Genomic DNA, 113,131 nt, shown 5'->3' on the forward strand with positions numbered 1-113,131 from the left:
AGAGCGGAACAACCGGTCGGAATAAGACCCGTTGTTCACAGCGTCCTCGCTGTGTATTTCAAAAGGAACCGCGTCCCGACCGAACGGCCGGAGACGGGGTATCAACATATCTGGCGTTGACTTTTGGCACGCTGTTGAGTTCTCAAGGAACGGACGCTTCCTTCGGTCCCGTATCACCGGGGCCCTCCGGGCGCTTCCCTTCGTCTTTACTTCTTTGTCTTGCTGTCCTGCGTTTCCGACTCTATCAGACTCTTTCGTGTCCGATTCCCGGTCGAAGCGGGCCGTACAGTTTCGCTTTCCAGGTTCTTCGCTTTCGCGTTTTCCCTTTCCGGCGAGTCCGACTCTATCAGATCCTTTCGGGCCTGATTCCCAGTCAGCGGGGCTTGTCTTCCCGGCTGTTGGGCCGTTCCGACGAGTGAGACTTTAGCGGAGTCCTGGGCCCCGACGCTAATCGGGGGCGTCCCTTCGAACGCGGATTCCTCATTTCGCGCAGGCACACGAAAAGGCATGCGACGTGAAGTCGCGTGTCTTCTCGTGGTTACTGCGGAAAGGCTGTCCGGGGACCGACCGGGGTCGGCGCTCACGTCGGACAACTCGGAGCACACTACGGACCTGCCGGGGGCGTGTCAACCCCCGGCCGGAGCCGTGGGTCAGCCGTTGCCGGAGGCCAGTTCGCGGCTGCGGTCGCGGGCTGCCTCCAGCGCGGCGATGAGGGCCGCCCGCACCCCGTGGTTCTCCAGCTCGCGGATCGCGCTGATCGTGGTGCCGGCCGGACTGGTGACGGCCTCGCGGAGCTTGACCGGGTGTTCGCCGCTGTCCCGGAGCATGACGGCGGCGCCGATGGCGGCCTGGACGATGAGGTCGTGGGCCTGGGCGCGGGGCAGGCCGAGCAGGATGCCCGCGTCGGTCATGGCCTCGACCAGGAAGTAGAAGTAGGCGGGGCCGGAGCCGGAGAGGGCGGTGGCCGCGTCCTGCTGGGACTCCGGGACGCGCAGGGTCTTGCCGACGCCGCCGAAGATCTCCTCGGCGGTGGCGAGGTGCGCGCCGGTGGCGTGACTGCCCGCCGAGATGACGGACATCCCCTCGTCGACGAGGACCGGGGTGTTGGGCATGACCCGGACGACCGGGGTGTCCGGGGTGAGCCGCTCCTCGATGAACGTGGTGGTGATGCCCGCGGCCGCGCTGATGACCAGACGGTCGGCGGTGACGTGCGGGGCGAGTTCGTCGAGGAGCTTGCCCATGTCCTGCGGCTTGACCGCGAGGATGAGGATGTCGGCGTTCTTGGCCGCCTCCGCGTTGGTGACGGACTCGACCCCGTACCGCGTGTGCAGTTCCTGGGCCCGGTCGCTGCGGCGGGTGGTCACCAGGATGTCGGCCGGTCGCCAGCCCGCCCGGATCATGCCGCTGAGCAGAGCCTCGCCGATCTTGCCGGTGCCGAGGACTGCGACTGTCTGGGTCATGTGTTCACCTTCCGGGCGGTGCTGGGCCGTGCGGTGCTGTGGGCCGGTCTGTTGCTGCTGCCCGTCATCCTCGCATCGGGGCTCTCACGGCGTACGGCGGCGGAGGGTGATCGCGCCGACGCAGAGGACCAGCAGGGCACTGCCCGCGACCACGGAGATGTCGCGGACGAAGTCGCCGGTGATGTCGGGGTGCTGGAGGACCTGGTTCATGCCGTCGACGGCGTACGACATGGGCAGGACGTTCGAGATCGCCTCCAGGACCGGGTGCATCGCCTCGCGCGGGGTGAACAGGCCGCACAGCAGGAGCTGGGGGAAGATCACCGCCGGCATGAACTGGACCGCCTGGAACTCGGAGGCGGCGAACGCGGAGACGAACAGGCCGAGCGCGGTTCCGAGCAGGGCGTCGAGCAGGGCCACCAGGAGCAGCAGCCAGGGGGACCCGACGACGTCCAGGCCCAGCAGCCAGACGGAGACGGCCGTGGCGAGGGCCGACTGGACGACCGCGACCGCGCCGAACGCGAGGGCGTACCCGGCGATCAGGCCGCCTTTGCCGAGCGGGAGGGCGAGGAGGCGTTCCAGGGTGCCCGTGGTGCGTTCGCGCAGGGTGGCGATCGAGGTCACCAGGAACATCGTGATCAGCGGGAAGATCCCGAGGAGCGAGGCTCCGGTCGCGTCGAAGGTGCCGGGTGCGCCGTCGAAGACGTAACGGAGCAGGGTGATCAGCAGGACCGGGACGATCACCAGGAGCGCGATCGTGCGGGGGTCGTGGGTCAGCTGGCGCAGGACGCGGCCCGCGGTGGCGGTCATCGGGGGGCCTCCTCGGTGGTGAGGGGTGCGGCGGTCTTGCCGGTCGGATGCTCTTCGGTCGGGTCTTCGTCGGTCGCGCGATCTCCGGGTCGGTCCGTGTCGGCCCGGTCCGTGTCCACGAGGTGGAGGAACGCCTCCTCGACCGTGGCCGTGCCGGTGCGGTGGCGCAGCGCGTCGGGGGTGTCCTCGGCGAGGATCCGGCCGTCGCGCATCAGGAGCAGGCGGTGGCAGCGTTCGGCCTCGTCCATGACGTGGGACGAGATGAGGATCGTGGTGCCGCGGCCGGCCAGGCGGTGGAAGAGGTTCCAGAGGTCCCGGCGGAGTACGGGGTCGAGCCCGACGGTCGGTTCGTCCAGGACCAGCAGGTCCGGGGTGCCGAGCAGGGCGACGGCCAGCGAGACGCGGCTGCGCTGGCCACCGGAGAGCGCGCCGGCGAGGGCGTCGGCGCGGGTGGTCAGGTCGACGTCGTCGATGGCGCGGGTGACGGCCTCGCGGCGGGCGTCCCGGTGGGCGCGGCCGGGGTGCAGGACGGCGGCGAAGTAGTCGAGGTTCTGCCGGACGGTGAGGTCGGTGTAGACGGAGGGCGCCTGGGTGACGTAGCCGATGCGGGGACGCAGGGCCGGGTCTCCGGCGGGGTGGCCGAGGACGTCGAGGACGCCGGTGACCTTGGCCTGGGTACCGACCACCGCCCGCATGAGGGTGGTTTTGCCGCAGCCCGAGGGGCCGAGGAGGCCGGTGATGGAGCCGGAGGGGACGGTGAAGTCGAGGGCGCGCAGGACGGTGCGGGTGCCTCGGACGACGGTGAGGTCGCGGGCCGCGATCGCCGAGGTCGGTGGTGGGGGTGCGTCCGGGGACGGGTGTGCCGTGGGGGCGGTCGGTGCCGCCCCGGGTTCGTAATTCATCATGTGATGAATTATTCGCGCGACAGGGCTGCCCGTCAAGAAGGAGGGGGACGGAAGCGGCCCGGCCCGCCGACGTGTGTCGGCAGGCCGGGTCGTGTGCGCGGTGCGCGGGGCTTCGGGCGCCTCAGCCGCGCTTCGGGCGCTTGCGGCCGGCGGCCTTGCGGGCCGCCGGGTTGCCGGTACGGGTCGAGCGGCGCTTCTCGAACTGGGCGCGGGCCTTCTCGTACTCGGTGCGGCGCAGCTTCTCGCCCGGGGCCTCGGTGAGCGAGCGGACGAAGTAGGCGAGGAGCGAGCCGATGAAGCCGATGGACTTGAGGCCGCGCAGGGCGTCCTCGCGGGACGGGTCCCCGGGGCGGGCGCCGAAGCCCTCCCAGGTCTTGCGGAACGCGATGGCGCTGCAGATCGAGAACATCGCGATGACCAGCACCCCGACGAACCCTCCGACCTCCGCGATCTCCAGTCCCTCGTAGGCGAAGCGCAGGACGAAGCAGGCGGCGACCGCGGCGGCCAGGGAGCCGACGGCGACGCCGGCGCGGCGGAGCCCGTAACCGCCGTCGTGGTCGACCCACGTCGTGCCGAAGAAGCGGATCGGCTCGGGCTGCGGCCCCGGGGCCGTGGCCGTGGGGGGCGGGGTGCCGGGGGCTGCGCTGTTCTCGCTCACGGGGTCGATTATCCCCCGCCGCCCCCGGCACCCCGGGTGGTGCCGTCAGTCGCAGCGCGGTGCGATGTAGCCGTCACGCCCCGTGTAGACGTACACGTCCGCGACGAACTGGCCGTTGGCGATGTTGTCCCAGAGGTTCGACGTGCCGTACGGGCCGGTGACCCGCTCCCCCGGCTTCTGGCAGTAGATCGGGATCTTCTGCCCGTACGGCAGGGTCCGGACGATGCGATAGCTGGTGCCCGGTCCGGTGCGGACGTTGACCCGGTAGCCCGGGGCGATCGGGTAGCGGGTGCCGGACGCGGTGGTCTCCACCGTGAGTTCCTCGGCCGCCGCCGGTTCCTGCGTGTGCTCTTCAACGCCCATGTGGGCCTCCCCCGTTGAGATGTCCCGTACGCGCCGGTGCGTACGACGCGCAGGCTAGCAAGCGCCGTGCCTCTCGCACGCACCATCGACTAGGCTCCGTGCGTCGCATGCGCACGAACACACGGGGGTGGGCGATGCCGCCGCTGCGAGAGCCCGGAGCGCATCCGGAAGCGGAGTTTCCGCAGTACGCCGGCGCCTACCGTCTCGAAGCCTGTCTCGGCTCGGGCGGCATGGGGGTCGTGCATCTGGCGCGCTCGGCCTCGGGGATGCAGCTCGCGGTGAAGGTCGTGCACGCGCCGTATGCGGCGGACCCCGAGTTCAGGGCGCGCTTCCGGCAGGAGGTGGCGGCCGCTCGGCGGGTGAGCGGGGCGTTCACCGCGCCCGTCGTCGACGCCGATCCGGCGGCCGACCGGCCCTGGATGGCGACCCTCTACGTGCCCGGGCCCACGCTCGCCGAGCAGGTGAAGCGGAACGGCCCGATGGCCCCCGCCGCGCTGCGCAGGCTGACCGCGGGGCTGGCCGAGGCGTTGCGGGACATCCACCGGGCGGGCGTGATCCACCGCGACCTCAAGCCGAGCAACGTGCTGCTGACCGACGGGGGCCCCAAGGTCATCGACTTCGGGATCTCGCGGCCGTACGACAGTGATCTGCGCACCGAGACCGGCAAGCTGATCGGGTCGCCGCCCTATATGGCTCCCGAGCAGTTCCAGCGGCCGCGCGAGGTGGGGCCGCCGGTCGACGTGTTCGCGCTGGGGGCCGTGATCGTCCACGCGGCGACGGGCCGGGGACCGTTCGACTCGGACAGCCCGTACATCGTGGCGTACCAGGTGGTGCACGATCAGCCGGATCTGGGCGGGGTGCCCGAGGAGCTGGCCCCGCTGGTCGCCCGGTGCCTGGCGAAGGACCCGGCCGAGCGGCCGACGCCGGACGAGGTGATGGCGGCGCTGGGGCCTCCGTCGTACGAGGCCGAGGCGTTCGTACCGGCGCAGCGGCGGCGGGCGGTGGTCGCGGCGGCGGTGCCGGCCGTGCCGGACGGGGAGCGGGACGGTTCGGAGGAGGACACGCATGTGCGGGCCGCGCCGCCGGTCCGCCGCCGGTGGCTGCCGCGCGCCCGGCTGGTCGTGGCGGCGGCGGTGCTTCTGCTGGTGGCGGGCGCGGGGGCGTATGCGGTGTGGGGCGGCGGCGGAGGCCGTACGGGGACGAGCCCTCCCGGACCGGAAGCGGAAGCGGAAGCGGGCAAGCCGAAGGCCGGGGGTGCCGTCGCTCCTTGGCGTACCGAGCTGCGGACCTCCGGGAGCGGCACGCCCGTCTGTGCCGGAGCCGGGGGCGGGGGCGCGTTGTACTGCTCGGTGGCCGGGACCGGCACGGTGAGGATCGACCCGGCGGACGGGCGCGTGGTGTGGACGGCCCGGTCCTCCTCGGACGGGAGCGCCCATGCTCCGATCGTCTCGGGGGCGGTCGTGCTGGCCGGCGGCCCGGACGGGAAGCTGCGCGCGCTCGACCCGGTGAAGGGGACCGCCGTCCGGGACACCTCGCTGTCCGCGGGCCCCGGGGCGGCGTTCCCGGCGGGCGACACCCTGCTGGCCGTCGCGGACGACGGGACGGTGACGGCGCTGGACGGGGCGAGCGGGGCGTCCCGCTGGAAGAAGCCGCTGGCGGGGCATGTGCGGCCGGACTTCGCGCTGTACGACGGTGGGTCCGGGCTCGCCTACGCCTTCGAGCACGCGCCCTCGGGTGCGTCGACCCTCGTCACGGCGGTGGACGCGGGGAGCGGGCGGGCGTCCTGGCAGCGGCGGCTGGACGGGGTGCTGACGCCGGTCTCCACGGCCGGGGCCGGGGAGCTGGTGCTGACGGCGATGGACGAGAACTCGGACACCGCCGCGCTGGTCCGGTACGCCCCCGCGTCCGGGGTAGCCGCCCGGATCGCGCTGCCCTTCACCCTGGACGGGCCGCAGGTGGTCATGGCCGGGGATGTCGCGTACCTGCTGGGGCGGGGCGGTTCGCTGCTGGCCGTCGACACGGGGGCGGACGGCGGTGCGGGGGCGGAGCTGTGGCGGCTGGAAACGGGGGTCGGCCGGGCGTCCGCTCCGGTGCTCGGGGAGGGCGGGCACCTGTACTTCTCCGCGGCGGACGGGCGGTTGCTGGCGGTCGACACGGGGCGGGGGGCGCTGGTGGGGCAGACCCGGGCCCGGCTGAGCGGGGGGAAGCTGACGTATGCGTCGGATCTGCCCGCGCCGGTGGTGGCGGGGCGGATGGTAGTGGGGGCGGCGCCGGACGGGTCGGTGTTCGCGGTGGACGGGGCGGAGCCGGGGGGCTGGTGAGGCCGCGCGGGTGTTCCCGGGGCTCTGCCCCGGGCCCCGCTCCTCAATCGCCGGGGGGCTTGAATGGGTTGCCCGGAGCCGCGGCATGGGGCGGCCCCTCCGCTGACAGCACCAGCGGAGGGGCCGGAATGTTCACCGGAGCGGCTGGTGAAGCCGGTCCGCCGTCGGGTCCCCGGGGCTCTGCCCCGGACCCCGCTCCTCAATCGCCGGAGGGGCTTGAATGTGCCCGGGCGGCAAGGGCGTCAGCCGAGCTTCGAGATGTCGCGGACCGCGCCCCGGTCCGCGCTCGTCGCCATCGCCGCGTAGGCGCGCAGCGCCGCCGAGACCTTGCGGTCGCGGTTCTTCGGGGCGTACACGCCGTTCAGCGCCTCACGGCGGGTGGCCAGTTCGGCGTCGTCGACGAGCAGCTCGATCGAGCGGTTCGGGATGTCGATGCGGATCCGGTCGCCGTCCTCGACGAGCGCGATCGTGCCGCCGGAGGCCGCCTCGGGCGAGGCGTGGCCGATGGAGAGGCCCGACGTACCGCCGGAGAAGCGGCCGTCGGTGACCAGGGCGCAGACCTTGCCCAGGCCCCGGCCCTTGAGGAAGGAGGTGGGGTAGAGCATCTCCTGCATCCCGGGGCCGCCGCGCGGGCCCTCGTAACGGATGACGACGACGTCGCCCGGCTGGATCTCCTTGCGGAGGATCTTGTCGACGGCCTCGTCCTGCGATTCGCAGACGACGGCGGGGCCCTCGAAGGTCCAGATCGACTCGTCGACTCCGGCCGTCTTCACGACGCAGCCGTCCTCGGCGAGGTTGCCCTTGAGGACGGCGAGGCCGCCGTCCTCGGAGTAGGCGTGCTCGACGTCGCGGATGCAGCCGCCCGCCGCGTCCAGGTCGAGGGTGTCCCACCGCTCGGACTGGGAGAACGCGGTCGCGGAACGGACGCAGCCGGGGGCGGCGTGCCACAGCTCGACGGCCTCGGGGGACGGGGAGCCGCCGCGGACGTCCCAGTCCTTCAGCCACTCGGCGAGGGTGTCGGAGTGCACCGAATGGACGTCCTCGTTGAGGAGGCCGCCGCGGTGGAGTTCGCCGAGGAGGGCGGGGATGCCGCCGGCGCGGTGGACGTCCTCCATGTAGTACGTGCCGCCGGGGGCGACGTTGGGGGCGACCTTGGCGAGGCACGGGACGCGGCGCGAGACCTCGTTGATGTCTTCGAGGTCGTAGGCCAGCTCGGCCTCCTGGGCGGCGGCCAGCAGGTGCAGGATCGTGTTGGTCGAGCCGCCCATGGCGATGTCCAGCGCCATCGCGTTGTCGAACGCGGCGCGGGTGCCGATGGAGCGCGGCAGGACCGTGGCGTCGTCCTGCTCGTAGTAGCGCTTGGTGATCTCGACGACCGTGCGGCCGGCCTCCTCGTACAGCGCCTTGCGGGCGGTGTGGGTGGCGAGGACGGAGCCGTTGCCGGGGAGGGAGAGGCCGAGGGCCTCGGTCAGGCAGTTCATCGAGTTGGCGGTGAACATCCCGGAACAGCTGCCGCAGGTGGGGCAGGCGTTCTCCTCGATGCGGAGGATGTCCTCGTCGGAGATGGACTCGTCGACCGCGTCGCTGATCGCGTTGACGAGGTCGAGTTTTCGCACGGTCCCGTCGACGAGGGTGGCTTTGCCGGCCTCCATCGGGCCGCCGGAGACGAAGACGGTCGGGATGTTGAGGCGCATCGCGGCGTTCAGCATGCCCGGGGTGATCTTGTCGCAGTTGGAGATGCAGATCAGGGCGTCCGCGCAGTGCGCCTCGACCATGTACTCCACGGAGTCGGCGATCAGGTCGCGGGAGGGCAGGCTGTAGAGCATGCCGCCGTGGCCCATCGCGATGCCGTCGTCCACGGCGATGGTGTTGAACTCGCGCGGGACCGCGCCCGCCGCCTGGATCGCCTCGGAGACGATCCGGCCGACCGGGGCGAGGTGGGTGTGGCCGGGGACGAACTCGGTGAACGAGTTGGCGACGGCGATGATCGGCTTGCCGATGTCCGCGCTCGCTACGCCCGACGCGCGCATAAGGGCGCGCGCGCCCGCCATGTTGCGTCCGTGGGTGACCGTGCGGGACCTCAGCTGGGGCATCGTCGCTCGCTCCTTCGGCAGGGGACCTGCCTCCGACAGTTGAAGAAAAGGCTGTCTTCGAGCGTACGCCCCGGATCCAAGATCTGGACAGCCTGTCCGGATTGCGGGACGCGGTGGTCGCTGGGTGGTCACCCCGCTCCGCCGCTTCAGCCCTCGCCCAAGTATCTCTGGAGCGTGGGCGCCACCATCGCGACGATGTCCTCCGGGTCCGCGGAGGCGAGCGGCTCGGCGCGGACCACGTAGCGCAGCATCGCGATGCCGAGCATGTGCGAGGCGGCCAGCTCGGCGCGGAGGGTCGGGTCCGGTACGTCCAGCTCGGCCGCGATCCGCTCCAGCAGCCGGCGCAGCACGAAGTCGCGCAGGACGTTCGCGGCCGCCTCGTGGGTGACCGCCGAGCGCAGGATCGCCAGCAGGGGCGTACGGGTGCCGGGGTCCTCCCACACGGAGAGGAAGAAGCGCGCCAGCCGCTCCCCCAGGCCGTCCGGATCGCCGCCGAGCACGGCCGGGAGGACCAGGGCGGGTTCGAAGGTGACCTCGACGGCCGCCGCGAAGACCTCGTCCTTCGTACCGAAGTAGTGGTGGACGAGGGCCGCGTCGACCCCGGCGGCCTTGGCGATGCCCCGGATCGACGTCTTGTCGTAGCCGCGCTCGGCGAACTCCGTACGCGCTGCCTCCAGGATGCGCGTACGGGCGTCGGGGCCCTCGGACGCGGCCTTGCGGGAGGGGCGGCCCCGGCGGCGCGGGGCGGGAGCGCCGTCGGTCGCGGGGGTCGGTTCGGGGTGCTCGGTCACAGGCGGAGGTCCGGCTCCTCGGTCACGGGCGGTGGATCTTCGGCGACGGGTCGTGGGCGGCGGCGGAGGTGGCCAGGTGGAGGCGGGTGAAGGCCAGCGCCTCCGCGAGATCGGCCTCGCGTTCGGCGGAGGACATCGCGCGCCGGGTATTGACCTCGATGACGACATGGCCCTCGAAGCCCGTCCGGGCCAGGCGCTCCAGCAGCTCCGCGCACGGCTGGTCGCCCCGGCCGGGCACCAGGTGCTCGTCCTTGGCCGAGCCCTTGCCGTCGGCGAGGTGGACGTGCGCGAGCCGGTCGCCCATCCGGTTCACCATGGCGAGGGCCTCGGTGCGGGCGGTCGCGGTGTGCGAGAGGTCGACCGTGAAGTGCCGGTAGTCGTCGTTGGTGACGTCCCAGTCGGGGGCGTACGCGAGCATCTCGCGGTCCCGGTAGCGCCAGGGGTACATGTTCTCGACGGCGAACCGGACGTCCGTCTCGCCGGCCATCCGCCAGATCCCGGTCACGAAGTCGCGGGCGTAGTTGCGCTGCCACCGGAACGGCGGGTGCACCACGACGGTGGAGGCGCCGAGCTTCTCGGCGGCGGCCTTCGCCCGCTGGAGCTTGACCCAGGGGTCGGTGGACCAGACGCGCTGGGTGATCAGGAGGCAGGGGGCGTGGACCGCGAGGATCGGCACCCGGTGGTAGTCGGAGAGCCGGCGCAGGGCATCGATGTCCTGGCTGACGGGGTCGGTCCAGACCATGACCTCGACGCCGTCGTACCCCAGGCGCGCGGCGATCTCGAAGGCCGTCGCGGTGGACTCGGGGTAGACCGAGGCCGTTGACAGGGCGACCTTCGCATCGGGGATGCGCACCACTGGTTCTGCCACCTGGACAGCGTACGGGCAGTGATGCGCCACTCCGAGTGGTCCTGGCCGAAAGTGATCAGGGCCATGGGCCCGTGACCGTACGTCACCGAAGCGGCGCTTCCCGTACGGTCCCGCGCCTCACCCGGGCAGGGCGGCCCGTTCCGTCGGGAGGTGGTCGAGGCGGCGCAGGATGACGCCCTCGCGCAGGGCCCAGGGACAGATCTCCAGCTCCTCGACGCCGAACAGGTCCATCGCCCCCTCGGCCACCAGCGCCCCGGCGAGCAGCTGGGCGGCCCGGCCCTCGGAGACCCCGGGGAGCCGGCCGCGCTCCTCGACGGTCATCGCCGCCAGCTTGGGCACCCAGTCCTCCAGCGCCTTGCGGCTCAGCGAGCGCTGGACGTACAGGCCCTCGGTGGAGCGGGCGGCTCCGGCGATCCGGGCGAGCTGCTTGAAGGTCTTGGAGGTGGCGACGACGTGGTCCGGGCGGCCGGCCCGGGCGAACTCGCCGACCGTCCGCGCGATGCTGGCCCGGACGTGCCGGCGCAGCGCCCTGACCTGCTCGGGGTCGGCCGGGTCGTCCGGCAGCCAGGCGCCGGTGAGGCGGCCCGCGCCGAGCGGCAGGGAGACGGCGGTGTCGGGCTCCTCGTCGATGCCGAAGGCGATCTCCAGGGAGCCGCCGCCGATGTCCAGGACCAGCAGCTTCCCCGCGGACCAGCCGAACCAGCGGCGGGCGGCCAGGAAGGTGAGCCGGGCCTCCTCCTCGCCGCTGAGGACGGCCAGGTCGACGCCGGTCTCGATCCGGACCCGTTCCAGCACCTGGTCCGCGTTGGTGGCCTCGCGCACCGCGGAGGTGGCGAACGGCAGCACGTCCTCGCACCCCTTGTCCTCGGCCGCCTGGACGGCGCCGGCGATCGTCGCGACGAGCCGGTCGATGCCGAGGGGGCCGATCGCGCCGGTCTCGTCGAGCAGTTCGGCGAGCCGGAGCTCGGCCTTGTGCGAGTGCGCGGGCAGCGGGCGGGCACCGGGGTGGGCGTCTACCACCAGCAGGTGAACCGTGTTCGATCCCACGTCGAGGACTCCGAGTCTCATAGGGGAACGCTACTGCGCCATGGGACTTACGCTGTCCGCGTGCCAAAGACGAAAAAGGCTAAGCAGGACAAAGCCACGAAGAAGCCGAAGTCGAACAAGCAGGCGTCACAGCCGGAGGCGAACGGACCGGAACCGTCCGACGAGAAGGGCATCGACTTCGCCCGTGCCTGGGTGGAGTTCCCCGACCCGGCCGACGACGAACAGGTCTTCCGCTGCGATCTGACCTGGCTGACGTCACGTTGGACCTGCATCTTCGGCAGCGGCTGCCAGGGCATCCAGGCGGGCCGCGCCGACGACGGCTGCTGCACGCTGGGCGCGCACTTCTCCGACGAGGACGACGAGAAGCGGGTCGCCGAGAACGTGGCACGGCTCACCCCCGAGCTGTGGCAGTTCCACGACGTCGGTACGGAGACAGGCTGGGTCGGCGTCGATGAGGACGGCGAGCGCCAGACGCGCCGCTGGGAGGGCTCCTGCATCTTCCAGAACCGGCCGGGGTTCCCCGCCGGGGCGGGCTGCTCGCTGCACATCCTGGCGCTGCGGGAGGGCAAGGAGCCCTTGGAGACCAAGCCGGACGTGTGCTGGCAGCTGCCGGTGCGGCGGACGTACGACTGGATCGACCGGCCCGACGACACCCGGGTGCTCCAGGTGACGATCGGGGAGTACGACCGCCGGGGCTGGGGCCCGGGCGGCCACGACCTGCACTGGTGGTGCACCTCGGCCACCTCGGCGCACGGGGCCGGTGACCCGGTGTACGTGTCCTACCGCCCGGAGCTGATCGAGCTGATGGGCAAGGAGGGCTACGACCGGCTGGTCGAGCTCTGCGAGGAGCGGCTGTCGTCGCTGCTGCCGATGGCTCCGCACCCGGCGGATCCGCCGCTGCCCGCCGCGAAGAAGAAGCGCTGACCGTCCGGGGTCCGAGGGCTGACGCCCCCGGACCCCGTCGTCTGCCCTCAGCCCGTCCTCCGTCCTCAGCCTGTCGGGGCCGGGTCGGTCGTGGGCGGGTCCGTGGGGCTCGGGTCGGTCGGGTCCGGTGTCGGCTCGGGCGGGTCCGTGGGGTCGGGCGGATCGGTCGGGTCCGGCGGGTCCGTGGGGTCGGTCGGGCCCGGCCCGGGGTCGGTGGGACCGGGGTCGGTCGGGCCCGGGTCCGTGGGGCCGGGGTCGGTGGGGCCGGGGTCGGTGGGGCCGGGATCTGTCGGCCCGGGGTCGGTGGGGCCCGGGTCCGTGGGGCGGGGCGATCCCGTGCCGGGGCGGGTGGGGCGCGGGCCGCCCGTGGTCGGGGCGGTGACCCCGTGGCCGTCGATGAGTACGGCGGAGCCCGAGGGGGTCAGCGAGATCCGGGCCCGCCACGGCCCGGCCGGCTGCGCGTCCCGGATCACCGAGACCGCGATCGTGGTGGACTGCCCGGCAGCGAGCGTGCCCGACGTACGGCTGAGGCGCAACCACGGGGCGTCGGTGGCCGCCGACCAGCCGACCGGTTCCCGGCCGGGGTTGGTCAGCGTGATCGTCGTGACGGCCCCGGAGGTCCGGGCCGTCACGGTCAGCCGGGCGTCGCCGTGCTGCGTGCCGCCGGTGCTGACCACCTCGGCGGTGACGTCCGGGACGCGGGCGCCGAAGCGGTTGCCGGGGCGGCCGTGGCCGGTGTTCTCGGGGTCGTACGGGTCGCCGCTCATCCCGCCGGCGCCGTCCACCTCCGTGGCGGTGACCGAGGTGCCGTCGTGGCCCTCGCCGGTCTGCGGCGCTCCCCGGTACGCGGCCCAGAGGGCGATCACCGGGGCGGCGACCACCGTCGCGACGACCGTCGTCGTCACGACCCGGGCGCGCAGCCGGTCCCGGCGGGCGGCCTGGTCCTTGGGGTCGAGCGGATAGCCGCTCCGGTCGAAGCGCGGGCCCGCGGCGCGGGAGCGGTGGGCCTGGGCCATGGCGACGTACACGGAGGGGCGCGGGGCCTCCACGAGGGGCAGGGCGGCGACCGGGGCCAGGGCCGCTCCGGGCCAGGGGCCCACGGCGTCGGCGCGTTCGGCGGCGCGGCGGCAGCGGGGGCAGTCGTCGACGTGCCGGACGAGCTCGCGGCGCAGGGCGGCGGAGAGCAGCACCTGGTGGTCGCCGGTGAGCCGGGCGACGGTGGGGCAGTCGCCGCCCTCGACGACGGCGAGAGCGGCGCGGGTGCGCTCCACCTCGCAGGCCGCGGCGGCCAGCAGCTCGCGGGCGGTGGCCGCCTCCAGGCCGAGCACGGCGGCTACGGCGCGCGGGGGGAGGCGGTGGCGTACGGCCAGTTCGAGGGCTTCGCGCTGCTCCGGGGTGGTGCCCGCGGCCTCGGGCCAGGCGAGCGTGGCGAGCTCCCGGCGGCGGGCCTCGGCGGCCGGTGACTCGGCGGGGGCGGGGGTGGTGGCGTCCTCGGGGGTGGCGGGGGCGGTGGGCGCGGTACGCGTGGAAGTGGCGGGCGCGGTGTGCTCCGGCGTGCGCCGGTCGGTGCGCGCCCCTTTGCCGGTGTCGGTCGCGGTCCCTTTGCCGGTATCGGTCGCGGTCCCTTTGCCGGTCCCTGTGGTTCCGGTCCCGTCGCGGGTCTCGGATGCCTTGGCCGTACGGGGTGGCTTGACCGGCCCCGGGGGGCGGCGGTGGGCCTGGCGGCCGCGTCTGCGCTCGGTGAGCGCCCGCAGGCAGGTCCACCGGGCCAGGGCGTACAGCCAGGATTTACGTTCCTCCTCGGACGCGGGACCCCGGGCGTCCTGCCGGTCCGCGATCGCCAGGACGGCGCCGAGCGCTTCGGTGGCCGCGTCGTGGTCGCAGAGCACGGAGAGGCAGTACGTGAAGAGGCCGTCGAGATACGGCTCGTAACGTGCGGGCGGTCGCTGTGCCGGGGCGTCGGTTCCTCGGCGGTGCGCCCGGTGTGCGCCGGTGGTGTGCGTCGGGGTCTCCAGCCTGCTGCTCGTCACCCGGCGACCGTAGGCAACGGAGCGCATGCCACAAGTGCCCCCTGAGTACATTTAATCCTTACGGGTGAATGTATCCCTCGAAAGAGTTGTGAAAGCGGACAGAGATCCCGGATTCCGCCCGTAGTGCTCCGGAGTGCTTCCGTGCGCCCTGCGCGCGGTGGGACGATGCGCGCCGACCGCCCGGGCGGCGTTGTCGTACCCCACCTATACGGTGACGCCATGGCTGCCCGTACGAAATCCGCGAAGGACCGGCCGTCCTACCGCTGCACCGAATGCGGCTGGACCACCGCCAAATGGCTCGGCCGTTGCCCCGAGTGCCAGGCGTGGGGGACGGTCGAGGAGTTCGGCGGCGCCCCCGCCGTGCGCACCACCGCGGCGGGCCGGGTCTCCACCGCCGCGCTGCCCATCGGCCAGGTCGACAGCCGTACGGCCACGGCCCGCTCCACCGGCGTCGGCGAGCTGGACCGGGTGCTGGGCGGCGGGCTCGTGCCGGGTGCGGTCGTGCTGCTGGCGGGTGAGCCAGGCGTCGGCAAGTCGACGCTGCTGCTGGACGTGGCGGCCAAGGCGGCGAGCGACGACCACCGCACGCTCTATGTGACCGCCGAGGAGTCCGCGAGCCAGGTCCGGCTGCGGGCCGACCGGATCAAGGCGATCAACGACCACCTCTACCTCGCGGCGGAGACGGACCTGTCGGCGGTGCTCGGGCATCTGGACGCGGTGAAGCCGTCGCTGCTGATCCTGGACTCGGTGCAGACGGTCGCCTCGCCCGAGATCGACGGCGCGCCCGGCGGGATGGCCCAGGTCCGGGAGGTCGCCGGGGCGCTGATCCGCGCGTCCAAGGAGCGCGGGATGGCCACGCTGCTGGTCGGCCATGTGACGAAGGACGGCGCGATCGCCGGGCCCCGGCTGCTGGAGCACCTGGTGGACGTGGTGCTCTCCTTCGAGGGCGACCGGCACGCCCGGCTGCGGCTGGTGCGCGGCGTCAAGAACCGTTACGGGGCGACCGACGAGGTCGGCTGCTTCGAGCTGCACGACGAGGGCATCACGGGTCTCGCCGACCCCTCGGGCCTCTTCCTGACCCGCCGTGACGTCGCCGTGCCGGGCACCTGCCTCACCGTGACGCTGGAGGGCAAGCGGCCCCTGGTCGCCGAGGTGCAGGCGCTCACGGTCGACTCGCAGATCCCCTCGCCCCGGCGCACGACCTCCGGTCTGGAGACCTCCCGGGTCTCGATGATGCTCGCCGTGCTGGAGCAGCGGGGCCGGATCAGCGCGCTCGGCAAGCGGGACATCTACAGCGCGACGGTGGGCGGCGTGAAGCTCACCGAGCCCGCCGCCGACCTGGCGGTCGCGCTCGCGCTGGCCAGCGCGGCCAGTGACACCCCGCTCCCGAAGAACCTGGTCGCGATCGGCGAGGTGGGGCTCGCGGGCGAGGTCAGAAGGGTCACCGGAGTGCAGCGGAGGCTGGCCGAGGCGCACCGTCTGGGCTTCACCCACGCCCTCGTGCCGACCGACCCGGGACGGGTTCCGGCCGGTATGAAGGTCACGGAAGTCGCCGACATGGGCGACGCTCTGCGGGTCCTCCCGCGCCGCTCTCGCCAGGAGGCACCACAGGAGGACAACGCGCGCCGGTAGACTTTGCCCTGGTCTCGCCCGCCCGTGGACACGGCATGGGGGACGCAAGGGCACCGCAAACCTGTGACCGGAGGAGTGCAGTGGCAGCCAACGACCGGGCGACGACGCCCGGAAAGTCCGGCCAAGGCACCGGTAACGAGGCGCTGATGCGCGCCTCGCTGAGCGCGGTCGCGCCCGGTATGGCCCTGCGGGACGGCCTGGAGCGCATTCTCCGCGGCAATACCGGTGGCCTGATCGTGCTGGGCATGGACCGGACCGTCGAGTCGATGTGCACCGGCGGATTCGTGCTGGACGTGGAGTTCACGGCGACGCGCCTGCGCGAGCTGTGCAAGCTCGACGGGGCGCTGATCCTCGACAAGGACATGACCAAGATCCTGCGGGCCGGGGTGCAACTGGTCCCGGACGCCTCGATCCCCACGGAGGAGACGGGCACCCGGCACCGTACGGCGGACCGGGTCTCCAAGGCGTGCGGCTTCCCCGTCGTCTCGGTCTCCCAGTCGATGCGGCTGATCGCGGTGTACGTGGACGGGGAGCGGCGGGTCCTGGAGGAGTCCTCCGCGATCCTGTCCCGGGCCAATCAGGCGCTCGCCACGCTGGAGCGGTACAAGCTCCGCCTCGACGAGGTCGCCGGCACGCTGTCCGCGCTGGAGATCGAGGACCTGGTCACCGTCCGGGACGTGACGGCGGTCGCGCAGCGCCTGGAGATGGTGCGGCGGATCGCGACGGAGATCGCGGAGTACGTGGTCGAGCTCGGCACCGACGGACGGCTGCTCTCCCTCCAGCTGGACGAGCTGATCGCCGGGGTGGAGCCGGAGCGGGAGCTGGTCGTCCGGGACTACGTCCCCGAGCCGACGGCGAAACGGTCGCGCACGGTGGCGGAGGCGCTGACCGAACTGGACTCCCTGAGCCACACGGAGCTGCTGGAGCTGCCGGTAGTGGCGCGGGCGCTGGGCTACAGCGGCTCGCCGGAGACGCTGGACTCGGCGGTGTCCCCGCGGGGCTTCCGGCTGCTGGCGAAGGTGCCGCGGCTGCCGGGGGCGATCATCGAGCGGCTGGTGGAGCACTTCGGGGGGCTGCAGAAGCTTCTTGCCGCGAGTGTGGACGATCTCCAGACGGTGGACGGGGTGGGCGAGGCGCGGGCGCGGAGCGTCCGCGAAGGGCTGTCGCGGCTGGCGGAGTCGTCGATCCTGGAACGCTACGTCTGAGGTCGGGCCGAGCTGTCTGAGCCCGTCCGGCGACTCTCCCAGCCCGTCCGGCGTTTGAGGACGGAACCCTGCGGCCCGGCGGGCGTTGCCTATACGGGTCGGCCGGGACCCATGAGTGCCTCGCTCGTCCGCGTGAGCGGTTCCGTCCTCAAACGCCGGACAGGCTGGTTTTGGGCTCGCCCAGGCCTGTGAGTGCATCGCTCGTCCACGTGGACGGTTCCGTCCTCAAACGCCGGACGGGCTGGAATCGTCGCCCGACCCCGTGGGGCAGCGCCGGACGAGCCTGGGTCGCCGCCGACCCGCGAAAGGGTCAGTCCTTCGCCAGGACGAACGACGCTCGCTGGACCGGCTCGCCCGGGGCCTTCGCCTCCAGGAGGTACGTTCCCGGGCCCGCCTTCCCCGCCGGCGGCGTCGCGCAGCCCGGCGCGGACAGGGTGCGGTTCCAGTCCACCGTGTGGACCACCGTCGCCCCCGCCGGCACCTTCAGGAACAGCGGGCCCGCCGCCGCGGGGCAGTCCTTCGAGGACCAGATCGGGTCGTCGTCCTCGCCCCCCGCCTCCGTCACCGTGAGCACCGCGCTCTTCGGGCCGAAGTCCGCCTTGCACGTGCTCGACGACGTGTTCTTCGCGATCAGCTCGAACTTCGGCTTGTCGTCGGGGCCGTAACTGACCTTCGTCCGCAGGCTCAACTGCACCGCCGCGGGCTTGCACTCGGGGAGCGGGGACCCGGCCGGAACCTGCTGGCCCGCACTGCCGCCGCCGCCCGAACCGCCCGCCGCACCTGACGAGTCGCCAGTGCCCGTATCCGTACCGCCTGTTGACGCTCCGTCGCCCGAACCGCCCGAGGACTCACCCGAGCCGCCCGAACCGCCGGTGCCGCCCTCGTCGTCCGACTCGTCGCGCCCGCCCGGCTGTTGGCTGATCGCGGGACCGGAGCTGCCCGGGCCGGGAGTGATCGACTCGACCGGGTCGGAGCCGCCGGGCTTGGCGTCGTCCCGGCCGCCACCACCGCCGCCGCCGGACGTCACCGCCCAGGCGACCAGCACGGCGAGCAGCGCAACCAGAAGTCCCGCTACCGCCCTTCGGCGCCAGTAGATGCTGGAGGGAAGCGGACCGACCGGATTGCGCATAGATCCCACGGGCCGAACTCTACGAGAGATCCGGACCGAGTCCGGCCCCACCCGCCGCTCCGCTCACAAGTTTTGCCGATCATCATCACGGGAAGCAGGCCGCGAGCCGGTCACAGGGGACAGAACGGGTGGCGTTGTCACCCCCTGGGCCCGCCGCGCGGGCCGACACCCCCCGCGTCCGTGACGCCCGCCCCGCCTTCCGTGCCAGGATCGTCAGTGCCATGACTGCCATGACTTCCACTTCACCCCAGACGCCCCCCGCCGCCGCCTCCCTCCACACCCCCGTCATCGGGTGGTTCGAGCAGCACGCCCGCGATCTGCCCTGGCGCCGCCCCGAAGCGGGCGCCTGGGGCGTGATGGTCAGCGAGTTCATGCTGCAGCAGACCCCGGTGAGCCGGGTCCTCCCGGTGTACGAGCAGTGGCTCGCCCGCTGGCCCCGCCCCGCCGACCTGGCCGCCGAGGCGCCCGGTGAGGCGGTCCGCGCCTGGGGCCGGCTCGGCTACCCGCGCCGCGCGCTGCGGCTGCACGGGGCCGCGCAGGCGATAACGGAACGGCACGGCGGCGATGTGCCGAGCGAGCACGCCCAGCTGCTGGCGCTGCCCGGGATCGGCGAGTACACGGCGGCGGCCGTGGCCTCGTTCGCGTACGGACAGCGGCACGCGGTGCTCGACACGAACGTCCGCCGGGTGTTCGCCCGCGCCGCGACCGGGGTCCAGTACCCGCCGAACGCGACGACGGCCGCCGAGCGCAAGCTCGCCCGGGCGCTGCTGCCGGACGAGGACGAGCGGGCGGCGAAGTGGGCGGCGGCCACGATGGAGCTGGGCGCCCTCGTGTGCACCGCGCGCAACGAGGACTGCGACCGGTGCCCGATCGCCTCGCGGTGTGCCTGGCGGCTGGCCGGGAAGCCCGCGCACGAGGGTCCGCCGCGCAAGGGCCAGACGTACGCCGGTACCGACCGCCAGGTGCGCGGCCGGCTGCTGGCGGTGTTGCGGGACGCGGTGAACCCCGTACCGCAGGCCGCGCTGGACGCGGTGTGGGAGGAGCCGGTGCAGCGGGCCCGGGCGCTGGACGGGCTGGTGGCGGACGGTCTCGTCGAGCCGCTGGCCGACGGCCGGTACCGGCTGCCGATGACCTGATCCCGCCGTCGTTCCGGGGCCCCGGCCCCGCTGTTACACAACCGATGGGCAGCCGTGCACCGGCCTACGGCTGCTCCGCACATCGCCGTGACAACGCCTCCGTAGCGTCTCCGACAGCAGTGAACACGGGGATTCATCGGGGACGGAGGCGGTTGTCATGGCGCAGGGCGAGGTGCTCGCGTTCGAGGACTACGTACGCACACGGCAGGACGCGCTGCTGCGCAGCGCGCGTCGTCTGGTCCCCGACCCCGTCGATGCCCAGGACCTCCTGCAGACCGCCCTGGTGCGCACGTACGGCCGCTGGGACGGCATCGCCGACAAGTCCCTGGCCGACGCCTATCTGCGCCGCGTCATGATCAACACCCGTACGGAGTGGTGGCGGGCGCGCAAGCTCGAAGAGGTCCCGACCGAGCAGCTGCCCGACGCGAGCATCGACGACGGCAGCGAGCAGCGCGCCGACCGCGCCCTGCTGATGGACATCCTGGGGATTCTGGCTCCGAAGCAGCGCAGCGTCGTCGTGCTGCGACACTGGGAGCAGATGAGCACGGAGGAGACGGCCGCGGCGCTCGGCATGTCGGCCGGTACGGTCAAGAGCACGCTGCACCGGGCCCTGGCGCGGCTGCGTCAGGAGCTGGAGAGCCGCGAGCTGGACAGCCGCGAGGCGGTCGCCCGGGAGCACCGGGGCCACCGGGGCGCGGCGCCGGCCGCATCCGTCCGTGTCCCCGCCCAGCGGTCGCCGCTGACGTCGGTGCCGGGGGCGAAGGCACACACACGGGCGCAGCGGAACGGGCGTCACGACGAGCGGGGGATGGAGCGGTGCGCGGCCTGAACGGCAGCAGCAGCGGTGGGGGCGGCGGCCTCGGGGACGGCGACGGGCCGGGGAGACCGGTCCCGAGGCCGCGCTTCCGGGGCGGCATGGCGGCGGGTGGCACGGCCTTGGCCGGACTCGTCGCCTTCGGGCTGTTCAGCGTCGGCTGCTCGACGGGCGGCACCGGCACCCGGGACGAGGGTCCCGCCGGCAGTCAGCCGGTCGCCCAGATCACCCAGCAGCCCAGCCCGTCCGGCACGACCCCGCCCGTGCGGCGGGTCGACGCCGTACGGCTCCTCAAGGGCGACCCCAAGGTGGGCGAGCGGGTCCGGGAGGGGCTCAAGCCGTGCGCGGGCAAGGCCTACCCGGTCGACACCTCCTACGGGTCGGTGACCGGCGGCCGGACCGCCGACGTGGTGGTCAACGTGATGAGCTGCGCCGACTCGGTGAGCGTCGGGACGTATGTGTACCGGGCGGACGACGACGGCTCGTACAAGAACGTCTTCGCGGCCGAGGTCCCCGCCGTCTACGGGACGATCGACCGGGGCGATCTGGTGGTGACGACCCAGGTCTACGGTTCGAAGGATCCGCTGGCGTCCCCGTCCGGCTCGGAAGTGGTCACCTACCGTTGGGCCGGCGACCGCTTCACCGAGCACGACCGGGTGCACAACGACTTCAGCCGGGCCGTCGAGGGCACGGACGGCGATCTGCCCGTGCAGTCGGAACCGGTGGCACCGGATCCGGCGGACGAACCGGCGCAGCCGGGCAGAGACTGAAACCGGGCAGGAACGGAAAGCGAGAAGCAGTCCCATGGCCGAGACCCACGTCCTCTTCGTCGAGGACGACGACGTGATCCGCGAGGCGACCCAGCTCGCCCTGGAGCGGGTCGGTTTCACGGTCACCGCGATGCCCGACGGGCTCTCCGGTCTGGAGGCGTTCCGCGCCGACCGGCCGGACATCGCCCTGCTCGACGTGATGGTGCCGGGTCTGGACGGGGTCAGCCTGTGCCGCCGTATCCGGGACGAGTCGACCGTACCGGTGATCATGCTCTCCGCGCGGGCCGACTCGATCGACGTGGTGCTCGGCCTGGAGGCCGGCGCCGACGACTACGTGACCAAGCCCTTCGACGGGGCGGTCCTGGTCGCCCGCATCCGGGCGGTGCTGCGCCGCTTCGGCCACGCGGCCGGACCGGACGGCGCGGGGCCGGGCGGTACGGATGCGGCGGACGAGGCGCTCCGCGGAGTGCTGGTCTTCGGCGATCTGGAGGTCGACACGGACGGTATGGAGGTGCGGCGCGCCGGGGAGCAGGTGGCGCTGACGCCCACCGAGATGCGGCTGCTGCTGGAGTTCTCGTCCGCGCCGGGCACGGTCCTGTCCCGGGACCGGCTCCTGGAGCGGGTCTGGGACTACGGCTGGGGCGGGGACACCCGGGTCGTGGACGTCCATGTGCAGCGGCTGCGCACCAAGATCGGCCAGGACCGGATCGACACGGTCCGCGGCTTCGGCTACAAGCTGCGCGGATGAGCGGGCCACAGGGGCGGCTGAGGCGGCCACGGATGGAGCGGCCGGGACGGACACGGGTGGAGCGGCCGAGGCAGGCACAGAGGGAGCGGCCGGTGGTGGGCCCATGAAGCGGCTGGCCCTGCGGACCGGTGTCCGCTGGAAGATCAGCATCGCCATCGCGGCGGTGGGCGCGCTCATCGCGGTGGCGCTGAGCCTGGTGGTGCACAACGCGGCCCGCGTCTCGATGATCGAGAACGCCCGCGAGGTGCAGCTGGAGCGGCTTCTGGGCGCCCAGCGCTTCTACGAGGCGACGAGCATGCAGAAGGGCGGCCCGAAGTTCGGGGCGAAGCTTAACGACCCGACGATCCCGCAGAGCCTGCGCGACGAGGTCCGCAAGAACCGCCGGGCCACCCATGTCGAGCAGGGGGCCGACGGGGTCCCCGAGGTCTGGGCGGCGGTACCGCTGGCGGGCGGGGACGTGCTGTCGCTGCACACCCGGTTCGCGGACCGCTCGGCCACGATCATGGACGATCTGGACCGGGCCCTGATCATCGGCTCGGTCTCGGTGGTCTTCGGCGGCTGCGCGCTCGGGGTGCTCATCGGCGGCCAGCTCTCGCGCCGGCTGCGCAAGGCGGCGGCCGCGGCGGGCCGGGTCGCCCAGGGGCAGACGGACGTACGGGTCAGGGAGGCGGTCGGCGGGGTCGTCCGCGACGAGACGGACGAGCTGGCGCGGGCGGTCGACGCGCTGACCGACGCGCTGAACGAGCGGATCGAGGCGGAGCGCCGGGTCACCGCGGACATCGCCCATGAGCTGCGTACCCCGGTGACCGGGCTGCTCACGGCGGCCGAGCTGCTGCCGCCGGGCCGCCCCACCGAGCTGGTACGGGACCGGGCCCAGGCGATGCGGACGCTCGTCGAGGACGTGCTGGAGGTGGCCCGCCTGGACAGTGCCTCGGAGCGGGCGGAGCTGCAGGAGCTGCCGCTCGGGGAGTTCGTCAGCCGCCGGATCGCTCTGCTGGACCCCGATGTGACCGTGCGGGTGATCCATGAGTCGTGGGTCTCCACCGATCCGCGCCGGCTGGAGCGCATCCTCGGCAATCTGCTCGGGAACGCCGCCAAGCACGGCTCCACCCCGGTGGAGGTCTCGGTCGAGGGCCGGGTGGTCCGGGTCCGCGACCACGGTCCGGGGTTCCCGGAGGAGCTGCTGCGGGACGGGCCGAGCCGGTTCCGTACCGGAAGCGTGGACCGGGCCGGGCACGGGCACGGGCTCGGGCTGACGATCGCGGCGGGCCAGGCGCGGGTGCTCGGGGCCCGGCTGACCTTCCGGAACGCGGCGCCCTCGGGTGCGGCGGAGGGCACGGGCGGGGCGATCGCGGTGCTGTGGCTGCCGGAGCACGCGCCGACGGTGACGGGGAGCTTCCCGGTGCTGCGGATGGCGGACCAGCGGCAGCCGTCGGACTGAGCGGCGGCGCGTGGTTCGACGGCGGAACGCCGACGGCGACCCCGAGGAGTGAGCCGTGAGGCTGTCCTCGACGTCGCCGTCGGTCGGGTGACCCGGGCGCACGCCCCGGGTACCGGGGTGTAACGGGTCCACTGAACGCTCTTCGGTTGTGCTGCGCGGCCGCCGGGGGCCGTGCGGCGCTGGGCGCCTGGTCTCCGGCCGGTGGGCCGCGCGGTTACGCCGGCCGGATCAGATGGAGACGTGCACCGAGCGGAGGAACGCGGCCGGGTTCAGAGCCGAGCCGTAGTTCGGGGTGGTGCGGATCTCGAAGTGCAGGTGCGGGCCGCTGGAGTTTCCGGTGTTGCCGGACAGCGCGATCTTCTCGCCCGTCTTGACCTTCTCGCCGATCTTCACGTTGACCTTCGACAGGTGCGCGTACTGCGAGTACTTGCCGTTGGAGTGCTTGATCACGACGGCGTTGCCGTACGCGGGGCCGTCACCGGCACCGTTCGGGCCGGCCTTCACGACGGTGCCGGTGTGGGCGGCCGTGACGGTGGTGCCGATCGGCACCGCGAAGTCCTGGCCGGAGTGCTTGGCGGCCCAGCGGGCGCCACCGGTGCCGTAGCTGGCGGTCAGCTTGTACTTCTTGACCGGGGCCTTCCAGGAGGCGGCGTTCTTCTTCGCGGCCTTCTTCTTGTCCTCGGCCTTCTTCTTGGCGTCGGAGGCCTTCTTCGCGGCCGTCTTCTTCGCCGCGTCCGCGGCCTTGGCCTGCGCGGCCGCCTGCTGGGCGACCGAGTCGGCGGTCGTGCTCGCGGCAAGGGGGGCAGCGGCGGCGGTGCCGCTGGAGGCGAACGCCGTTCCGGCACCCAGCACCACGGACGCTCCCAGGCCGGCGGCCAGGACGGCGCCACGGACGCGGAAGGCGGACGGGCGGATGGTGTGCTGGTTCGTTGCGCGCTTCATACGAGGAAGTCCTCCGAAGGTGAGTGGACCCGGCGTGCTGTCCGGGCTTGCTCAACCTTGGTAACCCGCACCCCGGCCGATGCTCAAACACCCCATCTACGAAGAAAAGCCGTAGAGAGGGTGGGGGGAATTGACCGAGGTTGTCCCTCGGTGAGGGGTTGGCGCGGGCGACGAAATCCTTCGCGCGAAAGACGTTTAACCCCTGTTCCATGGGGCTCTTTCCGGACATGGCACCGCGAGACGGCCGTATCGCCCAGAACCTCGGAAGGGCCCGGCGACGCCGGGCCGAAGGTCCCGCGGCCGATCACGGCCCCTTCTACGGGTCCGGGTAGTAGGCCTGTTTCGGGCTGTGCGCCTTGTCACCGCCGGTGGGACCTAAGTCCTTCCGATTCGGGACCTTCGGCCCGCTACTTCACTACGCTGACGGGAAAGCGGCACCGCACCCCGGGGGACCCCAATGACGGCCGAGAACACCCATGCGCTGGACGGCATCGAGCTCGCGGACGCCGTTGCGTCCATCCGCAACCAGCTGATCGACGCGGCGACCCGGGGCACGGACCACCCCGTCTCCTTCGCGGTCGGCGACATCCAGATGGAGTTCACCCTCGAACTGCGCCGGGAGGCGAAGGCGGGCGGCAAGGTGAAGGCCTGGGTGGTCGAGGCGGGTGCGGACGCCGCCCGCACCACAGGCCGCACGCACAAGGTCGCCTTCACCCTGACGCCGCGCAACGCCGCGACGGGCGAGGCGTGGGAGATCGGGACCGAGGACGACGGGTCGACGGCGGGGTTCGGTGACGGGGCCTCCCGTACATGAGCCCGACCGTCGTCCACCCCGCCGACCGTACGGTGGTCGTCACCGCGATCCAGCAGGGCAGCGGCGTCCTGCTCACCGACCGGCTGGTCCTCACCTGCGCCCACGTGGTCAAGTCCGGGTCCGTCCTGATCGCCCACCCGGCCGTCTCCGACCGGATACGGGCCACGGTCGCCTGGATCGACTACCGGCTGGACGTGGCCCTGCTGGAGGCCGTCGAACCGGTACGGCCGGTCCCGCCCGTACGGCTCGGCGTGGTCGACACCCGCCAGGCGATACCGGACTGCGAGATCACCGGCTTCCCCCGCGTCCAGCGCTACGGCCCCGACCGGCGGCTGGAGGCGGACCAGTACACGGCGACGGTCCTGCCCGTGGCGGGCCAGGTCCGCGACCTGCTGGTCTGTGATCTGGACGGCCCGCCCGCCGCCCGCCCGGACGACGAGCCGGCCGCGCTCGCCGGGCTCTCCGGCGGCCCGGTCTTCATGGGGGACGTGCTGCTGGGCGTGGCCCGCCAGGTCCCGCAGCAGCGCGACGGCCGCCGGGTCGAGTGCGTCCCGCTCGCCCCGGTCCTGGCGGCGAACCCGTTCCGCCTCGTCTACCGGCGGACCGGGGTCGACCTGCGCCAGGAACGCGTCCACGGCAGCTTCCCGCGCGACCTGCGGTACGAGACGGAGTACGCGCAGGCGCTCGGCGTCGCCTATCGCCGCACGAGGATCTTCGGCCTGGACGAGCTGAGCCGCCATGACCGGGAATGGGACCTGGACACGGCCTACCTGAGCCTGGAGGCCCAGGCCCAGGACCGGGCCGCCCCGGGCCCGCCGCTCCCCCGGCGCATCGACGACCTTCTCGCCGACCGCCCCCGGGTCCTGCTCCGCGGCGACGCGGGCGCGGGCAAGACGACGCTGCTGTGGTGGCTGGCCGCGCACGCCTCGGCCCGCACCCTGGACGACGACCTGGCCCCACTGAACGGACTGGTCCCGTTCGTGGTGCCCCTGCGCACCCTGCGCGCCCGGGGGATGACGTTCCCGGGCCCGGCCGAGCTGTCGGGTGCGGCGGGGCTGGTGGTGGACACGGCCCCGGAGGGCTGGGCGGGCCGGGTCCTGGCGGCCGGGCGGGCGTTGTTGCTGGTGGACGGGCTGGACGAGGTGCCGCCGGAGGAGCGCGAACAGGCCCATTTCTGGCTCTCGCAGCTCCTGGCCCGCTACCCGGACACCCGGTGCGTCGTGACCGTACGGCCGCTCGCCGTCGAACCGGACTGGCTGCGGTCGGAAGGCTTCGCGGAGTTACGCCTGCTGCCGATGCGGAACGAGGACATCCAGGCGTTCGTGAGCTCCTGGCACCGGGCGGCCCGGCTGTCCGATCAGGACGAGGCCGAACGGCTGGACGAGCTGGAACGCGACCTCTCCCACCAGTTCGACCAGAACCCCACGCTCCGCGACCTGGCGCGTACGCCCCTGCTCTGCGCGGTGATCTGCGCCCTGCACCGCCGCCGCGACGGCTTCCTCCCGGAGACCCGCTGGAAGCTGTACCGCTCGGCCCTGGAGATGCTGCTGGGCCACCGCGACCACCGCCGCCGGATCGGGCACCCCGAGGGCATCGACCTGGACGTCGAGGAATCCACCCAGCTCCTCCAGCGGATCGCCGTCTGGCTGGTCCGCGAGGGCCAGTCGGAGTTCACCCGGGACCAGGCACTGCGCCAGCTCCGGCGGGCCTTGGCCGGGATGGAGCGGGTCGGCGCCCAGGGCCCGCCGGAGAAGATCCTCACGCATCTGCTCAACCGCAGCGGCCTGCTCCAGGAGCACGGGGACGACACCTACCAGTTCATCCACCGGACCTTCCAGGACTACCTGGCCGCGAAGGAGCTCGTCGAGGACGACCACCTGGGCGAACTGCTGCGGCATGTGGACGAGGAGGCCTGGGAGGACGTGATCCTGCTGGCGGCCGGTCACTGCGGCCGGCGCGAGCTGGCCGTTCTGGTGGACGGGTTGCTGGACGCGGGGCTGAGGCATGAGGAGGGCACGCTCAACCGCGTGGGCGTCCACGTGCTGGCCGCCCTGTGCGCGCAGCACGCGGCGTGGCTGGAGCGGACCGTACAGGAACGGGTCCGGCAGAGCGTGGCCGCGCTGTTCCCACCGGTGGACGAGGCGCAGGCCACCCTCCTGGCCTGGCTGGGGGAAGCGGCGCTGACGTTCCTGCCGAAGGCCGGAAGCCTGCCGGCCGACGCGCCGTCCGTGCGCTGCACGGTCAAGCTGGTGGGGCTGATCGGGGGCCGCTCGGCCGTCCCGCACGCCCGCGCGTGGGCCCGGGAGCATCCGGAACTGGGCCTGGACTTTATTGCCGCCTGGGACAACTTCCCGCTGGACGCGTACGCGTCCGAGGTCCTGGAGTCCTGCCGGCTCACCGGGGACTTCGTGACGGTCGCCCCCCGCCACATGCGGTATCTGCCCCGCCTGACGGACATCGGCCAGCTCCTGGTGAGAGGTGACCTGTCGGAGGCGGAGTTCGTGACGGCCGTGGCGGCGCACCGGCTCACCGGGCTCGGATTCGGCGACAACCGGCTGATCACCGACCTCGGGATGCTGGCTTCCGTCGTGCCGGACCTGGAGTTCCTCCATTTCACGCGGTGCTCCGCCATCGAGGACTTCGGGCCTCTCGCGGACTACTCCAAGCTGGAGAGCTTCAGTCTCCGCCAGTGCGGGATCTCCCGGCTCGACGCACTGCCGCCCCTGCCGCGCGTTCTGTTCCTGGGTCTGGAAGAGAACCGTCCCGTGACTCTGCGCGGGCTCGCGTCCTGGGAACAGCTCACCTCGCTCGCCGTCTCCCGGCTCGCCTCGTTCGCCGATGCCGCCGCGGAGCTGCGGGAGCACGGGGGCGTCCTGGCACTCCGGCTCGCCGAGCCCCCGTCGGCGGCCGACTGCGCGACCCTGGCCCCGCTCCCCTCCGTCCAGCGCCTCATGCTCGACACCCATGCGGACAGCGAGGATCTGCCGCTCCTGCGGGGGCTTTTCCCTTCGCTCCGGACACTGGAGCTGAGTTCCGAAGGCGGGTGCCCGGCGGGCAGCCTCGACGCGCTGCGCCGCAGCTGGCCGGAGCTGGAGGTCACGGTGACCGCCGACGGACAAGGGGCTGCCCCGGACCGGCCGTGAAGCCGATTCCGGGGCAGCCCCTCACACGCGCTCGGGCTCAGGCCCTACGTGCGCGTCACGCGTCCTTCGTCAGGTTCGGGCCGGCGCCGCCTGCCGCCTGCTCGATCGGGGGGACGTCGGGCAGAGCCGACTTCTCCTCGCCGCGGAAGGTGAACGTCTTGTCGTCACCCTCGCCCTCGGTGCCCACGACCACGATGTGACCGGGACGCAGCTCACCGAAGAGGATCTTCTCGGAGAGGACGTCCTCGATCTGCCGCTGGATCGTCCGGCGCAGCGGCCGGGCGCCCATCACGGGGTCGTAGCCCTTCTTCGCGAGCAGCGTCTTGGCCTCGCCACTGAGCTCGATGCCCATGTCGCGGTCCTTGAGACGCTCGTCGACCTTGGCGAGCATGAGGTCGACGATCTGGATGATGTCTTCCTCGGTCAGCTGGTGGAAGACCACCGTGTCGTCGACACGGTTGAGGAATTCCGGCCGGAAGTGCTGCTTGAGCTCTTCGTTGACCTTGACCTTCATGCGCTCGTAGTTGGTCTTGACGTCGCCCTGGGCGGCGAAGCCCAGGTTGAAGCCCTTGGAGATGTCCCGGGTCCCGAGGTTGGTCGTCATGATGATGACCGTGTTCTTGAAGTCCACGACCCGACCCTGGGAGTCGGTCAAGCGACCGTCCTCCAGAATCTGGAGCAGGGAATTGAAGATATCGGGGTGGGCCTTCTCGACCTCGTCGAAGAGGACGACGGAGAACGGCTTGCGGCGCACCTTCTCGGTGAGCTGGCCGCCCTCCTCGTAGCCCACGTAACCGGGGGGCGAACCGAAGAGGCGGGAAACCGTGTGCTTCTCGCTGAACTCCGACATGTCGAGGGAGATCAGCGCGTCCTCGTCGCCGAAGAGGAATTCGGCGAGCGTCTTGGACAGCTCCGTCTTACCGACACCGGACGGGCCGGCGAAGATGAACGAGCCACCGGGGCGCTTCGGGTCCTTCAGGCCGGCTCGCGTACGGCGGATCGCCTGCGAGAGGGCCTTGATGGCGTCCTTCTGGCCGATGACGCGCTTGTGGAGCTCGTCCTCCATGCGCAGCAGACGGGAGGACTCCTCCTCCGTCAGCTTGAAGACCGGGATACCGGTGGCGGTGGCCAGGACTTCGGCGATCAGCTCGCCGTCGACCTCGGCGACGACGTCCATGTCGCCGGCCTTCCACTCCTTCTCCCGCTTGGCCTTCGCCGCCAGCAGCTGCTTCTCCTTGTCGCGGAGGGAAGCCGCCTTCTCGAAGTCCTGGGAGTCGATGGCCGACTCCTTGTCGCGGCGGACACCCGCGATCTTCTCGTCGAACTCGCGGAGGTCCGGCGGCGCGGTCATCCGGCGGATGCGCATCCGGGAACCGGCCTCGTCGATCAGGTCGATCGCCTTGTCCGGCAGGAAGCGGTCCGAGATGTACCGGTCGGCCAGGGTCGCGGCCTGGACGAGGGCCTCGTCCGTGATGGAGACCCGGTGGTGGGCCTCGTAACGGTCGCGCAGACCCTTGAGGATCTCGATGGTGTGCGGCAGCGACGGCTCCGCGACCTGGATGGGCTGGAAGCGGCGCTCGAGAGCGGCGTCCTTCTCCAAGTGCTTGCGGTACTCGTCGAGCGTGGTGGCACCGATGGTCTGGAGCTCACCGCGCGCCAGCATGGGCTTCAGGATCGAAGCCGCGTCGATGGCGCCCTCCGCGGCACCCGCACCGACCAGCGTGTGAAGCTCGTCGATGAACAGGATGATGTCGCCGCGGGTGCGGATCTCCTTGAGGACCTTCTTCAGGCGCTCCTCGAAGTCACCCCGGTACCGCGAACCGGCGACCAGGGCGCCGAGGTCCAGGGTGTAGAGGTGCTTGTCCTTGAGGGTCTCGGGCACCTCGCCCTTGACGATCGCCTGGGCCAGGCCCTCGACGACCGCCGTCTTGCCGACACCGGGCTCGCCGATGAGGACGGGGTTGTTCTTCGTCCGGCGGGACAGCACCTGCATGACCCGCTCGATCTCCTTCTCGCGCCCGATGACCGGGTCGAGCTTGGACTCACGAGCGGCCTGGGTGAGATTCCGGCCGAACTGGTCGAGCACCAGGGATGTGGAGGGCGTGCCCTCGGCGGGGCCGCCGGCGGCCGCCGTCTCCTTGCCGCCCGAGTATCCGGAAAGCAGCTGGATGACCTGCTGCCGGACCCGGTTCAGGTCGGCGCCCAGCTTCACGAGGACCTGGGCGGCGACGCCCTCGCCCTCGCGGATCAGGCCGAGCAGGATGTGCTCGGTGCCGATGTAGTTGTGGCCCAGCTGAAGAGCCTCGCGGAGCGACAGCTCCAGGACCTTCTTGGCTCGCGGGGTGAAGGGGATGTGCCCGGAAGGAGCCTGCTGCCCCTGCCCGATGATCTCCTCCACCTGCTGGCGGACCGCCTCGAGCGAAATCCCGAGGCTCTCCAGGGCCTTAGCGGCGACACCCTCACCCTCGTGGATCAGGCCCAGGAGGATGTGCTCGGTGCCGATGTAGTTGTGGTTGAGCATCCGGGCTTCTTCCTGAGCCAGGACGACAACCCGCCGCGCGCGGTCGGTGAACCTCTCGAACATCGTTAATCGCTCCTCAGAGCGGTCGGTCAGTGAGGGGTCGGTCCCCTCCCAGTCCTTCCGCATGCTAGTCCCGCAGGACGGGACAGCTCATTCCAACTGCCGACATCCGTCCGGATCACCCCGCGCCGGGCGGGGATTCTTACTGCCGAACAGCTGACAACTGCTCCAACCCGATGGTGCGAGACGATGTTCCCGCAGGCCAGGCAGATACCCCTTTCGCCAGTACGCCGATGGCGAACGTGAGACGCCTCGGCCAGCGTGTCGCCCCTTCCCACTAGGAAAGTCTTACCCGCAATCACTGACAGTCCATGCGGCGCGCCCCGGTTCCCTCCGCTACGGGCGAACATCCTTGCGCTGCTGAATGCTCCTGAGCGCCCCCTCGACGGGAACACCAGGTGATGGCGCGCGGACGGTGCGTAACTCCGGAGGCGGTTCGGCGGTTCATCGGACATGACCCGCACCGTCCCGCAGCCCCGATCGTCGCCCGATGCCGCTCCGGGTTCCGCCGACGCCGCTCTCGCCCGGCGGTACGCGCGAGAGCTGGGCTGGGCCACCGCGGGGCGCGATCCGCTGCGCCTGCTCACCGGGGAGTCCTTCGATGTGCTGGAGCTGCCCGCCGAGGCCGGTCACGCCGTGCTGCGGCGCGGTGTGCGCACGGGCCCGGTGCTGCTGTCCGGTACGCGCATGGGACTGCTGGTCGCCGCGGGCGGCGCCGATGAGCTGCCGGGGCTGCTCGACTGGCTGGAGTGGAGTCCTCTCGCGCCGGACCTGACCGCCGTGGGTGCGGGGGGCCGGGTCACGGCCCCGCCTCTCCCGGGCACCGCGGGGGGCTCGACGGGGGCCGCTGTCTGGCTGCGGCCCCCAGAGCCGGGGCGTGCGCCCGGGCCTGCGCTGCCGACCCTCGCAGGCTTCGGGAGCAGCGGTGGGGGTGCCCCCGATCTCGTACGCCTGGTGGACGCGGCGGCCACGGAATGCCATCGGGTCCGGTTGTCACACGCCCGTTCCGGCGCGCCGACAGGGGTGCTGACAAGGGGTTCGGCAGATCAGCCGTTGGCCTTCTCGTAAGCCTCGCGGATCTCGGCGGGAACGCGGCCGCGGTCATTCACATTGTGGCCGTTCTCCCGGGCCCACCGGCGGATTTCCGCGGTGTCCTTGTTACCGCCGGCGGCGGCGCGGCCCTTGCCACGGCCCGTGGCGGCACGGCCACCGGTGCGACGTCCACCCTTGGTGTAGGGCTCGAGAAGGCCGCGAAGCTTGTCCGCGTTGGCCGTGGTGAGGTCGATCTCGTACGTCTTGCCGTCGAGGGCGAACGTGACGGTCTCGTCAGCCTCGACACCGTCGAGGTCATCGACAAGAAGGACCTGAACCTTCTGTGCCACGGGATTTCCTTTCATCGAAAATGGAGTACGCGGAAAGGAAACCGCTTTTCCCGGGAAAACACAAACCCTCGGGAGAGGTTCAGCAGCCCGGGAAGACGGGAAACATGCGCGATTCGGACATAGGGAGGCAGGCCCTTCTGCAGATCACAGGTGCAGAAGCATCCGGCTGTTGCCCAAGGTGTTCGGCTTCACTCGTTCGAGACCGAGGAACTCCGCGACACCCTCGTCGTAGGAACGCAGCAGCTCACTGTAGACATCGGTGTCGACGGGCGTCTCTCCGATCTCGACGAAGCCGTGCTTGGCGAAGAAGTCCACTTCGAAGGTGAGACAGAAAACCCTGCGGACACCGAGCCATCGCGCGGTCTGCAAGAGCTTCTCCAGCACGTGATGCCCGACTCCAGCGCCCTTCATGCGGGGGTCGACCGCAAGGGTCCGCACTTCCGCCAGGTCTTCCCACATGACATGAAGTGCGCCGCAGCCGATGACGGTCGCGTCCTCGTCGCGTTCCGCTACCCAGAACTCCTGGATGTCCTCGTAAAGGGTGACGGTCGCTTTGTCGAGCAGGATGCCCCCGGACACGTACCCGTCGAGGAGTCGTCGAACCGCCCCGACATCACTCGTCCTGGCCCGTCGGACGGTGATGGCGGGCTTATTTACCGACGGGTCGGTATGGAGTTCGGTATCGGGATCGCTTTGCGGCTGCTCTGAGGACATGCCCCGACGCTATCGCCCGCTCTCCGGCGTCGCGTCATCGGTCGGGGCGTCATCTCCCGCGGCGCCTGCGGTCGGTTCCGCGGGGTTGCCGGTGGTGGTTTCGACGTTCGGGCCGGGGGTGGTTTCCGTGAGATTGGGGGAAACCATACGAACGGCGTCCTGCAGTGCTTCCCGCTGCTCGGCGGACATCATCCCGAAGAACGCGACAAGCGCTGCGGCGGGGTTGTCGCTCTGTGACCAGGCTTCGTTCATCAGTGCGGCCGAGTAGGCGGCCCTGGTGGAGACGGCCGTATATCGATAGGCGCGGCCGTCCACTTCCCTCCGGACCCAGCCCTTCTGATGGAGATTGTCCATTACCGTCATCACGGTCGTGTAGGCGATGGACCGTTCCTGCTGAAGGTCCTCAAGGACTTCCCGCACCGTGACCGGCCGGTTCCATTGCCAGACGCGCGTCATCACGGCGTCTTCGAGGTCTCCCAATTGACGGGGCACGCGATCACTTTAGTGCTAGATGTCCATAATAGTCTGCTCTTGCACAGCAAAAAGCGCACGGCTCTCGACGAGTCGTGCGCTCGGGGTCGCGCGTAAGGAGGACGTGGGGCGGGCGGGGCCGCTCCTGCGGTCAGACATTCTCCGGACGAGCGGTCTGCTTTGCGGATTCCGCGCGGGCGATCGCCGCGTCCACGGCGTCGTCCTCCTTGGTCTTGTTCGGACCACCCTGGCTCTTGACGATGATCACGATCAGGGAGACGAAGAAGACGGCCATCACCACGGGGGGCACGAGCGCGGATACGTAGTCCATGCCGTCCAGAGTAGCGAGCCCGGAACGGCCCGACGCGGCGACCTCCCGGTGGAGGCCGCCGCGTCGGGGACCGCCGGAGGGTCAGCCGGCCGCCCGCTCCTCGGACGGGGGCGGTGCGGGCCGTCGGCGCGGCGGGAAGACCTCGGAGGGCTTGGGCATGGGGCGGTCGCCGGGCTTCTGCGGTTTGCCCGGCGTGGCCGGGGTCCCGGGCCGTTCCGGTTCCCGGGTGGCGGCGCGGCCGCCGGGCAGGGCGAGCAGCCGGCTGCGGGGGCCGGGGGCCGCGGCGCCGGCGGAGCGGCCGGCGAGCCGGGCCCGTACGGAGCGCTCGGCGAGCACCTGGCAGCGCTCCAGGAGCGCGGCCGCGAGCGGTCCGCCGCGCAGGGCCCGCAGGGCGGCCAGATCGTCCGGGCGGGGGTCGTAGCCGGCCGCCAAGGCGTCCTGGAGCAGCTCCAGATAGCCGGTGGCGGAGCCGGGGAGGGCGTTGCGGTAGCGGGCGAGGTCGGCGAGGAGGAACGCTCGCAGACGACCCGCCTCGCCGACCGCCTCGTCCACGGAGCCCGCGAGCCGCAGGCAGTCCTGGACGTCCTCGTCGGACAGGGGCATGGGGTGGAGGGCGATGGCGAGGGCACGTCGGAGCACCCGCAGCTCGTCCGCGCTGAACGCCATGCCGCCTCGTGAACCGTAGGGCGTGGGCATGACGCGACAATACGTGCTAAATGGACAAAATCCGTTTAACTGGTCGTCGGTGGCGCGGCGTGGCAGAACGGGCCGACGACCGCGGCCCCGGCCGTTCCCGCAGGTACGCCGGGGTCCTGTGCGGCCGCCCCTACGAACGGGACACGTTCCGCTCGTAGACCAGGCGCAGCCCGATGAGCGTCAGCCACGGCTCGTGCTCGTCGATGACCGAGGACTCCCCCAACACCATCGGAGCAAGGCCGCCCGTCGCGATGACGGTGACGTCGTCCGGGTCGGCGGCCAGCTCCTTCTTCATCCGGGCCACCACCCCGTCGACCTGGCCCGCGAAGCCGTAGATGATGCCGGACTGCATGGCCTCGACGGTGTTCTTGCCGATCACGCTGCGCGGCCTGGCCAGCTCGATCTTGCGGAGCTGGGCGCCCCGGACGCCGAGCGCCTCGACGGAGATCTCGATGCCGGGGGCGATCACCCCGCCCGCGTACTCGCCGCGCGGGGAGACCGCGTCGAAGGTGGTGGCGGTGCCGAAGTCGACGACGATCGCCGGGCCCCCGTACAGCTCGACGGCGGCGACCGCGTTGATGATGCGGTCCGCGCCGACCTCCTTGGGGTTGTCCATCAGGATCGGCACGCCCGTCTTGACGCCGGGCTCGACCAGCACGGCGGGGACGTCGCCGTAGTAGCGGCGGGTGACCTCGCGCAGCTCGTGCAGGACCGAGGGGACGGTGGCGCAGATCGCGATGCCCTCGATGCCGTCGCCCAGCTCCATGCCGAGCAGCGGGTGCATGCCCATCAGGCCCTGGAGCAGGACGGCCAGCTCGTCCGCGGTGCGGCGGGCGTCGGTGGAGATCCGCCAGTGCTCGACGATCTCCTCGCCGTCGAAGAGGCCGAGGACCGTGTGCGTGTTGCCGACGTCGATGGTGAGCAGCATCAGGCGTCGTCCCCGGCGGAGGGGGACGCGTCCGCGTCGCGGAAGTCCAGGCCGATGTCGAGGATCGGCGAGGAGTGGGTGAGCGCCCCGACCGCGAGGTAGTCCACGCCCGCGTCGGCGTAGGCGCGGGCCGAGTCGAGGGTGAGGCGGCCCGAGGACTCCAGGATCGCCCGGCCGTCGACCAGGGCCACCGCCTCGGCGGTCTCGGCCGGGGTGAAGTTGTCCAGCAGGATCAGGTCGACGCCCGCGTCCAGCACCTCGCGGACCTGGTCCATCGTGTCGACCTCGACCTCGATGGGCAGCTCGGGGAACTCGGCGCGCACGCGCTTGAAGGCCTCCGCGACGCCGCCCGCGGCGATCACGTGGTTGTCCTTGACCAGGGCCGCGTCGGAGAGCGACATCCGGTGGTTGACGCCGCCGCCGCAGCGCACCGCGTACTTCTCCAGCGCGCGCAGGCCCGCCGTCGTCTTGCGGGTGTCGCGGACCTTGGCCCTGGAGCCCTCCAGCACGTCCGCCCAGGCGCGGGTGGCGGTCGCGATGCCGGAGAGGCGGCAGAGCAGGTTCAGCGCGCTGCGCTCGCCGGTCAGCAGATCGCGGGTGCGGGTGGTGACGGTCAGCAGCTTCTGGCCGGGGACGATCCGGTCGCCGTCCTCGACGTGCCGCTCGACCTCGAACTCCTCGGTGCAGACGATCGACAGGACCGCCTCGGCGACCCGGAGCCCGGCGACCACGCCCGCCTCGCGGGCCGTGAAGTCGCCGGTGATCACGGCGTCCTCGGGGACGGTCGCCACGGTCGTGACGTCCACTCCGCCGTCGAGGTCCTCCTCGATCGCCACGTGCGCGACGTCCTCGACCTGGACGGGGTCGAGCCCCGCCTCGGCCAGCAGCAGGGCGAGCGCGGGGTCGAGGCCGCACTCCAGGGCTTCGGGGTCGAATCCGTCGTCACCGCCACAGCCGCAGCCGTCGCCGCAGCCGCCTCCCGCCGGTGCGGACGATGCCGGCGCGCCGACGCTGATCAGCGGTACGTCCACGGGAGTGGGGCGCGGATTCTCTTCGGGCGTGCTCACGGTGTCGGCTCCTCGGGGCGTGGCGGGTGGTGCGGGTGCTTCGGGTGGTGCCGGTGGTGTGTGGTGCTGCGGGTGCTGCTCCGCGTTGTGTGCGGCGGAGCGGCTGCTTCCAGCAGTCTGCTCAATCCGACGGGCGTACGGGCGGGAATGCGGCGGTCTCCGTGCGGTGGACGACCGGGGTGCGGTCCGGTCCGATGCGGACGACCAGGTGGCGGCGGCCGTGGGCGTCGTCGCGGTCGGGCCGGTCCTCGCGCCAGTGGCAGCCGCGGGTCTCCTCGCGTTCCCGGGCGGCGGCGACCAGGACCCGGGAGACCAGGAGCAGGTTGGTGACCTCCCAGGCGTCGACCCCGGGCACGACCGCCTTGGCCCCGTCCGCCTCCGCGTCGGCGGCGGCCTCGCGGTGCAGGGCCTCCAGCTCCTCGGCCGCGGTGGCCAGGGAGTCGGCGGAGCGCAGGACCCCGGCACCCCGGGTCGTCGTGCGCTGGATCGCCGTACGGGCCTCGGGGGCCAGCAGCGGGACGGGGGCGTCGGCGTCACCGGGGGCGTCCGCCGGCTCCGTGCGGGGCGGGCGGACCTCGGCGATGTCGGCGGCGATGCGCTCGGCGAAGACCAGGCCCTCCAGCAGGGAGTTCGACGCGAGCCGGTTGGCGCCGTGCACTCCGGTGCAGGCGACCTCGCCGCAGGCGTACAGGCCGGGGACGGTGGTGCGGCCCCGCAGGTCGGTGCGGACGCCGCCGGAGGCGTAGTGCGCGGCCGGGGAGACCGGGATCGGCTCGGTCACCGGGTCGATCCCGTGGGACCGGCAGGCGGCCAGGATGGTGGGGAAGCGCTGCTCCCACATGGCCGCCCCGAAGTGCCGGGCGTCCAGATACATGTGCTCGGTGCCCTTTTCGTGCATCCGGCGCGTGATGCCCTTGGCGACGATGTCGCGCGGGGCGAGCTCCGCCAGCTCGTGCTGTCCGAGCATGAAGCGGACGCCGTCGGCGTCGACGAGATGCGCGCCCTCGCCCCGTACGGCTTCGGAGACCAGCGGCTGCTGGCCCTCGGAGTCCGCGCCGAGGAAGAGGACCGTGGGGTGGAACTGGACGAACTCCAGGTCGGAGACCTCCGCCCCGGCCCGCAGCGCGAGCGCGACCCCGTCGCCGGTGGAGACGGAGGGGTTGGTGGTGGCGGAGAAGACCTGGCCCATGCCGCCGGTGGCGAGGACCACCGAGGGGGCCCGGACCGCACCGACGCCGTCGTGCTGCCCCTCGCCCATGACGTGCAGCGAGACGCCCGCCGTACGGCCTTCGGCGTCCGTGAGCAGGTCCAGGACGAGCGCGTTCTCGATGGTGTGGAGGGCGGCCTCGCGGACCGCCTCGACCAGGGCGCGGGAGATCTCCGCGCCCGTCGCGTCGCCGCCGGCGTGGGCGATGCGGCGGCGGTGGTGGCCGCCCTCGCGGGTGAGCGCGATGTCGCCGCTGTCGGTGGTGTCGAAGTGGGCGCCGGTGGTGATCAGCCGGCGTACGGCGTCGGGGCCCTCGGTGACCAGGGTGCGCACGGCCTCCTCGTCGCAGAGGCCCGCTCCCGCGACGAGGGTGTCGTCGAGGTGCTGCTCGGGGGTGTCGCCCTCGCCGAGGGCCGCGGCGATGCCGCCCTGGGCCCAGCGGGTCGAGCCGTCGTCGAGGCGGGCCTTGGTGACGACGACGGTGTCCAGGCCGGCGGCGGCGCAGCGCAGGGCGGCGGTGAGCCCGGCGACGCCGGAGCCGACCACCACGACGTCCGCGTCGATGGCCCAGCCGGGGGCGGGGGCGGTCAGCCGTATTCCGGTCACGTCAGGGCTCCGAAGGTGAGGGGGATGTTGTCGATGAGGCGGGTGTTCCCGACCCGGGCCGCGACGGCGAGGATCGCCTCCCCGCTCTCGCGGTCGTCCGGGATCTCGGTGAAGTCCGCCGGGTCCACCAGGGCCAGGTAGTCCAGGACGAGCGGAACCCGGTTCCGGGCGGCGGCCTCGTCCAGGATCGTCCGGGCGGCGGCGCGGACGGCGGCGGGCGCCCCGTTGGGCCGGGCCAGCGCCACGGCCTGGGCGTCGGCGGCGGCCCGGGCCTCGCCGAGCCTGTTGAGCCCGGCGGCCCGGTCGCCGCCGGGCGCGGTGGCCTTGGCCCGCTCGTGCAGGGCCTGCTGGGCGGCGAGCCGGTCCTGGGCCGCGAACAGGGCGCGGGGCAGGGCGAGGGCGGTGTGCCGCTCGGGCGGGGAGAGGAAACGGTTACGGCTGGAGAGCGCGAGGCCGTCCTCGTCCCGGACGGTGGGGACACCGGTGATCCGGACGCCGAAATTCAGGTCCCGGACCATACGGCGGATCAGGGCGAGCTGCTGGGCGTCCTTCTGCCCGTAGAACGCCTCGTCGGGGCGGGTGAGGTGGAGGAGCTTGGCGACGACGGTGAGCATCCCGTCGAAGTGACCGGGGCGGGACGCTCCTTCGAGGCGCTCGCCCATGGGGCCCGCGGTGATCCGGACCTGGGGCTCGCCGCCCGGGTAGACCTCGTCGACGCCGGGGGCGAAGACCGCATCGGCGCCCGCGGCGGCGGCGGTCTCCAGGTCGGCGTCCAGGGTGCGCGGATAGCGGTCCAGGTCGGCGGCCTCGCCGAACTGGAGCGGGTTCACGAAGACCGTGACCACGACCTGCCCGCCGGGGCCTGCCGCTTCGCGGGCCGCGCGGATCAGGGTGGCGTGGCCGTCGTGCAGCGCGCCCATCGTCATGACGACGGCCCGCTCGGCCCCGGCGGGGCGGGGCAGCGCGTCCAGCTCGGCGGCGGTGCGCAGGAGGGTGGTGCGCAGCGTGCGCGTCATCGGGTCTCCCCCGGTCCGGGGCCGCCGGGACGGCGTTCTTGGTCGGCCAGGACGACGAGGAGGTCCTCGGCCAGCTCGGCCTTGAGCAGGCCGTGGGCGAGCGCCCGGTCGGCCGTGGTGCGGGCCATCGCGACATATCCGGCCACCGCCTGCGGGGCGTGGGTGCGCAGCTCGCCGATGTGGGCGGCGACCGTGCCCGCGTCCCCGCGGGCGACCGGGCCGGTCAGCGCGGCGTCGCCGGAGCGCAGGGCGTTGTCCAGGGCGGCGCCGAGCAGCGGGCCGAGCATCCGGTCGGGGGCGGCGACCCCGGCCTTGGTCAGCAGCTCCATCGACTGGGCGACCAGGGTGACCAGGTGGTTCGCGCCCAGGGCGAGGGCCGCGTGGTAGAGCGGCCGCGCCTCCTCGGCGATCCACTCGGGCTCGCCGCCCATCTCGATGACCAGCGCCTCCGCCGCGAGCCGCAGCTCATCGGGGGCGGTGACGCCGAAGGAGCAGCCCGCGAGCCGCTGGACGTCGACGGCGGTGCCGGTGAACGTCATCGCGGGGTGCAGCGCGAGCGGCAGCGCCCCGGCCCGCAGCGCGGGGTCCAGCACCCGGGTCCCGTACCGCCCGGAGGTGTGGACGAGGAGCTGGCCCGGCCGTACGGCGCCGGTCTCGACGAGGCCCTCGACCAGCGTGGGCAGCACGTCGTCGGGGACGGTCAGGAGCACCAGCTCGGCGCGGGCCAGCACCTCGGCGGGCTCCACCAGGGGCACATCGGGGAGCAGCGCCGCGGCGCGGCGGCGGGAGGCGTCGGAGACGCCGGACACGGCGACCGGGCGGTGCCCGGCGAGCTGGAGCGACGCGGCTAGGGCGGGTCCGACCCGGCCCGCGCCGACGACGCCGACCGTGAGACGGGCGGGGCGGTCCCTCGCGTCGAGGGGTTCCTTCGAAACTGATGCGTTCACGCGGCGATGGCCTTCCGTTCCAGTCCGCGGGGGGTACCGGACGACTTCTCTGCATGCTACGCCAGCGTTTCGGGGAAGCCCCGCCCCTGCCCACAGCCTGTGGATAACTTTGCGGGCGGACGGAATGCGGGAGGGAAGGCGGGACGGAATACCGCGGGCGCGCCGCCGGGGGTCCGGGTGATGATCGTCCCATGGCGACCATGGATGAGCGGGAGCAGCGGCGGCGCAGGCTGACCGCGTGGCGGGGTGCGCGACGGGTGCTGGCCCGGGTGGGCGCGGACGCCACGCTGGGCGAACGGCTGGCGGCGCTGGCCGCCGACGCCCCGTCCGTACACGATCCGGACGACTGGACCGATGTGTACGGGGGCGGGGTCGTCGCCGATCTGGAGCGGCGGACGGCCCATCTGCTGGGGATGGAGGCGGCGGCGTTCTTCCCGACCGGGACGATGGCCCAGCAGGTCGCGCTGCGGTGCTGGGCGGGGCGTACGGGCAACGCGACGGTGGCGCTGCATCCGCTGTCCCACCCGGAGGTGCACGAGGGCGGGGCGCTGGGAGTGGTGAGCGGGCTGCGCACCGTGCATCCGACGGCGGAGCCGAGGCTCCCGGACGCCGAGGAGATCCGGGAGTTCCCCGAGCCGTTCGGCACGCTGATGCTGGAGCTGCCGTTGCGGGACGCCGGGTTCGTCCTGCCGTCCTGGGAGGAGCTGACGGCGGTGGTGGACGCGGCCCGGGAGCGGGACGCGGTCGTCCACTTCGACGGGGCGCGGCTGTGGGAGTGCGGTCCGCACTTCGGGCGGGAGCTGTCGGAGATCGCGGGCCTCGCGGACAGCGTGTACGTGTCCTTCTACAAGTCGCTGGACGGGCTGTCGGGGGCGGTGCTGGCGGGGCCCTCGACGCTGGTGGAGGAGGCGCGGGTGTGGCGTCACCGGTACGGGGGTCAGCTCTTCCAGCAGTTCCCGGCGGCGCTGTCCGCGCTGATCGGTCTGGAGCGGGAGCTGCCGCGCCTGCCGTCGTACGTGGCCCACGCGAAGGTGGTGGCCGGGGCGCTGGCGGAGGGGTTCGCGGCGGCGGGGGTGCCGTGGTTCCGGGTGCATCCGGAACCGCCGCACACGCATCAGTTCCAGGTCTGGCTGCCGTACGGGACGGAGGTGCTGGACGAGGCGTCGGTGCGGCAGGCGGAGGAGACGGGCGTGGCCCTCTTCCGGCGCTGGTTCGCGGGGACGGGCGGGGCGGGGCTGCCGCCGGGTGTGTCGTTCACCGAGGTGACGGTGGGGGGTGCGGGGCTGGAGTGGTCGGCGGGGGATGTGCGGGATGCGGTGGCGGGGTTCGTGGGGGGTGTGCGGGGGCTCTCCTAGAGCCGGGGGCTCGCGTAGAGCCGGGGCTGCCCTGGGGCGGGGGCCTGTTCAGTGCCGGGTTCCCGGACTCGGGGTTCCGTCCTCAAACGCCGGACGGGCTGGGTGGGGCGGGTGCGTCAGCCAGTGGTGGTACAGGTCGCGCAGGACCGCGCGGTCGTGGCGGCCCGGGGGCGGCGGGGCGGGCTCCGCGAGCTGGGCCGCGCGGTAGGTGTCGAGCATGTGCTGCTGGATGGCGTCCATGCCTTCAGCCTGCGCAGCTCGCGGCGGACCCGCGCGTTGATTGACGGGCCCCGTCAATCGAAACGTCGGCCCGGGCGCGTACCCCCACTATGGAGGGGTGAGCGTGCACATAGACATCGCGGGGCTCCCCGCCGACAGCGTCGTTTTCGCGACCTCGCCCCTGGCCGAGCTGGGTCTCGCCCTGCATGCGCTCTCCGAGCCCGGGCACCATCCCGGGCTGCACGGATGGGCCACGGCCACCGCCGCGGCGCTGGAGCCCGACCTCGCGGACCGGATGCTGGAGGCGGAGTTCCTCTGGCGGAACACCTTCTCCGATGTGTTCATGCCGTTCGCCGGCGTCCGGGGCGGCGACGGGCAGACCGGGGCGACCCTCGCCGAGGACCTGGACCTGCTGGACAAGCTGGACGACGAACGCTTCGTCGGCGCCGCGCTGGAGTTCACCTGCGCCAGCCACTACGGGGCCGGGTCGCCGTCACCGCTCGACGACCCGGCGATGCGGGAACGCGCCCTGGACCTGGCCGCCGCGCGCGGCCCGCAGCAGATGGACTTCACCCGGCGGCTGCTGGCCGACCCCGCCTCCGTACGCGGTTGGATCCGGCGCCTCTTCGAGGACTGCGACCAGGCCTTCTTCGCCGACACCTGGCGCCGGGTCTCCGTCCAGATGGCCGCCGACGCACGGCACAAGACGGAGCTGCTGCGCCGCAAGGGGCTCGCCGACGCGGTGGGGGCCGTGTCCCCCGCCGTGACGCTCGACCGGACCGGCACCCGGATCAGCGTGGACAAGCTCTCCGAAGCCCGGACCACCGCCACCGACCCCGAGGTCGGCGAGGGCCTGACCCTCATCCCGACCAGCTTCGGCTGGCCGCACCTGATGGTGCTGCACGCGCCGGGCTGGCGGCCGGTGATCCACTACCCGGTCCATCTGCCCGACCTGCCGGCGCCCGCCTCCGTGGAACTGTTGCAACTGCGGCTGGAGGCGCTGGCCCACCCGATGCGGATGCGGCTCTGCCGGAACCTGGCCCGCTCCCCGTACACCACCGGCGAACTGGCCGACTCCAACGGCATCACCTCCCCCGAGGTCTCCCGCCATCTCTCCGTGCTCAAGAAGGCGGGCCTGGTCACCACGCGCCGCCGGGGCCGCTATGTCCTGCACCAGCTGGACCTGACGGTCGTCGCCCGGCTCGGCAGCGACTTCCTGGAGGGCGTCCTGCGCTGAGCCTCGGCCGGCGCCGCCGCCGGTTCCTCAGCCCGCGCCGCCGCCGGCCCGGACCAGGCCGGTCTCGTAGGCGAGGACGACGACCTGGACCCGGTCGCGGAGGTTCAGCTTGGTGAGGATGCGGCCGACGTGCGTCTTGACCGTCGCCTCGGAGAGCACGAGCCGGGCCGCGATCTCCCCGTTGGAGAGGCCCTGGGCGACCAGGAGCATGACTTCCCGTTCGCGTTCGGTGAGCTTGCCGACGTGCTTGTTCTTCGGCTCCTTCTCGCCGCTGGGCAGCATCGGCGAGAAGCGGTCGAGCAGCCGGCGGGTGGTGGACGGGGCGACCACCGCGTCGCCGCTGTGCACCGAACGGATCGCGGCGAGCAGCTCGGCGGGCGGCACGTCCTTGAGCATGAAGCCGCTGGCCCCCGCCTTCAGCCCGGAGAAGGCGTACTCGTCGAGGTCGAAGGTGGTCAGGATGAGCACCTTCGGCGGGTCCTGCTGCGCGCAGATCCGGCGGGTCGCCTCGACGCCGTCCAGCCGGGGCATGCGGACGTCCATCAGGACCACGTCGACGGCGGTGGACCGCAGCATCTCGATCGCCTCCGCCCCGTCCCCGGCCTCGGCGACGACCTCCATGTCGGGCTGGGCGGCGAGCACCATCCGGAAACCGGTCCGCAGCAGCACCTGGTCGTCGACGAGCATCACGCGGATGGCCATGGTCATGAGGATCGCGTCCTGTCCTGGGGGTCGGTTCCTGGGGAACGGTCGTGGTCGGAGTGGCCGAGGAGGTCGTGGCCCGGTCAGCCCGGGGGTTTCAGCGGCAGCAGGGCGCTGATCCGGAATCCGCCGCCGGGCCGGGGCCCCGCGTCCAGGGTGCCGCCGACCATGCCGACCCGCTCCCGCATCCCGATCATCCCGTGCCCCGCGCCGTCCGCGCCGCCGTCCTCGTACAGCTCGTGCGCCGCGCCCCGGCCGTCGTCCTCGATCAGCAGCCCGAGGCCGTCGTCGAAGTAGACCAGCCGCACGCTGGCCCCGGCGTCGGGACCGCCGTGCTTGCGGGTGTTCGTCAGGGCTTCCTGCACCACCCGGTAGGCGGTCAGCTCCACGCCGCTGGGCAGCGGGCGCGGGGTGCCCTCGACCTTGAAGTCGACCTCCAGGCCGGTCTGCCGCACCTGCGCGACCAGGTCCTCGATCTGTTCGACGTCGGGCTGGGGGACGTACTCCCCGCCCTCCGGGGCGTCACCGGTCCGCAGCACCCCCAGCAGCCGCCGCATCTCCGCGAGCGCCTGGCGGCCGGTGCCGGAGATGGTCTCCAGAGCCTGCTTGGCCTGGTCGGGGGCCGCGTCCATGACATAGGCGGCACCGTCGGCCTGGACGACCATCACGGACACGTTGTGCGCGACGACGTCGTGCAGCTCCCGGGCGATCCGGGCCCGCTCGGCGGCGACCGCGACCTTGGACTGCGCCTCGCGTTCCCGCTCCAGGCGGGCCGCACGCTCCTCCAGCTGGTCGAAATAGGCGCGCCGGGTCCGCAGCGAGTCCCCGAGCACCCAGGCCAGCACGAACGGCACGGTCATGATGACCGTCACGAAGATCACCTGGACCCAGGAGCCGCCGGGCTCGGCCTCCCACCGCAGCTGGGACAGGGCCGCCGCGCTCAGACTGCCGATCAGGGCGAGCCGGGACGCCCAGCGCTCCCCGACCGTGGCCACCGTGTAGGTGATCACCAGCATCGCGAAGTTCCCGACGCCCGGCCGGACGTTGAACACCAGCTGGACGACGCCCACCAGGATGGCGAGCAGCAGCATCTTCTCGGGGGCCTTGCGGCGCAGCGCCACGACGGTGGAGAACCCCAGCGCGACCGGGACCGCGACGATCTCCTCGCGCCCGGCGTCGTACATGCCCGAGACCATCGACATGCCGGAGAGCCCGAGGAGGAAGACGGCCCAGAAGACGTCGACGCCCGTCGGGTGTCTGCGGATGAAGTCGTAAAGGCGCTGCACGTGACTAAGCGTAGGGACAGGTGATCGGTGCCCGGGTCAACCGGAGGGTCGATCCGGGTCCTGGGACCGTACTCCCCAAGGTGGAGACTTGCCTACGTGACGGACGAGTGGCGCGGTTGGCGGGAGGCGGCTCAGGCCGCTCTGTACGGGGATGATGGCTTTTATCGCAGCCCGGTGCCGAGCCCGGAGGGACCCGCGGGCCATTTCCGTACGTCGGTGCACGCCTCCCCTCTCTTCGCGAAGGCGGTGGCCCGGCTGTTGACCGGAATCGCCCGGGAGCTGGACACGGGCACGGTCGCTCTGGTCGACATGGGGGCGGGGCGCGGCGAGCTGTTGACCGGAGTGCTGGACGCGCTGGCCGCACAGCCGGAAGGACCGGAAGTGACCCCGTACGCCGTCGAGGTCGCCGCCCGGCCGCCGGGCCTGGATCCCCGGATCGAGTGGTGCGCCGAACCGCCGGCCGTGGTCACCGGGCTGCTGTTCGCCAACGAGTGGCTGGACAACGTTCCGGTGGAGGTGGCGGAGGCGGACGCGGAGGGCGTTCCCCGGTACGTCCGGGTGCGGACATCGGACGGTGCGGAGGAGCTCGGCTCCACGGTGACCGGGGCGGACGCCGCGTGGCTGGAGCGCTGGTGGCCGCTGTCCGCGCCGGGCGAGCGGGCGGAGATCGGCCGCCCCCGGGACACTGCCTGGGCCGGGGCGGTGGGCTCTCTGACCGCCGGTCTCGCGGTGGCGGTGGACTACACGCATGTACGGGGCGGCCGCCCGCCCTTCGGGACGCTGACCGGCTTCCGGGGCGGGCGCGAGGTGCGCCCGGTGCCGGACGGCTCCTGCGATCTGACCGCGCATGTGGCGCTGGACGCCTGCGCGGCGGCGGTCGCGGAGGCGAGATCGGACGCGAGCACCGAGCTGACCGACCAGCGGGCGGTGCTGCGCCGCCTCGGCGTCGGCGGCGACCGGCCGCCGCTGAGCCTGGCCACCACCGATCCGGCGGGATACGTACGCGCGCTGGCGGCGGCGGGCGAGGCGGCGGAGCTGACCGCACGCGGCGGCCTCGGCGACTTCGGCTGGCTGCTGCACCGGGTGGGGCTGCCGGAGCCCGGGTGACCGCCCCCGTACGGCGGCCGCAGGGAATACTGTCCCGCATGACGGAGACGACGATCGGCATCGGCGGAGCGGCGGAGAGCACCGACATGGTGCTCAACATCGGTCCCCAGCACCCCTCGACGCACGGGGTCCTCCGGCTGCGGATCGTGCTGGACGGCGAACGCGTCCAGCACGCGGAGCCGGTCATCGGCTATATGCACCGGGGCGCGGAGAAGCTCTTCGAGGCCCGCGACTACCGGCAGATCGTCATGCTGGCCAACCGTCACGACTGGCTGTCCGCGTTCTCGAACGAGCTGGGCGTCGTGATGGCCGTCGAGCGGATGCTCGGGATGGAGGTCCCCGAGCGCGCGGTGTGGACGCGGACGCTCCTCGCCGAGCTGAACCGGGTCCTCAACCACCTGATGTTCCTCGGCTCCTACCCCCTCGAACTCGGCGGCATCACCCCGGTCTTCCACGCCTTCCGGGAGCGCGAGGAGCTCCAGGCGGTGATGGAGGAGGTCTCCGGCGGGCGGATGCACTACATGTTCAACCGGGTCGGGGGGCTCAAGGAGGACATCCCGGCGGGCTGGACCGGCCGGGTCCGGGACGCCGTCGCCTCCGTCCGCTCCCGCATGGACGTGTACGAGAACCTCGTCCTCGGCAACGAGATCTTCCGGGGCCGTACGCGCGACGTGGGCGTGCTGTCCGCCGAAGCGGTGCACGCGTACGGGGTGTCGGGGCCGATCGCCCGCGCCTCGGGCGTCGACTTCGATCTGCGGCGCGACGAGCCGTATCTCGCGTACGGGGAGCTCCAGGACACCCTGAAGGTGGTCACCCGGCCCGAGGGCGACTGTCTGGCCCGCTTCGAGTGCCTGCTGGAGCAGACCCTCAACTCCCTGGACCTGGCGGACGCCTGCCTGGACCGGATGGCCCACCTGGAGCCGGGGCCGATCAACCAGCGGCTGCCGAAGGTGCTCAAGGCGCCCGAGGGCCACACCTACGCCTGGACGGAGAACCCGCTCGGCGTCAACGGCTACTACCTGGTGTCCAAGGGCGAGAAGACGCCCTACCGGCTGAAGCTGCGCTCCGCCTCGTTCAACAACATCCAGGCGCTCACCGAGCTGCTGCCGGGAACCCTGGTCGCCGACATGGTGGCGATCCTGGGCTCGCTGTTCTTCGTCGTCGGCGACATCGACAAGTAGCGGGCGGGGCCTGCTCCGGCCCCGCCCTCAGCCCTGTTTCAGGAGACCGCGCCGCGCAGTTGCGCCACGTCGATCTGCTCGGTCTCGTCGTGCGCGGTGAGGTCGATGACCTTGCCGACGGCCCGGTTGTCCACGGCCCCGGTGCGGTGGGCGGCGAGCGCCTCCTCGCCGACGACGTCCGCGAGGTCCTCGTTCTGCACGGACTCGATCGCGGCGTTCGCCTTCCGGGCGTTCTGGCTGCCGAAGAAGTCGAAGTTCCCCTGGGGGGCCAGCTGGCGGCGGGCGGCGTACGGGACGACGGCCGAGGCAGCCGGGATCGCGCGCGGCGCCCGCACCGGCGCGATGGAGGCCGGGGCGGTGTTCTGCGTGTTCGCGGTGTTCTGCGTGTTCGTGGCCGGGGCGGGCGGGGTGGTCGAGGGGCGGCCGTCCTGGTGGTCCCGGTGCTCGCCCGCCCCGGTGGCCGCCGCGTGCTTCCCCTTCGGGCTCTCCGCCTCCGCATCCCGGTGCCGCTCGGTGACGGCGAGCTGGCGCTGCCGGACCGCCTCCACCGTGCGGCGGGTCTCCTGGAGCGCCGCGTTCCGCGTGAGGTTCATCAGGGCCTCGTCCGCGCGCCGGTACGACTCGGGGGTCGGCGTCGATCGCGCGGGCAGCAGTTCCTTGGGGGCCGCGGCCTCGATGGCGAGCTGCCTGCGGCCCTCCAGCGCGCTGGCCCGCTCGGTCTCGGCGTTGGCGTAGCGGCGGAGCAGTCCGGCGTGCTCCCCGCGCAGCCCCGCGAGCTCCACACGCTTGCGCCGGAGCTTGGTCTCCAGACGGGTGCGCAGCTCTCGCGACTCCTCCAGATCCTGCTCCAGCTCGGCTATCCGCTCCTCGGCCCGCCATTCGTCACTGGCGCGGGCCCGGGTCAGCTCGGCGACCCGCAGCCCGGCGGCCCGGTCCCAGCTGCGCATCAGATACGCACCGGTGACGGCGGCGGCCGCCACGGCGGCCACCAGGCCGCGCAGGACCAGGGGTTCGGCCAGCAGCCAGGCGCCCGCGGCGCCGACGACCGACACGCCCGCCACCACGGAGGGAGGCAGGATTCTGTGGAGAGGCGGCGAATGGCGGTGGCGTCCACGTGGCATGGCCTGAAATTTACCGTGTGTGCGGGCCACTTGGGGAGCCGCCCGGGAATCTGTTCCCCGCCGGTTACCTCGCGGCCCCCCAAAGGCCCTCCGCCCGAACCTTTTCTCCGGGATCTCCGGGATCTCCGGGATCTCCAGGATCTCCGGGATCGAGCGCTACTTCTTGATCAGATTCTTCGACTCCAGATACTCCTTGGCGACATCGGCCGGCTTGGCGCGCTCGGCGTCGACCTTGCGGTTCAGCTCGGCGAGCTCTTCCGTGGTGAGGGTGTCGGTGAGCTTGCCGAGGGCTTCGGCGATCTCAGGGTCTCCCGCGTCCTTGGTATTCAGAACGGGCAGCACGTTGTCCGCGTTCTGGAGCTTCTTGTCGTCCTCCAGGAACACCAGCCCGTCCAGCACCGCGTCCGTGGTGGTCGTCAGGACCAGCTGGACCTTGCCGTCCCGGACGGCCTGCTTGGACTGCGGGGTGCCGACGCCCTTGGGGTCGATCCCGGTGACGTCGATGCCGTACGTCTTCTTCAGACCGGGTGCGCAGAACGGCCGCACCTCGCACTCGTCGCCCGCCGCGATCTTCACCTTCAGCTTCGACTCCCCGAGGTCGGAGAGGGTCTTGAGGCTGTTCTTCTCGGCGAATTCCTCCGACACCGCGAAGGCGTTCTGGTCCACGGCCTTTCCGGGCGGGAGGACCGTGAGACCCAGCGGGGTGGCGAGCTTCTTCAGCGCGGCGACCGTGGCGTCCACGTCTCCGGAGGCCACCGGCTTCTCCTGGGCCTGGTCGGCCCCGTTGACCTTGGCGTTGAGGAACTCGGCGATCGTGGCGGCGTACTCCGGTATGACGTCGATCTCGCCCTTCTCCACCGAGGGCTCGTACAGCTCACGGTTCTTCACCGTGGTGACCGAGGTGCTGTATCCGGCGTCGCCGAGGATCTGGGCGTACAGCTCGGCGAGCACCTTCGACTCGGTGAAGGAGGCCGACCCGACGACCAGGGTCCCCTTCTTGCCGTCGCCGCCGGCCGAGGAGCCGGAGCCGCCCTTCTCCTGCTCCAGGCTGTCGCCACCGCAGGCCGCGAGCGACCCGGCCAGCGCCACCATGCCGATGACCGCTCCGGCTATCCGCGAGGTCCTGCTCATGTGTTGTTCTCCGTCCGAACAGAAGAAAAGTGACCAGAAGAAAGGTGATCAGAAACGAGGTGATCAGAAACGAGGTGCTGCGCGTTCACGCGGGCCTGCGGCGGCGCAGCGGGGACAGCAGCCGGTGGAGGCCCACCAGCACGCCCTCCACCACCAATGCGAGACCGGCGACCAGGACAGCGCCCGCGAAGACCTGGGCGGTGTCGTAGGTGTTGAACCCGGCGGTGATGATCCGGCCGAGACCGCCGAGGCCGACCATCGCGGCGATCGACGCGGTGGCCACGACCTGGACGGCGGCGGACCGCAGCCCGGTCATGATCATCGGGTAGGCGAGCGGCAGCTCGACCCGGACGAAGAGCTGCCCGCCCGACATCCCCATGCCGCGCGCGGCCTCCACCACGGCCCGGTCCACCTCCCGCATACCGACATAGGCATTGGTCAGCAGCGGCGGCACCGCGAACAGGACCAGCGCGATGATCGTGGGCCAGTACCCCGAGTTGCGCAGGGACGTGACCATGAAGAGGGCCAGCACCGCGAAGACCGGGACGGCCCGCCCCACGTTGGAGAGGTTCACCGCGAGCGCGCCGCCCTTGCCCTTGTGCCCCAGGTAGAGGGCGATCGGCAGGGCTATGGCGCAGGCCACGGCGAGGGCGACCCCGCTCACGTACAGATGCTCGCCGAGCCGGTGCGCGGCCCCGCCGTCGCCCGACCAGTTGGCCCCGGTGGTGAGCCAGGTCCAGGCGTCGCCGATGACTCCCACGGGTCAGCCCGCCTTCACTGTCGCCGGGGCGGGCGGTCCCGCGTCCGTCTTCGCCGGGGCGGGCGGTCCCGCGTCCGTCTTCGCCGAGGCGGCCTTGGCCGCCCCGGATATCCGGGTCCAGGGCGTCAGCAGCCGCTGGAGGCCGAGCAGCAGCAGGTCAGCCACCACCGCGAGCACCACGCACAGGACCGAGGCGGCGAGCACCTGGGCCTTGAAGAAGCTGGGCAGCGCGTCCTCGATGAGATTGCCGAGGCCCCCCTTGCCGACGAGCGAGCCGACCGTGGTCAGCGCGACCGTGGACACGGTGGCTATCCGCAGCCCCGCCATCACCGCGGGCAGCGCCAGCGGGAGCTCCACCTCCCACAGCAGCCGCCCCGGCCCGTACCCCATGCCGCGGGCCGCGTCCTTGGCCTCCTGCGGGACCGCTGCGAGCCCGGCCAGGATGTTGCGCACGAGGATGGTCAGCGAATAGAGCACGAGCCCCGTCACCACGAGCGCGGCCGACAGCCCGAACACGGGCAGCAGCAGCGAGAACATCGCGAGCGAGGGCACGGTGTAGAGCACGGTCGTCAGCCCGAGCACCGGTCCGGCGAAGCGCGGGCCCCGGCGGGCGAGCAACGCCAGCGGAAAGGCCACCGCCAGCCCGATCAGCACCGAGACCGCCGTGATCCCGATGTGCTGCACGGTCGCGTCGGCCAGCTCCTGGCTGCGGGAGCGCAGATACTCCCCGCAGATCCAGTCGTTCGTCACCAGGCAGCTCTGCTCGGCCATCCGCCCCCACCTCCTGCTTTCCCTCGTCTGCCCGGATCACCCGGGATCGAACTGATGACTGGCGAGCCTATCCTCGACCACTGACAATCGCGGAGGGCTGTCGCATTCCGGCAACATGGCCTTCACGATTCACCCTCCACAATGGGGAACCATGATCCGTTTCGAGCACGTCACCAAGCGGTACGCCGATGGCACCACCGCCGTCGACGACCTTTCCTTCGAGGTCGCCGAGGGTGAACTGGTCACGCTCGTCGGACCTTCCGGATGCGGCAAGACGACCACCATGAAGATGGTGAACCGGCTGATCGAACCGACCGAGGGCGGGATATTCCTCGACGGGGACGACATATCGACCATCGATCCCGTCCAGCTGCGCCGTCGCATCGGCTATGTGATCCAGCAGGTGGGCCTCTTCCCGCACAAGACGGTGCTGGAGAACACCGCGACCGTTCCCCATCTGCTGGGCTGGAAGCGCGGAAAGGGACGCGAACGCGCCGCCGAACTCCTCGACCTCGTCGGACTCGATCCGTCCGTTTATGGTGACCGCTATCCGGAACAGCTTTCCGGCGGTCAGCGCCAACGCGTCGGTGTGGCCCGCGCATTGGCCGCCGATCCGCCCGTCCTCCTGATGGACGAGCCTTTCGGGGCGGTCGACCCGGTCGTCCGCGAACGCCTCCAGAACGAATTCCTGAAACTTCAGGCCCAGGTCCGTAAGACCGTGTTGTTCGTCACGCACGACATCGAGGAGGCCGTCCGCCTCGGCGACCGCATCGCCGTCTACGGACAGGGCCGCATCGAGCAGTTCGACTCCCCGGCCACCGTGCTCGGCGCCCCCGCGACCCCGTACGTGGCCGACTTCGTCGGCGCGGACCGCGGGCTGAAGCGGCTCTCGGTGACGCCCATCGAGGAGAGCGACCTCGACCAGCCGCCGGTCGTCCACCTCGACGACCCGCTGGCCACCGCCACCGAACGGCTCCGGGCCGAGGGCGCGCGCTGGGCGGTCGTCCTGGACGGCCGGGACAACCTCCACGGCTGGATCCCCGCCGACGCGACCACCACCGCCACCGCGAAGGGCACCGTCCGCGAGCACGCCCGCCGGATGGAGGCCTGGCTTCCGCTCGGCGCGCCCCTCAAGCAGGCGTTCGCCACCATGCTCCAGCACGACGCGGGCTGGATCGCGGTCATCGACAAGGAGAGCGAGGGCCGCTTCCTCGGCGTGCTGACGCCCGCCCGGCTGCACGAGGCCCTGCGCCGCTCGATCGACGCCGACGCCCAGGACGTACCGCGCGCGGAGGTCGCGGTGGAGACGGTCGCGACCGCGTAGTACGGGGCGGCCGGCCCGGGCCGGCTCGCGGGGTCCGGCCCGGCACCGCCCGGCTCAGTTCTCGCCGAGCCGGGCGCTCAGCCACTGAAGGGCCGGCGGGATCTCCCGCCGCCAGGTCGTGAAGTTGTGCCCGCCGCTGTCGAGCACGATGGAGGACACCTTCGCGGGCGCCTTCACCTTCTCGATGAACGTCATCGTGCTCCCGAGGTTGCCCTCGCCCTGCCGGGACGTCGTCACCAGGAACGAACCGCCGGACGGCGGCCGGTTCTCCAGGGTCCACAGCAGGTCGGCGCGGTCGCGCAGCTCCTGCTTCCCGTGGAAGAGGTCGCCCGTCGTCGGGTCCTCGGCGGCCTTGTAGTACGCGGAGAGCCCGGCGCTCGCCGCGTACCGGTCCGGGTGGTGCAGCCCGATCTTCAACGCGCAGTAGCCGCCGGTGGAGTTGCCGATGATGCCCCAGTCACGGGCCTCCTTCCCGGCCCGGTAGGACCCCGTGACCGCCTCCGGGAGGTCCTTCGCGAAGAACGTCTCGGTCTGCGGGCCCCCGGGGATGTCCACGCACTCGGTGTCCCGGGGCGGGGCGACCGTCGGCCGCAGCATCACCAGGATCATCGGCCGGGCCTTCCCCGCCTTCACCAGGTCATGCGCGGTCTGCGGGTAGCGCAGCCCCTTCAGCAGGTTCTCGGCCGTGCCCGGGTAGCCGGTGAGGACCACGGCCGCCGGGAACGTCCGCCCGGCGTACGCGGTTTGGAAGTACTCCGGCGGCAGATAGACGTACGCCGGTGACTCGATGCCCGACGTGCGCCCCGAGATCACCACCTTGTCGATCCGCCCGCCGACGGAGGGCACCCGCCCGCCCGGTACGTCCGGGTGCTGGGTGCCGACGCGCGTCATGTGCCGTGAGCCGGCCGCGCCCGCCTCCCCGTCCGCGTGGTCGGTGACGACGCCCAGCTCCTGCTGCCGCCCGAAGAGGTCGGCCCAGGAACCGTAGAAGAGGAAGGCGTTGTTGGCCGCCAGACCCACCGCGGCGAACAGCGTCAGCTGGGTCGCCAGCAGCAGCCCGATCCGGCCCGACACCGCGGCCGCGCCGGGCCGGGCCAGCCGCGGCCAGAGCCGGACCGTGGCGGCGAACAGCGCGACGGCCAGCGCGGCCACGACCGCCAGAACTGCGGTGCTGGTGAGACCCATGAGCGTGCTTTCTCCGTGATTCCTTGTCGGGGGAGGCCGGGCGGCGGGATGCGGGAAATTTCCGGAATATGGGTGAACCCGCGCTCCCCGGCCCACGTCCTAGAGGGCGCCCATCGTCCGCAGGCCCCGGCCCGCGGACGGACCCAAGAGAACCTCTCGCGAGCCACGGGAAACGATGGATGTCTGTCACGCTAGATGGGGATAAGTCAGTATCGGTTCCGGACCGGACGCGCCGTACGCACGCGCTGCGCGGCGTACGCCGGCTGCTGCGCGGGCCGCGCCCGGAATCCGTACCGGCCCTCGTCGGTACCGCCTGCACCGTCGTCGGGCTGATCGACGTCGCCGCCGGGGTCTTCCCCCGCTTCCGGCACAGCCGGATGCACACCCTCGCCGAGGTGCTCCCCGGAGCGCTCGGCCCGTTCGCCGCCGCGCTCTCGCTCAGCGCGGGCATGCTGCTCCTCCTGCTCGCCCACGGGCTGAAGCGGCACAAGCGGCGGGCCTGGCGGGCGGCGGTGGTCCTGCTCCCCGTGGGGGCCGTGGCCCAGTTCGCGTACCGCCACTCGATCGTCGGGGTGCTCGTCTCGCTGACGCTCTGCTGGCTGCTGGTGCGTCACCGCGACCAGTTCCGGGCGCTGCCCGACCCGCGCAGCCGCTGGCGCGCGCTCGCCAACTTCGTCCTGCTCGGGGCCGGTTCGCTCGGGCTCGGGCTGGTCATCGTCAGCGTCCACCCCGGCCGGGTCGTCGGCGACCCGTCCATCGCCGACCGCCTCCAGCACGTGCTGTACGGCCTGTTCGGCGTCGAGGGCCCCGTCGACTACGCCGGGCGCACCGACTGGACCGTGGCCTACTCGCTGGGCGCGCTCGGCCTGCTGACCGCCGTCACCACCATCTACCTCGCCTTCCGCCCCGAACACCCGGCCGCCCGCCTCACCGAGGACGACGAGAGCCGGCTGCGGGAACTGCTGCAGCGGCACGGCGGCCGGGACTCGCTCGGCCACTTCGCGCTCCGCCGCGACAAGGGCGTCGTCTTCTCCCCCAGCGGCAAGGCGGCCGTCTGCTACCGGGTCGTCTCCGGGGTGATGCTGGCCGGCGGCGACCCCATCGGCGACGTGGAGGCCTGGCCGGGCGCGATCGAGCGCTTCATGGACGAGGCGAGGGCCCACTCCTGGACCCCCGCCGTGATGGGCTGCAGCGAGACCGGCGGCCAGGTCTGGACCCGTGAGACCGGGCTCACCGCCCTGGAGCTGGGCGACGAGGCGGTGGTGGACGTGGCGGATTTCTCCCTCGCCGGACGGGCCATGCGGAACGTGCGGCAGATGGTCAAGCGCATCGAGCGGGGCGGTTACGAGACCCGGGTCCGGCGGGCCCGTGACATCGGCGACGCCGAACTGGACCGGATCCGCCGCGCCGCCGCCGACTGGCGCGGCACCGACACCGAACGCGGCTTCTCCATGGCGCTGGGCCGCATCGGTGACCCGGCCGACGGCGACTGCGTGATCGCCACCGCCCACCTGCCCGGCTCCGGTACGGAGGACTCCCCGCACGGCGACCTGAAGGCCGTCCTCCACTTCGTACCGTGGGGGCGCGACGGGATGTCCCTGGAGCTGATGCGCCGCGACCGCTCGGCCGACCCCGGCATGAACGAGCTCCTGATCGTCGCCTCCCTCCAGGCCGCCGGGAAGCTCGGCGTCGAGCGGGTCTCGCTCAACTTCGCGATGTTCCGCTCGGCGCTGGCCCGCGGTGAGCGGCTCGGCGCGGGACCGGTGCTGCGCTGCTGGCGGGGGCTGCTGATCTTCCTCTCGCGCTGGTTCCAGATCGAGTCGCTGTACAAGTTCAACGCCAAGTTCAAGCCCCGCTGGGAGCCCCGCTTCGTGGTCTTCCGCACCAGCCGGGACCTGCCCCGCATCGGGATCGCGGCGATGCGGGCGGAGGGCTTCGTGAACTTCTCGCCGCCCCGCCCGTTCCGGCCCCGCACGCCCCGCCCGTGCGGTCACACCGCACGTACGCGCCCGGAGCACGAGGTGAGCGCGGCGTGAGACGTCGTACGGCGGCCACGGCAGGTCCTAGTCTGGTCGTATGAGTACGTCACGCACGCGGGGCACGGTCCGAGGGCTGCCGGAGTGGGACCGCTGCGCGGTCATGGGGGTCGTCAACGTGACGCCCGACTCCTTCTCCGACGGCGGCCGCTGGTTCGACACGACGGCCGCGGTCAAGCACGGCCTGCACCTGGTGTCCGAGGGCGCGGACCTGGTCGACGTGGGCGGCGAGTCGACCCGCCCCGGCGCCAGCCGGGTGGACGAGGCCGAGGAGCTGCGCCGGGTGATCCCGGTCGTGCGGGGCCTGGCCTCCGAGGGCGTCACCGTCTCCGTGGACACCATGCGCGCCCGTGTCGCCGAGCAGGCCGTCGCCGCCGGTGCCCTCCTGGTCAACGACGTCAGCGGCGGCCTCGCCGACCCGGACATGATCCCGGCCGTCGCCGCCGCCGAGGTCCCGTTCGTCGTGATGCACTGGCGCGGCTTCAGCGAGTCGATGAACAGCCGCGCGGTGTACGGGGACGTCGTCGCCGAGGTCCTCGACGAGCTGCGGCAGCGGATGGACGCGGTGATCGCGGGCGGGGTCGCCCCGGAACGCGTCGTGATCGACCCCGGCCTCGGCTTCGCGAAGGACGCCGCCCACGACCTGACGCTCGTGGCGCACCTGGCCGAGCTGCACGCCCTGGGCCGCCCGCTGCTGGTGGCCGCCTCCCGCAAACGTTTCCTCGGCCATGTCCTGGCCGGTCCGGGCAGCCCCCCGCCGCCCGCCCGCGAACGGGACGCGGCCACCGCAGCCGTCTCCGCGCTCTCCGCGCAGGCCGGCGCCTGGGCGGTCCGGGTCCACGAGGTGCGGGCCACCGCCGACGCGGTGCGCGTCGCCCGCGCGGTCGAGGGAGCCGCGTGAACGAGGAGCACGCACAGGCCGCCGCCGACATCGCGGAGGTCGAGGCGGCGAACACCGCCTTCTACGAGGCGATGGAACGCGGCGACTACGAGGAGCTGTCCGGCCGCTGGCTGCCCGGCGAGGACCTCACCGTCTCCTGCGTCCACCCCGGCTGGCCGGTGCTCACGGGCCGGGGCGAGGTGCTGCGCAGCTACGCCCTGATCATGGCGAACACCGAGTACATCCAGTTCTTCCTGACCGACGTCAACATCGCGATGACCGGTGACACCGCGCTGGTCACCTGCACCGAGAACATCCTCAGCGGCGGCCCGGCCGAGGAGGGCAACGCGCTGGGCCCGCTGGTGGGCCAGCTGGTCGTCGCGACGAACGTGTTCCGGCGCACCCCCGACGGCTGGAAGCTCTGGTCCCACCACGGGTCGCCCGTCCTCACCGAGTCCGACGAGGACGACGACGAGGAAACCCCCTCCTGACGAAACCCCTCCCGAGGAAACCCCTCCCTGAGGAGGAAACACCCTCCCGAGTGGGTACGGGACCGATAGGGATTCGAACCGATCACCCAGGGGTAGGGGCGGCTTCCAGCCCGGCGAGGCGCAGTCCATGGCACCCACGGACGAGCACTGTCGGTGCTCGCAGGTAGATTCGAAAGAAGGCACCTCGCCGCCCGCACGCGGCCGGGTGCCTCTCGACCAACGACAGCAGGAGTGATTCGCGTGGATCGTGTCGCGCTGCGCGGCCTCAAGGCCCGTGGGCACCACGGCGTCTTCCCCCGGGAGCGGGAAGAGGGCCAGACCTTCATCGTCGACCTGGTGCTCGGCCTCGACACCCGCCCCGCGGCAGCCGCCGACGACCTGGCCCGCACCGTGCACTACGGCGTGGTGGCCGAAGAAGTCGTCGACGTGGTGACGGGCGAACCGGTCGATCTGATCGAGACGCTCGCCGAGCGCATCGCCCAGCAGTGCCTGAAGCACGAAGGCGTGCAGGAGGTCGAGGTCGTGGTGCACAAGCCGGACGCGCCGATCACCGTCCCCTTCGACGACGTGACCATCACCATCACCCGGAGCCGAGCATGACTGCGTTTTCCACCGAGGGGCAGAGCGACCCGACCGTACAGCCGGTGCCCACCGCCGTCGTCAAGCAGGTGGACGCCGCCGACATCACCCTCTCCAACCCGAAGATGGCCGTGATCTCCCTCGGCTCCAACCTGGGCAACCGCCTGGAGACCCTCCAGGGGGCCGTCGACGCCCTGGAGGACACCCCGGGCCTGCGGGTCAAGGCCGTCTCCCCGGTGTACGAGACGGAGCCCTGGGGCGTCGAGGCGGACACCCAGCCGTCGTACTTCAACGCGGTCATCCTCGTGAAGACGACGCTGCCCCCCGCCTCCCTGCTGGAGCGCGGCCAGGCCGTCGAGGAGGCCTTCGACCGGGTCCGCGAGGAGCGCTGGGGCCCGCGCACCATCGACGTCGACATCGTGGCGTACGCCGACATCGTCTCCGGCGACCCGGTGCTCACGCTCCCCCACCCGCGCGCCCACGAGCGGGCCTTCGTCCTCGCTCCCTGGCACGACGTGGACCCCGAGGCCCAGCTGCCCGGCGCCGGCCCGGTGGCCCAGCTCCTCGCGCAGGTCGGCCGCGACAGCGTGCTGCCCCGCGCCGACCTGGAACTGCGCCTGCCGGAGTAATCGTTAGGCTCGACGGAGGGTGGTCCGGCGCACGGCCGGACCGGGCACAGGCGGCGCGAAGGGCGGCTCACTCGGTGAAGCAACTACGGCTCGGGGTACTGGCGGGCCTCTTCGCCGCCGCCGGTGTCCTCTCCTGGGGCGGGGCCCGCCTCTGGGACTCCTTCGGCACCCTGCCGAGCGTCCCGCTGGCCGCGTCGATCGTGCTCGCCGTGATCGCGGTGATCCTCCTCGCGACCGCCCTCTCCACCCGCACCCGCCTCCGCGCCCAGCGCGAACGCCGCCCCGGCGCCAAGGGCGTCGAGCCCCTCTTCGCGGCCCGCGCGGTCGTCTTCGGCCAGGCGAGCGCCCTGGTCGCCGCCCTGGTCGCCGGCATGTACGGCGGCACCGGCGTCTTCCTCCTGAGCTACCTCGACATCCCGCCCCGCCGCGACCAGGCGATCTACGCGGGCGCGGCGGTGATCGCCGGCATCGGCGTCATCGCGGCCGCCCTCTTCCTGGAACGCGTCTGCCGCCTCCCGGAGGACGGCAACGACCACGACGGCACGGGCACGGCGGCGGCGTAACGACGCGACAAGGGCCCGGTTGCCAGGCCCACGAGTTCGCCGCACCGGTCACGCCGCCGCGCGGACCAGATGCCCGTTGACCAGGAAGGCGGGATGCGGCCGAAGCCGGTATCCGTAGACGGTGAACGGCTTGCCGGGCGCGGGGCGGGGCCGCACGGACTCGACGGTCACCCAGCCGGCTTCCACGAGATCGGCGTCGTGATGCTCCGGCCGGAACGTGCCGCGGGCCGCCCAGCGGTCCACCAGGATCAGGTGGGACGCGAGGCCCTTCCTCGCGGGGGTGAACCGTGCGCCGATGATCGCGGCAAGGTCGACGAGGAACGGCACGTTGGCGCTGACGAGGGTCCGGCCGGCCCAGGCTTTGGCACGGCATCCGTCACCGTCCGCGTATCCGTCGAGGAAACCGTCGAAGACCTCGCGGTCCCGCAGCACGACCCGGGGGAACGCCTGCCTCATGTGGTGCGCGTCGCCACCGGCGTACTGGCGCAGGGCGTCGGTGAGGTAGGAGGAAACCACCCGGACCCGGAAGCCCGGGACGTCCCGCCCCAGGTACCCGGAGGGCCGCACGACGGGCTGAAGCCGGGCTTCCAGGCCCGTCGCCTCTGTGAGGCACCTCGCGTAGCGCGTGGCGAACGCCTCGTCGTTCACGACGAGCGAGACGTAGTTCTTGCCCACCGTGCCGTCCGCACAGGTGGCTCCCACGAAGTAGCCGAACGCGTATCCCATGCGGAACGTGAGCCGTTCGCGGCAGAGCTTGCGCGCGTGGGTCCACGCGATGGTTCGGCCCGTCGCGTCCTCGGCACGGATCCAGCCACCCCGTGTGGCCAGCAGAACGTCCCCGGCGACCGTGAAAGCAGCATGGCTCGTGACGACCTCCACGGCCCCTCTCGCCTTGACGGCCGTCACGTCCGTCACCGTCGTCTGTGCCGTGCGGGACCCGTCCAGCGTCCACAGCCTGGTGCCGACGGCGACCTCCCGGGCCTGGAGACGCCCTCCCACCGCGTTCACGGTCTGCTTGCTCGGTAACCCGTCGCTCATGCGGCGCTCCTCGGCCTGTTCACCATCACAGGCCGAGGAGCGTATCGGGCACCACTGACAAAGCGGGCTAGCGCGCCAGTATGAGGCTCATCGCCTCGGAGCGGGTCGAGGCATCGCGGAGCTGGCCGCGTACGGCCGACGTCGTGGTCTTCGCCCCGGGCTTGCGGATGCCCCGCACCGACATGCACATGTGCTCGGCCTCGATCACCACGATCGCACCCCGTGCCTCCAGGATCCGCATGAGCGAGTCCGCCACCTGCGTGGTGAGGCGTTCCTGCACCTGGGGCCTGCGGGCGAAGACGTCCACCAGACGGGCCAGCTTGGACAGGCCGGTGATCTTGCCTGAGTCGGCCGGTATGTAGCCGACGTGCGCGACACCGTGGAAGGGCAGGAGGTGGTGTTCGCAGAGCGACATGATCTCGATGTCCTTCACCAGGACCATCTCGTCGTGCCCGAGGTCGAACGTCGTGGTGAGCACGTCCTCGGGTTCCTGCCGGAGACCGGCCAGAATCTCCTTGTACGCCCGCGCCACCCGCCCCGGCGTCTCCCGCAGGCCCTCGCGGTCCGGGTCCTCTCCGACGGCGAGCAGCAGTTCGCGTACGGCTGCCTCTGCCCGCTTCTCGTCGAACTCGCCGATCGAACCCTGGCCGTCCAGCGTCACCGGGTCGGTCATCTGTGCCTCGTTCCTTGTGCCGTTCCGTGCGCGGGTTCGCGATCGGACATCGCGGGCATACGGAAAAGCCGCGCCCCCACAGGCTAGAACCTGGGGGGCGCGGCGTGCATTCCGGAACAGGTGCGGCGGCCCGTGACGGGCGTCTCACCTGGCGTGGAGCGCGGACTAGCTGTTGTTGTCCGGACGGTCCTCGGGGATCGTCTCGGTGGACGGGGTGATGTCCTTGGTCAGGTCCGCCGGGGCGATCTCCGGCGGGGTGGCCGAGCCGTTGGCGCTGCCGTTGGTGAGGGCCAGCTCCTTGGGCGAGAGGACCGGGGGCCGCGTCGACGGGGTGCGCCGGGCGGATCCGGTCCAGGCCGGGCGGGCGGGGCGCCGGACGAGCGGGGCGAAGATCTCGGCGATCTCGTCCTTGCCGAGCGTCTCCTTCTCCAGCAGTTCGAGCACCAGGGCGTCGAGGATGTCGCGGTTCTCGACGAGGATCTCCCACGCGTCGTTGTGGGCGGTCTCGATGAGCTTCTTGACCTCCTCGTCGACCAGGGCCGCGACCTCTTCCGAGTAGTCGCGCTGGTGGCCCATCTCGCGGCCCAGGAAGGGCTCCGAGTTGTCGCCGCCGAACTTGATCGCGCCGAGGCGCTCCGTCATGCCGTACTGCGTGACCATCGCGCGGGCCGTCGCCGTGGCCTTCTCGATGTCGTTCGCCGCACCGGTCGTCGGGTCGTGGAAGACCAGCTCCTCGGCCGCGCGCCCGCCCAGCATGTACGCCAGCTGGTCGAGCATCTCGTTGCGGGTCGTGGAGTACTTGTCCTCCTCCGGGAGCACCATCGTGTAACCGAGGGCGCGGCCGCGGGAGAGGATCGTGATCTTGTGGACCGGGTCCGACTGGGGAGAAGCCGCCGCGACCAGGGCGTGTCCGCCCTCGTGGTACGCGGTGATCTTCTTCTCCTTCTCGGACATGATCCGGGTCCGCTTCTGCGGGCCCGCCACGACACGGTCGATCGCCTCGTCGAGGCTCTCGTTGTCGATGAGCTTCTTGTCGCTGCGCGCCGTCAGGAGCGCCGCTTCGTTGAGCACGTTCGACAGGTCGGCACCGGTGAAGCCGGGCGTGCGCCGGGCGACGGCGCCGAGGTCGACGCCCTCCGCGACGGGCTTGCCCTTCTGGTGCACCTTGAGGATCTCCAGGCGGCCCTGCATGTCGGGACGGTCGACCGCGATCTGCCGGTCGAAGCGGCCCGGGCGCAGGAGCGCCGGGTCGAGGATGTCCGGGCGGTTCGTGGCGGCGATCAGGATGACGCCGCCCTTCACGTCGAACCCGTCCATCTCGACGAGCAGCTGGTTGAGCGTCTGCTCGCGCTCGTCGTGACCGCCGCCCATGCCGGCGCCGCGGTGGCGGCCGACGGCGTCGATCTCGTCGACGAAGACGATCGCCGGGGCGTTCGCCTTGGCCTGCTCGAAGAGGTCACGCACCCGGGAGGCACCGACACCGACGAACATCTCGACGAAGTCGGAACCGGAGATCGAGTAGAACGGGACGCCCGCCTCGCCGGCGACGGCGCGGGCGAGCAGCGTCTTGCCCGTACCGGGCGGGCCGTAGAGCAGGACGCCCTTGGGGATCTTGGCGCCGACGGCCTGGAACTTCGCCGGCTCCTGGAGGAACTCCTTGATCTCGTGGAGCTCCTCGACGGCCTCGTCGGACCCCGCCACGTCGGCGAAGGTCGTCTTGGGGGTGTCCTTGGTGATCAGCTTGGCCTTGGACTTGCCGAACTGCATGACCTTGGAACCGCCGCCCTGCATCTGATTCATCAGAAACAGGAAGACGACCACGATGAGGACGAAGGGCAGCAGCGAGAGGAGGATCGAGACGAACGGGGACTGCTTCGACGGCGAGACGGTGTAACCCTTCTCGATGTCACCCGCCTCGAACTTCGTCTGCAGCGTGTCGGCGAGCTCGACGCCCTGGTTGCCGATGTAGCTCGCCTGGAACTTGCTGCCGGACTCGCCTTCGAGCTTCTGGCCGTCCTTCAGTTCGATCTTGAGGATTTGTTCGTCACCGGTGGTCAGCTTGGCCTGCTCCACCTGGTCCTTGCTGATCGCCTGGATCACCTTGCCGGTGTCCACCGTCTTGTAGCCGCCCGACGAGCCGACGACCTGCATCAACACGACCACGGCGAGGACGGCCAGCACGATCCACATGACCGGCCCACGGAAGTATCGCTTCACGTCCATCCATACGGAGCGAAGACGCCCCGTCCCTCCTGCCCGTAGGTAAATGCTGCTGTTTGAAAAGAGTGTTCTTCGGACGGTACCTCAGCATGGGCACCCGCGACCGCTGGGTGCAGCGGAGAAACCTGCTTTCGAAGCTCCAACGGCCCGGAGGCGGTGAGGGTTCCCCGGCGGTCCGCCCGGGGGTCAGCCGCCGTAGACGTGCGGGGCCAGCGTGCCGACGAAGGGCAGGTTGCGGTACTTCTCCGCGTAGTCCAGCCCGTAGCCGACGACGAACTCGTTGGGGATGTCGAAACCGATCCACTTCACATCGATCGCGACCTTTGCGGCATCCGGCTTGCGCAGCAGGGTGCAGACCTCCAGCGAGGCCGGCTCCCGCGAGCCCAGGTTGGACAGCAGCCAGGACAGCGTCAGTCCGGAGTCGATGATGTCCTCGACGATCAGGACGTGCTTGCCCTTGATGTCGGTGTCGAGGTCCTTGAGGATCCGCACGACGCCGGAGGACTGGGTGCCCGCCCCGTACGAGGAGACGGCCATCCAGTCCATCGTGACGGGGGTGGACAGCGCGCGCGCCAGGTCCGCCATGACCATCACCGCGCCCTTGAGGACGCCGACGATCAGCAGGTCCTTGCCCGCGTACTCCGCGTCGATCTTCGCGGCCAGCTCGACGAGCTTCGCGTCGATCTCTTCCTTGGTGAGGAGCACCGACTGAAGGTCGGTACCCATGTCCTTCTCGTTCACCCACGTCTCTTTCTGTGCTGCCGACGCCCTGGCCCGCCGGTCAGGGTCTCCCCGGGCCGGCGGCGGTTCGTCTGCACTTCAGCCGCTCGCGCGTCAGCTCTGCCGAATGACCAGTCTGCCACCCTGCCGCAGCGCCTCGACGCGGCCGGGCAGGTTGATGGCCCGCTGGCCGCGCCAGCCGGTGATCAGGCGGTCGACTTCTTCGAGGTGCCGGGCGAAGAGGGAGCCGGCGGGCGCCCCGGCCTCGATGAGGGCGCGGCGCAGCACCCGGCGGCGTACCGCGGGGGGCAGGGCGTAGAGCCCCGCGCACTCCAGGCGGCCGGTCTCGTCGCGTACGGACAGCTCGGCCTCGGCAGCCCAGGTGTCCAGGGCGTCGGCGTCGTCGCGGGAGAGCTGGGCGGTACGGGCGAGGGCTTCGACGACGCCTTTGCCGAGCGCCTTCTCCAGGGCGGGCAGGCCTTCGTGGCGGAGCCGGGAGCGGGTGTAGGCGGGGTCGATGTTGTGCGGGTCGTCCCAGACGGGGATCGACTGGACCAGGCAGGCCTTGCGGGCGGTCTGCCGGTCGAGCTGGAGGAAGGGGCGGCGGTAGCGGCCGGCCGGTCCGGAGGCGGCGGCCATGCCGGAGAGCGAGCGGATGCCGGAGCCGCGGGCGAGGCCGAGGAGGACGGTCTCGGCCTGGTCGTCGCGGGTGTGGCCGAGGAGGACGGCGGCGGCGCCGTGGCGCTCGGCGGCGGCGTCCAGCGCGGCGTAGCGGGCGTCGCGGGCGGCGGCCTCGGGGCCGCCCTCGCGTCCGACGTGCACGGCGACGGCCTCGACGGGGTCGAGGTCCATGGCGGTGAGCCGGGTGACGACCTCGGCAGCGCGGAGGCCGGAGCCCGGCTGGAGGTTGTGGTCGACGGTGATGCCGCCGGCCCGGACATCGAGCTTGCGGGCCTCGAAGGCGAGCGCGGAGGCGAGCGCCATGGAGTCGGCGCCGCCGGAGCAGGCGACGAGGACGAGCGGGGTGTCGGGCCGTTCGGGGAGGGCGGTCAGGGAGCCGCCCGCGGCGCCGGCCTCGGCGTAGGGGGAGCCGGCGGCGTGCGCGGGGCGCCTGGCCGCTTCGGCGGGCCGGTCGTGGCCGGCGTTCCGCTGGAATTCGGTGATGACGTCGTGGAGTACGCGGCGGACCGCCAGGCGTATCGCCGCGACCGCAGGATGGGGACCCATGTCCGGTGCCCTTCGTGGAGTTCGGGAGGTGCGTCGAGCGCCGGAACGCGTGAGTCCCGTCACTCAGAGTGCGTCGATGGTGACAGAGGCAAGCTGTTCATCGAGCATTGCACGCCTTCCCGGGCCTCCATGGTCCCTCGGATGGGTGATTGGGGGGCGAATATCGGTACCTCGGGGCGGTCCGGGGGCACCGGACCGTCAGGATTCGGCCTTGCGGTGCACGCGCGCGACCCAGTCGGCGGGCTTGGCGATCTCGGCCTTGGTCGGGAGGGTGTTGGGCGAGGTCCAGACGCGGTTGAAGCCGTCCATGCCGACCTCGTCGACGACCGACCGTACGAACTTCTCGCCGTCCTTGTACTGGCGGAGCTTGGCGTCGAGGCCGAGGAGCTTGCGCAGGGCCTGGTCGAGGCGGCCGGCGCCCTGGGCGCGGCGCTGCTGGAACTTCTCGCGGATCTCGGAGACGGAGCCGACGACATCGGGGCCGACGCCGTCCATGACGTAGTCCGCGTGTCCTTCGAGGAGGGACATGACGGCGGTGAGGCGGCCGAGGACCTCGCGCTGGGCGGGGGTCTGGACGATGTCGACGAGGCTGCGGGTGTCGCTCTCGCCCTGTTCGCCCTCGGGGCGGCCGCCGGAGAGGGACTGGGCGGCCTCGCGGAGCCGTTCCAGGAAGGTCGTCGGGTCGACGTCGGTCTCGTCGAGGAACGTCTGGATCTCGCCCTGGAGATGGTCGCGGAGCCAGGGCACGCCGGTGAACTGGGTGCGGTGGGTCTCCTCGTGGAGGGCGACCCAGAGCCGGAAGTCGTGCGGGTCGACGTCCAGCTCGCGTTCGACGTGGACGATGTTGGGGGCGACGAGGAGGAGCCGGCCGCCGCCGTTCGCGGAGGCGGGCAGCTCTCGGGTGGCGGGGGCGAACGTCTCGTACTGGCCGAGCACCCGGGAGGCGAGGAACGAGAGCAGCATGCCCAGCTCGACGCCGGTGACCTTGCCGCCGACCGCGCCGAGGACGGCGCCGCCGGGTCCGCCGGAGCGGCGGCTCTCCATCTTGGCGAGCAGGGGCTGGAGGAGTTCGCGGAAGCCGGCGACGTTGGCCCTGATCCAGCCGGGGCGGTCGACGACGAGGACGGGGGTGTCCTCGGGTTCGGTGCCTTCGGGGATCATCCGGGTGAAGAGCCGGACGTGCTCCTCGGAGGCCTTGGCGTGCCGCCGGAGCTCCGCGACGACGGCGCGGGCCTCCTCGCGGCTGATGTCGGGTCCGGGCCGCACGAGTCGGGTCGCGGTCGCCACCGCGAGATTCCAGTCGACCATCTGGGCACCACCGATGCTCGTCATGCGTCAACCGTACGTGAGCCTGTCGTCCCTTGGTGGGGTCTTGCAGGGCTCTTCGGGTGCGGCCCCGTGCTCAGCCGCCTGTTCCGGCGAGTGCGGTGGCCAGGGCGTCGAGGGCGGGTTCGGCCTGGCCCGCGTCGATGCTGCCGGAGGCGAGGAAGGCGAAGGCGAGCAGGCGGCCCTGGCGGTCGACGACGGTGCCCGCGAGGGAGTTGACGCCGAAGAGGGTGCCGGTCTTGGCGCGGATCAGGCCGGTGCCCTCGGCGTCGGGCGCGTACCGGCCGCCGAGGGTGCCGCTGAAGCCCGCGATCGGGAGGCCCGTGAGGACCGGGCGGAGGCCGGGGCGGTCGGGGTCGGCGGCACGGGCGAGGAGCGCGGTGAGGAGGGCGGGGGTGACCCGGTCCTTGCGGTCCAGGCCGCTGCCGTCGGCGAAGTGGGCCCCGCCCACCGGGATCTTGAGCTTCTTCAGCTCGTTGGTGACGGCGCGGCGGGCCCCGGCGAACGAGGCGCTCTCGCCCTTGGCGATGGCGGTCTGCCGGGCGAGGGCCTCGGCGATGTCGTTGTCGCTGTTGGTGAGGGTGCGCTCGACGAGGGCGTCGAGCGGGGCGGAGCGGTGGGTGGCGACGGTGCGGGCCTCGTCGGCGGCGCGGGCCTCGCGGGGGGCGCCGGTGACCTTGACGCCCGCCTCCTTCAGGGCGGCGGCGAAGGTGCGGGCGGCCTCGCCCGCGGGGTCGTCGGTGCGCTTGGCGGGGCCGCGGTCCGTGTCGTTGACGCGGCCCTCGTTGACCATCAGGGCGGTGACGGGCGCGATGTTCTCGTTGGGGCTGATCGGGTGGAGGACGGGGCCGGTGTAGCGGGAGATGTCGTACGTGAGCCGTACGGAGTCCCGGTCGTCCTCGCGCACGGCGTCGGCGGTGTCGGCGGCCATCTCGCGCAGGGCCGCCTCGCTGAGCGTGGGGTCGCCGCCGCCGACGAGGGTGACGGTGCGGGAGTCGGGGGACAGCGCGGCGGTGGTCGCGATGCGGTGGTCGGGGCCGAGGACCGAGAGGGCCGCGGTGGCGGTGGCGATCTTGATGGTGGAGGCCGGGGTCATCGGGGTGGTGGCGCCCTGCCCGTACAGCTGCTCGCCGGTGGCGGTGTCGACGACGGACGCGGCGACCTTGTCCCCGAGGCCGGGATCGCCGATGAGCGGGGCGAGGGTGTCGCGGAGTGCGGCGGGGTCCTGGGGGGCGTCGTGGGTGGTGGTGCCTAGGGCGGGCAGGACGGCAGGGGCGCTGGGGGCCGGGCTGGGGCCGTCGGGCGTCCGGCGTCCGTGATGTGCGCCACCTGTGCGGTCACCGGCGGCTGCCAGTGCCCGCTCGGCCTTACGCTGACCGTTGTCCCAGGGGCCGGCGGCGAGGACGGCGCCGGTTGCGACGACCAGGCCGAGCGTTGCGGAGCCTGCGATCACCTGCCAGGTGTACGCCCCGTTGCGCTTCCTCGTCAGGATCTTCGGCCCGCCCCACGGGTCCGAGGGGCGCATCGACGGTTCTTCCACCTGCTCGGCCACCGCTGACCAGCCCCTTTCGCGAGCACACTTCTGCGTGGGGGACACTTAATCACCAGTCGTATGTGTTGATCATGGAGGAGCCACCCGTGGAGTTCGACGTCACCATCGAGATCCCGAAGGGTTCGCGGAACAAGTACGAGGTGGACCACGAGACCGGTCGGATCCGCCTGGACCGTCGACTCTTCACCTCGACCAGCTACCCGGCCGACTACGGCTTCGTCGAGAACACCCTCGGCGAGGACGGCGACCCGCTGGACGCGCTGGTCATCCTGGACGAGCCGACCTTCCCCGGTTGCCTCATCAAGTGCCGCGCCATCGGCATGTTCCGGATGACCGACGAGGCGGGCGGCGACGACAAGCTGCTCTGCGTCCCGGCGTCCGACCCGCGCGTGGAGCACCTGCGCGACATCCACCACGTGTCGGAGTTCGACCGCCTGGAGATCCAGCACTTCTTCGAGGTCTACAAGGACCTGGAGCCGGGCAAGTCCGTCGAGGGCGCCGACTGGGTCGGCCGCGCCGAGGCGGAGGCCGAGATCGAGGCCTCCTACAAGCGTCTTGAGGCGCAGGGCGGCGCGCACTGACGTCCCTCTTCCGGTTCCGTTTGTGAGCCGGACGGCCGTCTTCGACGGGCGGTGCACCTTCACGGGTGTGCCGCCCGTTTCGCTGTGCGCACCGCCTCGCCATGCGGGGGTCATGTCGGTGGCCATACTGGGCACACGTGCGCCCGGAAGATCAGCCGAGCAGGAACGAGGTCGAGTGGTGGCGGAATCGGGCGGTCCTGAGGACCAGAAGCCCCAGTCCGATGAGGCGCGGAGCGCTTTCGCTCCGCCCGCCGGGACGATGCATCCGGTGTCGCCGCCCGAGGAGGACCATCCGACGTCGGAGTTCGCGATCCCGGACGGGGTGGTGTCCGACGCGAGCGGCGCGGCGTCTGCGGGAAGCGGATCGGCGGGCGGTTCGAACTCGGACACGCTGAGTTCCGCTTTCACTCCGCCGAGCACGTACAAGGCCCAGCAGTCGCCGCCCGCCTTCACCCCGGCGCAGGGCATTCCGATGGTCAAGCTGACCAAGGAAGCGCCCTGGCAGGACCGGATGCGCACGATGCTGCGGATGCCGGTGACCGAGCGTCCGGCGGCCGAGTCGATCCAGCGCACCGACGACGAGACGGGTCCGGCCGTGCCGCGCGTGCTCGACCTGACGCTGCGTATCGGGGAGCTGCTGCTGGCGGGCGGTGAGGGCGCCGAGGACGTCGAGGCGGCGATGTTCGCGGTGACCCGGTCCTACGGCCTGGACCGCAGCGAGCCGACGGTCACGTTCACGCTGCTGTCCATCTCGCACCAGCCGTCGCTGGTCGACGACCCGGTGACGGCGAGCCGTACCGTACGCCGCCGGGGCACCGACTACACCCGTCTGGCGGCGGTGTTCCGGCTGGTCGACGACATCACGAGCGAAGACGCCGAGGTGTCGCTGGAGGAGGCCTACCGGCGGCTCGCGGAGATCCGCCGTAACCGTCACCCGTACCCGGGCTGGGTGCTGACGGCGGCCGCCGGGCTGCTGGCCGGTTCGGCTTCCGTGCTGGTCGGCGGTGGGTTCCTGGTGTTCGTCGTGGCGGCGGCGGGCGCGATGCTCGGCGACCGGCTGGCATGGCTGTGCGCCGGGCGCGGGCTGCCGGAGTTCTACCAGTTCACGGTGGCCGCGATGCCGCCCGCCGCGCTGGGCGTCGCACTGACCCTGACCCATTCGACGGACATCCGCCCCTCCGCGGTGATCACCGGTGGGCTGTTCGCGCTGCTGCCGGGGCGGGCGCTGGTGGCGGGCGTGCAGGACGGGCTGACCGGTTACTACATCACCGCCTCGGCCCGGCTGCTCGAAGTCATGTACTTCTTCATCGGGATCGTCGCGGGCGTCCTGATCGTCCTGTACCTGGGGCTGCAGCTGGGGGCGGAGCTCAACCCCGAGGCCCGGTTCACGCCGTACAACGAGCCGGTGGTGCAGATCCTGGCGTCGATGGCGCTGAGTCTGGCCTTCGCCGTACTGCTCCAGCAGGAGCGGTCGACCGTGCTGGCGGTCACCCTGAACGGCGGCGTCGCCTGGATCATCTTCGGGGCGATGGCCCGGACCGGGGACATCTCGCCGGTCGCGGCGACGGCGGTGGCGGCGGGTCTGGTCGGCCTGTTCGGCCAGCTGTTCTCGCGCTACCGGTTCCACTCCTCGCTGCCGTACATCACGGCGGCGATCGGGCCGCTGCTGCCCGGTTCGGCGACGTACTTCGGTCTGCTGGGCGTGGCGCAGAACGAGCTGGACACCGGGCTCGCCTCGCTGTCGACGGCGGTCGCGACGGCGCTGGCCATCGCGATCGGGGTGAACCTGGGGAGCGAGATCTCGCGGCTGTTCATGGGGCTGCCGGGGGCGATCGGTGGGGCGAGCCGCCGGGCGGCGAAGCGGACCAGGGGGTTCTGAGCCCGCGGGCTTCGTGGCCGTACGAACGCCGTACGCGCGGAAGCGCCCCTCCCCCGGAGCTGCGGGGAGGGGCGCTTCGTCGTGTACGTGCGCGGGGTCAGCGCTTGGCGTGCCGGCCGCGCTGGCCGGAGGAGGGGCCGTTGCCGCCCGGGGGGCGGCCGGAGCCGTCGCCCGCCTCGGCCACGGCGGCCTTCTTGCCCTGGCTGCGGGCCCGCAGCACCTCGATCACGATCGGCACGACGGAGATGAGCACGATCAGGATGAGGATCATCTCGATGTGCTCGTGCACGAAGTCGATCTTGCCGAGGAGGGCTCCGAGCACGGTGACGCCGACGCCCCAGAGGATCGCGCCGACGACGTTGTACGTGATGAAGGAGCGGTAGTTCATCCGGCTGACGCCCGCGATGATCGGCGTGAACGTGCGCACGATGGGCACGAAGCGCGCCAGGACCAGGGACTTCGGGCCGTGCTTCTCGAAGAACTCGTGCGCCTTCTCCACGTTCTCCTGCTTGAAGAGGCGGGAGTCGGGGCGCTTGAAGAGGGCCGGGCCGACCTTGCGGCCGAAGAGATAGCCCACCTGGTCGCCGACGATCGCGGCCACCGCGATCAGCGTGCAGACCAGCCAGAGCGGGTACTTCAGCTGTCCCGTGGTCACCAGCAGACCCGTGGTGAACAGCAGCGAGTCGCCGGGCAGGAAGAACCCGATCAGGAGGCCGGACTCGGCGAAGACGATGAGGAGCAGGCCGGGGAGCCCGAACGTGTTGAGCAGATAGTCCGGGTCCAGCCAGCTCGGTCCGAGCGCAAGCGTATTCAAGGGTCCGGGCTCCAGGATGAGGGGTGCGATGGCGGCTCTGTGGCCGCCCCAAGCTATCAACGCCCGATGCGTGCCCGTGGTTCCAGTGGCGTACAGCGGGAATGCGCATCCTACGAAGCGGCCCGAAGCTGATCACAGGAGGTGCCACCAACATGGGCATTGAGGAATTCGGCGGCGGTCAGACGGCACAGGCGGACGTGCTGGTCGTCACCACGAACGACGTACCCGGCTATCAGGTGACCCAGGTCATCGGCGAGGTCTTCGGGCTGACCGTACGGTCGCGTCACCTCGGCAGCCAGATCGGGGCCGGGCTGAAGTCGATGATCGGCGGCGAGCTGAGGGGGCTGACCAAGACGCTGGTCGAGACCCGGAACCAGGCGATGGAGCGGCTCGTGGAGCAGGCGCGGGCCCGGGGCGCCAACGCGGTCCTGATGATGCGCTTCGACGTGACCGAGGCGGCGGACGTCGGTACGGAGGTCTGCGCGTACGGGACGGCGGCGGTGATCAGCAAGGTGTGACGCGGAGCTGGTCGGTGCGCACGGTGTGGCGCGGCACCGGCCCGACCGCCCGGCGTGACCCGGCGCCCCCGGGCCGCGCGGTGTGACGCGGTGCCGGCCGGGGCGCGCGGTGTGACGCGCGTGCCAGCCGGGCCAGCCTTGGGTGTTATGTGTGTTTTGTCGCCCTAGGGTGGGCCGGTGGCCCCCGAATCCCCCGCACCCTCGCCCACTCCCCCGCACCCCCCACACCCTCCGGGCACCCCGGCCCGGCGGCTGCTGCCGCTCGTGCTGCCCGCGATCGTGGTCGGCGTCGTCTGCGCGCTGATCCTGCTCGGGGTGAGCCTGCTGGCGGAGCAGCTCCAGGACGTGCTCTGGGAGTCCCTGCCCGACGCGCTCGGGGTGGGCGGGTTCTCCTCGGTGTGGATGGTCGTGATGCTCACCGCGACCGGCCTCGCGGTGGGGCTCGTCCTGCGGGCCGTACCCGGTCACGGCGGGCCCGATCCGGCCAGCACCGGGCTGGTCGACGCCCCGATGCGGCCCGGCATCGTGCCCGGGCTGCTCCTGGTGACGACCCTGGCACTGGCGGGCGGGGTGAGTCTCGGGCCGGAGAACCCGATCACCGCCGCCAACATCGCCCTGGCCTTCTGGCTCGGCCGGCGGTTCGCGCCCGGCGCTCCGGGCGAGTTGTGGGTGGCGCTCGCGGCGGCCGGGACGATCGGGGCGCTCTTCGGTACCCCGGTCGCCGCCGCGCTGATCCTCTCCGAGGTGATGGCCTCGCAGCCGGGCCCCGGGGCGTTCTGGGACCGGCTGTTCGCCCCGCTCGCGGCCGGTACGGCGGGCGCGCTGACCATGTCGCTGATCGCGGAGCCCAGCTTCGACTTGTCCCTCCCGGCGTACACCGGACCGCACTGGGGCGATCTGCTCTCCGCCCTGCTGATCGCCTCGGCGGGCGCGCTCCTCGGGCTGCTCGCGGTGTACGCGTTCCCGGTGGCGCACCGGGTCTTCGCGGCGCTGCGGCATCCGGTGCTCGCCCTGACGGCGGGCGGTCTCGTGCTGGGGCTGCTGGGTGCGCTGGGCGGCCATCTCACCCTGTTCAAGGGGCTCGACGAGGTGAAGACGCTGGCCGGGGACCCGGACGGGTGGTCGGCCGGGGAGTTCGCGGGGATGGCGATCGTGAAGATGGCCGCCCTCGTGATCGCGGCCACCTGCGGCTTCCGGGGCGGCCGGATCTTCCCGTCGGTCTTCGCGGGGGTGTCGCTCGGGCTGTGCGCCCATGCACTGGTCGACGCGGTCCCGCCGTCGCTCGCGGTGTCGTGCGCGGTGCTGGGGGTGCTGCTCGCCGTCACCCGGCAGGGCTGGGTGAGCCTGTTCACCGCGGCGGTGATGGTCGGCGACGCGTCCGTGCTGCCGCTGCTGTGCGCGGCGACCCTGCCCGCGTGGCTGCTGGTCACGGGGCGGGCCCAGATGCAGCTGGACGCGGACGGGAAGTCGCTGCGATGAGCGGGAGGCGTGCGCGGTCACGGGGAAGGCCCCGCCCGGCGCGCCGGAAGCACTGAACCTCCGTATCGTCTGGTTCGTGCGCTTTTGCGCAACCCTGTACCGATTACGGTTCCACGGAGGTTCCCCGCATGCCCACGCCCGTCAACGTCGCCGTCGTCTACTACTCCTCCACCGGCACCGTCGCCACGATCGCGAAGGCGATGGCCGAGGACGCCGAGCGGGCCGGGGCCCAGGTGCGGCTGCGCCGGGCGGCGGAGCTCGCGCCGCAGGCGGCCATCGACTCCAACCCGGCGTGGGCGGAGAACGCCAGGGCGACCGCGGACATCCCCGAGGTCTCGCCGGACGACATGGTCTGGGCGGACGCGGTGATCTTCGGTACGCCGACCCGGTTCGGGAACGTCACCGCCCAGCTGAAGCAGTTCCTCGACACGCTCGGCGGGCTGTGGCAGTCCGGGCAGCTCGCCGACAAGGTCTACAGCGGCTTCACCTCCACGGCCACCGCCCACGGCGGCCAGGAGTCCACGCTGCTCGCGCTGTACAACACGATCCACCACTTCGGCGGCATCCTCGTCACCCCCGGCTACACCGACCCCACGAAGTTCGTCGACGGCAACCCGTACGGCACCTCGCACATCGCCGGGCAGGGCGACCTCCCGGTCGGCGAGCAGACGCTCACCGCCACCCGGGTGCAGGCCGAGCGGGTCGTGAAGCTGACCCGGGCCGTCAAGGCGGGCCTGGCCGCCGAGAACTGACCCCGTCCCCGCAGACGCCCACGGACGCGCACCGACCCCCGTAGGCCGAGAGAAGGGTTTCCCCACCATGCCGCTCCACCGTGGTGCCCACCCGGATCAGGACAAGCCCTCCGACGAGCGGCGCAGGCTCGCTCTGAACCCGTTCTTCGGCGAGGCGGACCCGACGGCCGCGATGAACACCGCGCCGCCACGGCACCGGCTGCCCGACGGGCCGCTGCCGCCGCTGACGGCGTACCGGCTGGTCCACGACGAGCTGATGCTCGACGGCAACTCCCGGCTCAACCTGGCCACGTTCGTCACCACCTGGATGGAGCCGCAGGCCGGCGTCCTGATGGGCGAGTGCCGGGACAAGAACATGATCGACAAGGACGAGTACCCGCGCACCGCCGAGCTGGAGAAGCGCTGTGTGGCGATGCTCGCCGACCTGTGGAACGCACCCGATCCGTCCGCGGCCGTGGGGTGTTCGACCACCGGGTCGAGCGAGGCGTGCATGCTCGCGGGGCTCGCCCTGAAGCGGCGCTGGGCCAAGCGGAACGCGGACCGCTATCCGGCGACGGCACGGCCCAATCTGGTGATGGGCGTGAACGTGCAGGTCTGCTGGGAGAAGTTCTGCAACTTCTGGGAGGTGGAGGCCCGGCAGGTCCCGATGGAGGGCGGGCGCTTCCACATCGACCCGCAGGCCGCCGCCGAACTCTGTGACGAGAACACCATCGGGGTCGTCGGCATCCTCGGCTCCACCTTCGACGGGTCCTACGAGCCGATCGCCGACCTCTGCGCGGCCCTGGACGCCCTCCAGGAACGCACCGGCCTCGACATCCCGGTCCACGTGGACGGGGCGTCCGGCGCGATGGTGGCACCCTTCCTCGACCCGGACCTGGTGTGGGACTTCCGCCTGCCGAGGGTGGCGTCGGTCAACACCTCGGGCCACAAGTACGGCCTGGTCTATCCGGGGGTCGGCTGGGCGCTGTGGCGTACGGCGGACGAACTGCCGGAGGAGCTGGTCTTCCGGGTCAACTACCTGGGCGGCGACATGCCGACGTTCGCCCTGAACTTCTCCCGGCCCGGGGCGCAGGTGGTCGCGCAGTACTACACGTTCCTGCGGCTCGGGCGGGACGGCTACCGCGCGGTCCAGCAGGCCTCCCGGGACGTGGCCTGCTCTCTGGCCCGCGCGGTGGAGGACCTCGGCGACTTCCACCTCCTCACCCGGGGAGACGAGTTGCCGGTGTTCGCCTTCACGACGACCGCCGAGGTCCACGCGTACGACGTCTTCGACGTGTCGCGCCGGCTGCGGGAGCGGGGCTGGCTGGTGCCCGCGTACACCTTCCCCGCCAACCGGCAGGATCTGTCAGTGCTGCGGGTGGTGTGCCGCAACGGCTTCTCCTCCGACCTGGCCGAGCTGCTGGTCGAGGACCTGAAGCAGCTCCTGCCCGAACTCCGGGCGCAGAAGCACCCGGTGAGCCACGACCGGAAGGCCGCTACGGCCTTTCACCACTGAGGCGGCGGCCCCGCCGCTACCGGCTGAGCCGCGCGAACTTCCGTACGGCCAGCGGGAAGAACACCGCGATGATGGCCACCGGCCAGAGCACCGCGAGGAGCCCGGCGTGTTCGGCGGCCCAGGAGCCGGTCGCGCCGCCGGGGTTGCCGAACAGGTCCCGTACGGCGGTGGCGGTCGCGGACATCGGGTTCCACTCGACCACCGCGCCCAGCCAGCCCGGCATCGACGCGGGGGTCGCGAAGACGTTGGAGAGGAAGCCGACCGGCCAGACCAGGATCTGGACCGCCGTGACCATCTCCGGCCTGCCCGCCACCATGGCGAGCTGGATGCCGACCCACAGCATCGCGAACCGCAGCAGGAGCAGCAGCCCCACCGCCCCCAGCGCGGCCGCCGCCCCGTTGTGCCAGCGCCAGCCGACCGCGTAACCGACCCCGGTCATCACGGCGAGCGAGACCACCGACTGCAGCATGTCCGCGGCGCTGCGGCCCACCAGCACCGCGCCGGGGACCATCGGCATCGAGCGGAACCGGTCGATGACGCCCTTGCCGAGGTCCTGGGTGACCGCCAGCATCGTCGCTTCCAGGCCGAAGGCCATGGTCAGCGCGAGCATGCCGGGGACCAGGTACTCGGTGGGGTCGCCCGGCACGCCCCGGCCGCCGCCCACCAGATAGGTGAACATCAGGAGCAGCATCACCGGGAACACCAGGTTGACGAGGACCGCCACGGGCTGGCGGGCCCAGTGCGCCAGTTCGCGGCGGGTCATCGTCCAGGAGTCGGCCAGTGCCCAGCCCAGCCGGGAGGCCGCCCCACCCGGTCCGGGGACCGCCGTCGTCGTCGCCGCACTCATGCCGCCACCTCCGTCTTCTCCGCCGCCTGCTCCGCGGCCGGTTGTCCGGTCAGGGACAGGAACACCTCGTCCAGGGTCGGGCGGCGCACCGCGATGTCCTCCGCCTCGATGCCCGCCTCGTCCAGCACCCGCACCGTCCGGGTCAGGGCCGCCATCCGGTCCGGGGCGGGCGCGCCGATCCGCCGCCGGTCGGGGTCGAGCGTCAGGTCCTCGCCGCCGAGCAGCGCGGCCGCCTCCGCCAGCCGGGACGCGTCGCGCAGGACGACGTCGATCCGGTCGCCGCCGACGCGGGCCTTCAGCTCGTCGGGGGTGCCCTCGGCGACCGCCCGGCCGTGGTCGATGAGGGCGATCCGGTCGGCCAGCTGGTCCGCCTCGTCCAGATACTGCGTGGTCAGCAGCACCGTGGTGCCGCCGCCGACCAGGGACCGCACCGCGTCCCACACCTCGGTCCGGCCGCGCGGGTCGAGGCCGGTCGTCGGCTCGTCCAGGAACAGCACGTCCGGATCGGTGATCAGCGACGCGGCCAGGTCGAGCCGCCTGCGCATGCCGCCGCTGTACTGCTTGACCGCCTTGCGGCCGGTGTCCGCGAGGCCGAACCGCTCAAGCAGCTCGTCCGCCCGGCTGCCCGCCCGGCGTGCGCCCAGGTGGTACAGCCGCCCGAACATCTCCAGGTTCTGCCGTCCGCCGAGCTGTTCGTCCACCGCCGCGTGCTGCCCGAGCAGCCCGATCCTGCGCCGCACCTCGCCCGCCCGCTCACGGACGTCGAGGCCGGCCACGGTGACCCGGCCCGCGTCGTGGCGCAGCAGCGTCGACACGATCCGTACGGCGGTGGTCTTGCCCGCCCCGTTGGGGCCGAGCACCCCGTGCACGGTGCCGCTGCCGACGACCAGGTCCAGTCCGTCCAGGGCGCGCTTCTCCCCGTACCGCTTGTGCACTCCGTCCATGACGATCGCTTCCGTCACGTTCCCCGCCGCCCTTCCACGCCTTCACAACCCTCGTAGTCAAACTTGACTAGTAGGTCGAAGGTAAACCCCGGTCCGGCATTCGTCAAACTTGATTACTCGTTGTCCCCGGGGTCGGGCACCCCGGTGGCGTAGGGGTTCTCCTCGCCCTCGGCGAGCACGCCGACGAACGGGTCGCCCTCGCCCGCGAAGGTGTACGCGCCGCCCTCGATGCGGGCGATCAGGCCCCGGGTCCACTCCGCGCCACTGTCCGCCGAGTGCACCCACAGGTTCATGATCTCGCCGATGTGGCCGAGGGATTCGGGCCCTTCCTCGGGGGTGTAGTACTCGGTCACCGCCTCGCGCCACTCGCGGATGCCCTCGATCCGCTCCTTGAGCAGCGCGACCGCCTCCTCGCGGGGCAGGTCGACGATGAAGCCGACCGCCGCCGACAGGACGTCCATGTTCCGGTCGTAGGAGCGGATGGCGTCCCGGAGCAGGGCGCGGTACTCATCGAGGCCCTCGTCCGTGACCTCGTACTCGGTGCGCGGTGGACCCCCGGCCGTGGAGGGGGCCGTCTCGTGCGCGAGGAGCAGTCCCTGCTTCGCCATCTGCTTCAGGGCGTGGTAGATCGACCCGGGCTTGGCGTTGGACCACTCGTGCGCACCCCAGTACTCCAGGTCGTTGCGGACCTGATAGCCGTGCGCGCGGCCGTGCATGCGCACCGCGCCGAGGACCAGCAGCCGGATCGCGGACATGACACTCCTTCGTATTCAACTTTGACTAGGGTAGCCCCGTCCGCTTGCGTCCGGGCGGCAGGTGTGCCCTCGCATCCGGACGGCGGGGGCCAGCAGGGCCGCGACCAGACATCCTGCCGCCAGCGCCGCCCACACCACGTCGTAGCTGCCGAACGCGTCCCGGGCGGTGGCCCCGAGGAACGCCGAGGCGCCCGCGCCCAGCTGGTGGGCGGCGTTCGTCCAGCCGAAGACGATGGGCCCGGTCTCCCCGTACACCCGGCGGGCCAGCTCGATGACGGGCGGCACGGTCGCGACGTCGACGAGCCCGTAGACCGCCGTGAACAGCAGCATGGGGGCCGTGACCGTCGAGGCGAACACCAGGGGCAGAGCGAGGAGGGTGAGCGCGCGGACGGCGAAGCAGACGGTCAGCACGCGGCGCGGGTCGAACCGGTCGGTCAGCCAGCCGGCCAACAGCGCGCCGAGGGCGGAGAAGATCCCGATCAGGGACAGCAGCGAGGCCGCCGCCGTGGCCCGCATACCGTGATCGTGCGCGGCGGGAGCCCAGTTGGACCACATGATGCCGTTGGTGGACGCCCCGCAGAGCGCGAACGCCCCGGCCAGCAGCCAGAACGGGCCGGTGCGCGCCGCCCGCAGGAGCACCTTCAGCGTGCGTACCGCCGCGCCGGCGGCCGGGGTCGGCTTCTCCACGAACTCCGCTGCCCCGTACGGCTTCACGCCCGCCTCGGCCGGATGGTCGCGCAGCAGCAGGAACACCAGGGCGGCCACCGCCAGGGCTACGAGCGCCAGCGTCACCACCGGCGGACGCCAGCCGTGGTGGCCGACGGACCAGGCGAGGAGAGGGAGGAACAGCAGCTGGCCCAGGTGGCTCGCGGAGCTGAGCGCGCCCGTCACCAGCGAGCGCCGCCGGTCGAACCAGCGAGCGGTGACCCCGGCGGCGAACGTCATGGTCAGGCAGCCGCTGCCGAGGCCGATGAGCACACCCCAGTAGGCGACGAGCTGCCAGGGCCGCGTCATCACCCCGGTCAGCAGCGCCCCCGCCGCGACCATCAGCAACGCGCCCATGACCACCCGGCGGGCCCCGATCCGGTCCATCAGCGCCGCCGCGAACGGGGCGGTGAGGCCGAAGAGCACCATGTTCACCGAGGCGGCGAGCGCGATCTGCCCGCGCTCCCAGCCGTACTCCTGGTGCAGCGGCGTCACCAGCAGACCGGGCACGGTGGTGAACGCGCCCGCCGTGACGATGGCGGCGCCCGCGACGGCGGCCATCAGCCACGCGCGGTGGATACGGGCGGACGGGGTCGTGGTCGAAGTCGAGGTCGATGAGGCCATGGAATCAGCGTCGCGAGCGAGTCCCGCCCTCACGAGTGTCCCGATGGACCAGGTGCGCAAGGATATGGCCATGACGGTCTTCACCCACCCCGGGCGGCACCGGGTCGCCGTGCTCGCCCGCGCGGTCCTGCTCCCCATCGAGCTGGGCATCGTCCACCAGCTCTTCGGCCAGGCCCGGCAGGGGGCGTCGGCGGACGGCGAGCCGCTGTACGAGGTCGCCACCTGTTCCCCCGCGCCCGGCGACGTGCGTACGGACGGCGATTTCACCGTGGCCGTCGCGCACGGGCCCGAGGCGCTGGCCGAGGCCGACACGGTGATCGTCCTGTCGTCGTACGAGGACTACGTCCAGGAGACGCCCGCGCTCCCGGCCCCGCTGGCGGAGGCGCTCGCGCTGATCCGGCCCGGGGCGCGGGTGGCGTCGATCTGCACCGGCGCGTTCGTGCTGGCATCGGCCGGGCTCCTCGACGGGCACACGGCCACAACGCACTGGCGGTACACGGAGCTGTTCGCCCGGCTCTTCCCCCGCGTCGGGCTGGACCCGGACGTGCTCTACACCGACGGGGGGTCCGTCCTGACCTCGGCGGGCTGTGCGGCCGGGATCGACCTGTGCCTGCACATGATCCGGCGCGACCACGGGACGGCCGTCGCCAACGACGTGGCCCGGCGCACGGTCGTCCCGCCCCACCGGGAGGGCGGCCAGGTGCAGTACATCCGGCGGCCGGTGCCCGCGCGGTCGGCCCCGGGGACCTCGGCCGCCCGCGACTGGGCGCTGCGGAGACTCCAGGACCCGATCACATTGGGGCAGTTGGCGGCTCGGGAGTCGATGAGCGTACGGCACTTCACCCGGCGGTTCCGGGAGGAGGTCGGCCTGACGCCCATGGCCTGGCTGACCCGGCAACGTATCGAGCTGGCACGGGAGTTGCTGGAGGAGTCGGACACGCCCGTGGAGCAGGTGGCCGCCCGCACCGGGCTCGGCACGGCGGCCAACCTGCGTCAGCACTTCCATGCGGCGCTGGGCGTCTCGCCGAGCGCCTACCGCACCACGTTCCGGGGGCCGGGGCCCGGGGCATGACGGCCCGTCAGTAGGGAAAGACCGACCGGCCGTGCTGGATCGACATCCACCGCTGCGTGGTGAACGCCTCCACCACCGCCTCGCCGTTCAGCCGCCCCACCCCGGACGTCTTCTCACCGCCGAACGCGACCAGCGGATCGTCCTGCACGGTGGAGTCGTTGACGTGGAACATGCCGCTGACGATGCGCTGGGCGAACTGCACACCGCGCTCCGCGTCCCGGGTGTGGACCGCGCCGCTGAGACCGTACGGGCCCTCGTTGACGATCCGTACGGCTTCCTCCTCGCCGTCGAACGTCATCAGCAGGGCCACCGGGCCGAGGATCTCCTGCGTCAGCAGCGGGGAGTCCTCCGCGAGGCCGGTGAGGACGGTCGGCGCGACGACGTTGCCGACGGTCCGGCCCCGGACGAGGGCCGTCGCGCCGTCCGCGACCGCCCGGTCCACCAGGTCGTCCAGCGCGTCGGCCTGGAAGGCGTTGATGACCGGCCCGATCCGGGTCTCCGGGTCCCTCGGATCGCCGGCCTTGAGCGCGGCCACCTCGGCGGTGAACTTCGCCGTGAACTCCTCCGCCACCGACCGGTCCACCAGGATCCGGTTGGCCGCCATGCTGACCTGCCCCTGGTGCAGGAAGCGGCTGAAGACGGCGGACCGGACCGCGTAGTCGATGTCGGCGTCCTCCAGCACCACCAGGGCGCTGTTCCCGCTCAGTTCGAGGATGGTCCGCTTGAAGGCGCCGGCCGCCGTGGCGGCGATGTGCCGGCCGACCCGGTCGGAGCCGGTGAACGAGATCACCTTGGGCACGGGGTGCTCGATGAACGCGTCGCCGATCTCGGCGCTGTCGGTGATCACCACGTTGAGCAGCCCCGCCGGAAGTCCGGCGTCCTCGAATATCTTCGCTATCAGACCGCCGCCGACCACGGGCGCGTTCTGGTGGGGTTTCACGACGACCGCGTTGCCGAGTGCCAGGGCGGGTGCGACGGACTTCATCGTCACCAGGAAAGGGAAGTTGAAGGCGCTGATGACCCCGACGACGCCGACGGGCAGCCGGTAGAGCCGGTTCTCCCGGCCGTCCCCCACGGCGGGCAGCAGCCGCCCGGTGGGCCGCAGCGCCTGGCGGATCGCCTCGCGCAGGAACTCGGTGGCACTGTCGACCTCGTACCGTGCGCGCGGCCGGGTGCCGCCCAGTTCGTCGGTGATCGCCTCGGCGATCTCCTCGGCGCGCTCGCCGGTGATGCGGAGCGCGCGTTCGAGGACGGCGCGCCGCTCGTACGGGTTGACCCCGGCCCATTCCTGCTGCGCCCGCTCGGCGGCCCGGTAGGCCCGGTCGACCTCCAGCGCGGTGGCCACGGTGACGGCGGCGAGTTTCTCACCGTTGTAGGGATTGAAATCGATGATGTCCCACGAGCCGCTGCCGATCAGCCACTCGCCGTCGATGTACTGGTGGGCCAGTTCATGGAAGAAGGACATGCAATCCCTTACTGCAGGCGTTCGCAGACTCCTGATGCGACGTCATCGTAACGAGAATTTACGTCAGTTGGAGTAGTCCGCGCAGAAGATCCCGGCTCTCTTCCGGAGCCGGACTCTCCTGGGCGAGGCCCGCCATCGCCTTTTCGTACTGCGCGACTTCCTCGGGCTTGTCCAGATAGAGCGCGCTCGTCAGCTGCTCCAAATAGACAATGTCCGACAGATCGGATTCCGGAAAACGCAGCATCGTGAATGAGCCGCTCTCGCCCGCATGACCGCCGTGACTGAAGGGCATGACCTGAAGCGTGATGTTCGGCTGCTCCGACATATCGATCAGATGCCGCAATTGGGCGCGCATGACCTCGCGTTCGCCGTACGGGCGGCGGAGCGCCGCCTCGTCGAGCACGGCGTGGAACGTCGGGGCGCGCTCCGAGACGAGGGCCTTCTGACGCTCCAGGCGCAGGGCGACGCGGCGGTCGATCTCGGCGGGCGAGGCTCCGCGCATCCCGCGCGAGACGACGGCGTGGGCGTACGCCTCGGTCTGCAACAGCCCGTGCACGAACTGGACTTCATAGATACGGATGAGGGAGGCGGCGCCCTCCAGACCGATGTACGTCTGGAACCAGCCGGGCAGGACATCACCGTAACTGTGCCACCAGCCCGCCACGTTGGCCTCGCGGGCGAGACCGAGCAGGGAGTCGCGCTCCGCCTCGTCGGCCACCCCGTAGAGCGTGAGCAGGTCCTCGACGTCCCTGGCCTTGAAGCTCACCCGTCCCAACTCCATGCGGCTGATCTTCGATTCGGAGGCCCGGATCGAGTAGCCGGCCGCCTCACGGGTGATACCGCGCGACTCCCGCAGTCTCCTGAGCTGAGAGCCCAGGAGGATGCGCCGCACCACCGATCCACTCGACTCGCCTGCCGACACTGGTCCGACCCTCCCCATCGCTCACCCTGGCACCGGAGCCCCCCGGAACCCCGACTGCCGGATTCTGCCACCAAAACGCTTCAGCCCGTACTCATTCGATTACGGAAATGGGAAGACGTCCGGAAAGCTCCGAAACTGACCCCGGGAAGAAATGCCCCGTAACCACCACGGTATCGGGCAGGTCCGGCGCGTGCACGTGCATCTGCCCTTGCATCTGCTGTGCGCATTCGGAACCATGGTCCCCGCGCACCTGCGTGCTCGTGTTGTGCCGCTGTACCCCCCGCAGTACCGCTACAGGCAGTGCCGCTACAGCCGCGAATCCCGGGAGTGCCTCGTATGGGGACGAATGGATCGACGATGCTCGAGCCGTTACGGCAGGGGCTTCCCCCCACCGACCCCTCAGGGGTTGCCGGATCGGCCTCGTGCGCTCTGCCCGCGCGTTACGAAGCGGTCGGCGGGGCGCGGAAGTTCACCCGGACCACGCTGGAGCGGTGGGAGCTGGACGAACGGTTCGACGATGTCGCCCTGGTGGTGTCCGAACTCGTCACCAACGCCCTGCGCCACGCGCTGCCGGCCGATCCGCCCCGGGAGTTCCAGGACCCGCCGGTGCGGCTCCATCTGATGCGGTGGACCTCGCGGCTGGTGTGCGCGGTGCGCGATCCCAGCCGGGAGAGCCCGGTGGCGGGCGAGGCGGCGGATTCCGCCGAATCGGGCCGTGGACTGTTCCTGGTGGAATGCGTCAGCGACAGCTGGGGCTGGCACCCCTCTCCCGTACCGCTCGGAGAACTGCCTTCCGGACCGCTGTACGGCAAGGTCGTCTGGGCCCTTTTCCGGCTGCCGGAAAAGACGAAGTAGGGCTCACGGAAGCCCCGGTCCGGTCCCTCGGGGGCCGGACCCGGCGTCAGGCGCCTGCCGCGAGATGGTCGAACTCGCCGTCCTTGACGCCCAGCAGCAACGCCTCGATCTCCGCGGGCGTATAGACGAGGGCGGGCCCGTCGGGGTGACGGGAGTTCCGCATCGCCACATTCCCTCCGGGCAGCCGCGCGAACTCCACGCAGGATCCCTGGGAGTTGCTGTGCCTGCTCTTCTGCCAGACGACTCCGCGAAGCTCTGTGGCCGCCATGCCGTTGTACACGTGGTGCACAGGACGCTCCCCGAGTTGCAAGGTGCAAGTGTCAACTAGCTCGGATCATAGCTCTGTTCATATGCCAATGCATGAGCAGATGCACGTGCACGCGGGGTGTTCCTTTGATTACAAGACGAACGGCGCGCCTATTTCGCTCCCGCTTACCGGAGTTGATCCGTGTGGACCTTGGTAACGTGGCGCGGTCTTTCGACCGGAAAACAGCAAGGGGGAACTCCACGTGACCAGGTCTCTACGCACCGGCGCCGTCGCGGTGGCCGCTCTGGCCGCATCGTTCGCGCTGACCGCCTGTGGCAGCGACGACCCGAAGAAGGATTCCGGCGCGGACACGCCGGCGAGCGCGACGCCCGGCGCCGGTGGCGGCGAGGACTCCGGGGAGTCCGGCGGGAGCGCCGTCGACGCCGCCGCACTGGAGGGCACCTGGGCGGGGCTGACGGACGGCAAGAACGTCAGCGTGTCGATCGCCTCCCGCAAGGTCGCCCTCGTCGCCGACCAGTCCGTGTGCCAGGGCGATGTGAAGGACATGGGCGGCGAGCCGATGCTCGCGCTGAAGTGCACCGACGGCGGCACCGACCGCACGATGGGCGCGATCGACTCCGTCGACGGCTCGAAGCTGGTCGTCTCGTGGGACGGCGGCGCCAAGGACACCCTCGCCAAGGCGGACCCGGGCAAGCTGCCGAGCAGCATGCCCTCGCTCCCCGACCTGCCGGACCTGCCCGAGATCCCCGCGCCGTAAGGCCACCGCGGCCCGCGCCGTAAAGCCACGCGCCGTGAGGCCGCCGCCGCGGGCGCTCAGCTGTCGGCGAGGACGCTGCTGACGCGGGTGGAGCCGCCGCGCTCGTCCAGGGCGCGGGTGAACTCCTCCAGCGCGTCCAGCAACAGCGCCGCGCCCCGGCGCACCACCGGGTCGCCGACCGGTGTCGTGCCGTCGTCCGTCGGGGTGGGCATGTCCCAGTGGGCCACCGCGTCCACCACCGGCTGCCAGTCGGGCAGCCGCCGCTCCCGTACGGCCTTGGCGCCCTTCTCGGTGGCCCGGCGCAGCGCCTCGGCCAACTGGGCCGCGCCGGGCACCGGGTCGGCCGACCGGGCCGGCAGATGGGCCTCCAGGACCATCGCGGACCGGCCCAGCTGGGCCAGCGCGTGCTGGGCGTCGGTGGCGGCGGCCCGGGAGATGCCCCGGTGGCGTACGGGTTCGTGCTGGGCGGTCGCCAGCGCCTCCTGCCACGCGACACGGGCCTCCCGGGTGGCGATCAGCGCGTCCCGGACGTCCTCGTCGTCCCGGGACGCGGGGTCGGCGTACCGGTCGACGACCGTGGCCGCGTACCGGCCGTCCGCCACCAGCCACTCGGCCAGCCGGTTGCGCAGCCGCGGGGTCTCCCAGGCCGGGTAGAGGGCGTACGCGGCCATCGCGAGGAGTCCGCCGACGAGGGTCAGCACGATGCGTTCGGTGACGGTCTGGGACCAGTCGTCGCCGGCCATGCCGAGCAGGAAGACCACGTACGCGGCGACGCAGACCTGGCCGACGGCGTAGCCGGTGCCCATCAGCAGGTACATCAGCCCGGCGCAGATCACCGCGAGGAGCGCGGAGAGCCGGGCGTCGGGGTGGGCGGTCTGCACGATCGCGGTGGCGAGCCCGACCCCGACCAGGGTGCCGCCGAAGCGTCCGGCGGAGCGGGCGTACGTCTGCGAGAAGTCGGGCCGCATCACCATGACGGCGGTCATCGGCGCCCAGTAGCCGTGGCCGAGCGGCACCGCCTCGCCCACGAAGTAGCCGGAGACGGCGACCACCGCGACCCGGATCGCGTGGCGCAGGATCGGTGAGCCGTGGTGCATCTCGCGGCGCATCGCGGCCAGCACCACCGGGACCAGCTTCAGCAGCGAGGGCCGGTGCCGGGTGTCCGGGGCGAGGTCCGTGGGGATCCCGCTGTCGGTCCCGGTGCCCTCCGCGATCTCCAGGACGTCGTCGAGCAGGGCCGAGAGCCGGTCGGCGGCGCGGCGGGCGGGACCGACGAGGATCACGTCGTTGTCGGGGGTCTTCAGGACGCCCAGGTCGGTGGCGGAGAGGTGGACGGGTTCGCCGTACCGGACGGCCCGCGCGGCGGCGTCCAGGACCGATCCGGCCGCGCCCAGCAGCTCGTTCACCCAGAGCCGCTCCAGGCCGTCGCCGGGCACCCCCATCGCCGGGTCCGCCAGCGAGGCCAGCACCGGGCGCAGCCGCTCGGCCACCCCCCGGGCCCCGCGCAGCTCGGCGGGGCGGCGGCGGGCCTCGCGCGGGGTGACGGCGGCGGCGCTGCGGGCGGTCATCAGGGGCAGCGGGTCGAAGGGGACGACCGGGTCGTGGCGCAGCCGGCGGGCGTAGTCGGCCTCGGCGGCCAGGGCGTCGGCGAGCGCGTCGCGCTGGGCGCCCCATCTGCGGACCGGGAAGAGCACGATGAGCGCGGCCTGCACGAGGCCGCCGACGGCGATCATCCCCGCGTGGGCGGCGGCGTCCACGACCGAGGTGGGCAGGGTGATGGTCACCAGCATGATCGCGACGTTGGACGCGGCGATGATGCCCGCCGTGGGACCCGCCGCCCAGGCGAGCCCGGCGAGGAAGGTCCAGAGGCCGAGCAGGCAGAGGAAGAGCACGACGTGCGCGCCGCTGACGTACCCGACGAACGTCGAGACGGCGAGGCTCGCCCCGGAGACCAGGGCGAGGACGGGTCGCGGGCGCCAGCTGCGCTGGAAGGTGGCGATGGCCGCCTGGAACGCGCCGAACGCGGAGCTCGCCGCGATCTCCGGACCGAACAGCACGAGGCTGACGCCGACGACGAGGGCGAGGCCGGCCGCACCGCGCAGCGCGATGAGGGGTTCCAGTTTCTGCCGCTCGATCTCCAGCCCCGAGCGGGCGGTCTCCTTCAGCGCCCGGAGCCAGCTCATGGGCCGAGCCTAACGGTGCAATCCTGGACAAGCCCGACTTACGCCGTGATTTCTCCGTCGGGTCGGTGGGATCCGCCGCCCGTGCGGGCCCGGTCGGCGGCCTCGGTGCCGTGCGTCCAGCCCGCCAGATCGGAGACCCCGCGGAGCCGGGTGGTCGTGGTCCTCGGGAACATCCGCTCGGCGGTGTCGGTGACCGCGACGTCCCGGGCGGCGAGGACGGGGAGCAGTCCGCCGCCTGCTCCTGTCGCGCCGGCACCGGTGTCCGCCTCCGCCGTGATCCGCTCGGCGTCGGCGGTCAGCCGCCGGCCGAGGCGCTGGGCGTACCCCATCCAGAACGCCTGCCGGAAGGTCTTGGTCCGCTTACGGCCTCCGGCGCGCTGTCCGGCCTCCGCCCGGGTCATCGCCGTCGTCCCCTGGACGAGCAGCGAGGTGAACAGCAGCTCCACCGCCTCCAGGTCCGGTTCGAAGCCGACGACGGTGGAGAAGGCCAGGTCCTCGTTCCACACGGCCCGGCAGCGGTTCGCGGAGGCGACGGCGTCCAGCAGGACCGCCTTGGCGCTCTCGTACGGGGGCTCCACCCCGATCCGGCAGGCTCCCGGGGTCTCGCGGCTCTGCGTCCGGGCGGCGAGGAGGGCCTCGTCGATGGTGTGCCGGGCCATCAGCTCCTGCGCCTTGGTGGTCAGCGCCTCGGCCTCCTCCGGGAAGCCGGTCGCCTCGGCCTTCGCCAGCAGCGCCCGGATACGGGTGAGCATGCGGGGCTCGTCGGCGGCGGGCGGGCGGTGCAGGTGGTCGGCGGCGGCGCCGGGCGGCGGTCCCACGGGCTCGATGGCGGGCAGCCGCAGCAGCACCCGGTAGAGCTCCAGCAGATCGGCGGCGTAACTGAACCGGTCGGGCCGGTTGCGCTCCACGGGCGGCGGAAGCTCGGCGAGCTGCTGCCGCCACCGGGGCGGCAGCTCCGCGTACCGGGCCGTCTCTGCGGCGATCAGGGTCCCGGCCAGCGCCGCCCGCCGCTCGTCCAGCTCGCGGCGGACGAACCGGACCAGGTCGGCGGGGTGCCAGCCGCGCTCCCAGGCCCGGCCCACGAACTCCTCGCCACGCCGGTGCGCCTCGTCGTCGGCGTCCGGGGCGGCGGCGAGCAGGGAAGCACCGGTGTCCAGGGCGGCGTCGCCCTCCGCGTAGAGGGCCGCCGCGCACGCCCGGTCGATCACGGATTCCATCCGGCCAAGGGTAGGCGCGCGGCTCCCGGGCGTTGTCAGTGGCGGGTGCCAGACTCGCACCCATGACCGAACGGTGGGCGGTGGCGGCCGCGGACGGGGGCGGGGCGCTGCTCGCGCCGCTCGCCCGCGACGGCACGCCCGCCGGGCCGGTCGTCGCCGAGCCCGACCTCGTCGAGGCGGTCCGCTCCCGCCCCGACGTGGTGCGCTGGGTGTGGCGGTCGACCGCCGCGGTCTACCCCCGGCTGCTCGCCGCCGGGGTCCGGGTCGAGCGGTGCTACGACATCGAGTGCGCCGAGCTGCTGCTCCTCGGGCACGCCGGACGGCTCGGCGAGCCCCGGTCGGCCGCCGCCGCGCTCGCCCGCCTCGACAACGGGCCGGTGCCGCCCGATCCGCCCGCCCGGTCCGCCGAGCCGGGCGCGCAGTCCTCCCTCTTCGAGCCGTCGTCGGGGACCGGCGTGCCGTTCGAGGGCCTCCTGCGGGTCTACGCGGACCAGCTGCGCCGCCATGACGCGGCGGAGCACCCGGACCGGATGCGGCTGCTGACCGCGTCGGAGTCGGCCGGGATGCTCGTGGCCGCCGAGATGCACCGGGCCGGGCTGCCCTGGCGCGCCGACGTCCACCGGGAGCTGCTGAACGGCCTGCTGGGCGAGCGGTACGCGGGCGGCGGCGAGCCCCGCAGACTCGCCGAGCTGGCGGACGAGGTCTCGGCGGCATTCGGCAGGAGGGTCCGCCCGGATCTGCCCGCCGATGTGGTGAAGGCGTTCGCGCAGGCCGGGATCCGGGTGAAGTCGACCCGGCGGTGGGAGCTGGAGGAGGTGGACCATCCGGCGGTCGAGCCGCTGATCGCGTACAAGAAGCTGTACCGGATCTGGACCGCGCACGGCTGGTCCTGGCTTCAGGACTGGGTACGCGAGGGCCGCTTCCGCCCGGAGTACCAGCCGGGCGGCACGGTCAGCGGCCGCTGGACGACCAACGGCGGCGGGGCGCTCCAGATCCCCAAGGTGATCCGGCAGGCCGTCGTCGCCGATCCGGGGTGGCGGCTCGTCGTCGCGGACGCCGACCAGATGGAGCCCCGGGTGCTGGCGGCGATCTCCCGCGACCGGGGGCTGATGGAGGTGGCCGGGCAGGACGGCGACCTCTACAAGGCCCTGTCCGACCGGGCGTTCTCCGGCGACCGCGAGCACGCCAAGCTGGCGCTGCTCGGCGCGGTCTACGGCCAGACCTCCGGGGACGGGCTGAAGAACCTGGCCGCGCTGCGCCGCCGCTTCCCGCTGGCCGTCGCCTACGTCGACGACGCGGCACGGGCGGGCGAGGAGGGGCGCGTCGTGCGGACCTGGCTGGGCCGCACCAGCCCGCCGGTCGTCTCGGCGGGCCAGGACGAGGAGGCGGGCATCCCCCAGGAGGACCCGGAGGGCTCCGGTGACACCGAGGGGACCGGGGCCGCGTCGGGCGGCGGCACGGCCCGGGCCCGGGGGCGCTTCACGCGGAACTTCGTGGTGCAGGGCAGCGCGGCCGACTGGGCGCTGCTGCTCCTGGCCGGGCTGCGCCGGTCCCTCTTCGAACAGGGGCTGCGGGCGCACCTGGTGTTCTTCCAGCACGACGAGGTGATCGTGCACTGCCCGGCCGAGGAGAGCGCCGCCGTCGCCGAGGCGATCCGCGCGGCGGGCGAGCTGGCCGGGCGGACCGCCTTCGGAGAGACGCCGGTGCGGTTCCCCTTCACGGTGGCGGTGGTGGAGCGGTACGCGGACGCGAAGTGACCGTCCGGACAGGGCAGCGGGAAGCGCCCCGGCCCCGCGGTCTACCGCTGCTGGAGCTTCGACCACTCCGGGCTGATGACCAGGGCGGTGAGCTGGTCCATGGTGAGCGCGGGCGCCTTTCGGGTGGCGGCGCTCGACTGCTCGCCGGAGTTGAAGGCCGAGACGACGACCCGCATGCCGTCCGGGCGCATGCTGTCGGCCGTCCACATGACGACCCCCGCGCCGCCCTTCTCGCCGGGCTTCTTCGAGGTGGCGAGCAGGGTGCCGTCGGGCAGGGTGGTCGCGTCGCGGTACAGCTGGTGGGCGACGTCCCGCATGTCCTGCTGCACATTGATCTGCACGAGGGAACGGCCCTTGCCGTCGTTCACGACGACCGAGGCGAACTCGCCCCCGCTGTCCGTCACGTCCGTCACGGTCAGCCCCTCGGGCAGCAGCGCGCGGAAGGTGGGCATCAGAGCTGCGTAGTCGAGCGGCGGGGCCGGCTCCCCGGCGTCGTGCGTTCCGCGCGAGTCGGGGTCCGGGTCCGGCGAGGGCTCACCGGTGCCCGCACCCGCCGTGGGGGTGGCGGTGGCTTCGGCCGTCGGCGCACCTGAAGGCTCCGAGGGCGAGGGTGCGACCGTCGCGGCCTCCTCGGGTGTGGCGGACGGCGTGGGCGTGGCAGCGTCCGTGGCGGTCTCCGCCGTGGGCGTCGCCGTCTGCCCGACCGGTCCGCTGCTCGCGACGTTCACCCCGTCGCCGGACGTACCCGACTGGCCGGTGGCGAACGTGATTCCGCCGCCGACGAGGGCCAGGGTCAGCACGCTTCCGGCCACGGCGGAGACCCGGCGGCGGCGCACGGTGCGCCGCCCCTGTTCCAGCGCGCCGTCCACCAAGGCGGTGCGGCCGGACAGTTCGAAGGTCTCTCCGGTGCGGCGCAGTTCCGTACCGAGGCTGTCCTCGAACGGGGGCTCGTCTTCGCTGGGCATGGGGAACCACCACTTCTCGTACTCGTATCGGATTGCTCGACAGTTCTCCGGCCGCAGGGACCGAGGGGGTGCCTTGCGTCAGGGCGCGGCGAACTCCGCGATGCTGCCGCCCAGCTGTTCCCGCAGCCGTCCGAGCGCCCGCACACAGCGGGTCCGCACGGCGGCCGGGCTGACCTGGAGGGCGGCGGCGGTCTCCTCGATGCTGCGGTCCTCCCAGTACCGCAGGACGACGACCGCGCGGTCCTTGGGCGCCAGGTGGGACAGGGCGCGCAGCAGCGTCATCCGCAGCGCGGGGTCGTCGGGGGCGGCCGAGGCGCCCTCGGGCAGTTCGGCCAGCGGGCGTTCGCTCGCGGAGCGGCGCCGCCGATGGGTCAGGAAAGTCCTCACCAGAACGGTCTGCGCGTACGCCGCCGGGTTGTCGATCCGGCGGGCGCGGCCCCACGTCACATACATCCGGCTCAGCGTCTCCTGCACCAGGTCCTCGGCAAGATGCACATCACCACTGGTCAGCAGGCAGGCAGAGCGGAACAGATGACCGGCCCGCCCGGCCGCGAACACTCTGAACTCGTCGGTACGCGCAGCTTTCATGTTCTCCCCCGTCAGCCCACCCGTTCCGCCCTTCCCCCTCTACGACGCGACGGGGCCGGGTGAATGTTTCAGGCGGTCCGCGAGAACTTCTTCCGGCCCCGCACGCGGAAGCGCCCCGTTCACGCGCCGGACGGCGTGAACGGGGCGCGGGCGGTGGTGCGCTCGCTGTTCCTGTCGTCTACCCGCGTTCCCACAACGCGGGGACGTTCGGCGGCTCCCAGCCGGAGACGGCCTGGTGCGCCTGCAGACAGCGGTAGGCGACCCCGCCGTAGGTCACGCGGTCGCCCGCGCGGTAGGAGGTGCCGGCGGCCCAGCTGGTCCCCGGCTCGGTGGGTGGGTCGGTGGGCGGATCGGTCGGGCCCGGCGTCTGGGCGACGTCCAGGACGAAGTCGAAGGAACCCTGGCGCCCGTTCCCGACGTTGCGGACGTTCATCAGCAGCTCGGGGTCGAACAGGGCGTCGGTGTTGTTGCGCGGCTCGTTCGGGAAGTACAGCTGGGTGGTGAGGATGCGGCCGCCGGGCGCCTGCGCCTTCACGTGGATGTGGCGCGTACGGCCCGGGTAGAGGCCGGGCACGATCGTGGTGAGTCTGAACGACCCGTCCGCACCGGTGAATTGATGACCCCGGAAGGCGAACTGAGCCATGTCGTAGGCCCCGTTCGTGTCCGCCTGCCAGAAGTCGAGCAGGGCCCCGGAGATGGGCCGGCAGGCCCGGCCGAAGACGTAGCCGCTCACGGTGAGCGGTACGCCGGGGGTGCTCGGGGTCACCAGGCTGGTGCGGCGCGGGGAGTTGGGCTTGAAGTACGGCCCCTCCATCTGCGGCGGCGTCGTGTCGTCGCCGTCGTCGCACTCCGGGGTGGGGGCCAGAGGCCCGTTCCCGGTGGCGGCGGCGTCGCGGGCGAGCGCGACGCCTCCGCCGGCGAGCAGGGGCGCGGCGCTCGCGACGAGCGCGGCCTTCAGGAGACCTTTGCGGCTGATCCGCCGCCGGTCGCCCGACGCCTCGTCGGACGCGTCCGGGTCGTGGGGGTTCGCGTTGTCCATTTGTGGGGTCATGACGGTTTCCTCGGAGTCCTCGGGGAGCCTCGACGCGGGGAGGCGGGAGGCGGGGAGGTTCAGGAGGTGCTGGTACGGGGGTGCCCGGCCGGGTCCGGGGCCCTCAGATCCGCTGCCAGAGCGCGGGGACGGCCGCGGGGGTCCAGCCGGGCTGCGCCGTGTGCGCCTGGAGGCAGCGGTAGGTCGCTCCGCCGTACGTCACCGTGGCTCCGGCGGCGTACGCGGTGCCGGCCGCCCAGGTGCCGCCCGGCGGGTCGGTGGGCGGGTCGGTCGGCGGCGTGGTCGGCGGGTCGGTGGGCGTACCGCTGGTGACCAGGGTCAGCCCGTACGCCTGGAGCAGCGGGTTGAGCGGCTGGAAGTACGTCGTACCGCCCGACGAGCAGTTGCCCGAGCCGCCGGAGGTGACGCCCTGCGCCTGGTTGCCGGAGATGTACGAGCCGCCGGAGTCACCGGGCTCCGCGCAGACGCTGGTGCGGGTCACGCCGGAGATGGTGCCCTCCGGGTAGGTGACGCTGGAGTTGAGCTGCTGGATGGTGCCGCAGTGCCAGCCGGTGGTGGAGCCGGAACGGCAGACCGAGGCGCCGACGACGGAGGCGGTGGATCCGGCGACGGTGACGTCGCCCCGCCCGTAGCCGTTGACCGTCGGGCGCGGGGTCCAGTTGGCGTTGGTGGCGACCCAGGCGTAGTCGCGGCCGGGGAAGGTGGAGCCCTGGAAGGTGCCCTGGGCCTGCTGGTTGAAGCCGTTGGTGGTCGTGCCGACCCGGCCGCAGTGGCCGGCGGTGGCGAAGCCGTTCTGGGTGCCGCGCTTGACGGAGAAGCCGATGGAACAGCGGCCGGAGCCGTTCATGTAGTACGCGTCGCCGCCCCGGAGGTCGGCGAAGGTGCGGGGCTTCTCGGCGGAGCGGGCGACGGTGACGAGGGAGCTGTCGGCCCCGGCCGCCTTGAGGAACGCCGTTCCGGCGGCGGTGCTCGCGGCGTTCACGACGACCCGGTTGGCCTCGACGTCGACGTACCAGACGGGCACGTCCTTCGGGGCCTTGCGCTGGGCTGCCCGGTCGAGGGCCTCCTTGACTCCTTCGAGCCGGTCCAGGCTGTGGGCGACGACCTCGGCCCTCGCCCCGGCCCCGGTGATCCGGGCGGCCTGGGAGGCGTCGGTGGTGGAGACGGTCAGGGCCGCCTTCGCGCCGCTGACCCGGGCTCCGGCGAAGTCGGCGCCGAGGGACTTCTCCAGACCCGCCGCGACGGCCGCGGCACGGTACTCGTTCGCTATCCGGCTCCGGGCGTCGTCCGCGTCCAGGCCGAGGTCGCGTTCCATGGCGGCCAGCAGTCCGGGCGACAGGCTGTCGGCGGAGACCGGCGGGGCGGTGCTGTCCGCGGGGTCGGCGGACGCCACGCCGGTCAGCCCGGCGAGGGCGAGCGCGCCCACGGCCACCGTGGCGGTGCCGGCGGCGAGGGCGCGTCTGCGGAGCGTGGTTCTCTCCACGTGTATCTCCTTGGTTCAGGGGTGTCCGGATCCGGCGGGGGTTGGTCCGGACCAGGGAATTGCCGAAACCGTAGCGGCGGTGACACCCGGCACAGGAGATCCCGTTCACCCCCCTCCCTCCGCGTTATGGGGGCCGGACGCCCTCCGGGGACCGGAAGCCGTCTCCCTTTCGGCGGGGCGCCCGGGTAGGTTCGCCCTCATGCACACAGGGCAACTTCTGGGCTCGGGACGCACCGCCGACGTGTACGCACTCGACGGCTCCTGGGTCCTTCGCCGCTACCGGGACCGCTCCGACACCACGGAGGAGCTGGCCGTGATGAGTTACGTCGGCGCTTTCGGCTTCCCGGTGCCGCGCATCGGTCCGCCCACCGAGGGGGCCCGCCCCACGGACCTGGTGCTCCAGCGGCTGACCGGCCCGACCCTGGCCGAGGCGCTGCTGGCGGGGCGGCTGGGGGCGGCCGAGGCGGGGGCCCTGCTCGCCCGGCTGCTGCGGGAGTTGCACGCGATACCGCCCCGGGTCTCGACGAACCCGGAGGACTGCGTGCTCCATCTGGACCTGCATCCGGAGAACGTGATGCTGACGGCCGGGGGCGCGGTGGTGATCGACTGGTCCAGCGCGGCGGAGGGCCCGCCCGGCCTCGACCGGGCGATGTCGGCGCTGACCCTGGCCCGGATCGCGCTCGACCCCGCGCTCCCGGCGGGGGCCGACGTACGGCCGCTGCTGGCGGCGCTCCTCGCCGAACTCGCCGACGACGGGGGCGCGTCGGCCGCCGATCTGGCACTGGCCCGGACCCGCCAGCGGCAGAACCCGTATCTGACGGAGGCCGAACGGGGCCGCCTGGACGAGGCGGTGGACCTGGTGCTGGACCAATCCAGCACCTGAGGCGCACCGGGCGCCCGCGGGAAATCCAGCCCTTCCGGCGCTTGAGGTGCGGGGGCGCGGGGGCGGAGCCCCCGGCACGAAACCTCAGCGGCGACCGCGCCGCGCGTCCCGCACCCGCCGCAGCCGGTTCACCGTGACCGGATCCTCCCGCAGCGCCCGCTCGTCCTCGATCAGCGCGTTCAGCAGCTGGTAGTAGCGGACCGGCGAGATCCCGAGCTCCTCGCGGATCGCCCGCTCCTTCGCCCCGGGCCCCGGCCAGGGCCGCCGCTCCAGGGCGAGCAGGGCCCGGTCCCGTACGGACAGCTCGTCCGCACCGGGCGCGGGCGCGGCGGGTGCGTCGTGGGGCTCGTGGTCGGGGGCGGTCATATCAACCAACCTAATACCCGCCCCCGACACCCACGCGCGGCCCGGCACCGCCCGCGCGGCCCGCGGCGGCTACTCGGCGGCTTCCGCCTGCGCCGCCTCGGCGGATATCTCGCCGAGGATGCTCTCGGGGTTGCTGCCCGGCGCGACAGCGCTGCCGATCTTCTTCTTGATCGTGTCGCTGACCGTGGCCCAGGACGTCTTGCCGAACGGGGGCAGGGTCGAGTTGGGCAGCGCTGCCAGGAACTCGTGCAGCTTGCCGTGCTTCTTGTCGGTCTCCATCGCGGCGGAGGCGCTGCCGGTCACCGGGAGGAGGTCGTACTGCTCGGCGAACTCCAGCACGTTCTCGTCGGAGTAGGCGTAGTCGAGGAACTTGCCGATCTCCTTGCGGTGACCGTTCTCCTTGAAGCCCATCATCCAGTCGGCGACGCCCATGGAGCCCTTGGTCGGGCCGTCGGCGCCGGGCAGCGGCACCATGCCGACCTTGACGCCCTTGGCCTCGGCCTCGTCCATCAGGGTGGGGTGGCCGTTGAGCATGCCGACCTTGCCGGCGGTGAACGCCTCGAAGGCCTTCGCCCGGTCCAGCTTGCCCGGCGCGACCGGGCCGGTGAGGCCCTTGCCGACGAGGTTGTCGCGCAGCCAGCGGAACGTGGCGACGTTCTCGGCCGAGTCGATGTCGTACGAGCCGACGTCGTCCGTGTAGCCGCCGTTGCCGCTGAGCAGCCACATCAGGGTCTCGGCCTGGGCCTCCTCCTGGCCGAGCGGCAGGGCGAAGGGGTAGTCGACGCCCTTCGCCTTGAGGGCCGCGGCGTCGCTGCTGATGTCGTCCCAGGTCTCGGGGGCGTCCAGGCCCGCCTGCTGGAAGAGCTTCTGGTTGTAGAAGAGCAGCCGGGTGCTGGCGACGAAGGGCAGGCCGTACAGCGTGCCGTCGACCTTGCCCGCGTCGGTGAGCGAGGGCAGGAAGTTGGCCGCGGTGCGGATGGCGAGCATCTCGTCGGCGCTGTAGAGCTTCTCCGCCTTGGCGTAGTCCGCGTAGGCGCCGATCTGGGCGATGTCCGGCGCGTTGCCGGCCTTGACCATCGCGGCGACCTCGCGGTCGACGTCCTTCCAGGAGAGGACGGTGACCTCGACCTTGATGCCGGGGTGCTCCTTCTCGAAGCCCGAGGCGACCCCGCTCCAGTACTTCTCGGAGCTGTTCTCCGGACCGGTGCCGTAGTCCGCGGCGACCAGCTTCAGCGTGACGTCGCCCGAAGCGGCATCACCTCCGCAGGCCGACAACGTTGCCGTCATTCCCAGCGCGGCCACCGCCGCGGTCAGACCCAAAAAGCGCCGCTGCACAGCCTCGCCCATCCTCGTCGATCGCCCTTGCCCACGGGCGGTGCGCATGGCGCAGGCCGCAGGCCTCGTTCGGCCGCGGCAGTGCCGCCCTGTCCTGGGCACCGTCCGGATGAACTGCGATTTTCCCCCATTGCCGACGCGAAGGTCTACACCACCGGCGTATCGCTTCGGCAACGTATACGGGCCCTGAGGGCCACAACTGGCTTGCGGGTACTGGAAGTCGGAGGCCCCGGCCCGTATCTTGGTCCAGACCTTTGACCCGGATTCCCGCCGATCCGGCGTTCCCATACGTGACCTTCCGGAATAAAAAGGTCCGTTCTTCACCCGTTCATCATTTTGTATGGGTGCGCAACAAACCGCGCTAGTGGACTAGACCTTTTGGGGGTCGGCGGGCGAAACTGTCTCCCGTGAGACATGTCATCGCCCTCGATGTGGGCGGCACCGGAATGAAGGCCGCACTGGTCGGGACCGACGGCACCCTCCTTCACGAGGCGCGGCGGGCCACCGACCGGGAGCGCGGCGCCGAAGCGGTCATCGAGTCGATCCTCGCGTTCGCGGCGGATCTGCGGGCCCACGGCGAGGAGCACCTCGGCGAGAGCGCCGTCGCCGCCGGGGTCGCCGTGCCCGGCATCGTCGACTCCGCCCAGGGCATCGCGGTGTACGCCGCGAACCTGGGCTGGCGCGACGTACCGCTGCGCGCCCTGCTCTCCGAGCGGCTGGGCGCCATCCCGGTGGCCCTCGGCCACGACGTCCGCACCGGCGGGCTGGCCGAGGGGCGCATCGGGGCCGGGCGCGGCACGGACCGTTTCCTCTTCGTCCCGCTCGGCACCGGGATCGCCGGGGCCATCGGCATCGCGGGCGCCATCGAGGCGGGCGCCCACGGGGACGCGGGCGAGATCGGCCACATCGTCGTCCGCCCGGACGGACCCGACTGCAGCTGCGGCCAGCGCGGCTGCCTGGAGACGCTGGCCTCGGCCGCCGCGGTGACCCGGGCCTGGGCCGCCGCCTCCGGGGACCCCTCGGCGGACGCCGCGGACTGTGCGAAGGCCGTCGAGTCGGGCGACCCGGCGGCGGTCGAGGTCTGGCGGAACGCGGTCGACGCGCTCGCCGCCGGCCTCGTCACCGCGCTCACCCTGCTCGACCCGGGCACGCTCATCATCGGTGGCGGTCTCGCCGAAGCCGGGGAAACCTTGTTCACACCACTGCGTGCGGCCGTCGAGGAACGCATCACGTTCCAGAAGCTGCCCCACATCGTCCCGGCGGCCCTCGGGGACACCGCCGGATGCCTGGGCGCGGGGCTGCTCGCCTGGGATCTACTCGCCACGGAGGTTTCCGCCTGATGGCCCCACGCGCAGCAGACAGCACCGTTCTCGCCGGCGCCCGGGTGGTGCTTCCCACCGGCACGGTCGAGGACGGCCGGGTGACCGTCGAAGGCACCCGTATCGCCGCCTCCGCACCGGAGGGCGCCCGGACCGTCGACCTCTCCGGCCACTGGGTGGTCCCCGGCTTCGTGGACATGCACAACCACGGCGGCGGCGGGGCCTCCTTCACCTCCGGCACCGTGGACGAGGTCCTCACCGGCATCCGTACGCACCGCGAGCACGGCACCACCACGATGGTCGCCTCCACCGTCACCGGCGAGATGGACTTCCTCGCCCGGCGCGCGGGCGAGCTGTCCGAACTGGTCGAGCAGGGCGATCTGGCCGGGATCCACTTCGAGGGGCCCTTCATCTCGCCGTGCCGCAAGGGCGCCCACAGCGAGCAACTGCTGCGCTACCCGGACCCGGCCGAGGTCCGCAAGCTGGTCGACGCCGCGCGCGGCACCGCCCGCATGGTCACCCTCGCCACCGAACTGCCCGGCGGCCTCGACTCCGTGCGGCTCCTCGCCGAGCTGGGGGTCATCGCCGCCATCGGCCACACGGACGCGACGTACGAGCAGACCGTCGAGGCCATCGACGCGGGCGCGAGTGTCGCCACGCATCTGTTCAACGCGATGCCGCCGCTCGCCCACCGCGAGCCCGGTCCGATCGCCGCCCTCCTGGAGGACGACCGGATCACCGTCGAGCTGATCAACGACGGCACGCATCTGCACCCGGCGGTCCTGGAGCTGGCCTACCGGCACAAGGGCGCAGGACGGGTCGCGCTGATCACCGACGCGATGGACGCGGCCGGTTTCGGCGACGGCTCCTACGACCTCGGGCCGCTCGCGGTCGAGGTCAAGGACGGCGTCGCCCGGCTGGTGGAGGGCGGCTCGATCGCCGGCTCCACACTCACCCTGGACACCGCGTTCCGCCGGGCGGTCACCCTCGACGAGATCCCCGTCGAGGACGTCGTCCGGTCCATCTCCGCCAACCCGGCCCGGCTGCTCGGCGTCTACGACCGGGTCGGCTCGCTCGATGCGGGCAAGGACGCCGACCTGGTGGTGCTCGACGAGGACTTCGTCCTCAAGGGCGTCATGCGCCGGGGCGAGTGGATCATCGAGCCGAAGACGGCCTGAGGCCCCCGGGCCGTTGGACCCGAGGCCTCCGGGCCGTTGAACACGTAACGAAGCGATGGCGGTCGGCCCCGGGACTGGGCCGACCGTCATCGCTTTGACATGATCATCGGCATCGCGTGCCACGAGCGGCAGGCGTGCACCGCTGGGGCCACGCACCGAGGGAGGGACCGGACCAGGTGATCCTGACCGTCACCCTGAACACCGCGCTCGACGTGACGTACACCGTCGACGCGCTCGTCCCGCACGGCAGCCACCGGGTCGGCGAGGTCACCGAACGCCCCGGCGGCAAGGGCCTCAACGTCGCCCGGGTGCTGGGCGCCCTCGGCCACGACGCCGTGGTCACCGGCTTCGTCGGCGGCGCGACCGGAGACGTCCTGCGCGGCCTCCTCGCCCCGCTCCCGCCGCGCGACGCCCTCGTCCGGGTCGCCGGGAACACCCGCCGCACCCTCGCGATCACCGACCGCTCGACCGGCGACACCACCCAGCTCAACGAACCCGGACCACAGGTGAGCCCCGCCGAATGGGCCGCCTTCCTGGGGACGTACGAGGAGCTGGTCGCCGGGGCCGACGCGGTCGCGCTCTGCGGCTCCCTGCCGCCCGGCATCCACGTCGGGGCGTACGCCGAACTGGTCCGGATCGCCCGCGCCGCCGCCGTACCCGTGCTGCTGGACACCAGCGGCGAACCGCTGCGCCGGGGCATCGCCGCCCGCCCCGACCTGGTCAAGCCGAACGCCGAAGAGCTGGCCCGGCTGACCGGCTCCCGCGACCCGCTGCGCGCCGCGGGGGACGCCCGCCGCCGCGGGGCCCACGCCGTGGTCGCCTCGCTCGGTCCGGAGGGGGTGCTCGCGCTCACCCCGGACGGCGTCTGGCGGGCGGCCCCGCCCGCACCCGTGCGCGGCAACCCGACCGGCGCGGGCGACTCCGCGGTCGCCGGGCTGCTGTCCGCCCTGGCCGAGGGCCTGTCCTGGCCGGAGCGCCTCGCCCGGGCGGTGGCCCTGTCGACGGCGACGGTGCTGGCCCCGACGGCCGGCGAGTTCGACGCGGCGGCCTACGCGGAGCTGCTGCCGCGCGTCACGGTGGAGCCGCACACACCGACGCCCTGACCACCGGGCCGGTGATCAGGGCGTGAGCGAGGGGACCTGCGGTCAGCCGTTCTTCTTGATGTGACCGGACTTCAGCTCCAGCTGGTCGAGGTTGGCGTCGCACTGGTCGCCTTCCTCGCAGGACAGCTTGAGGGTGTTGGCGCCCTTGTCGAGCTGGACGTACGCGTAGGTGTTCGTCCAGCCCTTCTCCAGGTCGCCCTCTTCGGCCTGCGCGAAGTTCTTCATGTTGATGGAGCGGGGCTCCTGGTCGTTGACCGTCAGGGTCGTCTTCGCGTCCTTGCCGGGAACGCCGTAGGTCACGTACAGGGTGTACGCGCCGGCCTCGGGCACCTCCACCGACCAGGTGGCCGACCGGCCGATCTCGTTGAGGTTGATGTAGTTGCCGTTCGCGCCCTTGGCGCCCTCGACCGTGGAGTCCAGGGCCGCCGTGCCGCCCAGCGTCAGCGTCGCCGCGTCCTGCTTCGGCAGCTCGACCGGCTTCGGGGTCTCCTGCGGCTTCTTCTCCGGCTTCTTCGACTCCTCGACCTCGCCGGCGGGGCCCTCCGAGGACGACGCCTCGTTCTTCTTGTCGTCCTTGTCGCCGTCGTCGCCCGTGAGCAGGGCGGCGCCGATGCCGATGAGGACGACCGCGACCACGGCGACCGCCGCGATCAGGAGCGCCTTCGTGTTCGGGCCGCCGCGGCCCGTTCCGCCGCCGTGGCCGCCCTGGGCGGGGGGCTGCCCGTGGGACGCGCCGCCGGGGTAGGTCTCGGGGGCCGCGTACTGCGGGTTCGGCCGGTTGTACTGCTGCGCGGGCTGGCCGTACGCCTGCTGGGGCGGGTAGCCGTACCCGCCCTGCTGCTGCGGCACCTGCTGCTGGCCGTACTGGCGCTCACCGACGGCACGCACCTGGTTGTAGGACGTTCTGGGCACGCCCGGCTGCGCGGCCGGACCCGGGTAGCCGTAGCCGCCCTGGCCGGGCGCCTGGGCACCTGCCGCCTGTCCGTCCGCGTACAGATAGCCGAACGGATCGTCGTCCTCGGGCTTGCTCGCGCCGTTGTTTCCGGCCGTCATCCCTGGGTCACTCCTCACCATCTCGCCAGCCGTCGCCGACCGGCCGAGCCTACCTCGAACGGAGCAGCCCCCGAATTGCGCTCACCCACCGGGACGGCCCCGGGGGAACGGGTACGGGGTAGGGGGAGGAACCCGCCGTGAACGTCATCCGGCCCTGCGGTGAACCTTCGACCGGGACCGTTTTTCCACGTACATCCGCTGGTCGGCGGAGCGCAGGACCTCTTCGACGGTCATGCCGCACTCGGCCCAGCCGATGCCGAAACTCGCCCCGACCCGGACCGCCCGGCCGTCGACCCTTATGGGCGGAATGATGGCATTTCTCAGGCGAACGGCCAGGTCAGCGGCGTCCGCCGCCCCGAGGCCGTCGGCGAGAACGACGAATTCGTCACCTCCGAGCCGGGCGACCGTGTCACCGTCCCGCACACAGGTGCTCAGCCGCCGGGCGACCTCGATGAGCACGGCGTCGCCGGTGTGGTGCCCGAAGCGGTCGTTGATGGACTTGAAACCGTCGAGGTCGCAGAAGAGGACCGCGAGCCCCTTCGTCCCGTCGTCGTGTTCCGGATCCGGGGCCACCGTGTGCACATGGTGGTCGAAGGGCCCGCCGCCGGGGATCGCCTCGCCCTCGTAGCCGTCGGCCCGGTAGCCGTGGGTGAGGGACGACTCGACGTCCCCGTACGCCGCGTCCAGTGCCTCGATCGCGGTCGCGGCCGGGGAGGAGTGCGGCCGCTCGCAGATCCGGGCGCTGAGCCGCGACTTCAGCTCGGCACTGTTGGGCAGCCCGGTCAGCGCGTCGTGCGAGGCGCGGTGGGCGAGGTTCAGCTCGTGGCGCTTGCGCTCCTCTATGTCCTCGACATGGGTGAGCAGGAAGCGCGGCCCGTCGGCGGTGTCCGCGACGACCGAGTTGCGCAGCGAGACCCAGAGGTAGGTGCCGTCCCGGCGGCTGAGCCGCAGCTCGGCCCGGCCGCCCTCGGCGGAGGTGCGCAGCAGGGTGCCGATGTCCTCGGGGTGGACCAGGTCGGCGAAGGAGTAGCGGCGCATCACGGAGGCCGGGCGGCCGAGCAGCCGGCACAGGGCGTCGTTCGTCCGCAGCAGCCTGCCCTGCTGGTCGCCGCCCATCTCGGCGATGGCCATACCGCTGGGCGCGTACTCGAAGGCCTGCCGGAAGGACTCCTCGCTGGCCCGCAGTGCCTGCTGCTCCCGCTCCAGGCGGACCAGGGCGCGCTGCATGTTGGACCGCAGGCGGGCGTTGCTGATGGCGATGGCGGCCTGGGAGGCGTACATCTGGAGCGCTTCGCGCCCCCATGCGCCGGGGCGGCGTCCGTTGCGCGGCCGGTCGACGGATATGACCCCGAGGAGGTCGCCCCCGCCCGCCGAGGCGTACATCGGGGCGTAGAGCCGGTCGAGCGGATGCCACTCGTCCTCGAACCGGGGTTCGGGCCCCTCGGTGTGCCACTGCGGTACGTCGTCGTCGAGGAGGACCCAGCCCTCGGTGTGCGGGATGAAGCGGAGACTGCCCCACGCCTCACCCATGGAGAGCCGGCGGTTCCAGGAGTCGCGGGAGCCGACGCGGCCGGTGATCAGGGCCTCGGCGGCGGCGTTGCCCGCGAAGGCGGCGATGACGAGGTCGCCCTCGGGCCGGACCAGGTTGACGCAGGCCAGCTCGTATCCGAGGCCCTCGACGATTCCGTCGACCACGCTCTGGAGCGTGTCCGCGAGACTCCGCGCCGTGTTGAGATCGGCCACGGCCTGGTGCAGCTGCCGCATGGTCGCCAGGCGGACGTACGGCTCCGACTCGGCCTCCATCGCTCGCACCCCCGGGACCTCGACAGCAACTCCAGGTTTCCTATTGACGTACTTGTTGCAGTGTCACCGCCACTGAATCACAGTGAGCTGTGCACCCGGTACACAGGGTCAGCAGAAAATGGACTCTGTGACTCAAGTCACAACAGATGACCGGGCGGTGCCGGTGACTCACGGCGACGACGATCGTTCCGCCGTCACCGGGAGGAACGGATTCCCGTTGTGTGCGCCCGCGCACGCCCCCTCTCGCCCGTTCCCCTTCCGGGGTCCTAGGACCTGCCTGGTCCCCTGGCCCGATGCGGCCGTCCGGCCCCTGCGGTTAGCGTCGGGGTGTGCTCCAGACGAAGCCCCCCACCCCGCGCCCCGAGACCGTCCCTCATGCTGAGGGAGTGAGTAACGACGAGTTCCGTGCCGCCCTCGCGCGGCTGGCCGCCGGGGTGGTGCTAGTCACCGCCCAGGAGCCGCCTCTCGACGAGGACGGCCGGGGCGAGGACGTGGGCATGACGGCGACCGCCTTCATGTCCGTGTCCCTGGAACCGCCCCTGGTGATGGTGAGCCTGCGCAACGGCTCCCGGATGGACGACCTGCTGGACGAGCAGCCGCTGTGGGCGGTCTCCGTCCTGGCCGCGAGCCAGCGGCACATCGCGGGCCGGTTCGCCATGAAGGGCCGGATCAGCGACCGGCTGCTGTTCGAGGACGTCGCGTACGTACGGGGCGAGGTGACGCACGCGCCGCTGATCGGCGGGGCGCTGGCGACGCTGGAGTGCCGGACCGAGCAGCGCGTGGTGGCCGGGGACCACACCCTGGTGATCGGGCGGGTGCTCACGGCGGAGCTGCCGAGCCCGGAGGGCGACCCGCTGACGTACTTCAAGGGCCGCTACCGCCAGCTGGGCTGACGCCTTGTTCCCGGTCGGCCCGCCACCGCCCGGGACGCCCGTTTACCGCCCGGCCGGGAGGCGCGCCCGTGGCCTCCTGCTACCAGTCGCGGCCGGAGCGCCCGCGCTTGGTGTCGCCGCGCTGCTTCTTCTCGCGGAGCCTGCGCTCGTTGATCCCGCGCGGGATCTTCCGCTTGATCCGGGGCTTGGGCGGTGGCGCCGTGGCCTCGGCGAGGAGGGCGGCGAGCCGCACGGCGGCCGTCTCGCGGTTGCGCCACTGGGAGCGGTGCTCGGAGGCCCGTACGGAGACCACCCCGCCCACCAGCCGGCCCGCGAGCCGCTCCAGCGCCCGCGCCTTCCACACCTCCGGGAGCGCGTCGGTCGCCGCCAGGTCGAAGCGCAGCTCCACCTGGGAGTCGCTGGTGTTGACGTGCTGACCGCCGGGCCCGGAGGACCGCGAGAAACGCCACATGAGCTCGGCCTCCGGGAGGGAGACCGAGCCGCGGATGACATAGGGCCCGGACATGACACCCATGGTCTCTCCCCCGCACCCCGCCCGTCACCTTCTTTTGCCCTGCCCCGGCCCCCCGCGTCCGGAGGAACTTCGTAAAGAAAGTAAAGCGAGCAGGAACCTCGTGGTCTCCTGCTTGCGTTATGACGGGTGACGGTAGCTTTCGTGATGGCACGAAGCCCGCACACGACGAGGAAAGGGACTTCCCATGGCAGTAAGCCTGTCCAAGGGCGGCAACGTCTCGCTCACCAAGGAGGCACCGGGCCTTACCGCCGTCACGGTCGGCCTCGGCTGGGACGTCCGTACCACCACCGGCACCGACTTCGACCTCGACGCCTCGGCGATCGCGGTCAACCCGACGGGGAAGGTCGTCTCGGACGGCCACTTCGTCTTCTTCAACAACAAGTCGACGCCGGACCAGACCATCGTGCACACCGGTGACAACGTCACGGGTGAGGGCGAGGGCGACGACGAGCAGATCAACGTCAACCTGGCAGGTCTGCCGGCCGACGTCGACAAGATCGTCTTCCCGGTCTCCATCTACGACGCCGAGACCCGCAGCCAGAACTTCGGCCAGGTCCGCAACGCGTTCATCCGCATCCTCAACCAGGCCGGCGGCGCCGAGATCGCCCGCTACGACCTGAGCGAGGACGCCGCCACCGAGACCGCCATGGTCTTCGGCGAGCTCTACCGCAACGGCGCCGAGTGGAAGTTCCGCGCGGTCGGCCAGGGGTACGCCTCCGGTCTGCGCGGCATCGCCCAGGACTTCGGCGTCAACCTCTGACGCCTCGGGCGCACAACAGTTTCACCGGAGCCCCCGGCCGCGATCGCGGTCGGGGGCTCCGGCGTGGGTGAGCCACCGTCAAACCGGCTGCCCCGCACCGCTGAAACCCGCCACTTCGCCGAATACCGGACAGCTCGGCACCCCATTCGTACAAGAACTGGTCAAAAACTTGTGAGGCAATTGTCGGCACACCGTCAATTTCGCTCATTCGATGGCACGCTCTCCGCTCGTAGTCCCCCCACAGGACGACCGACGGAGAACACACATGAACCTCCACACCACCCCCCACAACTCCCGCGCCCCGCGCACTACGCGGCGACTCGCAGCACTCGCGGCCGTGGCCGCGATGGTCGTCGCCGGTGTCCAGGCCGGATCCGCCGTCGCCACACCCGACGACGACGCCCGCAGCACCGCTGCGAAGCCCGCCACGGCCGCCGCCCTAGGCGTGAACCCCTCCGCGCAGCGCGCCACGGCCATCAAGTCGGCGCAGGCGGACGCCTCCTCGGCAGCGAAGGCCCTGAAGCTCGGCGGCCAGGAGAAGCTGATCGCCCGCGACGTCATCAAGGACGCCCGGGGCACCGTCCACACCCGTTACGAGCGCACCTACGACGGCCTGCCCGTCCTCGGCGGCGACCTCGTCACCCACACCACCGCCTCGGGCAAGCTGAAGAGCGTCGACAAGGCGACCGACGCGAAGATAGCCGTGGCGTCGACGACGCCGAAGCTGAAGGCCGCGGCGAGCGCCCGCAAGGTGATCTACGCGGGCGGCGAAAGCCCGGTCCTCGCCTGGGAGACCGTCAAGAAGGGCGTCCAGAAGGACGGCACGCCCAGCCGCGTCCACACCATCACCGACGCCACCACCGGCAAGAAGCTGCACAGTTACGAGGCCATCGAGACCGGCACCGGCAACAGCCAGTACAGCGGCGAGGTCGAGCTCACCACCACGAAGTCCGACGCGGGCTTCGAGCTGACCGACGGCGAGCGCGGAGGCCACAAGACGTACGACCTGAACCAGGGCTCGTCCGGCACCGGCGACCTCGTCACGGACGACGACGACACCTGGGGCGACGGCACCGGCGGGGACCGGCAGACCGCCGCCGTCGACGCCCACTACGGCGCGGCGAAGACCTGGGACTTCTACAAGACGGCCCTCGGGCGGGACGGCATCGCGGGCGACGGCAAGGCCGCCTACTCCCGGGTCCACTACGGCGAGAACTACGTCAACGCCTTCTGGGACGACAGCTGCTTCTGCATGACGTACGGCGACGGCGAGGGCAACAAGGCCGCCCTCACCTCGATCGACGTCGCGGCCCACGAGATGACCCACGGCCTCACCTCCGCCACCGCCAACCTGGACTACGCGGGCGAGTCCGGCGGCCTCAACGAGGCGACCAGCGACATCCTCGGCGCCTCGGTGGAGTTCTTCGCCGACAACGCCTCGGACGCCGGGGACTACCTCATCGGCGAGAAGATCGACATCAACGGCGACGGCACCCCGCTGCGCTACATGGACAAGCCCTCCAAGGACGGCAACTCCGCCGACTTCTGGGACGAGAACCTCGGCAACCTGGACGTCCACTACTCCTCCGGCGTCGCCAACCACTTCTTCTACCTGCTCGCCGAGGGCAGCGGAAAGAAGACGATCAACGGCGTCGAGTACGACTCCGCGACCTCCGACGGCTCGACGCTGACGGGCATCGGGCGGGAGAAGGCGTACCAGATCTGGTACAAGGCGCTCTCGGTCTACATGACCTCCACCACCGACTACGCGGGCGCGCGCGTCGCGACCGAGAAGGCGGCGACCGACCTGTTCGGCGCGGACAGCGAGGAGCTGAAGGCGGTCTCGGCCACCTGGACCGGGGTCAACGTCAAGTAACCCCGGCCGTAGGAACCACGGAAGCCGGTCAGCCCTCGCGGGCGGGCCGGCTTCCGCCGTACAGCCAGGCGTCCCAGAGCCCGGTGAGGTCCTGGCCGGTCTCCTCCTCCACGTACGTGGTGAAGTCGTCGGTGGAGGCGTTGGCGTGCCGGTACTTCTCCGTCCAGCCGCGCACCAGCGCGAAGAACGCCCGGTCGTCGTCGATCGCGAGCCGGATTTGGTGCACGACCATCGCCCCGCGCCCGTAGACCGGCGGGTCGGAGAGGTCGAGGGCGGCGGGCGGATGGGCGGGCCGGAACGCCCAGTTGGCGTCGTCCTCGTACGCCTCGTCGAAGCTCTCCCCGACCGGTACGCCGTCGTGGTCGGCGGCCCAGAGCCACTCCGCGTACGTGGCGAAGCCCTCGTTGAGCCACATGTCCCGCCAGGTCTTCGGGGTGACGGAGTTCCCGAACCACTGGTGGGCCAGCTCGTGGACGAGGAGGCCGGTGTCGGGCGGGCCGGGGAAGACGGGCCGGTTCTGGGTCTCCAGGGCGTACGTCGAGTCGCCCGTGCGCTCCACGATCGCCCCGGCGGAGGTGAAGGGGTACGGCCCGAACCTGGCCCGCGACCACGCCAGCACCTCGGGGATCTGTGCCAGAACGTCCTCGCTCGCCGCCGCCGACTCGGGGTCCACGGCGGTGAACAGCCGGATGCCGTCGGGGGTGCGCGCCTGCTCGGTGGTGAACCGGCCGACGGCCACGGTCGCCAGATAGCTCGCCATCGGCTCGGTGGTCCGCCAGTGGTAGGCGGTGCGGCCGTCCTCCGTACGCCGGGCGACCAGCTGCCCGTTGGAGACGGCCTTGAGCGGATCGGGGACGGTGACCTCGATGTCGTAGGCGGCCTTGTCGCTCGGGTGGTGGTTGCCGGGGAACCAGGCCATGGAGCCGGTCGGCTCGCCGAGGGCGACCGAGCCGTCCGCCGTCCGCAGCCAGCCCTCCTCCTCGCCGTCGGCGTCGGTGACGGTCTGCGGGGAGCCGGAGTAGCGCACGACGGTGGTGAACGTGCGCCCCTTACGCATCCGGTCGTCGACGGAGGCGTCGGGGCGGATCGTCAGCTCCTTGCCCGCCCGGTTCACGGCGGCGGGCTCCCCCTCGACGGTGGCGCTCTCCACGTCGAGCCCGGCGAGGTCGAGGTGGAAGGCGCTCAGGTGCTGGGTGGCGCGGGCGGTGATGGTGGCCGTGCCGCGCAGCCGGCCCGCTGCGGGGTCGACGTCGAGCTTCAGGCCGTAGTGGGTGACGTCGTAGCCGCCGTTGCCGAGCCCGGGGAAGTACGGGTCGCGCACGCCGACCGCGCCCGGGGTCCCCTCGACACCGCCGGTGCAGCCCGAGCCGAGGAGGGCGAGGGCCAGGGCGAGCAGGAGGGGGGCGGCGGCCGGGGTGCGGGGGTTCACCGGTCGATTTTAGGCGGTTTCCGCCGCAGCAAGGAGCCGCCCGCCTCGGGGGAGGAGCGGGCGGCTCCTGGCTCAGAGGACGGCGATACCGAGGGGCCGGTTGCCTGCCGTCAGACGGACGGGCTCGCTCTTCTCGTCGTCCAGGTCGACGACCGTGATCCCGTTCCAGTAGCCGTCACGGGTGAACCCGCCGGTCACGTACGCCGAGCCGCCGTCCGCCGACACCGCCACGTCCTCGTGCGGACCCTCCAGCGGAACGACCCGCTCCGAGCCGTCGGGGGCGCGGACGGTGAGCGAGGGGTCCTCGTCGTCCGAGCCGATCGGGCCGGTGCCGACCACGAGGAGGGTGCCGTCGGGGGCGAGCGTCGCGCCGTGCTGGTGGGTGTTCGCGGTCATCCGCTCGATCGTCACCTTCCCGGTGCGCGGGTCGAGCACGGCGAGCCGCTCCCCCTCGAAGGGCAGCAGCAGCTTGCCGTCGGCGGGGCGTACGACGGCGTAGTGCGGCTTCAGCCAGGAGCCGAGCCCGCCCTCGGTGCCGTACGGGGCGACCTCCATGCGCCGGGTCTTCAGCGTGTCCGCGTCGACCGCCGTCACGTCGAAGGAGTCGTGGTCGGTGGCGTACACCTCGCGGCCGTCCGGTGAGACGTCCACGTCGAAGGGGCGCATGCCGACCGGCGCGGTGCCGGTGACCTCGCGGGTCGCGGTGTCGATGACCTCGACCGCGCCGTCCTCGCCGGGCACGTTGACCCCGACGTAGACGCGGCTGCCGTCCGGGGCCAGGGCGATGCCCATGCCGCCGCCCCGGTACTCGCCGGTGGTGACGGGGCCGGACTCCGTCCCGTACGGGATGAGCGCGATCCGGGTCCGCTGCTGGGTGTCGACGACCGCGACGCCCTCGGCGGTGGCGACCCAGGCCCGCCCGTCCTCGCCGACGACGAGTCCGTAGGGCGCGGTGCCGACCTTCACCGAGGCGATGGGCGCCCCGCCCTTCCCGGAACCGTCCCGGCCGGGGTCGACGAAGGTCACGGTGTCGCTGCCGAAGTCGGCGACGAGGAGGGTGCCGTCGGGGGTGCGGCCCTCGGGGGCACGGGAGGGGTCGGGGGCCGCCACGGTGCCGGACGCGGCGGACGACGCCTCCGGGGTGCCCGGGTCCGCTTCCGTGGTGCCGGTGGCGCAGCCGGCGAGGAGACCGGCGGCGATGAGGGCGAGGCCGAGGCGGCGGATGCGGGGGCTGGACGCCTCGCGGAAGGCCGTGCGGGGGCCTTCAGCGCTGGAGGCGGCGCGCGGGCCGGACGCCTTACGGAAAGCGGCGCGCGGACCGGACGCCTCACGGAAAGCGGCGCGCGGGCCGCCCGTGCCGGTCATGCGGCGGCCCGCAGCTGGGCGGCCAGCTCGGCGAAGCCGCGTCGTTCGGCGTGGGCGAGCGGGGTCACCCCGTCGCCGTCGGGCAGGTCCGGGCTCGCCCCGGCCGCGAGCAGCAGCTCCACGACCTGCCGGTGCGCGAGCCCGCCCTCGCCGAGGATCACCGCCTCCAGCAGGGCGGTCCAGCCGAGCCGGTTGACGTGGTCGACGTCGATGTCGGTGACCCGCAGCACCTCCCGTACGTACGCGACATGGCCGCGTTCGCTCGCCGGGATGAGGGAGACACCGCCGAACCGGTTGCACAGGATCAGGTCCGGGCCGGCCGGCAGCAGCACGTGCAGCATCGCGACGCTGCCGGTGACCCCGGTGGCCAGCCACGGGGAGTCCTCGCGCCGGTCCTGGGCGTTCGGGTCGGCCCCGGCGGCCACCAGCAGCCGGGCTGCCTCGACATGGTCGCCGAGGACCGCGAGGAGCAGCGGCGTACGCAACTCCTCGTCGCGGACGTCGACCCGTGCGCCGCCCTCGATCGCGGTGCGCACGCGGTCGGTGTCGCCGGTGCGTGCGGCGGTGAGCAGGTCGTGATCGAGGGCGTTCATGGGTACTCCGTTCCCGTCGGTCGTGCGGAGGTGACTACCGGGCGAGCGAGGCGACGCCCGCCTGGGCGAACTTCTCGTCGAGGTCGCCGCTGGGTGCGCCGGCCACGCCGATGCCCGCCACCGGGGCGCCCTTGACCTGGACCGGGGCGCCGCCGCCGAGGAACAGGGTGCCGGGGATGTCCTTCAGGTTCGGGGTCTGCTCCAGGCGCTTGACCAGCTCGGAGGTGGGGGCGTTCCAGGAGACGGCGGTGAACGCCTTCTTCACCGCGGACTCGGGGGACTGCGGGCCCGCGCCGTCGCCGCGCAGGGAGACGATGGTGTTGCCGTTGCGGTCGACGACCGCGACGGAGATCCGCTGGTTCTCCTTCTTCGCCGCGTCCAGCGTGGCCTGCGCGGCCTTGGTGGCGGCGGCGACGGTCAGGTGCGTCGTCTGCTGGAGGTTGCGGTTGTTCGTGTCGGCCTTGACCGCGGCGGCGGGAGCGGCCGCCGGGGAGGAGGCGCTCGCGGACATCGCGCCGAACGTGCCGGCCCCGAGGGCGGCGACGACGACGGCGCCGGTGACGACACGGGTGCGCAGCGACAGCTTCTTCATGGTGGCTCCTTGGTGATCCGGGTCGGCCCGGTGGCGTGGGGTGCGAGGCGGTCCGGAGTGGTCCGGGCGTTTCGCTCTGGTATCGATCCTCCCGGCGGAACCCGCCCCGTACGGTCGACGTACCGGCTGGAAGCGGCGGGCGGGACGGTCGACGCCCCCGTCAGCCGATCGGTTGATGCGGGGGTGGCCGGATCGGGTCACCATGGAGGGGTTTACGCAGGTCAGCGACGGAACGTGAGGTACGTGGTGGAGCACCGCAGCGGTTCGCCGGACGCGGGGGCGGAGGCGGCCGAGGGCTCCGGGCCCGCGGCCGAGGGCTCCGGGATCCCCGGGTCCGCGGCCGAGGGCTCCGGGACCGCCGGATCCACGGCCGAAGCCCTCGGGACCGCCGGATCCACGGCCGAAGCCCCCGGAACCGCCGGGTCCGACCCCGACGCCCGCTGGCTCGCGCTCCTCATGCACGCCGCGTTCTTCCTGCTGCTCGGCGCCTCGCTGACCCGGTTCCTGATGCGGCACCCCGGCGAGGACCGCACCCCGTGGATCATCGCCCTGTCGATCACCCTGGCGGTGCTGTATCTCCTCGGCCCCGTCCTCGGCTCGCGCCCCACCCCGCGCCGGCTCACCTGGCTCGCGGTGCTCGTCGTCGTCTGGATGGTGCTGGTCGTCCTGGCGCCGAGCTTCGCGTGGTGCGCGGTGCCGCTGTTCTACACCGGGCTGCGGATCCTGCCGCCGCGCGCGGCCCTCGCGCTGGTCGCCCTGCTCACCGTGTTCGTCGTGGCCGCGCAACTGCGCCTGGCCGACGGGTTCGACCCGAACCTGGTCCTCGCCCCGCCCGCGGTCGCCGCCGTGGCGACCGCGGTCTTCGTCCATATGCAGCGGCAGGCGGTACGCCAGCGGGAACTGGCCGCACGCCAGCGCGAGCTGATCGACGACCTGCTGCGGACCCGGCGCGAACTGGCCGCCACCGAACGGCGCGAGGGGACCCTCGCCGAGCGCCAGCGGCTCTCCATGGAGATCCACGACACCCTGGCGCAGGGCCTGTCCAGCCAGCAGATGCTGCTCCAGGCCGCCGACCGCACCTGGAGCGCCGACCCGGACGCCGCCCGCCGCCATGTCCGTACGGCCACGGGCATCGCCGAACGCAATCTCGCCGAGGCCCGCCGCTTCGTCCACGACCTGGCCCCCGCCGACCTCGCGGAGGGCGGCGGCCTGGAGGCGGCCCTGCACGCGCTGGCGGCCCGCGAGAGCGCCCAGGCGGAGGGCGCGCTCACCGTCCACTGCCATGTGGAGGGCACCCCGCACGCCCCACTGCCGGACCGGGTGCAGTCGGCCCTGCTGCGCATCGCCCAAGGGGCCCTGGCCAATGTGCGGGAGCACTCCGGGGCGACCGCGGCCGGGCTGACCCTGACCCACCTCGACGACCGGGTGGTCCTGGACATCGGCGACAACGGCCGGGGCTTCACCGCTGAGCCCGAGGGCGTACGCGGCGCCGGCACCGTACGCGGCCACGGGCTTCCGGCGATGCGGGCCCGGGTGCGGCAGCTCGGCGGAACGCTCACCATCGAGTCGGCGCCGGGCGAGGGCACCGTGCTCTCCGCAGAGGTTCCGCTCACCACCACGGAGGACCCCACATGACCGGCGAGACGACCGGCGGCACGACCGGCGGGGCAAGCCAGGCCCCCGGCCCCGCCGCCCCCGTACGCATCCTGCTCTGCGACGACCACGTGGTCGTCCGCGCCGGGCTGCTCGCGCTCCTCGGCAGCGAACCGGACATCGAGGTCGTCGGCGAGGCGGGCAGCGGCGAGGAGGCCGTGGTGCTCGCCGCCCGCCTCAGCCCGGACGTCGTCCTCATGGACCTCCAGCTCGGCGAGGGCATCGACGGCGTCGAGGCGACCCGCCGCATCGCGGCCGACGGCACGGTCCACGTCCTGGTGCTGACCACGTACGACACCGACGCCGACATCACCCGCGCCATCGAGGCGGGGGCGACCGGCTATCTGCTGAAGGCGGAGCGCCCGGAGGAACTGTTCGCCGCGATCCGGTCCGCCGCCCAGGGCCGCACCACGCTCTCCGCCCCCGTCGCCAGCCGCGTGATGGCCCGGATGCGCAGCCCCCGCCCCAGCCTCACCGACCGCGAACGCGACATCCTGGCCCAGCTCTCCCAGGGCCTCGGCAACCGGGACATCGCGCGCGCCCTGTTCATCAGCGAGGCCACGGTCAAGACCCACCTGGGCCGCATCTACGACAAGCTCGGCGTCGACACCCGCGCGGGAGCGGTGTCGGTGGCGAAGGAGCAGCGGCTGCTGCCCTGACCCCGGGCGCGGGCCCCGGCCTGGACATGCAGATGCTCCCCCAGCCCGCCGCGGTCGTCGTCATCTCCCTCGGCGCGGCCCCGATGACGGTGGTGGGCGCCGACGGTGCCCGGGCCATGAGGAGCTTCATCGCCTCGCTGTCGCCCGGCCCCACCCGCATCCGGGGCGAAGGCGTCGAGTGCGTGCCCGAGGTCGCCGCCGCCTGGGACACCATCGTGGCCCGGCGGGGCCGGGTGCGGGTCTCCGCGCCCGGAGGCCGTGGCCGCCTGACCGGAGGCGGGCCGACCCCGCTCACCCGATCGTGTCAGCGCCGCCCCCCGGCATGACACCATCGATCCGTGCTCGACATCGGTTACTCCCTCTCCCGTCGCTTCCCCGATCCCCCGCAGACCGACTACCGCCGCGCGGACGTCCGGGCTCTGCGGCACGATCTGTTCTCCGGCGACGTCTACCTCGCGGACACGAAGGCGGACCGCGAGCT

At 72.3% G+C, this 113,131-nt stretch carries 105 protein-coding genes (1 of these 105 cut by a window edge); 44 read left to right on the plus strand and 61 right to left on the minus strand.

Annotation, left to right across the window (positions count from 1 at the left end):
* Positions 1-650: 650 nt before the first annotated feature.
* The 5 genes from proC to IE134_RS31065 all read right to left on the minus strand — a co-directional run bounded on the left by proC (position 651) and on the right by IE134_RS31065 (position 4,193).
* Positions 651-1,460 (minus strand): pyrroline-5-carboxylate reductase, encoded by an 810-nt coding sequence (proC, locus tag IE134_RS31045; protein ID WP_010063790.1) that lies wholly within the window; start codon positions 1,458-1,460, stop codon positions 651-653.
* A gap of 84 nt (positions 1,461-1,544) precedes the next feature.
* Positions 1,545-2,267, minus strand: coding sequence for an ABC transporter permease (locus tag IE134_RS31050; RefSeq protein WP_098020497.1), 723 nt, complete (start codon positions 2,265-2,267; stop codon positions 1,545-1,547).
* A complete protein-coding gene (locus IE134_RS31055; protein ID WP_098020496.1) occupies positions 2,264-3,172 on the minus strand; it encodes an ABC transporter ATP-binding protein in 909 nt (302 codons plus the stop codon). Before IE134_RS31055 ends, IE134_RS31050 begins: the two co-directional genes overlap by 4 nt.
* A gap of 121 nt (positions 3,173-3,293) precedes the next feature.
* On the minus strand, positions 3,294-3,830 hold the full coding sequence (locus IE134_RS31060; RefSeq protein ID WP_189432405.1) for a hypothetical protein: 537 nt from the start codon (positions 3,828-3,830) through the stop codon (positions 3,294-3,296).
* 45 nt (positions 3,831-3,875) lie between these two features.
* Positions 3,876-4,193 carry an SH3 domain-containing protein gene (locus IE134_RS31065; RefSeq protein ID WP_030720836.1) on the minus strand — a complete coding sequence of 106 codons (318 nt, stop codon included), beginning with the start codon at positions 4,191-4,193 and terminating at the stop codon, positions 3,876-3,878.
* Positions 4,194-4,327: 134 nt separating this feature from the next.
* Here IE134_RS31065 and IE134_RS31070 point away from each other — a divergent pair, with 134 nt between their 5' ends.
* Entirely contained in the window at positions 4,328-6,514 is a 2,187-nt protein-coding gene (locus IE134_RS31070) for a serine/threonine-protein kinase (protein WP_189432436.1), read from the plus strand.
* A 242-nt stretch (positions 6,515-6,756) separates the two neighbouring features.
* On the opposite strand, the gene ilvD is transcribed toward IE134_RS31070, so the two are convergent.
* The 4 genes from ilvD to IE134_RS31090 all read right to left on the minus strand — a co-directional run bounded on the left by ilvD (position 6,757) and on the right by IE134_RS31090 (position 11,334).
* Positions 6,757-8,607: a dihydroxy-acid dehydratase gene (gene ilvD, locus IE134_RS31075; protein ID WP_032788980.1), complete on the minus strand. Its 1,851-nt coding sequence runs from the start codon at positions 8,605-8,607 to the stop codon at positions 6,757-6,759.
* 146 nt (positions 8,608-8,753) lie between these two features.
* On the minus strand, positions 8,754-9,398 hold the full coding sequence (locus IE134_RS31080; protein ID WP_030720827.1) for a TetR/AcrR family transcriptional regulator: 645 nt from the start codon (positions 9,396-9,398) through the stop codon (positions 8,754-8,756).
* Positions 9,399-9,420: 22 nt separating this feature from the next.
* A complete protein-coding gene (locus tag IE134_RS31085; RefSeq protein WP_179892709.1) occupies positions 9,421-10,254 on the minus strand; it encodes a sugar phosphate isomerase/epimerase family protein in 834 nt (277 codons plus the stop codon).
* 129 nt (positions 10,255-10,383) lie between these two features.
* Positions 10,384-11,334 (minus strand): Ppx/GppA family phosphatase, encoded by a 951-nt coding sequence (locus IE134_RS31090; RefSeq protein ID WP_030720821.1) that lies wholly within the window; start codon positions 11,332-11,334, stop codon positions 10,384-10,386.
* 39 nt (positions 11,335-11,373) lie between these two features.
* Here IE134_RS31090 and IE134_RS31095 point away from each other — a divergent pair, with 39 nt between their 5' ends.
* On the plus strand, positions 11,374-12,237 hold the full coding sequence (locus tag IE134_RS31095) for a DUF3109 family protein (protein WP_030720818.1): 864 nt from the start codon (positions 11,374-11,376) through the stop codon (positions 12,235-12,237).
* Positions 12,238-12,302: 65 nt separating this feature from the next.
* Here IE134_RS31095 and IE134_RS31100 read toward each other — a convergent pair whose 3' ends face one another.
* Positions 12,303-14,267: a BACON domain-containing protein gene (locus IE134_RS31100; RefSeq protein WP_444465640.1), complete on the minus strand. Its 1,965-nt coding sequence runs from the start codon at positions 14,265-14,267 to the stop codon at positions 12,303-12,305.
* Between the two features lie 219 nt (positions 14,268-14,486).
* On the opposite strand from IE134_RS31100, the gene radA reads away from it, so the two are divergent.
* The gene (gene radA, locus IE134_RS31105; protein ID WP_010063777.1) at positions 14,487-15,899 is read left to right on the plus strand and encodes a DNA repair protein RadA; all 1,413 of its coding nucleotides are present in this window, start codon (positions 14,487-14,489) and stop codon (positions 15,897-15,899) included.
* An 80-nt stretch (positions 15,900-15,979) separates the two neighbouring features.
* Positions 15,980-17,104: a DNA integrity scanning diadenylate cyclase DisA gene (disA, locus tag IE134_RS31110; RefSeq protein ID WP_030720812.1), complete on the plus strand. Its 1,125-nt coding sequence runs from the start codon at positions 15,980-15,982 to the stop codon at positions 17,102-17,104.
* Positions 17,105-17,414: 310 nt separating this feature from the next.
* On the opposite strand, the gene IE134_RS31115 is transcribed toward disA, so the two are convergent.
* The gene (locus IE134_RS31115) at positions 17,415-18,149 is read right to left on the minus strand and encodes a hypothetical protein (protein WP_189432438.1); all 735 of its coding nucleotides are present in this window, start codon (positions 18,147-18,149) and stop codon (positions 17,415-17,417) included.
* Positions 18,150-18,454: 305 nt separating this feature from the next.
* Between IE134_RS31115 and IE134_RS31120 the strand changes: the two genes are divergently transcribed.
* The 5 genes from IE134_RS31120 to cseC all read left to right on the plus strand — a co-directional run bounded on the left by IE134_RS31120 (position 18,455) and on the right by cseC (position 23,142).
* Positions 18,455-19,369 carry an iron-sulfur binding domain-containing protein gene (locus tag IE134_RS31120; protein WP_030720806.1) on the plus strand — a complete coding sequence of 305 codons (915 nt, stop codon included), beginning with the start codon at positions 18,455-18,457 and terminating at the stop codon, positions 19,367-19,369.
* Between the two features lie 157 nt (positions 19,370-19,526).
* Positions 19,527-20,198 carry a SigE family RNA polymerase sigma factor gene (locus tag IE134_RS31125; RefSeq protein ID WP_030720803.1) on the plus strand — a complete coding sequence of 224 codons (672 nt, stop codon included), beginning with the start codon at positions 19,527-19,529 and terminating at the stop codon, positions 20,196-20,198.
* 86 nt (positions 20,199-20,284) lie between these two features.
* Complete coding sequence (locus IE134_RS31130) at positions 20,285-20,953, plus strand: hypothetical protein (RefSeq protein WP_030720801.1); 669 nt, start codon at positions 20,285-20,287, stop codon at positions 20,951-20,953.
* Between the two features lie 34 nt (positions 20,954-20,987).
* The gene (cseB, locus tag IE134_RS31135) at positions 20,988-21,701 is read left to right on the plus strand and encodes a two-component system response regulator CseB (RefSeq protein WP_098016741.1); all 714 of its coding nucleotides are present in this window, start codon (positions 20,988-20,990) and stop codon (positions 21,699-21,701) included.
* A gap of 103 nt (positions 21,702-21,804) precedes the next feature.
* Entirely contained in the window at positions 21,805-23,142 is a 1,338-nt protein-coding gene (gene cseC, locus IE134_RS31140) for a two-component system sensor histidine kinase CseC (RefSeq protein WP_098016740.1), read from the plus strand.
* Positions 23,143-23,370: 228 nt separating this feature from the next.
* Here cseC and IE134_RS31145 read toward each other — a convergent pair whose 3' ends face one another.
* Positions 23,371-24,084, minus strand: a complete 714-nt coding sequence (locus tag IE134_RS31145; protein ID WP_030720793.1) for a M23 family metallopeptidase — start codon at positions 24,082-24,084, stop codon at positions 23,371-23,373.
* Positions 24,085-24,541: 457 nt separating this feature from the next.
* Here IE134_RS31145 and IE134_RS31150 point away from each other — a divergent pair, with 457 nt between their 5' ends.
* A complete protein-coding gene (locus tag IE134_RS31150; protein WP_030720790.1) occupies positions 24,542-24,898 on the plus strand; it encodes a trypco2 family protein in 357 nt (118 codons plus the stop codon).
* Entirely contained in the window at positions 24,895-28,041 is a 3,147-nt protein-coding gene (locus IE134_RS31155) for an NACHT domain-containing protein (protein ID WP_126932624.1), read from the plus strand. The genes IE134_RS31150 and IE134_RS31155 overlap by 4 nt, the downstream gene beginning before the upstream one ends.
* A gap of 55 nt (positions 28,042-28,096) precedes the next feature.
* Here the strand turns inward: IE134_RS31155 and IE134_RS31160 are convergent, their stop codons facing one another.
* Positions 28,097-30,625 carry an ATP-dependent Clp protease ATP-binding subunit gene (locus IE134_RS31160; RefSeq protein WP_006125502.1) on the minus strand — a complete coding sequence of 843 codons (2,529 nt, stop codon included), beginning with the start codon at positions 30,623-30,625 and terminating at the stop codon, positions 28,097-28,099.
* Positions 30,626-31,075: 450 nt separating this feature from the next.
* On the opposite strand from IE134_RS31160, the gene IE134_RS31165 reads away from it, so the two are divergent.
* Positions 31,076-31,690, plus strand: coding sequence for an SCO3374 family protein (locus IE134_RS31165; protein WP_030720784.1), 615 nt, complete (start codon positions 31,076-31,078; stop codon positions 31,688-31,690).
* Here IE134_RS31165 and IE134_RS31170 read toward each other — a convergent pair.
* From IE134_RS31170 to IE134_RS31215, 10 genes are all read right to left on the minus strand, one after another.
* Positions 31,669-32,004, minus strand: coding sequence for a histone-like nucleoid-structuring protein Lsr2 (locus IE134_RS31170; RefSeq protein WP_006125504.1), 336 nt, complete (start codon positions 32,002-32,004; stop codon positions 31,669-31,671). The two genes, IE134_RS31165 and IE134_RS31170, sit on opposite strands and share 22 nt — an antisense overlap.
* A 144-nt stretch (positions 32,005-32,148) precedes the next feature.
* Positions 32,149-32,718: an amino-acid N-acetyltransferase gene (locus IE134_RS31175; protein WP_029182643.1), complete on the minus strand. Its 570-nt coding sequence runs from the start codon at positions 32,716-32,718 to the stop codon at positions 32,149-32,151.
* A gap of 9 nt (positions 32,719-32,727) precedes the next feature.
* The gene (locus IE134_RS31180; RefSeq protein ID WP_032769447.1) at positions 32,728-33,174 is read right to left on the minus strand and encodes a BlaI/MecI/CopY family transcriptional regulator; all 447 of its coding nucleotides are present in this window, start codon (positions 33,172-33,174) and stop codon (positions 32,728-32,730) included.
* Positions 33,175-33,340: 166 nt separating this feature from the next.
* A complete protein-coding gene (locus IE134_RS31185; protein WP_006125507.1) occupies positions 33,341-33,520 on the minus strand; it encodes a hypothetical protein in 180 nt (59 codons plus the stop codon).
* An 81-nt stretch (positions 33,521-33,601) separates the two neighbouring features.
* A complete protein-coding gene (locus IE134_RS31190) occupies positions 33,602-34,186 on the minus strand; it encodes a hypothetical protein (protein ID WP_030720778.1) in 585 nt (194 codons plus the stop codon).
* 160 nt (positions 34,187-34,346) lie between these two features.
* The gene (locus IE134_RS31195) at positions 34,347-35,144 is read right to left on the minus strand and encodes a type III pantothenate kinase (protein ID WP_030087892.1); all 798 of its coding nucleotides are present in this window, start codon (positions 35,142-35,144) and stop codon (positions 34,347-34,349) included.
* Positions 35,144-36,211 (minus strand): carboxylating nicotinate-nucleotide diphosphorylase, encoded by a 1,068-nt coding sequence (nadC, locus tag IE134_RS31200; RefSeq protein ID WP_032769431.1) that lies wholly within the window; start codon positions 36,209-36,211, stop codon positions 35,144-35,146. The genes IE134_RS31195 and nadC overlap by 1 nt, the downstream gene beginning before the upstream one ends.
* A gap of 121 nt (positions 36,212-36,332) precedes the next feature.
* Positions 36,333-38,024, minus strand: a complete 1,692-nt coding sequence (locus IE134_RS31205; RefSeq protein ID WP_030720772.1) for an L-aspartate oxidase — start codon at positions 38,022-38,024, stop codon at positions 36,333-36,335.
* Positions 38,021-39,040 (minus strand): pantoate--beta-alanine ligase, encoded by a 1,020-nt coding sequence (gene panC, locus IE134_RS31210; RefSeq protein WP_030720770.1) that lies wholly within the window; start codon positions 39,038-39,040, stop codon positions 38,021-38,023. The genes IE134_RS31205 and panC overlap by 4 nt, the downstream gene beginning before the upstream one ends.
* Positions 39,037-39,987, minus strand: a complete 951-nt coding sequence (locus tag IE134_RS31215; RefSeq protein ID WP_030720768.1) for a Rossmann-like and DUF2520 domain-containing protein — start codon at positions 39,985-39,987, stop codon at positions 39,037-39,039. Before IE134_RS31215 ends, panC begins: the two co-directional genes overlap by 4 nt.
* A 191-nt stretch (positions 39,988-40,178) precedes the next feature.
* Here IE134_RS31215 and IE134_RS31220 point away from each other — a divergent pair, with 191 nt between their 5' ends.
* Positions 40,179-41,342 (plus strand): threonine aldolase family protein, encoded by a 1,164-nt coding sequence (locus tag IE134_RS31220; protein ID WP_189432409.1) that lies wholly within the window; start codon positions 40,179-40,181, stop codon positions 41,340-41,342.
* Between the two features lie 48 nt (positions 41,343-41,390).
* Here IE134_RS31220 and IE134_RS31225 read toward each other — a convergent pair whose 3' ends face one another.
* Entirely contained in the window at positions 41,391-41,582 is a 192-nt protein-coding gene (locus IE134_RS31225) for a hypothetical protein (RefSeq protein WP_098016736.1), read from the minus strand.
* 103 nt (positions 41,583-41,685) lie between these two features.
* Here IE134_RS31225 and IE134_RS31230 point away from each other — a divergent pair, with 103 nt between their 5' ends.
* Positions 41,686-42,798 (plus strand): DUF5937 family protein, encoded by a 1,113-nt coding sequence (locus IE134_RS31230; protein WP_030720762.1) that lies wholly within the window; start codon positions 41,686-41,688, stop codon positions 42,796-42,798.
* Between the two features lie 27 nt (positions 42,799-42,825).
* Here IE134_RS31230 and IE134_RS31235 read toward each other — a convergent pair whose 3' ends face one another.
* Complete coding sequence (locus IE134_RS31235) at positions 42,826-43,500, minus strand: response regulator transcription factor (RefSeq protein ID WP_010063746.1); 675 nt, start codon at positions 43,498-43,500, stop codon at positions 42,826-42,828.
* 83 nt (positions 43,501-43,583) lie between these two features.
* Positions 43,584-44,786: a sensor histidine kinase gene (locus IE134_RS31240; RefSeq protein WP_030720759.1), complete on the minus strand. Its 1,203-nt coding sequence runs from the start codon at positions 44,784-44,786 to the stop codon at positions 43,584-43,586.
* A 96-nt stretch (positions 44,787-44,882) separates the two neighbouring features.
* On the opposite strand from IE134_RS31240, the gene IE134_RS31245 reads away from it, so the two are divergent.
* Together IE134_RS31245 and IE134_RS31250 are read left to right on the plus strand one after the other, a co-directional pair.
* Positions 44,883-45,893, plus strand: coding sequence for an SAM-dependent methyltransferase (locus tag IE134_RS31245; protein ID WP_189432411.1), 1,011 nt, complete (start codon positions 44,883-44,885; stop codon positions 45,891-45,893).
* Between the two features lie 38 nt (positions 45,894-45,931).
* Complete coding sequence (locus IE134_RS31250; RefSeq protein ID WP_030720754.1) at positions 45,932-47,074, plus strand: NADH-quinone oxidoreductase subunit D; 1,143 nt, start codon at positions 45,932-45,934, stop codon at positions 47,072-47,074.
* 38 nt (positions 47,075-47,112) lie between these two features.
* Here IE134_RS31250 and IE134_RS31255 read toward each other — a convergent pair whose 3' ends face one another.
* The 4 genes from IE134_RS31255 to IE134_RS31270 all read right to left on the minus strand — a co-directional run bounded on the left by IE134_RS31255 (position 47,113) and on the right by IE134_RS31270 (position 50,857).
* Positions 47,113-48,195 (minus strand): hypothetical protein, encoded by a 1,083-nt coding sequence (locus IE134_RS31255; RefSeq protein WP_179887974.1) that lies wholly within the window; start codon positions 48,193-48,195, stop codon positions 47,113-47,115.
* Between the two features lie 156 nt (positions 48,196-48,351).
* The gene (locus IE134_RS31260) at positions 48,352-49,326 is read right to left on the minus strand and encodes an ABC transporter substrate-binding protein (protein WP_030720749.1); all 975 of its coding nucleotides are present in this window, start codon (positions 49,324-49,326) and stop codon (positions 48,352-48,354) included.
* Between the two features lie 85 nt (positions 49,327-49,411).
* Positions 49,412-50,086 carry an ABC transporter permease gene (locus IE134_RS31265; RefSeq protein WP_189432413.1) on the minus strand — a complete coding sequence of 225 codons (675 nt, stop codon included), beginning with the start codon at positions 50,084-50,086 and terminating at the stop codon, positions 49,412-49,414.
* 3 nt (positions 50,087-50,089) lie between these two features.
* The gene (locus IE134_RS31270) at positions 50,090-50,857 is read right to left on the minus strand and encodes an ABC transporter permease (RefSeq protein WP_098894434.1); all 768 of its coding nucleotides are present in this window, start codon (positions 50,855-50,857) and stop codon (positions 50,090-50,092) included.
* 151 nt (positions 50,858-51,008) lie between these two features.
* Between IE134_RS31270 and IE134_RS31275 the strand changes: the two genes are divergently transcribed.
* The gene (locus tag IE134_RS31275; RefSeq protein ID WP_030720740.1) at positions 51,009-52,181 is read left to right on the plus strand and encodes an ABC transporter ATP-binding protein; all 1,173 of its coding nucleotides are present in this window, start codon (positions 51,009-51,011) and stop codon (positions 52,179-52,181) included.
* A 54-nt stretch (positions 52,182-52,235) separates the two neighbouring features.
* On the opposite strand, the gene IE134_RS31280 is transcribed toward IE134_RS31275, so the two are convergent.
* On the minus strand, positions 52,236-53,366 hold the full coding sequence (locus tag IE134_RS31280; protein WP_098016733.1) for an alpha/beta hydrolase: 1,131 nt from the start codon (positions 53,364-53,366) through the stop codon (positions 52,236-52,238).
* A gap of 179 nt (positions 53,367-53,545) precedes the next feature.
* On the opposite strand from IE134_RS31280, the gene IE134_RS31285 reads away from it, so the two are divergent.
* The 6 genes from IE134_RS31285 (at position 53,546) to IE134_RS31310 (ending at position 58,544) form a co-directional block, all read left to right on the plus strand.
* Positions 53,546-55,402, plus strand: a complete 1,857-nt coding sequence (locus IE134_RS31285) for a phosphatidylglycerol lysyltransferase domain-containing protein (protein WP_189432415.1) — start codon at positions 53,546-53,548, stop codon at positions 55,400-55,402.
* A 40-nt stretch (positions 55,403-55,442) separates the two neighbouring features.
* The gene (gene folP, locus IE134_RS31290) at positions 55,443-56,303 is read left to right on the plus strand and encodes a dihydropteroate synthase (RefSeq protein WP_435859705.1); all 861 of its coding nucleotides are present in this window, start codon (positions 55,443-55,445) and stop codon (positions 56,301-56,303) included.
* On the plus strand, positions 56,300-56,773 hold the full coding sequence (locus IE134_RS31295; RefSeq protein ID WP_030720728.1) for a nuclear transport factor 2 family protein: 474 nt from the start codon (positions 56,300-56,302) through the stop codon (positions 56,771-56,773). The genes folP and IE134_RS31295 overlap by 4 nt, the downstream gene beginning before the upstream one ends.
* A 240-nt stretch (positions 56,774-57,013) precedes the next feature.
* The gene (folB, locus tag IE134_RS31300) at positions 57,014-57,373 is read left to right on the plus strand and encodes a dihydroneopterin aldolase (RefSeq protein WP_010063731.1); all 360 of its coding nucleotides are present in this window, start codon (positions 57,014-57,016) and stop codon (positions 57,371-57,373) included.
* Positions 57,370-57,981, plus strand: coding sequence for a 2-amino-4-hydroxy-6-hydroxymethyldihydropteridine diphosphokinase (gene folK, locus IE134_RS31305; protein WP_030720726.1), 612 nt, complete (start codon positions 57,370-57,372; stop codon positions 57,979-57,981). The genes folB and folK overlap by 4 nt, the downstream gene beginning before the upstream one ends.
* A gap of 74 nt (positions 57,982-58,055) precedes the next feature.
* Complete coding sequence (locus IE134_RS31310) at positions 58,056-58,544, plus strand: DUF3180 domain-containing protein (protein ID WP_030720723.1); 489 nt, start codon at positions 58,056-58,058, stop codon at positions 58,542-58,544.
* Between the two features lie 48 nt (positions 58,545-58,592).
* On the opposite strand, the gene IE134_RS31315 is transcribed toward IE134_RS31310, so the two are convergent.
* From IE134_RS31315 to dacB, 7 genes are all read right to left on the minus strand, one after another.
* Complete coding sequence (locus IE134_RS31315; protein ID WP_189432416.1) at positions 58,593-59,582, minus strand: hypothetical protein; 990 nt, start codon at positions 59,580-59,582, stop codon at positions 58,593-58,595.
* A 67-nt stretch (positions 59,583-59,649) separates the two neighbouring features.
* Entirely contained in the window at positions 59,650-60,255 is a 606-nt protein-coding gene (gene folE, locus IE134_RS31320) for a GTP cyclohydrolase I FolE (protein ID WP_032789004.1), read from the minus strand.
* Between the two features lie 165 nt (positions 60,256-60,420).
* Positions 60,421-62,478: an ATP-dependent zinc metalloprotease FtsH gene (ftsH, locus tag IE134_RS31325; protein WP_030720720.1), complete on the minus strand. Its 2,058-nt coding sequence runs from the start codon at positions 62,476-62,478 to the stop codon at positions 60,421-60,423.
* A gap of 183 nt (positions 62,479-62,661) precedes the next feature.
* Complete coding sequence (gene hpt, locus IE134_RS31330) at positions 62,662-63,201, minus strand: hypoxanthine phosphoribosyltransferase (RefSeq protein WP_003968263.1); 540 nt, start codon at positions 63,199-63,201, stop codon at positions 62,662-62,664.
* A 108-nt stretch (positions 63,202-63,309) separates the two neighbouring features.
* Positions 63,310-64,422: a tRNA lysidine(34) synthetase TilS gene (tilS, locus tag IE134_RS31335; protein ID WP_030720717.1), complete on the minus strand. Its 1,113-nt coding sequence runs from the start codon at positions 64,420-64,422 to the stop codon at positions 63,310-63,312.
* Between the two features lie 198 nt (positions 64,423-64,620).
* On the minus strand, positions 64,621-65,754 hold the full coding sequence (locus tag IE134_RS31340) for an Rv3626c family coenzyme F420 biosynthesis-associated protein (protein WP_032769428.1): 1,134 nt from the start codon (positions 65,752-65,754) through the stop codon (positions 64,621-64,623).
* Between the two features lie 70 nt (positions 65,755-65,824).
* Positions 65,825-67,273, minus strand: coding sequence for a D-alanyl-D-alanine carboxypeptidase/D-alanyl-D-alanine endopeptidase (gene dacB, locus IE134_RS31345; protein WP_189432442.1), 1,449 nt, complete (start codon positions 67,271-67,273; stop codon positions 65,825-65,827).
* A gap of 113 nt (positions 67,274-67,386) precedes the next feature.
* Between dacB and IE134_RS31350 the strand changes: the two genes are divergently transcribed.
* On the plus strand, positions 67,387-67,881 hold the full coding sequence (locus IE134_RS31350; RefSeq protein WP_003968257.1) for an inorganic diphosphatase: 495 nt from the start codon (positions 67,387-67,389) through the stop codon (positions 67,879-67,881).
* 175 nt (positions 67,882-68,056) lie between these two features.
* Positions 68,057-69,760 (plus strand): threonine/serine exporter family protein, encoded by a 1,704-nt coding sequence (locus tag IE134_RS31355; protein WP_189432417.1) that lies wholly within the window; start codon positions 68,057-68,059, stop codon positions 69,758-69,760.
* Between the two features lie 97 nt (positions 69,761-69,857).
* Here IE134_RS31355 and IE134_RS31360 read toward each other — a convergent pair whose 3' ends face one another.
* A complete protein-coding gene (locus IE134_RS31360; RefSeq protein WP_010063722.1) occupies positions 69,858-70,574 on the minus strand; it encodes a DedA family protein in 717 nt (238 codons plus the stop codon).
* A gap of 152 nt (positions 70,575-70,726) precedes the next feature.
* On the opposite strand from IE134_RS31360, the gene IE134_RS31365 reads away from it, so the two are divergent.
* The 4 genes from IE134_RS31365 (at position 70,727) to gad (ending at position 74,818) form a co-directional block, all read left to right on the plus strand.
* Positions 70,727-71,092: a YbjQ family protein gene (locus tag IE134_RS31365; protein WP_010063720.1), complete on the plus strand. Its 366-nt coding sequence runs from the start codon at positions 70,727-70,729 to the stop codon at positions 71,090-71,092.
* A 177-nt stretch (positions 71,093-71,269) separates the two neighbouring features.
* Positions 71,270-72,571 carry an ion channel protein gene (locus IE134_RS31370; RefSeq protein WP_189432418.1) on the plus strand — a complete coding sequence of 434 codons (1,302 nt, stop codon included), beginning with the start codon at positions 71,270-71,272 and terminating at the stop codon, positions 72,569-72,571.
* 128 nt (positions 72,572-72,699) lie between these two features.
* Positions 72,700-73,323, plus strand: a complete 624-nt coding sequence (gene wrbA, locus IE134_RS31375; RefSeq protein WP_010063718.1) for an NAD(P)H:quinone oxidoreductase — start codon at positions 72,700-72,702, stop codon at positions 73,321-73,323.
* Between the two features lie 67 nt (positions 73,324-73,390).
* Positions 73,391-74,818 (plus strand): glutamate decarboxylase, encoded by a 1,428-nt coding sequence (gad, locus tag IE134_RS31380; RefSeq protein ID WP_098016730.1) that lies wholly within the window; start codon positions 73,391-73,393, stop codon positions 74,816-74,818.
* Positions 74,819-74,834: 16 nt separating this feature from the next.
* On the opposite strand, the gene IE134_RS31385 is transcribed toward gad, so the two are convergent.
* From IE134_RS31385 to IE134_RS31400, 4 genes are all read right to left on the minus strand, one after another.
* Positions 74,835-75,665, minus strand: a complete 831-nt coding sequence (locus IE134_RS31385) for an ABC transporter permease (RefSeq protein WP_189432419.1) — start codon at positions 75,663-75,665, stop codon at positions 74,835-74,837.
* Positions 75,662-76,627 (minus strand): ATP-binding cassette domain-containing protein, encoded by a 966-nt coding sequence (locus IE134_RS31390; protein ID WP_308431982.1) that lies wholly within the window; start codon positions 76,625-76,627, stop codon positions 75,662-75,664. Before IE134_RS31390 ends, IE134_RS31385 begins: the two co-directional genes overlap by 4 nt.
* A 95-nt stretch (positions 76,628-76,722) precedes the next feature.
* The gene (locus IE134_RS31395) at positions 76,723-77,364 is read right to left on the minus strand and encodes a PadR family transcriptional regulator (RefSeq protein ID WP_030720694.1); all 642 of its coding nucleotides are present in this window, start codon (positions 77,362-77,364) and stop codon (positions 76,723-76,725) included.
* 15 nt (positions 77,365-77,379) lie between these two features.
* Positions 77,380-78,693, minus strand: a complete 1,314-nt coding sequence (locus IE134_RS31400) for an MFS transporter (protein WP_229823780.1) — start codon at positions 78,691-78,693, stop codon at positions 77,380-77,382.
* 64 nt (positions 78,694-78,757) lie between these two features.
* Here IE134_RS31400 and IE134_RS31405 point away from each other — a divergent pair, with 64 nt between their 5' ends.
* Positions 78,758-79,765 carry a GlxA family transcriptional regulator gene (locus IE134_RS31405; protein ID WP_030720688.1) on the plus strand — a complete coding sequence of 336 codons (1,008 nt, stop codon included), beginning with the start codon at positions 78,758-78,760 and terminating at the stop codon, positions 79,763-79,765.
* Between the two features lie 7 nt (positions 79,766-79,772).
* Here the strand turns inward: IE134_RS31405 and IE134_RS31410 are convergent, their stop codons facing one another.
* Together IE134_RS31410 and IE134_RS31415 are read right to left on the minus strand one after the other, a co-directional pair.
* Positions 79,773-81,230, minus strand: coding sequence for an aldehyde dehydrogenase family protein (locus IE134_RS31410; protein WP_189432420.1), 1,458 nt, complete (start codon positions 81,228-81,230; stop codon positions 79,773-79,775).
* Between the two features lie 58 nt (positions 81,231-81,288).
* Entirely contained in the window at positions 81,289-82,152 is an 864-nt protein-coding gene (locus IE134_RS31415; RefSeq protein WP_010063709.1) for a Sco1979 family transcriptional regulator, read from the minus strand.
* 357 nt (positions 82,153-82,509) lie between these two features.
* Here IE134_RS31415 and IE134_RS31420 point away from each other — a divergent pair, with 357 nt between their 5' ends.
* Positions 82,510-83,007, plus strand: coding sequence for an ATP-binding protein (locus IE134_RS31420; protein ID WP_030720682.1), 498 nt, complete (start codon positions 82,510-82,512; stop codon positions 83,005-83,007).
* Between the two features lie 46 nt (positions 83,008-83,053).
* Here IE134_RS31420 and IE134_RS31425 read toward each other — a convergent pair whose 3' ends face one another.
* On the minus strand, positions 83,054-83,296 hold the full coding sequence (locus tag IE134_RS31425; RefSeq protein ID WP_003968242.1) for a DUF397 domain-containing protein: 243 nt from the start codon (positions 83,294-83,296) through the stop codon (positions 83,054-83,056).
* 220 nt (positions 83,297-83,516) lie between these two features.
* Between IE134_RS31425 and IE134_RS31430 the strand changes: the two genes are divergently transcribed.
* Entirely contained in the window at positions 83,517-84,032 is a 516-nt protein-coding gene (locus IE134_RS31430; RefSeq protein WP_189432421.1) for a hypothetical protein, read from the plus strand.
* A gap of 56 nt (positions 84,033-84,088) precedes the next feature.
* On the opposite strand, the gene IE134_RS31435 is transcribed toward IE134_RS31430, so the two are convergent.
* The gene (locus tag IE134_RS31435) at positions 84,089-86,215 is read right to left on the minus strand and encodes an FUSC family protein (protein WP_030720676.1); all 2,127 of its coding nucleotides are present in this window, start codon (positions 86,213-86,215) and stop codon (positions 84,089-84,091) included.
* Positions 86,216-86,253: 38 nt separating this feature from the next.
* Entirely contained in the window at positions 86,254-87,432 is a 1,179-nt protein-coding gene (locus IE134_RS31440; protein WP_189432422.1) for a DUF2786 domain-containing protein, read from the minus strand.
* A gap of 62 nt (positions 87,433-87,494) precedes the next feature.
* On the opposite strand from IE134_RS31440, the gene IE134_RS31445 reads away from it, so the two are divergent.
* Positions 87,495-89,189, plus strand: coding sequence for a bifunctional 3'-5' exonuclease/DNA polymerase (locus tag IE134_RS31445; protein WP_189432423.1), 1,695 nt, complete (start codon positions 87,495-87,497; stop codon positions 89,187-89,189).
* 41 nt (positions 89,190-89,230) lie between these two features.
* Here the strand turns inward: IE134_RS31445 and IE134_RS31450 are convergent, their stop codons facing one another.
* The 4 genes from IE134_RS31450 to IE134_RS31465 all read right to left on the minus strand — a co-directional run bounded on the left by IE134_RS31450 (position 89,231) and on the right by IE134_RS31465 (position 93,276).
* Positions 89,231-90,154 (minus strand): hypothetical protein, encoded by a 924-nt coding sequence (locus tag IE134_RS31450; RefSeq protein ID WP_189432424.1) that lies wholly within the window; start codon positions 90,152-90,154, stop codon positions 89,231-89,233.
* 78 nt (positions 90,155-90,232) lie between these two features.
* Entirely contained in the window at positions 90,233-90,742 is a 510-nt protein-coding gene (locus IE134_RS31455) for a SigE family RNA polymerase sigma factor (protein WP_030720666.1), read from the minus strand.
* 178 nt (positions 90,743-90,920) lie between these two features.
* Entirely contained in the window at positions 90,921-91,781 is an 861-nt protein-coding gene (locus IE134_RS31460) for a dioxygenase family protein (protein ID WP_030720663.1), read from the minus strand.
* Between the two features lie 115 nt (positions 91,782-91,896).
* Positions 91,897-93,276: an alpha-lytic protease prodomain-containing protein gene (locus IE134_RS31465; RefSeq protein WP_030720660.1), complete on the minus strand. Its 1,380-nt coding sequence runs from the start codon at positions 93,274-93,276 to the stop codon at positions 91,897-91,899.
* A 199-nt stretch (positions 93,277-93,475) separates the two neighbouring features.
* Here IE134_RS31465 and IE134_RS31470 point away from each other — a divergent pair, with 199 nt between their 5' ends.
* Positions 93,476-94,159 carry a phosphotransferase gene (locus IE134_RS31470; RefSeq protein WP_030720656.1) on the plus strand — a complete coding sequence of 228 codons (684 nt, stop codon included), beginning with the start codon at positions 93,476-93,478 and terminating at the stop codon, positions 94,157-94,159.
* Between the two features lie 84 nt (positions 94,160-94,243).
* Here the strand turns inward: IE134_RS31470 and IE134_RS31475 are convergent, their stop codons facing one another.
* Positions 94,244-94,525 (minus strand): DUF3263 domain-containing protein, encoded by a 282-nt coding sequence (locus IE134_RS31475; protein WP_030720653.1) that lies wholly within the window; start codon positions 94,523-94,525, stop codon positions 94,244-94,246.
* A 69-nt stretch (positions 94,526-94,594) separates the two neighbouring features.
* A complete protein-coding gene (locus tag IE134_RS31480) occupies positions 94,595-95,872 on the minus strand; it encodes an ABC transporter substrate-binding protein (protein ID WP_030720650.1) in 1,278 nt (425 codons plus the stop codon).
* Positions 95,873-96,306: 434 nt separating this feature from the next.
* Between IE134_RS31480 and IE134_RS31485 the strand changes: the two genes are divergently transcribed.
* From IE134_RS31485 to IE134_RS31495, 3 genes are all read left to right on the plus strand, one after another.
* A complete protein-coding gene (locus tag IE134_RS31485; RefSeq protein ID WP_229823786.1) occupies positions 96,307-97,200 on the plus strand; it encodes an ROK family protein in 894 nt (297 codons plus the stop codon).
* Positions 97,200-98,357, plus strand: coding sequence for an N-acetylglucosamine-6-phosphate deacetylase (gene nagA, locus IE134_RS31490; RefSeq protein WP_030720644.1), 1,158 nt, complete (start codon positions 97,200-97,202; stop codon positions 98,355-98,357). Before IE134_RS31485 ends, nagA begins: the two co-directional genes overlap by 1 nt.
* Before the next feature lie 176 nt (positions 98,358-98,533).
* The gene (locus IE134_RS31495; RefSeq protein ID WP_030720641.1) at positions 98,534-99,460 is read left to right on the plus strand and encodes a 1-phosphofructokinase family hexose kinase; all 927 of its coding nucleotides are present in this window, start codon (positions 98,534-98,536) and stop codon (positions 99,458-99,460) included.
* A gap of 42 nt (positions 99,461-99,502) precedes the next feature.
* Here IE134_RS31495 and IE134_RS31500 read toward each other — a convergent pair whose 3' ends face one another.
* Together IE134_RS31500 and cdgB are read right to left on the minus strand one after the other, a co-directional pair.
* Positions 99,503-100,513, minus strand: coding sequence for a carbohydrate-binding protein (locus tag IE134_RS31500; RefSeq protein WP_030720639.1), 1,011 nt, complete (start codon positions 100,511-100,513; stop codon positions 99,503-99,505).
* A 144-nt stretch (positions 100,514-100,657) separates the two neighbouring features.
* Positions 100,658-102,316, minus strand: a complete 1,659-nt coding sequence (cdgB, locus tag IE134_RS31505) for a diguanylate cyclase CdgB (protein ID WP_030720636.1) — start codon at positions 102,314-102,316, stop codon at positions 100,658-100,660.
* Positions 102,317-102,702: 386 nt separating this feature from the next.
* Between cdgB and IE134_RS31510 the strand changes: the two genes are divergently transcribed.
* Positions 102,703-103,209 (plus strand): flavin reductase family protein, encoded by a 507-nt coding sequence (locus IE134_RS31510; protein ID WP_030720633.1) that lies wholly within the window; start codon positions 102,703-102,705, stop codon positions 103,207-103,209.
* Between the two features lie 79 nt (positions 103,210-103,288).
* Here IE134_RS31510 and arfB read toward each other — a convergent pair whose 3' ends face one another.
* On the minus strand, positions 103,289-103,723 hold the full coding sequence (gene arfB / locus IE134_RS31515) for an alternative ribosome rescue aminoacyl-tRNA hydrolase ArfB (protein ID WP_030088019.1): 435 nt from the start codon (positions 103,721-103,723) through the stop codon (positions 103,289-103,291).
* 184 nt (positions 103,724-103,907) lie between these two features.
* Here arfB and IE134_RS31520 point away from each other — a divergent pair, with 184 nt between their 5' ends.
* Both IE134_RS31520 and IE134_RS31525 read left to right on the plus strand, forming a co-directional pair.
* A complete protein-coding gene (locus IE134_RS31520) occupies positions 103,908-104,483 on the plus strand; it encodes a TerD family protein (protein WP_010063685.1) in 576 nt (191 codons plus the stop codon).
* Positions 104,484-104,748: 265 nt separating this feature from the next.
* Complete coding sequence (locus IE134_RS31525) at positions 104,749-106,359, plus strand: M4 family metallopeptidase (RefSeq protein ID WP_189432425.1); 1,611 nt, start codon at positions 104,749-104,751, stop codon at positions 106,357-106,359.
* Between the two features lie 28 nt (positions 106,360-106,387).
* Here IE134_RS31525 and IE134_RS31530 read toward each other — a convergent pair whose 3' ends face one another.
* The 4 genes from IE134_RS31530 to IE134_RS31545 form a co-directional block, all read right to left on the minus strand.
* Complete coding sequence (locus IE134_RS31530) at positions 106,388-107,788, minus strand: M1 family metallopeptidase (RefSeq protein WP_189432426.1); 1,401 nt, start codon at positions 107,786-107,788, stop codon at positions 106,388-106,390.
* 72 nt (positions 107,789-107,860) lie between these two features.
* Positions 107,861-109,153 (minus strand): YncE family protein, encoded by a 1,293-nt coding sequence (locus IE134_RS31535; RefSeq protein ID WP_189432427.1) that lies wholly within the window; start codon positions 109,151-109,153, stop codon positions 107,861-107,863.
* Complete coding sequence (locus tag IE134_RS31540; protein ID WP_189432428.1) at positions 109,150-109,746, minus strand: ankyrin repeat domain-containing protein; 597 nt, start codon at positions 109,744-109,746, stop codon at positions 109,150-109,152. The genes IE134_RS31535 and IE134_RS31540 overlap by 4 nt, the downstream gene beginning before the upstream one ends.
* Positions 109,747-109,780: 34 nt before the next feature.
* On the minus strand, positions 109,781-110,338 hold the full coding sequence (locus IE134_RS31545) for a GlcG/HbpS family heme-binding protein (RefSeq protein ID WP_030720618.1): 558 nt from the start codon (positions 110,336-110,338) through the stop codon (positions 109,781-109,783).
* 243 nt (positions 110,339-110,581) lie between these two features.
* On the opposite strand from IE134_RS31545, the gene IE134_RS31550 reads away from it, so the two are divergent.
* The 4 genes in view from IE134_RS31550 to IE134_RS31565 are tightly spaced (at most 32 nt apart) and all read left to right on the plus strand, a layout consistent with a single transcriptional unit that may run on beyond the window.
* Complete coding sequence (locus IE134_RS31550) at positions 110,582-111,973, plus strand: sensor histidine kinase (protein WP_098894425.1); 1,392 nt, start codon at positions 110,582-110,584, stop codon at positions 111,971-111,973.
* Complete coding sequence (locus IE134_RS31555) at positions 111,970-112,650, plus strand: response regulator (protein ID WP_030720615.1); 681 nt, start codon at positions 111,970-111,972, stop codon at positions 112,648-112,650. Before IE134_RS31550 ends, IE134_RS31555 begins: the two co-directional genes overlap by 4 nt.
* A 32-nt stretch (positions 112,651-112,682) precedes the next feature.
* Positions 112,683-112,976, plus strand: coding sequence for a hypothetical protein (locus tag IE134_RS31560; protein WP_229823782.1), 294 nt, complete (start codon positions 112,683-112,685; stop codon positions 112,974-112,976).
* Between the two features lie 12 nt (positions 112,977-112,988).
* Positions 112,989-113,131, plus strand: partial view of a hypothetical protein gene (locus tag IE134_RS31565; RefSeq protein WP_010063675.1) — the start only. Its footprint extends 355 nt past the window's final position; only the first 143 of its 498 coding nucleotides appear in the window; its start codon is at positions 112,989-112,991; its stop codon lies off the right edge, out of view.

Source organism: Streptomyces rubiginosohelvolus (genome assembly GCF_014649875.1).
GTDB lineage: Bacteria > Actinomycetota > Actinomycetes > Streptomycetales > Streptomycetaceae > Streptomyces > Streptomyces rubiginosohelvolus.

Coding starts and splice junctions, on each gene's coding strand:
- cseC (WP_098016740.1), top strand. CDS start 21,805: ATGAAGCGGCTGGCCCTGCGGACCGGTGTCCGCTGGAAGATCAGCATC.
- IE134_RS31065 (WP_030720836.1), bottom strand. CDS start 4,193: ATGGGCGTTGAAGAGCACACGCAGGAACCGGCGGCGGCCGAGGAACTC.
- IE134_RS31405 (WP_030720688.1), top strand. CDS start 78,758: ATGGCCATGACGGTCTTCACCCACCCCGGGCGGCACCGGGTCGCCGTG.
- IE134_RS31525 (WP_189432425.1), top strand. CDS start 104,749: ATGAACCTCCACACCACCCCCCACAACTCCCGCGCCCCGCGCACTACG.
- IE134_RS31185 (WP_006125507.1), bottom strand. CDS start 33,520: ATGGACTACGTATCCGCGCTCGTGCCCCCCGTGGTGATGGCCGTCTTC.
- folP (WP_435859705.1), top strand. CDS start 55,443: ATGAGTACGTCACGCACGCGGGGCACGGTCCGAGGGCTGCCGGAGTGG.
- IE134_RS31485 (WP_229823786.1), top strand. CDS start 96,307: ATGAAGGCCGCACTGGTCGGGACCGACGGCACCCTCCTTCACGAGGCG.
- IE134_RS31220 (WP_189432409.1), top strand. CDS start 40,179: ATGGCGACCATGGATGAGCGGGAGCAGCGGCGGCGCAGGCTGACCGCG.
- IE134_RS31145 (WP_030720793.1), bottom strand. CDS start 24,084: ATGAAGCGCGCAACGAACCAGCACACCATCCGCCCGTCCGCCTTCCGC.
- IE134_RS31555 (WP_030720615.1), top strand. CDS start 111,970: ATGACCGGCGAGACGACCGGCGGCACGACCGGCGGGGCAAGCCAGGCC.
- IE134_RS31180 (WP_032769447.1), bottom strand. CDS start 33,174: ATGACGCGCGTCTGGCAATGGAACCGGCCGGTCACGGTGCGGGAAGTC.
- IE134_RS31270 (WP_098894434.1), bottom strand. CDS start 50,857: ATGGCCGAGCAGAGCTGCCTGGTGACGAACGACTGGATCTGCGGGGAG.
- panC (WP_030720770.1), bottom strand. CDS start 39,040: ATGACGCGCACGCTGCGCACCACCCTCCTGCGCACCGCCGCCGAGCTG.
- IE134_RS31160 (WP_006125502.1), bottom strand. CDS start 30,625: ATGTTCGAGAGGTTCACCGACCGCGCGCGGCGGGTTGTCGTCCTGGCT.
- IE134_RS31455 (WP_030720666.1), bottom strand. CDS start 90,742: ATGAAAGCTGCGCGTACCGACGAGTTCAGAGTGTTCGCGGCCGGGCGG.
- folE (WP_032789004.1), bottom strand. CDS start 60,255: ATGACCGACCCGGTGACGCTGGACGGCCAGGGTTCGATCGGCGAGTTC.
- IE134_RS31545 (WP_030720618.1), bottom strand. CDS start 110,338: ATGAAGAAGCTGTCGCTGCGCACCCGTGTCGTCACCGGCGCCGTCGTC.
- gad (WP_098016730.1), top strand. CDS start 73,391: ATGCCGCTCCACCGTGGTGCCCACCCGGATCAGGACAAGCCCTCCGAC.
- nagA (WP_030720644.1), top strand. CDS start 97,200: ATGGCCCCACGCGCAGCAGACAGCACCGTTCTCGCCGGCGCCCGGGTG.
- hpt (WP_003968263.1), bottom strand. CDS start 63,201: ATGGGTACCGACCTTCAGTCGGTGCTCCTCACCAAGGAAGAGATCGAC.
- IE134_RS31130 (WP_030720801.1), top strand. CDS start 20,285: ATGGCGGCGGGTGGCACGGCCTTGGCCGGACTCGTCGCCTTCGGGCTG.
- dacB (WP_189432442.1), bottom strand. CDS start 67,273: ATGCGCCCCTCGGACCCGTGGGGCGGGCCGAAGATCCTGACGAGGAAG.
- IE134_RS31255 (WP_179887974.1), bottom strand. CDS start 48,195: ATGCCACGTGGACGCCACCGCCATTCGCCGCCTCTCCACAGAATCCTG.
- IE134_RS31175 (WP_029182643.1), bottom strand. CDS start 32,718: ATGTCCTCAGAGCAGCCGCAAAGCGATCCCGATACCGAACTCCATACC.
- IE134_RS31540 (WP_189432428.1), bottom strand. CDS start 109,746: ATGAACGCCCTCGATCACGACCTGCTCACCGCCGCACGCACCGGCGAC.
- cdgB (WP_030720636.1), bottom strand. CDS start 102,316: ATGGAGGCCGAGTCGGAGCCGTACGTCCGCCTGGCGACCATGCGGCAG.
- IE134_RS31165 (WP_030720784.1), top strand. CDS start 31,076: ATGACCCGCACCGTCCCGCAGCCCCGATCGTCGCCCGATGCCGCTCCG.
- IE134_RS31340 (WP_032769428.1), bottom strand. CDS start 65,754: ATGACGAGCATCGGTGGTGCCCAGATGGTCGACTGGAATCTCGCGGTG.
- IE134_RS31285 (WP_189432415.1), top strand. CDS start 53,546: ATGTCTGTCACGCTAGATGGGGATAAGTCAGTATCGGTTCCGGACCGG.
- proC (WP_010063790.1), bottom strand. CDS start 1,460: ATGACCCAGACAGTCGCAGTCCTCGGCACCGGCAAGATCGGCGAGGCT.
- IE134_RS31280 (WP_098016733.1), bottom strand. CDS start 53,366: ATGGGTCTCACCAGCACCGCAGTTCTGGCGGTCGTGGCCGCGCTGGCC.
- IE134_RS31225 (WP_098016736.1), bottom strand. CDS start 41,582: ATGGACGCCATCCAGCAGCACATGCTCGACACCTACCGCGCGGCCCAG.
- IE134_RS31050 (WP_098020497.1), bottom strand. CDS start 2,267: ATGACCGCCACCGCGGGCCGCGTCCTGCGCCAGCTGACCCACGACCCC.
- IE134_RS31470 (WP_030720656.1), top strand. CDS start 93,476: ATGCACACAGGGCAACTTCTGGGCTCGGGACGCACCGCCGACGTGTAC.
- tilS (WP_030720717.1), bottom strand. CDS start 64,422: ATGGGTCCCCATCCTGCGGTCGCGGCGATACGCCTGGCGGTCCGCCGC.
- cseB (WP_098016741.1), top strand. CDS start 20,988: ATGGCCGAGACCCACGTCCTCTTCGTCGAGGACGACGACGTGATCCGC.
- IE134_RS31250 (WP_030720754.1), top strand. CDS start 45,932: ATGACGGAGACGACGATCGGCATCGGCGGAGCGGCGGAGAGCACCGAC.
- arfB (WP_030088019.1), bottom strand. CDS start 103,723: ATGGGTGTCATGTCCGGGCCCTATGTCATCCGCGGCTCGGTCTCCCTC.
- IE134_RS31420 (WP_030720682.1), top strand. CDS start 82,510: ATGCTCGAGCCGTTACGGCAGGGGCTTCCCCCCACCGACCCCTCAGGG.
- IE134_RS31125 (WP_030720803.1), top strand. CDS start 19,527: ATGGCGCAGGGCGAGGTGCTCGCGTTCGAGGACTACGTACGCACACGG.
- IE134_RS31560 (WP_229823782.1), top strand. CDS start 112,683: ATGCTCCCCCAGCCCGCCGCGGTCGTCGTCATCTCCCTCGGCGCGGCC.
- IE134_RS31195 (WP_030087892.1), bottom strand. CDS start 35,144: ATGCTGCTCACCATCGACGTCGGCAACACGCACACGGTCCTCGGCCTC.
- radA (WP_010063777.1), top strand. CDS start 14,487: ATGGCTGCCCGTACGAAATCCGCGAAGGACCGGCCGTCCTACCGCTGC.
- wrbA (WP_010063718.1), top strand. CDS start 72,700: ATGCCCACGCCCGTCAACGTCGCCGTCGTCTACTACTCCTCCACCGGC.
- IE134_RS31450 (WP_189432424.1), bottom strand. CDS start 90,154: ATGCCCAGCGAAGACGAGCCCCCGTTCGAGGACAGCCTCGGTACGGAA.
- IE134_RS31445 (WP_189432423.1), top strand. CDS start 87,495: ATGACCGAACGGTGGGCGGTGGCGGCCGCGGACGGGGGCGGGGCGCTG.
- ftsH (WP_030720720.1), bottom strand. CDS start 62,478: ATGGACGTGAAGCGATACTTCCGTGGGCCGGTCATGTGGATCGTGCTG.
- IE134_RS31460 (WP_030720663.1), bottom strand. CDS start 91,781: ATGGACAACGCGAACCCCCACGACCCGGACGCGTCCGACGAGGCGTCG.
- IE134_RS31315 (WP_189432416.1), bottom strand. CDS start 59,582: ATGAGCGACGGGTTACCGAGCAAGCAGACCGTGAACGCGGTGGGAGGG.
- IE134_RS31235 (WP_010063746.1), bottom strand. CDS start 43,500: ATGGCCATCCGCGTGATGCTCGTCGACGACCAGGTGCTGCTGCGGACC.
- IE134_RS31535 (WP_189432427.1), bottom strand. CDS start 109,153: ATGACCGGCACGGGCGGCCCGCGCGCCGCTTTCCGTGAGGCGTCCGGT.
- IE134_RS31435 (WP_030720676.1), bottom strand. CDS start 86,215: ATGAGCTGGCTCCGGGCGCTGAAGGAGACCGCCCGCTCGGGGCTGGAG.
- IE134_RS31400 (WP_229823780.1), bottom strand. CDS start 78,693: ATGGCCTCATCGACCTCGACTTCGACCACGACCCCGTCCGCCCGTATC.
- IE134_RS31275 (WP_030720740.1), top strand. CDS start 51,009: ATGATCCGTTTCGAGCACGTCACCAAGCGGTACGCCGATGGCACCACC.
- IE134_RS31120 (WP_030720806.1), top strand. CDS start 18,455: ATGACTGCCATGACTTCCACTTCACCCCAGACGCCCCCCGCCGCCGCC.
- IE134_RS31070 (WP_189432436.1), top strand. CDS start 4,328: ATGCCGCCGCTGCGAGAGCCCGGAGCGCATCCGGAAGCGGAGTTTCCG.
- IE134_RS31480 (WP_030720650.1), bottom strand. CDS start 95,872: ATGGGCGAGGCTGTGCAGCGGCGCTTTTTGGGTCTGACCGCGGCGGTG.
- IE134_RS31385 (WP_189432419.1), bottom strand. CDS start 75,665: ATGAGTGCGGCGACGACGACGGCGGTCCCCGGACCGGGTGGGGCGGCC.
- IE134_RS31155 (WP_126932624.1), top strand. CDS start 24,895: ATGAGCCCGACCGTCGTCCACCCCGCCGACCGTACGGTGGTCGTCACC.
- IE134_RS31365 (WP_010063720.1), top strand. CDS start 70,727: ATGGGCATTGAGGAATTCGGCGGCGGTCAGACGGCACAGGCGGACGTG.
- IE134_RS31475 (WP_030720653.1), bottom strand. CDS start 94,525: ATGACCGCCCCCGACCACGAGCCCCACGACGCACCCGCCGCGCCCGCG.
- IE134_RS31500 (WP_030720639.1), bottom strand. CDS start 100,513: ATGACGGCCGGAAACAACGGCGCGAGCAAGCCCGAGGACGACGATCCG.
- IE134_RS31410 (WP_189432420.1), bottom strand. CDS start 81,230: ATGTCCTTCTTCCATGAACTGGCCCACCAGTACATCGACGGCGAGTGG.
- IE134_RS31055 (WP_098020496.1), bottom strand. CDS start 3,172: ATGATGAATTACGAACCCGGGGCGGCACCGACCGCCCCCACGGCACAC.
- IE134_RS31440 (WP_189432422.1), bottom strand. CDS start 87,432: ATGGAATCCGTGATCGACCGGGCGTGCGCGGCGGCCCTCTACGCGGAG.
- IE134_RS31150 (WP_030720790.1), top strand. CDS start 24,542: ATGACGGCCGAGAACACCCATGCGCTGGACGGCATCGAGCTCGCGGAC.
- IE134_RS31090 (WP_030720821.1), bottom strand. CDS start 11,334: ATGAGACTCGGAGTCCTCGACGTGGGATCGAACACGGTTCACCTGCTG.
- IE134_RS31190 (WP_030720778.1), bottom strand. CDS start 34,186: ATGGCGTTCAGCGCGGACGAGCTGCGGGTGCTCCGACGTGCCCTCGCC.
- IE134_RS31520 (WP_010063685.1), top strand. CDS start 103,908: ATGGCAGTAAGCCTGTCCAAGGGCGGCAACGTCTCGCTCACCAAGGAG.
- IE134_RS31395 (WP_030720694.1), bottom strand. CDS start 77,364: ATGTCCGCGATCCGGCTGCTGGTCCTCGGCGCGGTGCGCATGCACGGC.
- folK (WP_030720726.1), top strand. CDS start 57,370: ATGACTGCGTTTTCCACCGAGGGGCAGAGCGACCCGACCGTACAGCCG.
- ilvD (WP_032788980.1), bottom strand. CDS start 8,607: ATGCCCCAGCTGAGGTCCCGCACGGTCACCCACGGACGCAACATGGCG.
- IE134_RS31260 (WP_030720749.1), bottom strand. CDS start 49,326: ATGAGCAGGACCTCGCGGATAGCCGGAGCGGTCATCGGCATGGTGGCG.